Annotated in this window: 85 protein-coding genes, 2 tRNA genes and 3 pseudogenes (1 of these 90 running past the window's edge); 59 read left to right on the forward strand and 31 right to left on the reverse strand. The window is 52.3% G+C overall.

Annotated elements, in window-relative coordinates; translation table 11 throughout:
- The first annotated feature begins 40 nt into the window (after window positions 1–40).
- Entirely contained in the window at window positions 41–259 is a 219-nt protein-coding gene (locus tag IEX04_RS19135) for a DUF6270 domain-containing protein (RefSeq protein WP_382344667.1), read from the forward strand.
- A gap of 503 nt (window positions 260–762) precedes the next feature.
- Here the strand turns inward: IEX04_RS19135 and IEX04_RS09325 are convergent.
- Both IEX04_RS09325 and IEX04_RS09330 read right to left on the reverse strand, forming a co-directional pair.
- On the reverse strand, window positions 763–1,506 hold the full coding sequence (locus IEX04_RS09325) for an ATP-binding protein (RefSeq protein ID WP_188685282.1): 744 nt from the start codon (window positions 1,504–1,506) through the stop codon (window positions 763–765).
- A pseudogene (locus IEX04_RS09330) lies at window positions 1,503–1,706 on the reverse strand (IS21 family transposase); the annotation flags it as partial. The gene IEX04_RS09325 and the pseudogene IEX04_RS09330, both read right to left, overlap by 4 nt.
- A 121-nt stretch (window positions 1,707–1,827) precedes the next feature.
- Here IEX04_RS09330 and IEX04_RS09335 point away from each other — a divergent pair.
- On the forward strand, window positions 1,828–3,264 hold the full coding sequence (locus tag IEX04_RS09335; protein WP_188685284.1) for an IS1380 family transposase: 1,437 nt from the start codon (window positions 1,828–1,830) through the stop codon (window positions 3,262–3,264).
- A 171-nt stretch (window positions 3,265–3,435) separates the two neighbouring features.
- Here the strand turns inward: IEX04_RS09335 and istA are convergent.
- Window positions 3,436–4,521: pseudogene (gene istA, locus IEX04_RS09340) on the reverse strand (IS21 family transposase); the annotation flags it as partial.
- Between the two features lie 597 nt (window positions 4,522–5,118).
- Between istA and IEX04_RS09345 the strand changes: the two are divergent.
- Window positions 5,119–6,521, forward strand: a pseudogene (locus IEX04_RS09345) (integrase core domain-containing protein).
- 752 nt (window positions 6,522–7,273) lie between these two features.
- Here the strand turns inward: IEX04_RS09345 and IEX04_RS09350 are convergent.
- From IEX04_RS09350 to IEX04_RS09370, 5 genes are read right to left on the reverse strand one after another with little or no spacing between them, the layout of a single operon-like run.
- Entirely contained in the window at window positions 7,274–9,403 is a 2,130-nt protein-coding gene (locus IEX04_RS09350; protein WP_188685286.1) for a glycosyltransferase family protein, read from the reverse strand.
- A 6-nt stretch (window positions 9,404–9,409) separates the two neighbouring features.
- Window positions 9,410–9,865 (reverse strand): hypothetical protein, encoded by a 456-nt coding sequence (locus IEX04_RS09355; protein WP_188685288.1) that lies wholly within the window; start codon window positions 9,863–9,865, stop codon window positions 9,410–9,412.
- Window positions 9,866–9,903: 38 nt separating this feature from the next.
- Complete coding sequence (locus tag IEX04_RS09360; RefSeq protein ID WP_188685290.1) at window positions 9,904–10,758, reverse strand: FkbM family methyltransferase; 855 nt, start codon at window positions 10,756–10,758, stop codon at window positions 9,904–9,906.
- On the reverse strand, window positions 10,745–11,515 hold the full coding sequence (locus IEX04_RS09365) for a DUF6270 domain-containing protein (protein WP_188685292.1): 771 nt from the start codon (window positions 11,513–11,515) through the stop codon (window positions 10,745–10,747). Before IEX04_RS09365 ends, IEX04_RS09360 begins: the two co-directional genes overlap by 14 nt.
- 44 nt (window positions 11,516–11,559) lie before the next feature.
- Window positions 11,560–14,376, reverse strand: a complete 2,817-nt coding sequence (locus IEX04_RS09370; protein WP_188685294.1) for a glycosyltransferase — start codon at window positions 14,374–14,376, stop codon at window positions 11,560–11,562.
- Between the two features lie 701 nt (window positions 14,377–15,077).
- Here IEX04_RS09370 and IEX04_RS09375 point away from each other — a divergent pair.
- The 5 genes from IEX04_RS09375 to IEX04_RS18795 all read left to right on the forward strand — a co-directional run bounded on the left by IEX04_RS09375 (window position 15,078) and on the right by IEX04_RS18795 (window position 17,929).
- Window positions 15,078–15,290 carry a hypothetical protein gene (locus IEX04_RS09375; RefSeq protein WP_188685296.1) on the forward strand — a complete coding sequence of 71 codons (213 nt, stop codon included), beginning with the start codon at window positions 15,078–15,080 and terminating at the stop codon, window positions 15,288–15,290.
- Between the two features lie 47 nt (window positions 15,291–15,337).
- Entirely contained in the window at window positions 15,338–15,478 is a 141-nt protein-coding gene (locus tag IEX04_RS09380) for a hypothetical protein (protein WP_188685298.1), read from the forward strand.
- Between the two features lie 71 nt (window positions 15,479–15,549).
- Window positions 15,550–16,197, forward strand: a complete 648-nt coding sequence (locus tag IEX04_RS09385; RefSeq protein ID WP_188685300.1) for a transposase — start codon at window positions 15,550–15,552, stop codon at window positions 16,195–16,197.
- Between the two features lie 894 nt (window positions 16,198–17,091).
- Window positions 17,092–17,454, forward strand: coding sequence for an IS110 family transposase (locus IEX04_RS18790; protein WP_229677082.1), 363 nt, complete (start codon window positions 17,092–17,094; stop codon window positions 17,452–17,454).
- The gene (locus tag IEX04_RS18795; RefSeq protein WP_229677083.1) at window positions 17,438–17,929 is read left to right on the forward strand and encodes a transposase; all 492 of its coding nucleotides are present in this window, start codon (window positions 17,438–17,440) and stop codon (window positions 17,927–17,929) included. Before IEX04_RS18790 ends, IEX04_RS18795 begins: the two co-directional genes overlap by 17 nt.
- A 266-nt stretch (window positions 17,930–18,195) precedes the next feature.
- Here IEX04_RS18795 and IEX04_RS09395 read toward each other — a convergent pair whose 3' ends face one another.
- Together IEX04_RS09395 and IEX04_RS09400 are read right to left on the reverse strand one after the other, a co-directional pair.
- A complete protein-coding gene (locus IEX04_RS09395; protein ID WP_188685302.1) occupies window positions 18,196–18,582 on the reverse strand; it encodes a hypothetical protein in 387 nt (128 codons plus the stop codon).
- A gap of 659 nt (window positions 18,583–19,241) precedes the next feature.
- Complete coding sequence (locus tag IEX04_RS09400; RefSeq protein ID WP_188685310.1) at window positions 19,242–20,408, reverse strand: nucleotide sugar dehydrogenase; 1,167 nt, start codon at window positions 20,406–20,408, stop codon at window positions 19,242–19,244.
- Window positions 20,409–21,068: 660 nt separating this feature from the next.
- Here IEX04_RS09400 and IEX04_RS19015 point away from each other — a divergent pair.
- The 8 genes from IEX04_RS19015 (at window position 21,069) to IEX04_RS09435 (ending at window position 35,297) form a co-directional block, all read left to right on the forward strand.
- Complete coding sequence (locus IEX04_RS19015) at window positions 21,069–21,191, forward strand: hypothetical protein (RefSeq protein WP_268236917.1); 123 nt, start codon at window positions 21,069–21,071, stop codon at window positions 21,189–21,191.
- Window positions 21,192–22,430: 1,239 nt separating this feature from the next.
- Window positions 22,431–26,585: a glycosyltransferase gene (locus tag IEX04_RS09405; protein ID WP_188685311.1), complete on the forward strand. Its 4,155-nt coding sequence runs from the start codon at window positions 22,431–22,433 to the stop codon at window positions 26,583–26,585.
- Between the two features lie 116 nt (window positions 26,586–26,701).
- On the forward strand, window positions 26,702–28,615 hold the full coding sequence (locus tag IEX04_RS09410; protein WP_188685313.1) for a glycosyltransferase family protein: 1,914 nt from the start codon (window positions 26,702–26,704) through the stop codon (window positions 28,613–28,615).
- Window positions 28,616–28,663: 48 nt separating this feature from the next.
- Entirely contained in the window at window positions 28,664–29,839 is a 1,176-nt protein-coding gene (locus tag IEX04_RS09415) for a glycosyltransferase family 4 protein (RefSeq protein WP_188685315.1), read from the forward strand.
- 9 nt (window positions 29,840–29,848) lie between these two features.
- Window positions 29,849–31,594: a glycosyltransferase family 4 protein gene (locus tag IEX04_RS09420; protein ID WP_188685317.1), complete on the forward strand. Its 1,746-nt coding sequence runs from the start codon at window positions 29,849–29,851 to the stop codon at window positions 31,592–31,594.
- Between the two features lie 131 nt (window positions 31,595–31,725).
- The gene (wecC, locus tag IEX04_RS09425; protein ID WP_188685319.1) at window positions 31,726–32,958 is read left to right on the forward strand and encodes a UDP-N-acetyl-D-mannosamine dehydrogenase; all 1,233 of its coding nucleotides are present in this window, start codon (window positions 31,726–31,728) and stop codon (window positions 32,956–32,958) included.
- 29 nt (window positions 32,959–32,987) lie between these two features.
- Complete coding sequence (gene wecB / locus IEX04_RS09430) at window positions 32,988–34,172, forward strand: non-hydrolyzing UDP-N-acetylglucosamine 2-epimerase (protein ID WP_188685321.1); 1,185 nt, start codon at window positions 32,988–32,990, stop codon at window positions 34,170–34,172.
- 111 nt (window positions 34,173–34,283) lie between these two features.
- Window positions 34,284–35,297 carry an NYN domain-containing protein gene (locus tag IEX04_RS09435; protein WP_188685323.1) on the forward strand — a complete coding sequence of 338 codons (1,014 nt, stop codon included), beginning with the start codon at window positions 34,284–34,286 and terminating at the stop codon, window positions 35,295–35,297.
- Window positions 35,298–35,945: 648 nt separating this feature from the next.
- Here the strand turns inward: IEX04_RS09435 and IEX04_RS09440 are convergent.
- The 3 genes from IEX04_RS09440 to IEX04_RS09450 all read right to left on the reverse strand — a co-directional run bounded on the left by IEX04_RS09440 (window position 35,946) and on the right by IEX04_RS09450 (window position 40,819).
- Window positions 35,946–36,779: an acyltransferase gene (locus tag IEX04_RS09440; protein ID WP_188685325.1), complete on the reverse strand. Its 834-nt coding sequence runs from the start codon at window positions 36,777–36,779 to the stop codon at window positions 35,946–35,948.
- Window positions 36,780–36,887: 108 nt separating this feature from the next.
- Window positions 36,888–38,741, reverse strand: a complete 1,854-nt coding sequence (locus IEX04_RS09445; RefSeq protein ID WP_188685326.1) for a hypothetical protein — start codon at window positions 38,739–38,741, stop codon at window positions 36,888–36,890.
- Window positions 38,741–40,819 (reverse strand): CDP-glycerol glycerophosphotransferase family protein, encoded by a 2,079-nt coding sequence (locus IEX04_RS09450; RefSeq protein ID WP_188685328.1) that lies wholly within the window; start codon window positions 40,817–40,819, stop codon window positions 38,741–38,743. The genes IEX04_RS09445 and IEX04_RS09450 overlap by 1 nt, the downstream gene beginning before the upstream one ends.
- Window positions 40,820–41,121: 302 nt before the next feature.
- On the opposite strand from IEX04_RS09450, the gene metG reads away from it, so the two are divergent.
- Window positions 41,122–42,672 (forward strand): methionine--tRNA ligase, encoded by a 1,551-nt coding sequence (gene metG, locus IEX04_RS09455; RefSeq protein WP_188685330.1) that lies wholly within the window; start codon window positions 41,122–41,124, stop codon window positions 42,670–42,672.
- Window positions 42,673–42,745: 73 nt separating this feature from the next.
- Here the strand turns inward: metG and IEX04_RS09460 are convergent, their stop codons facing one another.
- Together IEX04_RS09460 and IEX04_RS09465 are read right to left on the reverse strand one after the other, a co-directional pair.
- Complete coding sequence (locus IEX04_RS09460; protein WP_188685332.1) at window positions 42,746–43,435, reverse strand: response regulator; 690 nt, start codon at window positions 43,433–43,435, stop codon at window positions 42,746–42,748.
- A 7-nt stretch (window positions 43,436–43,442) separates the two neighbouring features.
- Window positions 43,443–44,654 carry a sensor histidine kinase gene (locus IEX04_RS09465; protein WP_229677084.1) on the reverse strand — a complete coding sequence of 404 codons (1,212 nt, stop codon included), beginning with the start codon at window positions 44,652–44,654 and terminating at the stop codon, window positions 43,443–43,445.
- A gap of 166 nt (window positions 44,655–44,820) precedes the next feature.
- Here IEX04_RS09465 and IEX04_RS09470 point away from each other — a divergent pair, with 166 nt between their 5' ends.
- From IEX04_RS09470 to thiL, 11 genes are all read left to right on the forward strand, one after another.
- Window positions 44,821–45,879, forward strand: coding sequence for a 3-isopropylmalate dehydrogenase (locus IEX04_RS09470; RefSeq protein WP_188685635.1), 1,059 nt, complete (start codon window positions 44,821–44,823; stop codon window positions 45,877–45,879).
- A gap of 118 nt (window positions 45,880–45,997) precedes the next feature.
- Window positions 45,998–47,092, forward strand: coding sequence for a branched-chain amino acid aminotransferase (locus IEX04_RS09475; RefSeq protein ID WP_188685335.1), 1,095 nt, complete (start codon window positions 45,998–46,000; stop codon window positions 47,090–47,092).
- 162 nt (window positions 47,093–47,254) lie between these two features.
- Window positions 47,255–49,498 carry a PQQ-binding-like beta-propeller repeat protein gene (locus tag IEX04_RS09480; RefSeq protein ID WP_188685337.1) on the forward strand — a complete coding sequence of 748 codons (2,244 nt, stop codon included), beginning with the start codon at window positions 47,255–47,257 and terminating at the stop codon, window positions 49,496–49,498.
- A 134-nt stretch (window positions 49,499–49,632) separates the two neighbouring features.
- Window positions 49,633–50,397 carry a fumarylacetoacetate hydrolase family protein gene (locus tag IEX04_RS09485; protein WP_188685338.1) on the forward strand — a complete coding sequence of 255 codons (765 nt, stop codon included), beginning with the start codon at window positions 49,633–49,635 and terminating at the stop codon, window positions 50,395–50,397.
- Window positions 50,398–50,517: 120 nt separating this feature from the next.
- On the forward strand, window positions 50,518–52,023 hold the full coding sequence (gene gltX / locus IEX04_RS09490) for a glutamate--tRNA ligase (RefSeq protein ID WP_188685340.1): 1,506 nt from the start codon (window positions 50,518–50,520) through the stop codon (window positions 52,021–52,023).
- A 15-nt stretch (window positions 52,024–52,038) separates the two neighbouring features.
- On the forward strand, window positions 52,039–52,800 hold the full coding sequence (locus tag IEX04_RS09495; protein ID WP_188685342.1) for an HAD family hydrolase: 762 nt from the start codon (window positions 52,039–52,041) through the stop codon (window positions 52,798–52,800).
- 118 nt (window positions 52,801–52,918) lie between these two features.
- Window positions 52,919–52,990: transfer RNA gene (locus tag IEX04_RS09500), tRNA-Gln, on the forward strand.
- 48 nt (window positions 52,991–53,038) lie between these two features.
- Window positions 53,039–53,111, forward strand: a tRNA-Glu gene (locus tag IEX04_RS09505).
- A gap of 96 nt (window positions 53,112–53,207) precedes the next feature.
- Window positions 53,208–54,968 (forward strand): dynamin family protein, encoded by a 1,761-nt coding sequence (locus IEX04_RS09510; protein WP_188685344.1) that lies wholly within the window; start codon window positions 53,208–53,210, stop codon window positions 54,966–54,968.
- A complete protein-coding gene (locus tag IEX04_RS09515) occupies window positions 54,965–56,608 on the forward strand; it encodes a GTPase (RefSeq protein WP_188685352.1) in 1,644 nt (547 codons plus the stop codon). The genes IEX04_RS09510 and IEX04_RS09515 overlap by 4 nt, the downstream gene beginning before the upstream one ends.
- 6 nt (window positions 56,609–56,614) lie before the next feature.
- Window positions 56,615–57,631 (forward strand): thiamine-phosphate kinase, encoded by a 1,017-nt coding sequence (gene thiL / locus IEX04_RS09520; protein WP_188685354.1) that lies wholly within the window; start codon window positions 56,615–56,617, stop codon window positions 57,629–57,631.
- Window positions 57,632–57,646: 15 nt separating this feature from the next.
- Here thiL and IEX04_RS09525 read toward each other — a convergent pair whose 3' ends face one another.
- Window positions 57,647–58,369, reverse strand: coding sequence for an IclR family transcriptional regulator (locus IEX04_RS09525; RefSeq protein WP_188685356.1), 723 nt, complete (start codon window positions 58,367–58,369; stop codon window positions 57,647–57,649).
- Window positions 58,370–58,491: 122 nt separating this feature from the next.
- On the opposite strand from IEX04_RS09525, the gene leuC reads away from it, so the two are divergent.
- The 6 genes from leuC (at window position 58,492) to IEX04_RS09555 (ending at window position 65,080) form a co-directional block, all read left to right on the forward strand.
- Entirely contained in the window at window positions 58,492–59,931 is a 1,440-nt protein-coding gene (gene leuC / locus IEX04_RS09530) for a 3-isopropylmalate dehydratase large subunit (RefSeq protein ID WP_188685637.1), read from the forward strand.
- A gap of 14 nt (window positions 59,932–59,945) precedes the next feature.
- Window positions 59,946–60,551: a 3-isopropylmalate dehydratase small subunit gene (gene leuD, locus IEX04_RS09535; RefSeq protein ID WP_096255320.1), complete on the forward strand. Its 606-nt coding sequence runs from the start codon at window positions 59,946–59,948 to the stop codon at window positions 60,549–60,551.
- A gap of 247 nt (window positions 60,552–60,798) precedes the next feature.
- On the forward strand, window positions 60,799–62,118 hold the full coding sequence (gene murA / locus IEX04_RS09540) for a UDP-N-acetylglucosamine 1-carboxyvinyltransferase (protein ID WP_188685357.1): 1,320 nt from the start codon (window positions 60,799–60,801) through the stop codon (window positions 62,116–62,118).
- Between the two features lie 95 nt (window positions 62,119–62,213).
- Window positions 62,214–62,906, forward strand: a complete 693-nt coding sequence (locus IEX04_RS09545) for a lysophospholipid acyltransferase family protein (RefSeq protein ID WP_188685639.1) — start codon at window positions 62,214–62,216, stop codon at window positions 62,904–62,906.
- Between the two features lie 27 nt (window positions 62,907–62,933).
- Window positions 62,934–63,971: an NAD(P)H-dependent glycerol-3-phosphate dehydrogenase gene (locus IEX04_RS09550; RefSeq protein WP_268236918.1), complete on the forward strand. Its 1,038-nt coding sequence runs from the start codon at window positions 62,934–62,936 to the stop codon at window positions 63,969–63,971.
- Entirely contained in the window at window positions 63,968–65,080 is a 1,113-nt protein-coding gene (locus IEX04_RS09555; RefSeq protein ID WP_188685359.1) for a D-alanine--D-alanine ligase family protein, read from the forward strand. The genes IEX04_RS09550 and IEX04_RS09555 overlap by 4 nt, the downstream gene beginning before the upstream one ends.
- Window positions 65,081–65,171: 91 nt before the next feature.
- Here IEX04_RS09555 and IEX04_RS09560 read toward each other — a convergent pair whose 3' ends face one another.
- A complete protein-coding gene (locus IEX04_RS09560) occupies window positions 65,172–65,606 on the reverse strand; it encodes a DUF3515 domain-containing protein (RefSeq protein ID WP_188685361.1) in 435 nt (144 codons plus the stop codon).
- 153 nt (window positions 65,607–65,759) lie between these two features.
- Between IEX04_RS09560 and IEX04_RS09565 the strand changes: the two genes are divergently transcribed.
- From IEX04_RS09565 to rsmD, 4 genes are read left to right on the forward strand one after another with little or no spacing between them, the layout of a single operon-like run.
- Entirely contained in the window at window positions 65,760–66,806 is a 1,047-nt protein-coding gene (locus IEX04_RS09565) for an LCP family protein (protein ID WP_188685363.1), read from the forward strand.
- A 21-nt stretch (window positions 66,807–66,827) separates the two neighbouring features.
- Window positions 66,828–67,793 (forward strand): DAK2 domain-containing protein, encoded by a 966-nt coding sequence (locus tag IEX04_RS09570; RefSeq protein ID WP_188685364.1) that lies wholly within the window; start codon window positions 66,828–66,830, stop codon window positions 67,791–67,793.
- Window positions 67,783–69,972, forward strand: a complete 2,190-nt coding sequence (gene recG, locus IEX04_RS09575) for an ATP-dependent DNA helicase RecG (RefSeq protein WP_229677085.1) — start codon at window positions 67,783–67,785, stop codon at window positions 69,970–69,972. The genes IEX04_RS09570 and recG overlap by 11 nt, the downstream gene beginning before the upstream one ends.
- Window positions 69,973–70,001: 29 nt before the next feature.
- On the forward strand, window positions 70,002–70,592 hold the full coding sequence (rsmD, locus tag IEX04_RS09580; protein WP_188685369.1) for a 16S rRNA (guanine(966)-N(2))-methyltransferase RsmD: 591 nt from the start codon (window positions 70,002–70,004) through the stop codon (window positions 70,590–70,592).
- On the opposite strand, the gene IEX04_RS09585 is transcribed toward rsmD, so the two are convergent.
- Together IEX04_RS09585 and IEX04_RS09590 are read right to left on the reverse strand one after the other, a co-directional pair.
- Window positions 70,563–71,345 (reverse strand): spermidine synthase, encoded by a 783-nt coding sequence (locus tag IEX04_RS09585; protein WP_188685371.1) that lies wholly within the window; start codon window positions 71,343–71,345, stop codon window positions 70,563–70,565. The genes rsmD and IEX04_RS09585 overlap by 30 nt on opposite strands.
- Window positions 71,342–72,553 carry an aminotransferase class I/II-fold pyridoxal phosphate-dependent enzyme gene (locus IEX04_RS09590; RefSeq protein ID WP_188685373.1) on the reverse strand — a complete coding sequence of 404 codons (1,212 nt, stop codon included), beginning with the start codon at window positions 72,551–72,553 and terminating at the stop codon, window positions 71,342–71,344. The genes IEX04_RS09585 and IEX04_RS09590 overlap by 4 nt, the downstream gene beginning before the upstream one ends.
- Window positions 72,554–72,666: 113 nt before the next feature.
- Here IEX04_RS09590 and coaD point away from each other — a divergent pair, with 113 nt between their 5' ends.
- From coaD to IEX04_RS09650, 12 genes are all read left to right on the forward strand, one after another.
- The gene (coaD, locus tag IEX04_RS09595; protein WP_188685375.1) at window positions 72,667–73,143 is read left to right on the forward strand and encodes a pantetheine-phosphate adenylyltransferase; all 477 of its coding nucleotides are present in this window, start codon (window positions 72,667–72,669) and stop codon (window positions 73,141–73,143) included.
- 62 nt (window positions 73,144–73,205) lie between these two features.
- The gene (gene galU, locus IEX04_RS09600; protein WP_188685377.1) at window positions 73,206–74,102 is read left to right on the forward strand and encodes a UTP--glucose-1-phosphate uridylyltransferase GalU; all 897 of its coding nucleotides are present in this window, start codon (window positions 73,206–73,208) and stop codon (window positions 74,100–74,102) included.
- Between the two features lie 125 nt (window positions 74,103–74,227).
- Window positions 74,228–75,289 (forward strand): LCP family protein, encoded by a 1,062-nt coding sequence (locus IEX04_RS09605; protein WP_188685379.1) that lies wholly within the window; start codon window positions 74,228–74,230, stop codon window positions 75,287–75,289.
- Window positions 75,290–75,493: 204 nt separating this feature from the next.
- Window positions 75,494–76,282, forward strand: coding sequence for an ABC transporter permease (locus IEX04_RS09610; RefSeq protein ID WP_229677086.1), 789 nt, complete (start codon window positions 75,494–75,496; stop codon window positions 76,280–76,282).
- Window positions 76,272–77,156, forward strand: coding sequence for an ABC transporter ATP-binding protein (locus IEX04_RS09615; protein ID WP_229677087.1), 885 nt, complete (start codon window positions 76,272–76,274; stop codon window positions 77,154–77,156). Before IEX04_RS09610 ends, IEX04_RS09615 begins: the two co-directional genes overlap by 11 nt.
- A gap of 7 nt (window positions 77,157–77,163) precedes the next feature.
- Window positions 77,164–78,201: a glycosyltransferase family 2 protein gene (locus IEX04_RS09620; RefSeq protein WP_188685382.1), complete on the forward strand. Its 1,038-nt coding sequence runs from the start codon at window positions 77,164–77,166 to the stop codon at window positions 78,199–78,201.
- Complete coding sequence (locus tag IEX04_RS09625) at window positions 78,198–79,022, forward strand: CDP-alcohol phosphatidyltransferase family protein (protein WP_188685385.1); 825 nt, start codon at window positions 78,198–78,200, stop codon at window positions 79,020–79,022. The genes IEX04_RS09620 and IEX04_RS09625 overlap by 4 nt, the downstream gene beginning before the upstream one ends.
- An 18-nt stretch (window positions 79,023–79,040) precedes the next feature.
- Window positions 79,041–79,931, forward strand: coding sequence for a glycosyltransferase family 2 protein (locus tag IEX04_RS09630; protein WP_188685387.1), 891 nt, complete (start codon window positions 79,041–79,043; stop codon window positions 79,929–79,931).
- A 65-nt stretch (window positions 79,932–79,996) separates the two neighbouring features.
- Entirely contained in the window at window positions 79,997–80,458 is a 462-nt protein-coding gene (locus tag IEX04_RS09635; protein WP_188685389.1) for an FAD synthase family protein, read from the forward strand.
- A 600-nt stretch (window positions 80,459–81,058) separates the two neighbouring features.
- Window positions 81,059–82,402, forward strand: a complete 1,344-nt coding sequence (locus IEX04_RS09640) for a stealth family protein (protein WP_188685391.1) — start codon at window positions 81,059–81,061, stop codon at window positions 82,400–82,402.
- 61 nt (window positions 82,403–82,463) lie between these two features.
- Window positions 82,464–85,976, forward strand: a complete 3,513-nt coding sequence (locus tag IEX04_RS09645) for a CDP-glycerol glycerophosphotransferase family protein (protein WP_188685393.1) — start codon at window positions 82,464–82,466, stop codon at window positions 85,974–85,976.
- Between the two features lie 176 nt (window positions 85,977–86,152).
- Complete coding sequence (locus tag IEX04_RS09650; protein WP_188685395.1) at window positions 86,153–89,977, forward strand: CDP-glycerol glycerophosphotransferase family protein; 3,825 nt, start codon at window positions 86,153–86,155, stop codon at window positions 89,975–89,977.
- A gap of 4 nt (window positions 89,978–89,981) precedes the next feature.
- On the opposite strand, the gene IEX04_RS09655 is transcribed toward IEX04_RS09650, so the two are convergent.
- Window positions 89,982–91,178 carry a CDP-glycerol glycerophosphotransferase family protein gene (locus IEX04_RS09655; RefSeq protein ID WP_188685397.1) on the reverse strand — a complete coding sequence of 399 codons (1,197 nt, stop codon included), beginning with the start codon at window positions 91,176–91,178 and terminating at the stop codon, window positions 89,982–89,984.
- A 331-nt stretch (window positions 91,179–91,509) separates the two neighbouring features.
- Between IEX04_RS09655 and IEX04_RS09660 the strand changes: the two genes are divergently transcribed.
- The 5 genes from IEX04_RS09660 (at window position 91,510) to IEX04_RS09680 (ending at window position 94,796) form a co-directional block, all read left to right on the forward strand.
- Window positions 91,510–92,031, forward strand: coding sequence for a YceD family protein (locus IEX04_RS09660; RefSeq protein ID WP_096255359.1), 522 nt, complete (start codon window positions 91,510–91,512; stop codon window positions 92,029–92,031).
- A 2-nt stretch (window positions 92,032–92,033) separates the two neighbouring features.
- Window positions 92,034–92,237, forward strand: a complete 204-nt coding sequence (gene rpmF, locus IEX04_RS09665; protein WP_096255361.1) for a 50S ribosomal protein L32 — start codon at window positions 92,034–92,036, stop codon at window positions 92,235–92,237.
- Between the two features lie 3 nt (window positions 92,238–92,240).
- Window positions 92,241–92,939, forward strand: coding sequence for a ribonuclease III (gene rnc / locus IEX04_RS09670; protein WP_188685399.1), 699 nt, complete (start codon window positions 92,241–92,243; stop codon window positions 92,937–92,939).
- A gap of 9 nt (window positions 92,940–92,948) precedes the next feature.
- Window positions 92,949–93,878 (forward strand): bifunctional DNA-formamidopyrimidine glycosylase/DNA-(apurinic or apyrimidinic site) lyase, encoded by a 930-nt coding sequence (mutM, locus tag IEX04_RS09675; RefSeq protein WP_188685400.1) that lies wholly within the window; start codon window positions 92,949–92,951, stop codon window positions 93,876–93,878.
- Window positions 93,879–94,022: 144 nt separating this feature from the next.
- A complete protein-coding gene (locus IEX04_RS09680; protein ID WP_188685402.1) occupies window positions 94,023–94,796 on the forward strand; it encodes a hypothetical protein in 774 nt (257 codons plus the stop codon).
- Window positions 94,797–94,904: 108 nt separating this feature from the next.
- Here the strand turns inward: IEX04_RS09680 and IEX04_RS09685 are convergent, their stop codons facing one another.
- From IEX04_RS09685 to IEX04_RS09700, 4 genes are all read right to left on the reverse strand, one after another.
- Window positions 94,905–95,621 carry a DUF6270 domain-containing protein gene (locus tag IEX04_RS09685; protein ID WP_188685404.1) on the reverse strand — a complete coding sequence of 239 codons (717 nt, stop codon included), beginning with the start codon at window positions 95,619–95,621 and terminating at the stop codon, window positions 94,905–94,907.
- Between the two features lie 205 nt (window positions 95,622–95,826).
- Entirely contained in the window at window positions 95,827–97,650 is a 1,824-nt protein-coding gene (locus tag IEX04_RS09690) for a hypothetical protein (RefSeq protein WP_188685406.1), read from the reverse strand.
- A gap of 104 nt (window positions 97,651–97,754) precedes the next feature.
- Window positions 97,755–98,687, reverse strand: coding sequence for a hypothetical protein (locus IEX04_RS09695; protein ID WP_188685408.1), 933 nt, complete (start codon window positions 98,685–98,687; stop codon window positions 97,755–97,757).
- Window positions 98,688–98,816: 129 nt separating this feature from the next.
- The gene (locus IEX04_RS09700) at window positions 98,817–99,653 is read right to left on the reverse strand and encodes a serine hydrolase domain-containing protein (protein ID WP_188685409.1); all 837 of its coding nucleotides are present in this window, start codon (window positions 99,651–99,653) and stop codon (window positions 98,817–98,819) included.
- A gap of 151 nt (window positions 99,654–99,804) precedes the next feature.
- On the opposite strand from IEX04_RS09700, the gene smc reads away from it, so the two are divergent.
- Entirely contained in the window at window positions 99,805–103,371 is a 3,567-nt protein-coding gene (gene smc / locus IEX04_RS09705) for a chromosome segregation protein SMC (RefSeq protein ID WP_188685411.1), read from the forward strand.
- Between the two features lie 48 nt (window positions 103,372–103,419).
- On the opposite strand, the gene IEX04_RS09710 is transcribed toward smc, so the two are convergent.
- The 3 genes from IEX04_RS09710 to IEX04_RS09720 form a co-directional block, all read right to left on the reverse strand.
- Window positions 103,420–104,337, reverse strand: a complete 918-nt coding sequence (locus IEX04_RS09710) for a GT-D fold domain-containing glycosyltransferase (RefSeq protein WP_229677088.1) — start codon at window positions 104,335–104,337, stop codon at window positions 103,420–103,422.
- A 308-nt stretch (window positions 104,338–104,645) separates the two neighbouring features.
- Window positions 104,646–106,808 (reverse strand): cell wall-binding repeat-containing protein, encoded by a 2,163-nt coding sequence (locus tag IEX04_RS09715; protein ID WP_188685415.1) that lies wholly within the window; start codon window positions 106,806–106,808, stop codon window positions 104,646–104,648.
- Window positions 106,809–106,914: 106 nt separating this feature from the next.
- Window positions 106,915–108,168 carry an MFS transporter gene (locus IEX04_RS09720; RefSeq protein WP_188685417.1) on the reverse strand — a complete coding sequence of 418 codons (1,254 nt, stop codon included), beginning with the start codon at window positions 108,166–108,168 and terminating at the stop codon, window positions 106,915–106,917.
- 186 nt (window positions 108,169–108,354) lie between these two features.
- On the opposite strand from IEX04_RS09720, the gene ftsY reads away from it, so the two are divergent.
- The 3 genes from ftsY (at window position 108,355) to IEX04_RS09735 (ending at window position 112,797) form a co-directional block, all read left to right on the forward strand.
- Window positions 108,355–109,545: a signal recognition particle-docking protein FtsY gene (gene ftsY, locus IEX04_RS09725; RefSeq protein ID WP_188685419.1), complete on the forward strand. Its 1,191-nt coding sequence runs from the start codon at window positions 108,355–108,357 to the stop codon at window positions 109,543–109,545.
- A 492-nt stretch (window positions 109,546–110,037) separates the two neighbouring features.
- Entirely contained in the window at window positions 110,038–112,176 is a 2,139-nt protein-coding gene (locus IEX04_RS09730) for an acyltransferase family protein (RefSeq protein WP_188685421.1), read from the forward strand.
- 336 nt (window positions 112,177–112,512) lie between these two features.
- On the forward strand, window positions 112,513–112,797 hold the full coding sequence (locus IEX04_RS09735) for a hypothetical protein (protein ID WP_188685423.1): 285 nt from the start codon (window positions 112,513–112,515) through the stop codon (window positions 112,795–112,797).
- A gap of 332 nt (window positions 112,798–113,129) precedes the next feature.
- Here IEX04_RS09735 and IEX04_RS09740 read toward each other — a convergent pair whose 3' ends face one another.
- From IEX04_RS09740 to IEX04_RS09755, 4 genes are all read right to left on the reverse strand, one after another.
- Complete coding sequence (locus tag IEX04_RS09740) at window positions 113,130–113,693, reverse strand: DUF3253 domain-containing protein (RefSeq protein WP_229677089.1); 564 nt, start codon at window positions 113,691–113,693, stop codon at window positions 113,130–113,132.
- Between the two features lie 386 nt (window positions 113,694–114,079).
- Entirely contained in the window at window positions 114,080–114,658 is a 579-nt protein-coding gene (locus IEX04_RS09745; protein WP_188685425.1) for a DUF3618 domain-containing protein, read from the reverse strand.
- The gene (locus IEX04_RS09750; protein ID WP_096254949.1) at window positions 114,655–115,083 is read right to left on the reverse strand and encodes a phage holin family protein; all 429 of its coding nucleotides are present in this window, start codon (window positions 115,081–115,083) and stop codon (window positions 114,655–114,657) included. The genes IEX04_RS09745 and IEX04_RS09750 overlap by 4 nt, the downstream gene beginning before the upstream one ends.
- Window positions 115,084–115,092: 9 nt before the next feature.
- A protein-coding gene (locus IEX04_RS09755) for a hypothetical protein (protein WP_188685427.1) crosses the window boundary here: on the reverse strand, window positions 115,093–115,343 show its 3' end. 601 nt of this gene lie beyond the right edge of the window; only the last 251 of its 852 coding nucleotides appear in the window; the start codon falls outside the window, past its right edge; the stop codon is at window positions 115,093–115,095.

Consider the following 115,343-nt stretch of genomic DNA (forward strand, 5'->3'; position numbering starts at 1 on the left):
GGGTGTTTGACTACAAGATCTGACTGGCTGGTGACCGTTTTTGAAAAATCAGAGCCATACTTACTATGCAATATTAGAAGAGTATTTTAGCGATAGAATTATCTACGTTCCAAGGAATCTTTGCGTAACTACCAGGGCGCATCAGTGGGGCATTGCACCATTTCATTATGCGGAAAATTTCTACAATTATGTCACTGATTTTATCGTTTCCAGAGAATGTGATGATTCCAATAAAATCATTCAAAAACACTTCCGGTAGAGTCTAAAGTTACAGTGTCATGCTCTATTCAGAAATGATCATATCGTGTGAAAATTTTCTCAAACAAAGGCACTCTATAAGAAGGAAATTTTCATCCTAAATTCTTCATATTTGAATCGAATTATGTTTATGTATGTTGCCGAATAGTGCGATCCGGTACCGCTATTCCGGAGATTTGGTGTGAAATCTCGGTACATCGCTAATGGTATTGGCAGGCCTGGGACCCGCTGGCAAGATAAATTGCACCCATTAAATCGTGTCTCATCACTACATTGTCTTCACTGGAATGTGGATGGTTTTTCAACGACTTCTCAGGTTTGGCGGTGGCACTAATCCAGCCTCTTGATATGGCTTCATAGAAGCTTCCCAGCGGGCTTCTGTACATCAGTGAATATTCGTAGGTCTGGGTACGACTAGATATTGCCGATGGGGACCACGAGTATTACCGTTGGGAGCCAGTGATCTCTCGGAAGGGAACCACTGGACCCCAACATCATTCCTGGTTAAGAAGAGCTCAACTGTTCACGCATGTTGTACGTCCCGGTCTCGAACCACGTAGTGTTTTGAATGATCCGATCCATGATCGCGTCTGCATGAAGCCCGGAGCCGAGCCGCTGATGCCAATCCTTCTTCGGATACTGTGTGCAGAACACCGTCGATGAAGTTCCATAACGGCGTTCCATCAGCTCCAGAAGCATTCGAAGGAAATCGCCATCAGGACGATCCAACAACCAATCATCAATGACCAGCAGTGTGTACGACCCGTATTTCTTCAAGAATTTCGAAGCGCCCAACGGCTTGTCCTGAGCTTGAACCCATTCTTCTTCAAAGTCCGGCATCAGCACGTAAAAAGTACGAATCTGATGACGGCACGCCTGCTTAGCCAACGCGCACACCAGATAGGACTTCCCTGAGCCCGTGAAGCCTTGGAAAACCACGTTATGGTTCTGGGCGATGAAACCGCAACTGCCCAACGAAGCCAAAGTGGTTTGGTCTAGGCCACGCTCTTCGACGAAATCCAAGGTCCGCAGGTCAGCATCGGGGTAACGAAGCTTGGACCGCCGAACCAGCCCTCCCACTTGTCCCGTGGTGTAGGCCGAATGTGCTTCGTCCACGGCCATCCGCATCCGCTCATTGAACCTCAGGCTCATGCTCAATGACTCGTCCTGTGCTTCGACCGCATGCAGCAATTCAACCGCACCCATCTCGCGCAGCTTTCTTTTGGTCTCCAGATCCAAACCGCTCATCGCTGTCCTCCGGCGTAGTAAGCGCTACCACGGACGTAGCCACCAGAATCGGCAACAACAGGGACTTCAGCAATGAGGTTCTTGTCCCGCCCAGTCTTCAAGATCGGCTCCAAATGAGCGTATCGCGGCGAGTGGGTAGCACTTTCCAAAGCGATTCTGCGTGCTGCTTCCAACCTTCCTGAAGTGTACTTACGGCTTAACCCGGGTATTTCATGAAGGCCGGTAGTCATTAACTGACTTAAAAGATGAAAAGGTGATCTGAACTGGGAAAATGGGAGTGTCTAAGCTTCCAAAATATCCGTTCGAAGGATCACCTTTTCTGTGAACCATTCTACCCAAGTTTTCCCTGCCATCCCGACCCAACTCACCGGCCAAACCTTGGTCTCTCACGCAGGGTTGTCGGTGCTGACCAGTTTCCTGAACGCCTTGGACTTCCGCAGGCTCTGCGAGGACCGATTCAGCCAGTTCGTGCCAGCCTCCGCGACGCACCGTCCAGGAAAAATCCTCGGAGCACTGGCTCTATCGTTGGCGGCTGGCGGTGAACAAGCCACAGATATTGACCAGCTGCGCACCGCACCAGAACTCTTCGGTCCTGTAGCGTCGGATGCCACGGTTAGCCGGTTCATAGGCCGTGTCAAAGATCAGCCGGAGGCTTTCTCCTACGGGTTCGCCACCATGACCCGGAGTCTGCGTTCCAAGGTTTGGGCGGCGGCCGGGCCCCGGAATCCAGCCCGGCTGGCTACGGCAGCCAATCCGCTGATTATCGACCTCGACGCCGCGTTGGTTCATGTTCATTCCGAGAAAGAATCCAGCGCAGGGACGTATAAAGGCGGATACGGCTTTTCACCGATGATCGCCATGGCCGATTATGGCAAAGCCCACGGCACCGGAGAAGTCCTCGCCGTGCAGTTGCGCCCGGGAAACCGGGGCGCGAACTGCGCAAAATCCCATATCGAGGTGCTCGGCCAAGCATTGGCTCAGTTGCCTGATGATTTCTATGACGAGCACGGAAACCTGGTCGGTGAGAAGATCCTGGTCCGTACCGATAGTGCTGGGTCGTCCCGGGAGTTCTTGCACCACCTGGATTCGTTGGGGGTCCAGTTCTCCACCTCGTATTCGCTGCCGGTCATCAAGGAGCGGTTCGTCCGTTGGATTGATCAGAAGAAGTACTGGGAACCAGCACTCACTTCTGACGGGCAGGAACGTGATGATGCGTGGGTGATTGATGCGACGAAGGTTTTGGAGCTGAAGGACTACCCGCCAGGAACAAGGATTTATTTGCGCGCTGAGCCTTTGCATCCCGGGGCGAAAGCGAATTTGTTCGATACTGACGGGAACCGGGTGACGGCGTTCTTGACCAATGCTCCGCGGTTCAATGTGGCGTTCCTCGATGCCCGGCACCGGGCGCGTGGTCGGTGCGAGAATCGGATTAAAACGTTCAAGAGCACGGGGTTGGGCAAGCTGCCGTATTGGTCTTTTGCTGCTAATCAGGCGTGGGCTGACCTGGCGATGTTCGCGGTGAATTTGGTGTCTTGGCTGCAGCTGGCCGTGTTGCCTGGTGGTCATGAGGCTTCGGTGTGGGATTTGAAGCGGTGGCGGTACCGGTTGTTTTCGATGGCGGGGAAAGTTGTTTCTGGTGGTCGGCAGCGCCGGCTGTTAATCTCGGCAAGAGCACCAGAAGCGCGGCTGTTACGCCAACTGAACGAGGGTGTTGACGTGTTGTTCCAGCGGTGGCGGCACGGCCAGCTGGCTGCCTGAAATGGTGGTTTCTTTGTTTCTCTGGTTTGAAAGATCTTTATAGTCCAGGTGGTGGAGCTTGGCATTCAGCGTCGATGGTTCAGGCGCTCTTTGGCGTGGGTGGAATCAGAAACGGCCGCCGGGAATCCTGGGTATCGGATTTCGGCGGCCGTCAGATAGCTGATGAAAAATCTGGGTTAACCGCAGCACCGCTAATGCAGGGTTGATCCCTTGTTCCTGATCCTGGACTGCAGCAAAAATCCGGTCAACCACTTCCAAAGTCTGCACTCCACACCGTTGTCCCCACGTCCGCACTCGCTGCGGATCCCATTGAGTCAAGCGGTGTTCTGCCGGGATATCCGAATCATTCGTTTGGTGCTGGTTCACACTCTGCGCGGGCAGCAGCACATGGCTACCCAACCGCTGATGTCCTTGAAGATTTCCAGCACCGTGTCAGTGACGCGCAAGTCCACGCTGGCCCCGAGATAGGCGACCGGAACCGAATAATAGTTCCGCTTGTACGAGACGTAGCTGTTCTTCGCGACTTTGCGCCCGTAAACCCAGGTGCTGATGACATATGGCACGGTCGGCGAGGGATGCAGCAGAGGCTGCTCTTGTTCGTGGAACACGCTGGTACGCGAGCCAGCACGCTTCTGAAAAGGCTGCGCGTTGTAGGCGTGGACCCGTTCGCGGATTGCCTGGCGTAATTCGTTCAAGCTGGTATAGGTGCTGTGCCGCAAACCGGCGATGACCCAGGTAGCGATATGGCCAACCGTGTTCTCTACGCTGGCTTTGTCTTTCGGCTTGCGTACCCGCCCTGGCAGCACAGCAGTACTGTAGTGCGCCGCCATGTGCCGGTAGGCATCGTTGATGCACGATCTCACCATCGTTTGGATGGCGGGTCACGCCTGTTTTCAGGTTGTCCGGCACGATCCGCGGGACGTTGCCTGTGAAGGTTTCGAACATGCTCACGTGCGCTCTGAGCCAGGAATCCTGGTTCATGTTCAAGGTTGCTTCGACGAAAGCGTACCGGCTGAACGGCAAGCAAGCGACGAACAAGTACACCTTTGAAGGTACCCCGGTCAGCGGATCTGTGCGTGTCATGGTCGGTCCTGACCAGTCCACTTCCACGCTCATCCCCGCTTTGTGTTCGACGCGGGAAGCAACATTGGACTCCAGCACAAAGCGTTGGTATCTCTTGCAGAAACGGTCGTAGCCCATCGTGGGAGTATCAGGCCGGCGGTGCTGGTCAACGTATTCGCTGTGGAGAAGCTTGAGTGCAGAATAGTGCTTGAAGGTACCGCTCTTCTGACTACTTGAAACTGCTGTTCTGGCTACCGGGTACCGCAGGTCTCAGCAACGATTCCGTTGTGGCTCGCTCCGTCGGGATATGGACTTGGGCCAACCTACTGCAGCCCGTCCGACAGGAATAAAAGATCTTGGCGTGTTCCTCGGTGCAAAGTCCGCCGTGCGGGCTGTGCCTGCCTTGAATGTGTAGATGGGTGCCATTGTATACGTACCAACCGTATATTGAGTTGCGCATTACGCTGACGTGCCATTCGAGGGCACGCACCTTGCTTGTCGTTCGAGCTCATGAGACTTGTGCTCCACAAGGTAATGCTGGTCGACTCGTTGGCCACCTAATGGCGTTAGGTCGGTGCATTCGTCTTTGATAATTAGTGGGTTGAGGTTAACCTGGGCGGCGGTACCGTCTAATCGGAATCGTGATACCAAGTCGTAAGAATTCATCGGTACTCGGTTGTAAGAATGTCCTGTCTCAAGACTTTGTGGACACACGATCTCATGACATCGTGGACACGATGTCTCACCACTTCGTGGACATTTGCGACGTGACTTTCTGGCACGCTCATTTCCATGCCTAACGCACTCTCTACACGCCTGTGCGCGATGATCATCAGTTTCGATCCGACACAGCCCGATGCCCTGACGATCAGCGAATTCTGCAAGACCCAGAAAATCTCGCGAAGCATCTTCTACCGCCTCCGCGAACGATCCACCCTAGAATCGGCCGGGGCGCTCCACCCGCGCTCCAGAGCCCCGAAACTACCAGCCAGACGCTACGGTCCCGAAGTAATCAACGAACTGGTCAGGATCCGTAAAGAACTCAAAAGAGACGGCTGGGACTACGGACCGAAAACATCCATTACGAAGCGACCATCCTGGATGAATTTCCCTGCGGACAGATCCCGTCCGTGGCAACCATTGCGCGGCTGCTGGCCAGTGTCGGGCATGTTGAACGCAGCCCGCGCAAGCGCCCTAAATCCTCCTACGTCCCCTTCGTGCGCTCCACCGCCATGGCGCTGTGGCAACTCGACGCATTCGAGTACAGAACCCTCTCTGATCAGGTGGTGACCGTCTACCAGCTCATCGATGACGCGACGCGATTCGATGTGGGCTCCAGCGCGTACGCTCGCCACGAGAACAGCGGCGATGCGCAACAAGTGCTCGCCCACGCCATTATTGTATACGGGCCACCCAAGGAAGTCCTCAGCGATAACTCCAAGGCATTCACCCAGCTTCGCGGCGGAACCATCGGCATCGTGGAGGCCTACTTAGCTTCTCAGGGAAGCATGCCGATCACAGGACTACCGGGCAGACCGATCACTCAGGGCAAGAATGAACGTTCGCACCAGACCCTTCAGCAGATCCTCAAAGCCAACAAACCCCAAAATCTTGCTGACGTGCAGAAACTGCTCCGCCGCTACCGTGAGCATTGCAACCAGCGCCGTCCACATCAGTCCTTGAATCAGGCAACGCCGCAGAAGGCCTGGGAGCTGTTGGAAGCCAAAGCTGCTGAATACCTGATGAAGCGCCGTATCAGCAGCTCGGCCGTGGAACGCGCTGACCTTGTCATTTCGAAAACCGGCAACATCCTGAACAAGCTCACGGACCGGCACGTGCCTGATATGGACCGGGAAAGTCATCAGTTGCTGGTGCGAGTCAATAAAGACAACTGCCAAGCTTATTATCGGGGCAAGCAGATCTCACTGCCGCAGACCTATGCCGACCGACAGTTCCTGAGGACCATCACCGAAGACGAATTCATTTTGTCGTATCCTGATACCGCGGAAGTGGTGTTGAGCTTCCCGTTGCCCATGGTGGCATTGCGTGTTCATCAGCGGTTTGTGTCCTCGTACTCGATCAGAGGAATTCAGTTGGCGAACCCAACCAAGCAGTGGAGCCGGAAGGCCGCCGAATACCAGGCCCAGTATGTAGCGCGGGAAGAAGACATGCCCGAGGTCTTTGATTATCGTTAGTCAGCTGTTGCCGGCGGCTTCGAATGGGAGCCGTCGGTAGCTGTGTACAAAGTATTGAGATCGGTTGTCCACGAAGTGATGAGTTTCAGTGTCTACGAAGTCACGAGGTTTCACATCCTTTCGGCGCACACCCGCTACCAACTACTTCTGCTGAAGAATTGATGCTCATCTGACTGTCGTGTTCGCTGCGATGGCGATTGGCCGGCATTTGCAGGAGCTCTCCGGGATGAGCTTGAAACGGATTATCACCGATTTGAGGGGTGTTCGTTCGGCGAAAATCCAAGTCAATAATGATTATGTGGTGATCCCTGCTGACGTTTCTGAGGAGATCCGAGTTCTGTTGACGCGACTCAAAGGTGGTTAAAAGTACTTACTAAGGCATTGGCACGAAACAGGTCGTATTCGATCAGAGGGATTCAGATGGCGCTGACGACGCTTCAATGGGAGAAGAAGGTGGAGCGATACCGTGTCTTGCTCCAGACGCAAGAAGAACAGATCCCCACGATCTTCTGCCATCAATGATCGTTCGTCAGCTACCAACAGATCATGACTGTTGGTAGCTGTGTACGAAGTATTGAGATTCAGTATCCACAATGAAACGAGATTACACACATGGTTGCAAGAACGGCGGTACCCTCACGTCCTATTTGGCAACAGTCGGTGTGACTATTACAATTACAAATCAATTTGCATGTCACAGTATCTCAGGCAAACTTACATCTGACATTACTTGGCGATACGGAGGTAATCTGTCAGCCAAATAACACTTCAGAGATCATTTCCGTTACATTCCTAACATCGTATTTAGATGCGTAAGTTTTCGCTTGTGACGATAGTTCAGCGAAACGATCTAACGAAAGATTCGAAGCATGCACGTAACTAGAAATATGTTCAATACTAGAGAAGATATTATCTCGAGGAAAAATTTCAGATGCTCCGGCTCTATCCCAAATAAGAGGAATAGCGCCTGACGCCATACCTTCCATTGGAGCCAAATGGAAAGATTCCCTGACGCTTGGCGATAGAATCCAGCCCACTCTTCGGAACCAATGCCCCATATCAGGTCCATGCTCCGAAAAAGCGACGGCTCCTCGAAGTAAAGGATCACTCGTGATGCGGCGGTAAAAACTCAGATATGAGTCGTGAAGGTCGATATCATCCCACAACCATTGGAACTCAAAAGGATGCCTACTCTTAATGTGCAATGTATAGCGCGTGTCCACAGATCTAAGCGAAGCCAACAAATCCAGTGCCCGGTCCGCACGCTTAATCATTGGGACGATGCCAACTAGTCCCAGATTAAATCTTGAATCGCTATATTTAGGTCGATCAAAATCGATTGAATCTACCGCATTTCCTATTACAAGGCACTTATCGAAAGGAATTGCAAACTTCTCAATAGCTTCATCCCTAAGTAACTCAGATACAAAAATCCACTTGTCAACATTCTCGAATAAAGTTCCGTCAATCCACGGACCTCGAACTTCGTACCCATGCATACGTACAACAAGCTTTTGATAAGGTAATTTATTCTTCGAATACCAAACTAGATTTCTGGACGCGAATTCGCACCAAATTACATCTTTATCACGTAAAGCTTCACGAGAACGGGCAACATCATGGACGTGCTGCGCAGTCCATTCATCTTCAAAGATATCGACGGTTCCCAATGAACGAATTTCATTAATAATTTGTTTAGAAAACTTAAAATCATGTCCAGCCAATAATAACTTAGTTCTATGCACATCATTCATTTGAGGAACTGACCCACCCTGGACCATATTGAAGGCTCGAACTACTCCGTACCGACTGAAGTCCACATCTGGATGAAATTTTGGACCATCCGTGCTCCCCACGAACGGCCAAACTAGAATCTTACCGATACTCGAAACATTGTCCATTTCCAACTCGGTTCGCAGCATTTCGTTGGATACTATCAATCGTTTATCCAAGGAAAAGAAAATTTCTTTCCGCGCTTCGTCTAAGTTCCTAAATTCCGAGATGTTGGATTCATTTATCCATAAGAAGGAAAAGCGCTTCATTTCAAAATGCTGAAAGCAGTAATTAGCGATTGGCAAGGATTCAACGACTAAAATCTGAGCGTCGACTTCGCTCACGAGTTTTTTCAGTTTATAAATAGACGATCTGACACTCTTAGCATATTCATCCTCAGAATAAATAATCTCATTAGGGTTCTCACCATTAGAGGAGTCAGAAATACTGATATGTCCGGCGGTGTTGTCAAGCATCGGCATGAGTCGCGCCGGCAGGCAGGCGATATTATGATCCTCAACGATTACGCGTTTATAATCCGAAATGGATCGACTGAAAATAATCATTCGGTGTTCGGAAGACCGCCATGAGAGGTAATTCGCCGCGTTGCGCCCCTGCAAGTTAATCAACTTATGAGCTATTAATTCGTTTGGGTAGAATACACGATCGGCAGTTTCAGATGCCATCGACTTCAGATGCACGCTGTTTTTTGTATCAACAATAACTGCTGCGGAATTCGTAATAGTATGAAGAATATAGTTCTCAGAAAATACTTTTTTATCGAGAAGTATCTCATCATTTTTAGTGATGACAGTAATGATTTTACCGTGCATTGACGCGTTGCCCAACAGTGCCCGAGACAAGGATATACCCGGAACAACTAGAAAATCATATTGCGTGCTATCGATAGATTTATAGAGCTCCCAGGCCAACTTGCGCTCTTTAGAGAATGCCTTATCTAATAACTCGCTGCTTTGCGAAAGATCACCTAAAAGGTCTTTGTCTTTAGTTTCTATTAAATTACCATCCCTTTCTAAGGATATTATAAAATCCTCAAGAGATTCATCGAAAGAAGTTATACCTTTTGATAATAAATTTAGTATTTTCATTATATCCTACACTGTATTGTTTAGGGATCTCGAGAAATTATGGACTATCTCGTAAACCTGTGAGCGACGCGGTTTCCCTTCAACGCGTTCAAAAAAATGCTGGTTAGGAAAAATATCTTTCGATAAAGTAAACAATATTGAATCGAGAGAGAATTTATCGCGAATTACAATTATGCGACCCATTTTTAATTCACCATAAGTACGAATTGCCTCTAAATCAGGGCTCATCGATCGTCCCTCATGGCTCCCCATCCAAACGCCTGAACTGGTTTTAGAAGCTTGAACAACTACATAGTCAGGTCTAATTTCTTCTAAGAAACAAGAGACGGTACCCGGAATCAGATCAAAAACATGGTATTCGTTACTTAACAATCGTATGAGATGAGATTCGCAGATAACGGCGATAATGAGTTTATTAGAATTCTCAGCATTTAAGGTAGGAGATACACCTAATAAATCCACTAAAATATTATGTTCCTTCGTTGGAGGTCTATTCCTTGTCAATCCGATTCCTTTCGGTCAATCTCCACAATATTTTTGATATCCTTTAGGGTTTCGCGCGTTTCGCTCATGAACTGTCGAAACTGTGTCTGTTCTGACCAAATTTTGCGAACTCTCAGATTCATACGTTCGAGCGCGTCCTCATAGTAGTTCACCCTCGAATAATTACCACTACCAGTCCATTCTTTCGGTAGGAATAGATGGGTTGCGGAGTAATTAAATATCTCTGTACGAGAATATCCGTAGTCTGCTAATATGTTCTCAACCTGATGATAGTCCTCGTCGCTAATTGCTTCGCAAACAACGATTGGTCGATCAATCGTCAGCAGCTGGCCAGCGCCCTTCAACACATCAGCTTCCATACCCTCGACATCGATTTTTAAGAGCTTAACTGCCGCATTAAAGCTACTTATAAAGCTATCTAACGTGCGTACAATAATTTCTCCTTCGCCGACAGTTCCGAGTCGTGTGGCGCCTAAGTTGCCCTCATCTACGGAAGTGACCTTGGCGAAACCGGCCGTACGACCCACCGCGCAATTACGTGCCGAGATAGACGTTAGTAATTTATTGGCCTTAATATTCTTCAACAGGAGCTGAAAGGAAGTCGGATAAGGTTCGAATGCTATGACATTACAGTCCCTTGTACCAGCGAAGAAAATTGAATGATTTCCAATGTTCGCGCCGACATCAATGACCAAATCATTGTGGTTAATAAATGGTTTTATCGCGTTCAATAATTCAATTTCATAGAATGTTTTCCCCATTCCCACTTGCCTGGCAATGTGATCCTTTGGCGAATGGAACTCTAGACTATAATTCTTTTCATCATAAGAGAACGATTTAACTGATTCCATCGGTAGTCCCTAATTTTCTGAATATAATTTTGTCCGTAAGATATTTATAGAAGCCCCCTGTATAAGTGAACGGAGAAGCTCCGAATTGGTGCTCACGTGACGTGAGGCAAAGGTTTTTCGGAACATAGATCATATTGCTACTGAAATGTTCTTCCAGAACCCCGTAATATTGTGGGTACAACGAGTTCATGATCTCCGGGTCAAGTCGACTATTCCCAAATGGATGACTTTCACCTTCCCTGCTTTCACTCGTCCAATAATTACAGATGATAAATAACTTCTCCGATAATTTTTCTTGATGGATAAATAATGAAAATTTTTCTATTGCTTTGCGGTATTCATTCACATGATCTTCTTCACCAAATTTTAGGAGTCGAAAGTCATTCGGGCCATCTTGAAGCAAACGCGATTCTGTTAGCAGACTGCTGTTAGTCACTGCTTGTCTGATGTTGTTGGTCCAGGTACCATCACGTTCATCAACCAAATCCATCAAAAGACAGTCAATTCTTTCTGTCTGCGAACGCAGCTCTGCGGGTAATGATGAGTTGATGTCGGAGACGAGCAACTTCCGTTGTTTTTCAGTCCTCAAGTTAGCAATAGAATGCTCTATATCGGTGCCAGCTGCGCCAGGTTCACTAAAGGCACTAATGACAGACTGTCGCATGACAGATCCGATTTCCTCAAAACCAACATCAACCAACGCCGAAGCAGTGTCTCTTGCAACTGGACCGCCATATACGAAAAGATTGCCTGTCAATGAGGGCCTCTCAGTAGAATCATTAAATATACTGTAGCGTTGTGCTATGAGATTTCGGAAGTGCTCTCCAGGATCTTATGGATCCTGTTCAAGAAAGATGCCGCTGAAAAGTTGTCTCTTACGAATGCCAATGACCTAGAAATCTGCTCATTCCGTTTAGTAGTGTCGGTCCAGTATTTCTCGACAATTTGTTTAACGTCAGCAGGTTCAGCATAGATCGCTGCGTCCTTGAAGAGAGCCTCCATGTATCCTGGTAGAACAACGATGCACCCTGCAGCCATGGCTTCAACGATTGACATTCCGAAAGACTCTACGAGATCGGGATGATGCATATAAACCCAAAAATCAACGTTGATCAAAAATTCCTCAGGAGACTGCTCACCGAATTCAAGTACCTTAACGGTCGGCATACTTGAAAATTGAATTATTTCTTTAACCGAACCGGCCCCTCCCAAGACCAAAGTGTCGAAAATACCTGGCTGCACGTACGCCGCTTCAATATCGTTTCGGTTTTCAGGCCATTTGAGCTGATGGTCACGCGAATGACGACCAACAATCGGACGTGAATTCTTATTTTTGTTAGAATGCGCAAACAGTTCAGTATCGATGAATCCAGTCCAGTCTATCTGCGCAGTTTCAGCTGTCGGATCCAAGGCCAAAAGTAGCTTTCTTGTCTGTGGCGATTCTGGATATAAAACAGCATTTGTTCCAAACGTTTTCGAAGCATTCTTTAAGCAATCCCTGATGTCATAGCAAAAATTCTTACCGTTAGCTGACATAGGGGCTGTGTTTGCAATGACAGCAACATGGGAAACGTGTATTGAAGTCGTGAAGTTATCGAGAAATTGGAGCACGGTGGGGTTTCGTATAACTAACAAGTCTGTCTCGAAAGTATCAGTCAGAGATAGCACCGGCACGCTATGTTCCGAAATAATCGTATGAACTCTGTCGTTAAACACATGATTTGCTCGTAGTACAGGCGAAGCGACATGCACAACAGCGACATTAAGACCTGCTTTTGCTGTCGCATCTATCTCTTCTGCTATTAGCGAAGAGTTTCCACCTGGAAATCTGTAATCAGTAAGAAATACTACGTCAAACTTTTCATGTCTATCGTGTCTTCTCCCAGCGCGCATGTTTGCCGGAACTTGATAATGCCTATGTTTAGGATCAAGGGACTCCGTAGCTGATTCCGTGCTCGAATCGTTTTCGACTAGCTTTCTGTGCCAGTTGCCATAAAGCAGGCCAAATGATTGACGCGCAAAGTCCAGAGCCCCGCGTCGGATTTCTCCTGAAGTCAAAGAGCCAGTTCGCGCTCGCATGAATGACAGGGGGGCAGTTTGAACGAATGCAATTTTGTTCTTGGTCAGAAGTTGGACTCGATCATGGAATTCGGCGTCTGCAGCACGATTAATGTCGTCCCAACCGCCGCAGTCCTCGACCATATTTTTTCGAAACATCATCGAAGAATAGTTTTTTTGGTTAAAACTAGGGTTGTCATTAATTCGCAAGAATTGGTCTTGATCATCAATTCTTGTTTGGAATGACATGTTCCCGGGAAGATCTTCGTTATTTATCAATTGATTAACTTGGAGCTCAATCTTTTGCGGGTGCGACCAATCGTCATCGTCATGGACAGTCACAAATTCGCCTTTGGCTTGTGCGAAAGCGAAGTTTCTAACCCTATAAGCGCCTTGGTTGCTCTCCATCCGAAAAGTTTTGATGCGATTGTCACGGAGAGCGAACTCAGTAAGATAATTCCAATGTTCTTCTTCACTATGGTCATCGACAATAATTAACTCTAAATTCGTCCATGACTGCCTAAGTACTGAATTTATTGCAGTTTTGATCCAAGCAGATCCGTTATGCGTGGGCATCAATACTGAGACTAAGGGTCCCTCATCAACGCTCTTCGCGTGCACTGATAATCTATCCAGTAGTATTTCGTTATTGTCATGATTATCGAGTGATAAGGGTGCGAGTTTATCTTCAAGATATAACTCGTTTAAATTGTTCAACCATTTTTGTTCGTCTTTATGTAGGATCATGTCCATATTGCATTGCAACAGCACATCCTGCACTTTGTCCGTATCGGCAAAATTAAACAGTTCACGAAGTTTAAGTCCACGATCAAAGTCTTGAAGTTCTTGGATCGTTTCAATGAATAGATATCTTGCCCGTACGTCGATTCGACCAGGTCCAAATAGAGCGAGAGCAAATTCGTAAATTGCCACTGCATCCGCTTTATCACTTGGCAAAAGGTTTTGATCGGTGAGCACGCGTGCAAGGCTCAGCAAAGATCGAATGTTCCAATCTTTTGCTACTTGAATTGCATTTCGATCGAAGAGATTTTCTCTGAATCCTCTAACTATAATGAGTAGCTCTTCCAAAGATAGATTAAGATTCGATGCCGCCAAGGCTATAGCTTGTCTCGACTCTAAACTTCCTTGATTTAGTGCAATTCTCTCAATAATTCGGATATCTTTGTGATGCAATGACCCAAAGTAAGAGTTTGGCGTCAGTCTAAATGTTCCCGAGAAAACGGGACTGGGCGTTCCTACTTTAGCTACGCGTGCTAACTCATTGTTTTTGTAGTTAGATAAAGAATTTGATTCAATTTCTTTTTCTTTTATTTCGAATTCTAATTTCGCCTCGTTTATGGAATCTTCAAATGACGCTTGGAGCGCTGCCTCGTGGTCCCTTTGATCTCTTAATATACTTTTCGTATTATCTTCAATTTCCGCGCATCTATCCTCTAGTTCCTTGTACTCTGCAAGTAGGATGCGTAACTTTTGTTTTTGAGCTTCAAGATCTCCTTTAAAAGAGCGAGTGAAATGTAATTCATTTTCCAGTTCAGACATCTTTTGTCGAAGTTCATTATCGATCGAATTATGGTTATTTGACAAGAGTGACTCTTACCTTTCGCTTCCTGGCGGATATTCTTGTTTCATTATAACCATTGACTTGGTCCTCCTCTTGAATTATTGAGCCATGTCTTTTTGTAGATCTCGCGCGCATGGCATCCTCGTCATAGGTCTTGCTAGGTCAGTTTCATCAGAGAGCCCCATTATTACTATTTATAGAATCAAATCGTGTTTCCAGGCCAGATTTAGTCGTTGCATCTTTAAACGATATATTCAAGAAGTTTGCTCATCCGCAAAGCCTTCACCGTCTTTTCTCAATTTTAAGAAGATTTATGTGACTCTTCAGGAAGGAAAATGTAACCGCTTGAACCCAAACCCCGGACAGGCCCTTAAGTCGCGAACAAGTTGATGCAGGGCGTCTGCAAAGTCCTGAACAAGCCAAATCGTCTTATAATCTGAGACGAACCTTTGAACCCCTTCTGGCGAACGTACGGACAGTCCCGGATCAGCCGTATTTTGCGGAGCTTATGTAAGCAGCTTTCACATGATGCCTTAGACAATATGAGGTGAAGGGAAGCGTCGGGGCCACCACGATCTCAATCTCTCGTGGGTTACCCAGCACCGAACACCCCTTCCAGATCAGTAGCCTGTGGGTGTTCACTGGTAGAGCCAGCATTTGAGGCAAGGGAGGCCCCGACATGTTTCAGAGTACCTTTATTGGTTTGGATGTCCATGCCCAAACCGTTGTCGCCTGCGCGCTGAATACAGCCACCGGCGACGTCCAACGAACCAAAATGTCCTCAGAACCCGAAGTCGTTCTGGACTGGATCCAAAAGTTCCCCACCGATTCCAAAGCCGTCTACGAAGCCGGGCTACCCGCCAGCCCGACACCTACGAGATCACCGTGCTGACTGCATGATCGCAGCCCGATCAAAACTGCTCCGTGCGCCTGGAGACCATGTCAAAGGATAAAGGCGACGCGATGGGACTTGCAAAGATCCTGCCGCTCGGGGAAGTCGCCCAGGTGCGGATCCCGACCATGGAGCAAGAATCGTTACGCGATCTTTCCCGAACACGGCCCCACGCGCAGAAACGTTGAAACTGGCCAAACAGCGCCTCAACGTCCTGTTGCTACGTCAGGGGGTGTTGCCCCCAGATCCCAAAAGGACGGTGAAACATACTGCTTGGTTGCGCCGGCAGCACTTCGGGCAGGCCGGGTCCGAGTTTTTTTACCAGGCAGAGGAAGAACTGCTGGAACTGCTGGCCGCGCATCTGAACCGTTTGGACCAGCGGATCAAAGAGATCGCCCCGGCGTGCGAGTATGCGCGGGTGATCGATGCGTTGATGTGTATGAGAGGGATAGCTTTGACCACCGGGTTCGGTTTGGCGGTAGAGGTCGGCGACTGGACCCGGTTCACCGGCAGCAGCATCGGCTCCTACTTGGGGTTGGTACCCAGTGAGCATTCTTCTGGTCAGAAACGGGCCCAAGGCTCGATTACGAAGGCCGGCAACACCTATGCTCGGCTGCTGCTGGTCGAAGCATCATGGCATCAGAAACCCACGTTCGACAGACCCGGCCTTAGGCTACAGCGACAGTTTGATCTTGTGGATTCAACCACGCGAATCACTGCCTTGAAAGGTAATCACCGGTTGGCGGATCGGTGGGCTGGCTTTGAGAAGCGAGGCAAGCTGAGAACCAAAGCCAATACCGCGATTGCTAGGGAGCTGGCCGGTTGGGGCTGGGCGCTGGCCGCACCGCTGCAAGAAGCATCGAAGCAGGTTCCGGCTTTTTCCAAGGAGAACTTGATGGCCGCTTAATAGCGGTGATCATTGATAAACGTACCCCACGATAATTCTTGAAGTGGTCAGGTTGCACGAGGAGCTAATCCAAGAAAGTTCTATGAGCCATCAGTATTTGCTGATGATGTTCGATTTTAGACCTTGGTATGCTCCAGCCGAACATTCGTCATGCGTTAACCAACACGCGGATATCAGGCTGACCTTGCCGTCGCTAAGACGCTCCTGCACTTTTTGAACTCGCGGTGGTACCAGAAGACCGGCCTCGGACAGGTTCTGAAAATAGTTCGAGGTCGGTCGTCTATGTCTCTTGACAAACTTTTCTACATATCAGAACTTCGGCTGATGGTTCACGTTGCTACAGCTGTGGCAAGGGTGCCCAAGCCTCGGGGAAAAACGCGTCCCGATGCACACCCTGCGGCATACTGCCGCATTGAACCTTCTCGCGGTTGGCATGGGTGTTGCGGATAATGCACTATGGCTTGGGTACCAACGAACTCAATCTACAGATGCATATTCGCATCCCGACATGAGCCTCAAAGAAGCTGTTATCGACCGGAAGCGCCCGTTGAACGTTGAACTGGGCACCTATCGTCCGCCGCCGGACATTCTCGTTTGATTCGATTCCCTTAATGGTTAAGCCGACTTTGAAATCGCGTTTCTTGATTTCGATATGTCGTCCATGCAGAAGTTCCGCATAACGGGAACATCGGCATAAAGGGCGGTGACGTTATGCATGATCATGCTCCGAGCCCGTCATATCGTTGACTGATTAACCCAGCGGAACCTAGTAGCTGTCGGCCGGCCAATCTCGGCGTGGTCTCTTGCCCCTGCTTATCCAATAGTCCGGGGGAGTGTTGCCTCCGAGGTTGGAAGGCAGCGAGGTGATTGCTGTATAGTTGCGCGGCGCCAAAAATGGACACTTTCATCATCACAGGCGCGGCACGAACCATGCCGCATACCTTGCACAGCATCCAAGTCTCCGACGAGGACGAAGCGACCTTAGGCATGCTCAACGGATTTGATCTTGATTCGGTACGCCAGATCACCCAGACCAGCAATCGAATCCGCGGGCTGTTCACCCAGATCCATCCGCCACTGGGACGCGTTCTCGGCCCGTGGCTGGAACACGTCGCCGTATTGGAGGTCCTCGCCGCTTGGCCCAACCCAGCAAGCGTTGAAGCATGCTGGCAAAGCGCGGGTCGGTGCGAAGTTCAAGAAGGAGAGAGCCCGCAGGCACACTGCCTGGGCCAGCGTCATCGTGGATGCGCTGGATGAGCAAACAGTGGTCGTGGTCGGCACCGATGCTGCTGGCTTGGTCATCTCGCATCTGGCTCGCCAGATGATCTCGTTGCATGTCCAGCCCGTCGACGTGGCCACGCACTTGGAAGCCATGGTGGAGACCCACCCTCTTTACCTGGTTCTGACATCCATGCCAGGGGTCGCTGTCAGGACCGCCGCGGTCATAATCGCTTCAGATCTCCGGCAAGACCTTCACCAGTGCAGCGGCAATGGCTTCCTACGCCGGGCTGCGCCAACCACGTGCCAGTCGGGCAACTCGATCAAGTCCGAGCGAGTCAGTCATTCAGGCAACGAACGACTGAAGCGAGCGCTTTTCCTCTCGGCATTCGCCTCGATCAGGTTCGACTCGACCAGCCGGGCTTACTATGACCGGAAACGCGCTCAATGCAAACGCCACAACCAAGCGTTGATTGCCTTAGCCCCCGACGTCTTATCATCCTGTTCGACATGATCCGGGACGGGTCGCTCTGTGACGTTCCAGAGCTGAAAGTTGCTTGGCTTTGTACATAGAGTCACCCCCGGATTGGCTGTGGTAGTCGACCATAGCTTTGGCCAGGGTGTCCTTATAGTCTTCGTCATGGCAGCGATGCAGACTGCGCAATCAAGTCCTCAAAGACGGATACGGTGCACAGAAGTCATCGGGCCCTCTGATGGTGTCTGCTTTGGAAGTTGACTCAATCACGCGGGCGAGCACCATGGCGCGAAACCCCTCGTCATCTAGAACTTCGAACCCAAGTCGAGCATAGGCTGCAGTGAGGATTTCCCATAGTTCCGTGGCTGGGGACGCAACGGCTTTCTCGCCGCCTGTGGTGCCAGTTCAGGGTCTTCGACGGTCAGGCTGCACGTTGGACAATTCGACGGGCTTGGTTCAATCAGCGACTTCGACCAGAGACGCGGGTTCTCGTTCCAAATCGCCGAGTCGAACGTTTGCTGCCCTGGATGCAAGTGTTGCTCGGCGGAACGCAACAGCAGTGCTAGTTCGGTGTCGGTGTTCGCTGAACCGATGTGTTCCACGGAGATCGTGGTGCGTCCAGTTTGGTCTACGATTTGCACGGCGACAGCGCCGAATACGGCACGGGGCTTGCGGATGAATCGGGAACCCATGGCTTCTGGGTATCTGGATCCTATTTCTGGGTAAGTATTTCAGCCAAGGCTCGAACACAAAGAATCAGGTCATGAAACTATTGAGATTTTCAATCACAACCCGTGACACGAAGGCGTTTGGTAATCTAGGTGATGGCTCGGCGTATACTGGCCGGGGTGACTGGAAAGGGTTCGCATGCTTCTCACACACCTGTTTGGGGTTGATGAGGGCGAGGGCGAGGGTGTTGGTAGCTGGAGTGGGTGTCTCCGCTGATGACGTAGTCGAGTATTTCTGCAACGATGGTTATGACAGTTTTCTTCCATTCTGGTTGGTGGCCGTGGCGGGTGACACCGGTCTGAAAGTGAACTCTTGTCAGGCAATTCTTCAAACTGACACGCAACCTCTTGGGTTACGGTCCGCCTTTTATCAAGCCATGTCAAGGGGCCGGACTGGTGTCGCTCCACAATCATGCACAAGTCAGTGTCAAGGTACTGCAATAAAATCAGACCAGAATTTCATTGAGTCACGTCGTTGTGGGTTGGTACTTATCCTGCCGGCGGGTCCCAGACCTGCCAAGAATCATTAGAGAATCTCACCAGTTCGTGGAGCACCAAGCTCATGGCTTTGTGAGTTCTGATTCAGAACATTAGTTCCATCTGGCGCTATTTGACTACAGGTATTAATCTCGACCGTAGATGTCGCGAGTATAGATCTTGTCGGCTACGGATTCGAGCTCCGCAGATTGCCTGTTTGCGATGATAACGTCAGCCTCACCCACGAAGGTGTCGAAATCTTTGGAAACCTTGGAATGAAAGAACTCACGGGCGTCCAAAGTCGGTTCGTAAACTATAACTTCAACACCCTTGGCCTTGATTCTCTTCATTACACCCTGAATAGCGGATTGTCGGAAGTTATCGGACCCTTCTTTCATTACGAGTCGATAGATACCCACGGTCTTCGGATTACGCGCCAAAATATCGTTCGCAATGAAATCTTTACGCGTTCTGTTGGCGTCAACGATTGCGGAGATTAGATTCTGTGGGACTTCTTCGTAGTTAGCGAGGAGCTGCTTTGTATCTTTCGGGAGACAATATCCTCCATAACCGAAGGATGGGTTGTTGTAGTGACTACCAATTCGTGGATCAAGCCCAACCCCGTTAATGATTTGCGCGGAATTTAGGTCTCGTGACGTGGCATAAGTATCCAATTCATTGAAGTACGCGACTCTAAGTGCCAGGTAAGTATTGGAGAAGAGCTTAATTGCTTCAGCTTCTGTTGGGTTTGTAAGTAGGATCGGAACATTTTGGTCTATGCTGCCCTCCAAGAGAAGTTCCGCAAATTTCCGTCCGTTCGGACTTTGATCTCCTACGACAATTCGAGAAGGATGGAGGTTATCGTGGAGAGCTCGACCTTCACGTAGAAATTCTGGAGAAAACATTATTTTGGTTTCAGGATATCTTTCCTGCAAATCACTAGTAAAACCGACAGGTACTGTCGACTTGATGACTATGTTTACATTGGGGTTTATAGAAACGGCATCGGAGACGACAGATTCAACTGACGAAGTATCAAAATGATTAGATTCGGGATCGTAGTTTGTAGGGGTAGCTACAATGACGAAATCTGCATCCTTATAGGCTGTACCGGAATCCGTCGTAGCAGCGAGTCTGAGTTGCTCGTGATCGAGGTATCTCGTTAGTTCTTCGTCTACGATCGGCGAGAGTTTTCGATTAACGAGCCTTACACGTTCCTCATTGATGTCTAAAGCTGTGACTTCGTGATGTCTTGCTAACAAGGCAGCGATCGACATGCCAACATAGCCCGTTCCAACTACTGCTATCTTCATGAATCCAACTCTCTCTTAATCGAACTTTGTTATTGTCTCCTGTAAGTCAGTTTCAATCAAAGTCTGCGACGTTCTAAGTGTTGCTGGACAGCTTTAAAAGCTGCGTTTGACTTGTTGAGACAACCATCTAGTCCTGGAGATGTGAAGCGTTATGGGTTTGATGCCGGGAATTTTGGGAAAAATGAAAACCATGCCTGGCCACAGCGAGGAAGATCAGGAAACTCTGGTCCGCACCCCGAAGAAATAACCGGTCGAATTTCGCGAGGGGCTAATTCATATGGTCGCTAACCGGTTCGCTGAGTACACATCCGTGTATGCGGCGTGCTATGTCGTAGTCCCGAAGATTGACCTACGTCCCGAATCTTTCGTCGCCGGGTAATGATGCACCAAGCTAATACCGACCAACGGGATAACCCAATAACCGATGAATCGAAGATCTCAAGGCATTGATAGCAGAAATACGAGACGAGAGAAAGTCAACGAATTCCTCAATGGTTCTTAGATTTCGTCCGTAGGGGAATTAGCTTCTCATATCCGCTGCCCTGCCAGTCTATTGACGAATTAACAGCCGAGGATTTCGCAGCCGAATTGCGCTGCGCTGTCCTGTGGTTTTTAAGGCAGTCAGGTGCCGCACAAACTTATAGGTTCTGGGATACATGTTTGCCCGTATTGCACACCCTGCAAGTCATTGAAGATGCGCTGATCATCAACACGTCGGGCGGACTCAACATCCAAGAAGGCAAAGGACAACCTCGGTGGGGAACGATTTACGGACGCCGATAAATGCCGGGCTCACTTCACAGAGGTCTCCCAACACGCAGTTGACCGACTGGTGCGAGGCAAAAACATGAATCGAGTGATCTGTGGCCGTTGGAATGGCGCCAGCATTCCAGGGACGGAGACAAACGTGCAGGGGATGGTGGCGAATCGCAACTCTCGATCCAATGCCACGAACCCGATTTGGTTCGCGAACTTCACCTAGTACCCGGTTTAGTTAGTGTTAAACTTCGCGACATTGATGATCGAATTATATTCAATGGCGAACGTCGGCTGGGAAACCCCCCAGGGTTCAGGTGAAGAGTCTCTGCAGCAATGCCTGAAAATAATTCTCTGAGGCCAAGAGCGTGCGTATAAGCCGGTTAACAAAGGGGGTCTGCGCAACGCAGATTAGGACTAGCAATACACGTCGATCCGATATGCCGACACCTTGGAAATCGAATGGCGCGTTGCGTCCACCGTCAGCGGCCGAGGTGCATTCGACGACGTCGTGGAAACGAGAATGGACTCGTTCGATAAACGAAGTAATGGCCGAGGATTCGCCGTACTACAGCGATGTCCCGCCGGTAGAGCCTGATGTCGTCGTCTAAGAAAAGGGCAAATTTATATAATCGCGTTCTCTTGCAATCCGCTTTGGTCGCCAGACTCCAAAGAAATTGGAGAACACCCACATTGACCAAATTTCAGCCTCGTTAACCGACGCTATCTCTCGCAAGGGGCAGCATGTTTCACATACGGTACGCACTTCCGTACATTTGGCTTGTTTGAGTGCATATCTATATCGTGAGAGAAGCCGCGGCTCATACCTTTTCCAGTAGCAATTAGAGCCTTGAGGAGGCCTGTCGTAAACTAGCGGTGCCCTCTGATTGCAACGCAAGATTCTCTAGAATTAGAGATCAGCCTTCGATGGTTTGCGAAACCCCCTGATGGGCGATCAGTTAGAATAAATAGTGAACTTGTAATTTTTTAGACGGAGCAATTTTGTTGAAATCATCAAGACGCGGTTTAGGTTCACCAACGGCTTCGAGAGCCCAGTTGTTTAGCATGCGGCAACGATATGGGGGGTATGGCGAGGACATCGAACAAGCGATGCTTGCCGATTTGCTGAAGTATGAATCACAATACCGTAAGTTTAAGTCTGAAAACGAAGCACTTCGGAACCAGGCTGTAAAATTAAATGGTTTGGTCGCTCGGTATGAAACCAAGGTCAAGAAGACAGAAATCGAACGGCAGAAGTTTAGTCGTATGGCTGCATCTTTAAAAACTCAGCTAGCTAATGAACATGCTCGCGCAGAGAAGTTTAAGCTCGCGTACGAGAATTTACGTGATCACCCGGTGGTTCGTGTGGCACGCGGGCTAAAGACTCCGTTTAGTAAAAAACCCACATCAACAGTACCAGTATCGATGGCAACTGCGCAAAAAGTAATTTTGCCTAGTGTTCCCATATCCGCGTCGGTTCATAAAAGTTGGGTTTCGGATCCGACACTCCAGCAAATCGCGAAGCTAGAAGTCGAAAAGTACCGCGATTTGGGGCAGATTACTGAACCAGCAGATGCTCTACGCTTACTTCTCGCCGAGCCGGCGGCGCCGAAGAATTTCGGTCCGCTCCATTTACAAGTCATGGGTCAAGAGCGTTTGCTGAAGGCGTTGCCCACTGTCCCGCCAAAGACATCTTCGCCCGCATACGTCCCGCAGGCAGATAAAGTGATGTACTGCGCACACAGCACAGGTGAGTTCAACAGCAACGGATACTCGACCCGTACAACTGGCCTTACCAAGGCTGTTATTGACGCAGGTATGGATCTGTTTATTGCCGCGCGTCCGGGCTACCCCTGGGATTCCAAGGTAACCAAGAAAGCTCCATCGCAGAAGCGTCTCATACGTGACTTCCAAGGAGTCAATACACACTTTAATCCTGGAGTTTCTCTACGCAACGATCCTCTGGACAAGTTTATCCAGCTTGCGGCTGACATCTATGTGCGCGAGGCAATGATGAACCGCCCTGCGGTCATCGTTTCGGCTTCGAATCACATCACTGCACTTCCAGCACTCATCGCTGCGCGCCGCCTTGGAATTCCATTCATCTACGAGGTCCGCGGACTGTGGGAAATTACCGCAGCATCGGACAACGAGAGCTGGCTGAATTCCGAGCGCTTTGAACTTGCGCGCAATCTTGAAGCACTCGTAGCGAACGAAGCTGACAAGGTTTTCGCGATCACCGAAGAGGTCCGCGAAGAACTGGTAGCGCGAGGTGCGACTAATGCAAATATTTCAATTTTGCCAAACGCAGCAAATATCTTCCAATATGTTCCGCTTCCCGCCGAGCGTTCCTCTGTCGTTACTCAAAAACGAGCGGGAGAGTTCCTGCTCGGTTACGCCGGCAGCCTAGTCAACTACGAAGGACTGGACCTTCTCGTTGACTCCATCGCGGGGCTCCCAGAAGAACTCAATCATGTTGGTGCCTTGATCGTCGGTGACGGCAACGCATTGCCCGCTTTGAAACAGCAAGTCGCAGAACTGGGCCTAGAAGAACGCATTCGATTTACCGGACGTGTTCCGAATGACAAGATCAACGACTACCTAGCGATCTTCGACGCGGTAGTCTGCCCTCGTAAATCCAATATCGTGACCGAGCTGGTCTCGCCTCTGAAACCAATTGAAGCGATGGCTGCGGGCCGGCCTGTTATTGGTTCGAATGTCTCTCCTATTGCTACTTTGCTCGGAACTGACTCGGAGCGCGGATTGCTCTTTGAAGCCGATAACGTGGACTCGTTAACAGAGCAGATCACTAAGCTCGCACTTGATCCTAAACTTGGTCAGAATATTGGTCGGAGGGCTCGCCAATGGACGGTAGAAACTCGGACTTGGCCTTTAGTCGCGCAGACATTCACTGAGCAAATACGAGCGGTGCAAAATCGTACTGCCGCAGGTAAAAAGCTCAAAGACATTCGCATGGCAATTATCGCGGATGAATTCACCACTTCCACGCTCAAGCGTGAAGTGAACCTCGTTGCGCCGACACCAGAGAACTGGCGCCAAGTTCTTTTGGCACAGCCGGTAGACGTGCTCTTTGTTGAGTCGGCCTGGGCCGGAAATTCCGAGACTTGGACTCGCAAAGTCGGCTACTACGATGATGACCAGTGCTCGGACCTTGATGCCCTGACAAAGTACTGCCGTAAGAACGGTATTCCTACCATTTTCTGGAACAAGGAAGATCCTGTTCACTTCAATCGATTCCGCCGGACGGCGAAGCTCTTCGATGTCGTTTTGACCACGGATGCGAATTGCCTTGAAGACTATTGGGAGAACCGCGGCGGTTACATGCGCGCCTTGGGCAGCCTCCCATTCTGGGCGCAAGCAGAAATCCATAACCCAATGGGTTCAAGCCGCCCATATTCCCATTCGGTAGCCTACGGCGGATCCTACTACGGCGAACGGTATGCGGAACGCTCCCAAGAACTGCGTGCGATCCTTGAAGGTGCCCGCAAGCAGGGGCTGACTATCTATGATCGCCAAGCCGATAACCCGGAATCCCCATATAAGTTCCCGGCGGCTCTCCAGCCGTTTGTTCAAGGTGGACTGACCTATGACGAGATGGTGGAGGCCTACAAGTCTCATCCAGTTCACGTCAACGTCAACTCGGTCAACGGTTCACCGACGATGTTCTCACGTCGTGTCTTTGAAATTGCAGCATGCGGTACCCCGCTGATCAGCGGTAAGAGCTTCGGTGTTACCTGGATGTTTGACGGTACCGTGCCGGTGGTTCGCAACCGTGAAGAATCTGAGCTGATCACGTCGCTATGGATGCAAAGCGAAGCGGATCGTGTCTTGGATGCTTGGGCACCAATGCGCGTCACCTTCCAAAAGCATTTGGCACATCACCGCCTTGCGCTCGCGCTTCGTATGGCTGGAATTGCAGTTGAAATTCCAACTCTGCCAACCCTGGGCCTGGAACTTGAGAAGTTGGACGAGTGTGTTGCAGAACAGATTCTGGCATCTACTATTCGTCCACGCGAAGTATATGTGGCGCAGACGGAAGAGAATTCTGCAGCCATCGATATGCTGATTGCGCACGGGATACGGGTTGTATCTTCTGAAGCCTCTCGACAGTCTGAGGTTTCTGTTTCACGCGTCCAAGAGGTTCTAGGCGACTCTCACCTCTTAGAAGATTTGCTGATCGCCTACCAGTACGGGGGAGCTGCAAGTGTTGAAGCCTCCGAACTTGATCTCAACGTCCGTGGTCTGTCGCTATGGCTGAAGGACGAGCCATCTGCGGATTCACCGCTGCTGAAGATGGAACAGGCGAAGGATCCTTTGCGCCAAATCCATCTGCGTCTGCGCCGTCCGTTCAACGTCGTGGAGGAACAGAATAGTGTTATCGCTCCGGAGGAGACGCGCTTCACCGCGGGCGATCACAACGTCCTGATTGCTGGTCATGACCTTAAATTTGCTAGTCAGATTATGAAGACCGTCGAAGGCCAAGGCCACAAGCTGAACGTAGATCAGTGGGCAGGCCATGCCCAGCATGACAGCGAGCTGAGCTCTCAACTACTTGAAGACGCCAACATCGTGTTTTGTGAGTGGTCTTTGGGAAATCTGGCCTGGTATTCAAAGCATGTCAAACCAGGCCAGCGCTTAGTCACCCGCTTCCACTCTCAGGAGTTGTTCACTGACTATCCGCACAAGGTCAAGTTCAAGAACGTGGACCGTATCATCTTCGTAAGCGAACTGATCCGCGGCATGGCGATCCAAAAATTCGGTATTCCAGAAGAGAAGACCTGTGTCATCCCCAACTCGGTAGATACTCGAAAACTCGATCTGCCAAAGAATGCAGAAGCCAAGTTTGTCTTGGGCTTTGTCGGTATGGTTCCGCAAATGAAGCGCTTTGATCTCGTACTCGACTTGTTGGAAGAGTTACGTGCAAAGGACGAACGATTCACCTTGCGGGTGAAGGGCAAGCGGCCAGAGGACTATCCGTGGATGGCGGCAAGGGCCGAGGAAATGGCATTCTACGATGCTCAGTACGCTCGAATCAATGAATCTCCTCTTCTTCAAGGCGCGGTCATCTTCGACCCGCAAGGCGACGACATGGCACAGTGGTATCAGCAAATTGGCGTCGCGGTATCCACCAGCGATTTTGAGTCATTCCACTTCACTTTGGCCGATGGTGCAGCTTCAAGAGCGTTGCCCGTTGGTTTGGCATGGCCAGGTTCCGAGTGGCTTTACCCGAAAGAATGGCTGTTCACGGATACCGAACTCGCAGCCACTCGGGTGGTCGACATCGTTTCGAACGAGGATCGATTCGACCTCTCCGTTGAAGAAGCCCGACAGTTTACGGTAGAAAACTACGATGCCAAGAAGATCATGGCTGAGCTAGTAGAAGCCATAGAATCTGACTAGTTCGCTGAATCTAGTTCAAGTTAGCGCGGTGCGCCTCAGGCTCGAATAGAGCCGGGGCGCACCGCGCTGTAATATTGATAATTCCTGCCTGCGAGTATTTTAGAGTGAGTTGAGAAGTGAAAATTGCAATAGGTGAGTTTCGAAAAGCCCTATGGCACCTCCGCCAAGGCGGCCCCCGGCAATTCCAGGAATGGTACCGTCGCAGTAATTACGAATCTCGGACCGGCGGTTTTAGCCACAGCTTCCAAACTGATGTTGAAAAGACTCTCGGTCTTCAGCTGCCTGCGGTAACTTTTGAATCAGCACAAGGCACCGCAACGCCGCTAAAAGTTGCAGTCATCTTGGACGACTTTAGTGCTAGGGCCTGGAGTCCAGAATGGGATTGCACATTCATCACGCCTGCCGACTGGCAAGATCAACTTGAGTCGATAGAATTTGATTTCCTGTTCGTTGAATCCGCATGGGCAGGCAACAACAAAGCCTGGCAATATCATCTCACGGGCACGAGTGCGCCAAGACCCGAATTAATTGACATGGTCGCTGCCTTCAAAGCAAAAGAAATTCCAGCGGTCTTCTGGAATAAAGAAGACCCGCCACACTTCGAAGACTTCCTAGACTGCGCGCGTCTTTTTGATTTCGTTTTGACTTCTGATGAGCGAAAAATTGTGGATTACAGGCGCGAACTAGGCCACGATAAAGTGGCCGCTCTGAGCTTTGCGGCCCAGCCGGCATTCCACAATCCAGTACGTCCACTAACTCAGGAGCGCCGCGACGTGGCCTTTGCCGGGATGTACTTTGCCCACAAATTCCCGGAGCGTCGTGAACAAATGGAAATTGTGCTTGGTGGCGCCGTGGATGTTTCCCATAAACTCCCTCACGGAGTGGACATTTTCTCCCGCCAACACGGGGGAGATGAGAAGTATCAGTTCCCGGCTCCATATGACCAGTACGTGGTTGGCTCATTGGGCTACGACCAGATGCTATCAGCCTATAAGTATTACAACGTTTTCCTCAACGTAAACTCGGTCGTGGATTCTCCGAGCATGTGTGCGCGCCGCATTTTTGAGATTACCGCCGCGGGCAGCGCAGTTGTATCGGCTCCAAGCGACGCTATCAGTAATTTCTTTAACTCCTCTGAGGTCTTAGAAGTCTCAACCCGTGAAGATGCTGCTAACGCCATTCGCAGCATTGTCCAGAGTCCCGAGCTGCGTGACCGGATGGTGCACCTGGGGCAACGGCGTATCTGGACCGAACATACGTATGCGCACCGTGCCCGCGAAATCGAAGCATTTGTTGGGTTACCGCAGGTTGAACTTTCCGCTAGCTCAATGACCACGCGCCCCAAGGTTACTGTGGCGGTTTCAACGATCCGTCCGCACCAGATAGACCATATTATTTCCACCGTCGCATCTCAGCTCAAAGTCGATACCGAGCTTATTCTGGTCACACACGGCTTCAGCATTGATCACGAACAATTTGAGATAAAAGCCGTGGAAGCAAAGCTTAAAGATTATAAGATTCTTGAATTATCATCCGAGCTGTCATTGGGCGACTGTTTGAACGCAGCTGTCGCGGAGGCAAGTGGTGACTTCATCACCAAAATGGATGACGATGATCTTTACGGTGAGAACTACCTCTTTGATCAGGTGTCGGCGCTGCGTTACAGCGGTGCCTCAGTAGTCGGTAAACAAGCTCACTTCATGTACCTTGCAGATTCGGATGCGACCCTATTGCGGTTCGCTGATCGAGAGCACCGATTTACGAATCTGGTCATGGGGCCAACGATGCTTGGACACGCATCAGTCTTCAAGAACACACCCTTTGCCTCGCGAAGCAGGGGAGAAGATACGCAATTCCTGCGTGACGTGATAGACGGAGGCGGAACTGTCTATTCAAGCGACCGGTTTAACTTCATGCAAATGCGTAGCGGGGACGGAAAAGCGCACACTTGGGGGCTCAGCGATGCTGAACTCACGGCGACTGGTAAGATTCAATGGTTTGGACGCAATGACAAGCATCTTTTCTTCTAAAGGACTTGTGTGCGAATTTTTATTCGAAGACCGAGGAGTACGCAGTAGATGAAAATCATGTTGCTGACTCATTCGTTTTCCCCTGAAATATCTCCTCCGCAACGACGTTGGTCGGTGATCGCAAACGAACTGGCCAAACTAGGCCATGAAGTTACCGTGGTTGCTCCTCAACCTCGAAGGAATTTGGTTCAAGACACTACGCCTTCCACTGATGATGAACGTATTCACGTTAAACGCTATAAATCACTGCGTAAGCCCAAAACTATGCTTGGGAAAATGCTGAAGCATGGTGTAGAAGCAGTGTTGAGTTTGCCTGCAGCATTAAAAGAAACTCCACCAGATGTCGTGATTGCAACTGTGCCGGCATTGCCGACACTAATTGTTGGTTATGCGGTCAGCAAGATCCGCGGCATTCCTTTCGTTGTCGATTTGCGCGACGCCTGGCCTGACCTTCTGAGAGAATCTCAGGTCTTGAAGTGGCGCTGGATGGAACCTATTGTTTCTCACATGCTGGCATATCTCGTGAAACAAAGTGACTTGCTGGTGACAGTGACGCGTGGGCTCGCAGTAAAGATGCGGCTCAATGGTGTCAAAAATGTTGCGACAATATCCAACGGTGTGGAACTTGAACGGCCTGTGTCCGCTATTGACCGAGAGCCTCGATCTGGGGCTTTACGTGTGCTCTATCTTGGAAACATTGGTCGAAGCCAAGGCCTGGAGACCCTAATTCAGGCAGCTAAGAGTCTTGGTGATGATATTTCACTGCGAATAGTAGGTAACGGGACAGAGAAACGGCGACTCGTAGAACTATCTGAAGAGCTTGACGTAAAAGTCGATTTCAGAGAGCCAGTATATGGTGACCAAGTTCTTGAAAATTATGCTTGGGCCGATACCTGCGTCGTCTCGCTACGGCCAGACTGGCCCAGTTTTGATCACACGGTACCTTCGAAACTCTATGAATTACTGTATTTAGACCGTCATATTACCGGCATGGTGCGTGGCGAAGCTGCTGGGATAATTATTGCTGCTGAATCCGGAGAAGTTGTTGGTCAGACTGTTCCAGCGCTTGTCGAATATTTGGCGAACTTGGCGGCTAACCCGGACAAATTAAAGACCAACAACCATGGTTCACGTTGGGTCAAGAAAAACGCGTCCCTGCGTGATGCTGCCCAAGCCTACGCCCAGCTGTTAAATGACGTCGTAACCCGCGTTGGCAAGAGCTAGGACAGAATTTTGAATACCCAGCTATTATCAAACCTTACTAATACCGGCTTCCTGGTCGTATCAAACTTGGCCGATGACCCGAGCTACTTCGCCCTCCAGGCATCAAGGAAGTTCAAAAACCGAGTCCCGGTCAAGATTCTGGACAAAGTGCTCGCGTTGGGGAAAAATATCGGCGTAGCATCTGCGTTCTCGGCAATGATTCGTGACGATAGCATTCAGTTGCAGACAACCTGCCGGCTGTGGTTAGAAGAATCGGGTTCAAAACGCGGCGCAGTGTTCTTAGCGAATCTCTGCATCGCTAGCGGCGAATGGGATACTGCCAGCTGTTTGTTGGAGCACGCAAAGTCATCTCGAAGCACGGTTCGTGCTAGAGCGCGGTTGCAATGGGGATTAGGTAACATGAGCGAGGCAATTGCCTTGCTTGAAAAAATACCCCCAAACCGGCAAAAGCGGCATTACGTTTCTGAATATAAGGTCTATTCGGGAGCTGAACCGAAGCTGCCCCCTACGCGACTTTCGGATGCAAGTAGTGACGGCCCAGCATCCGTTGTCTTCTTAGCGACCAATTCGCTGCCTCACACGGGCAGTGGGTATGCACAGAGAACTCAGTCCACTTTGGCGGCTCTTGCCGCCGATGGATGGAAAACGCAAGTCTGCACGAGAGTGAACTATCCACTAAATATCGGTGTATTCCAAGTGAATTCGTCGGATCAAGTCGGGCTTGTGGAGTACGAGCGCTTATTGCCAGTTCGAGCAAAATACGACTTATCTGGACGGATTCAACAGCAAGCGGAGTTGCTATTATCGAAGGTTGTTCGTGACCGACCTCAAATCCTCCACACCACGACAGATTTTTCCAATGCTCTTGCAGTCAAAGCAGTCTCCGAGGCCACCGGCATTCCGTGGGTATATGAGGTTCGAGGTCAGTTAGCCGACACCTGGCTCTCTACAAGGCCAGAATCGGCTGAAAATTCCGAGCGTTACAAACTCTTTCGCGAAAGAGAAGCGTATGTAGCCAAGAGCGCTGACCACGTGATCACTCTGGGTGACCAGATGAAAGAAAATCTCACGTCGGCGGGTGTAGAAGCAGCGAAAATTGAAATTTTGCCCAACGGGATTGGCGATGAATTTCTCAATGAGCCCGTTGACCGTTCTACTGCTCGGCATGAACTTGGTTTGGATGTTCAGGCATTTTATGTGGGCACCGTCAGCAGCTTGGTTCCCTACGAAGGGCTAGATACAGTTCTTCGTGCGGTGGCTACACTGCAACCGGAAAAGGAGAACCTTAAAGTACTCATTGTTGGCGACGGTACGGACAGAGAAAATCTCATGCGTCTTGCGGCCAAACTTGGAATTTCGAAGTACTGCGAATTTACGGGCCGTGTACCGCGTGAGAAAGCACATTTATATCACGCAGCGTTAAACTTGTTCGTCGTGCCCCGCAAGGACAGTGCAGTAACGCGTGCCGTGACACCGCTGAAGCCGGTCGAAGCACTTGCTTCCCGGGTTCCAGTTCTTGCCTCCGATTTGCCTGCCCTAGGGGAACTGATCGAAGATGGCATCACGGGTTATTTAGTGGATTCAAGTGATGTTGATCAATGGGCAAGTACAATAGATAGCTTGATGAGGAGCCCTGAAAAAATAAGTTCAATGGGGGAGTCAGGCAGAGATCTAGTACTTAAAACACGCACGTGGTCGCGAAATGCAAAGAAACTAGATAGCGTCTACCGGTCGGTAATAAATAAAACGTTGTGATCCACCTCCTTACCTGCCGCAGGGACCTGCGATAGGGTTTACTAGTCGCGTTGGCTAAAAGCAGCGGTATATGATCAGTAGCAAGCTCAAAATTTTAGAATTTCACTCGCATCAGAAGGAAAGCCACTTTAGTGAATAGCATTAAAGAAGTAGCAGTCATTGGTTTGGGATATATCGGATTGCCTACCGCCGCAATCCTGGCATCCAAGGGAATCATCGTAAAGGGAGTCGACGTCACCCCTCGCACGGTTGACGCAGTCAACAAGGGCGAGGTTCCATTTGTGGAACCAGCTCTGGGCGACTTCGTTGCAGCTGCCGTTGAAGCAGGTACGCTGAGCGCAAGCTTTGAGACTCCGGAAGCAGAAGCCTACATCGTTGCGGTTCCTACTCCATTCAACGCTGACTACACCGCAGATCTGTCCTACATCGAGGCGGCCGCAGACGGCATTGCTCCTAAGCTCAAGGGTGGCGAGCTCGTCATCCTTGAGTCGACTTCCCCTCCAGGCGCTACCCAGCACTTGGCTGACTACCTGCTAGCTAAACGTCCGGATCTTACTACCGAGAGCCTTCTGGTTGCACACTGCCCAGAGCGCGTGCTCCCGGGTTACGTGATGGAAGAGCTGGTCACCAACGACCGCATCGTTGGCGGCATCACGGTTGAAGCAGCCGAGAAGGCCAAGGCTCTCTATGAGACCTTCTGCCAGGCAGCAATCTTGACCACAGACGCAAAGACCGCCGAGATGGCGAAGCTGGTTGAGAACTCCTACCGCGACGTAAACATCGCTTTCGCTAACGAGCTCTCGGTCATCTCCGACAAGCTTGGCATTGACGTTTGGGAATTGATCTCCCTGGCCAACCGCCACCCACGCGTGAACATCCTACAGCCTGGCCCCGGCGTTGGTGGACACTGCATCGCAGTTGATCCGTGGTTCATCGTGTCGGCAGCACCCGAAGAATCAAACTTGATCCGCATGGCACGTAACACCAACGATGCCAAGCCGAATTGGGTCATTGAAAAGGTTGAGGCAGCTACGAAGCTTGATACCTTCAACGGCAAGGTGGCCGTGATGGGTCTTGCCTTCAAGGCGAATATTGATGACATGCGCGAGTCGCCATCAATCGAAATTGCTCGTAAGCTTGCATTGGCAAATCCAACTGTTGAATTCCTGGCAGTCGAACCACACGTTGAGGCGTTGCCTAAGAAGCTTGATGGCATCTCAAACTTGGTCTTGACTCCAATGGATGAAGCCTTAGAAGCTGCCAACGTCATCACCTTGCTGGTAGACCACGACCAGTTCAAGTCGGTTCCCGCAACCACTCTTGCTGGCAAGGAAGTCATTGACACTCGCGGTCTCTGGCGCTAATCGCTCTCCATCTGACAGGGTAGATTCAAATGAAAAAGATCATGCCGATCTATGGCACTCGTCCCGAGGCCATCAAGGTTGCTCCGATCGTCAAGGCCTTGAAAGAGGCTGAAATTTTTGATTGCGTAGTTGTCGTCACCGGACAGCACCGCGAGATGCTGGATCAGGTCAATGAATTGTTCGGAATCACTCCGGACTATGATCTTGACGTGATTCAGCCTCGCCAGACCCTCAATGGCTTGTTGACCAAGACCATTGCCGGCTTAGATGAGATCTTTGAGAAGGAAAAGCCGGACGCCGTTGTCGTCCAAGGCGACACCACTACCTCCACGGCAGGTGCTATTGCAGCCTTCTACCGAGGAATCCCGGTAGTGCACGCCGAGGCAGGTCTGCGTAGCTACGACATCTTCTCTCCGTTCCCGGAAGAAGCAAACCGCAAGCTCACCAGTCAGATTGCGAGCGTCCATCTAGCTCCAACCTCATTGAGCAAGCGTAACCTTGAGCGCGAAACCTTCAACAGCAAGGACATCGTGATCACCGGTAACACCGTGATTGATGCTCTGCTCACGGTGGTCGAGAAGAAGATTCCATTTAGCGATCCACAGCTCGAAGAACTCGTGAACTCAGGTAAACGCATCGTTCTGGTGACGACCCATCGTCGTGAAAACCAGGGTGAACCAATGCGCGGCATCGGACGTGCACTTGCACGCCTTTCCGCAGCTGAGCCAGACGTTCAGTTCATTCTTCCGTTGCATCGAAACCCAGCAGTGCGCGAAGCGCTGCTACCGGAAATCGACGGAATTGCAAACATCACGCTGACCGAGCCACTGGCTTACGGTGAATTCACCCGCATCATTGATGCTTCGACCTTGGTCTTGACCGACTCGGGTGGAGTGCAAGAAGAGGCACCTAGCTTGGGCAAGCCTGTACTGGTGATGCGTTTGAATACCGAACGTCCAGAAGCCGTGACCGCGGGTACCGTACGTCTCATCGGTACCGACGAACAGCGGATCTTTGATTCGGTTTCGGAACTGCTCAACGACTCCGCTGCCTACGACGAGATGGCTACCGCCGTCAATCCGTACGGTGACGGAAAAGCATCTGAGCGTACCGTAGCTGCCATTGCTGAGCTTCTTGGCGTAGGAAAGCGTATCGAAGAGTTTGATTCGCGGCTTTCCGACGCTGATGACATGATGCGCGCAACCAGTATTTAAGTAACGGTAAATTACGAGAAGGAACCGATTCGCTATGAATCGGTTCCTTCTACTTTATCGATTAGTGGGGTGCGGACAGAATTCCGGAAAGATTCTGCGTAGGATCGTATTATGATGAATCAAACCGCCATATTTATTGATGCAGGATTTTTACTTTCTCTTGGTGGACACCGCGTAGCCGGCACAACACTGCGCTCAGCATTTACTACACACTACGAATCGCTGATACGGGGCATAGTTCAGACCGTCAAAAAGAATACCGGACTGAACAATCTTAGAGTTTATTGGTATGACGCCTCACGCGATGGACTGTTTACTGAGCAGCATAAGCGTATTGGTTTAATACCAGGCGTCAAAGTACGTCTTGGACGCATCTCTTACAATGGGGAGCAGAAGGGCGTTGATCTCAGACTTGCGCTGGATCTGGTTGGGGTGGCAAGGCACGGAGCAGCTTCCGTTGCATATTTAGTTTCCGGGGATGATGACCTAGCTGAAGCGGTCGAGGAAGCTCAAGACCTAGGAATGAAAGTCATTCTCTTGGGAGTGACCAAATCCGATTCCCGGTTGGGTGTAGCTTCGGTGGCCGAACACCTAGCGTTGACCGCGGATGCGATCGAAGTAATCTCTGATCAATTACTTGATAGCTCATTTACGCGCGTCCTGGAATGGGATCGCGCCCACGTAGATCAAGTAGCATCTATCGCCGGCTCGGTTCCAAAGCCCGAAGTAGCAGCAGAGCCACCGAATAACGTTCCCACGCCTGCCGTAATGAGCCAGCGTCGTAAAGGAACCTTTGAGCCACAGCCGGTGATTACCGGTAGTCCCGAAGTGGTTTATTGCAGTGACAACGAGCGTTCGGGTTATCAAGGACAAGCTGCCGAGGATGAGCGTGAGCTTGACACAGCTGCTGGGATCGGTTCCAAAGTCGCTACGACGTGGTTATCAAGTATCACGCAGGGCGAACTCGTTGAAATTGTTGCTGATCGTCCGCAGCTTCCGCCCGAAATTGACCGCACCTTGCTGCGGGATAGTGCCCAAGCTCTAGGGGAATGGAAGACTGACAAACAAACTATACGACGTGCATTGCGGACGGCGTTCTGGAATGAAATCGATCGGCTCACCTAGAAGCCCGAGTACTACGCATGAGCACATCTAGAAAGCTGACTAGATGGTACTGAATTTTTATGCGTCCATGGGGCAAAATTCCGCCGGATATACTGAGGTTGATCCGAATGTGTGCACCTGAAGGCATTGGATGCAGATGCCCGAATCTGACACTGTTTCCAGTGCGAATCCCCTGTTGTTCATGAATTTAGTTCCCTCAGTTAGCCGTTATAAAAATAATAATCGGCACGAGTTAATAGTAATTATTGGGTACATGAACGAGAAGTTAACATCGCACCGTTCTCTCGTGTACTCATGTACTCGGGAATATCGGAGTGAGTGGATGGAGTCCGAATGCAGACGTTTTATAGTTTGAATGTGTAGCGACGTCCATTGGCGATCTGGCAGAGTCCACACCATCGAGTGTGCTTAGCATTTAGGTTCGTCTGAAAGGATTTTCCGCCGTATTTGCCGCACAAGAGCTTATAACAGCAGAGATCAGTTGCTACTTGCAGCGATGTTGTCTGCTCAGATGAGAAGAATGCCTCGCATAACGACATGCTCCTCGAATGTTGGCCTGATAAGTCAGTAACTGAAATTCGGAGAGCAGTTTCTGCCTCGTTGTCCGCGGCATGGGCGGTTCATAAGTCTAAGGTGTCATTTTCTGCGTTACCCAGATATACCCATGAAGAAACGATTTTTTCCCATGGCGGAATCAAGCGTTCGGCACCATTCCTCACGTTCCAGCCCTGTAGTGGCACTAGAAATCGCTAGCTCGAGGGCATCAATATTTAGTGTGCTGTCATCTGCAGTGAAGACAAAATTGTCGCCAGCAAACTCTAGCGATTTCTCGGTCTGGGCTTTCGTATATGCGTGAACCGATGGACGAAGCCAGAAGACATCGTTGCCAACAACTTTGGCTGGTACGCCGGCCGCCGACGAGTTCGAAGGTACTTGACGAGTCACCAGTGCCCGCGCGCCAAGAATACTTCCGGATCCAATCCGTGCACCCTTGAGCAACAAGACTTCCTCACCAATCCAGCAATGGTCACCGACCCACACCGAACGGCTTGGATTGATACGCTTATGCGTTGCTGTGGAATAGACAAGATGCGGATCAGCAGTTCGTGATGCCACACGTGAAGAAATCATTGCATCGCGCCCAATGATGATGTTCTCACGTTCGCTTGGAACCAGGCGGGCAGGTGAGGTAAACGACGCATCTTCTCCAAGGTAAAAAATGGAGTCATGAAAAACTGAGCTAATTACCTCGGTAAACCGAGCAGACTTGCGGATATGAATTACCGCATTATCACCCATAAAGCGCAAACGGCAGTTGCGTAACTTCGCCCCGTCTTCGACGTACAGTACGTTTCCAGTTCCATGGAAATGAATTGAAGAGTCACGAAAGATCGAGCCCTGCGACGGCCGAAGATGGACGACATTGTTTTGAATTTTGGCCGCATCGTCATACTTCGTGATTGATTGGACCTCAGATGTCATATCAAGCTCGTTTCTACCGGTGGGTGCAAAATGAGTATGTAAGGTTTGGGGAATTCAAAATTCCCCAATCCTTACGGTGCTTCCAAGCATTAGCAAAATATATTGTGGTTACTCGACAGAACTGTAACTTCGCATCTCCAAAGTTGCCCAGTCCGTATTTTCTAGCGTGGCGCGGTCCGAGTCATTGAGAGAACCGTCTACATCTACCAAGCGTAACTTCTCGCAACCTGAGAGAATCTGAAGGCGCAATCCGATCAGGTCTATCAACGGATTATTATCTGAGATTTCAACAACAGCCAAGTAGGCAACATCTTGATCTGAGTTGGTTGTTAGTTCTGAAACACGCAAATCGTTGGTGAAGCGCACCTCAACGGTAGTTCCGTTGTTATTGACTGACTGGGAAACGTACCGGTAGTGGTCAAAGATCTCATCATTGACGATGTTATAGGCTGCCGGTGAAGCGGTTTCGAGAAGCAGCGGGGAGGCAGCGACATCCAGTTTCGATGCTGGTCCCTCAAGTGCTTTGAAATGGTAATTCAGCGGTGCTTTGGAAATAGTGCCGTCCGCTTCTAAGACTGTAATGTGTGACAGTTCAGCAACAGAATCATAGGCTCTGAAGAGCTTCTGGTCATCGGCAGTGAATTTCACAAATGGATGCTGGCCGTTGCTCATGATCTGACGGAAAATCGTGCGACCAAGCCTACCTTCAAGGAACCAATTAGCGTTTTCGATTTTCGAGGATTCTAGATCAACACGCGCCTGAATCCGGAGTGTTCCTTCACCCGGGAATTCTCGAACTTGCTCGCAAATAAAGGACTTTTCTATGTTTTTCTTAAAGAACTGTCGCATCAGTCCAAGCATTGCGGGCAGCGCAGCTCGAGCGACGGCGCCATGGACACCATTGACGCGGTACTTCGTCAGATTTGGAACGTCGTGCGCGAACTCAATGAGGGAATGGTTACTTAGCTCGTCATTGTTTGTGTAGAAGTAGTCAACCCGACGGCCCTCATCAAAGTAGCGACGTAGTAATTCTTGGGGCTGCACAAGGGAACTAATGGCTGGATTCTGGAACAGGTTGTTTCTGAAGAAAGGCTTATTGAAATAGTACGGCAGGCTCATCTGAGGAACGGCGAGTAGTAGCTGAGATTCTGGGAACTCTTGCGCGTAATGAATTGCGATACTGCCGCCCTTGGACGCGCCGAAGAACATAACATCTTCGTTGGCAACTTTAAAGCGGGCGGTGAATCCGGAAATGATGTCTCGAACTCGGGAGTAAAGTGGCCGTCCAGCGTTGTCAACCATCATGTAAGAACCAGCAGCCAGATAACGATCCTGGAAACAGACCATCAAGGTGTCTCTAAGATCAGTATCAGTGAGGTCTTTGAGGTAGCTGACTGCGTACGAAATGCGCGAGGTTGACGGACCGAATCCTGGGAAGGTTAGGAGGATCTTTTTAGGGCTCGTAGTGTTTCCACGTAATGAGTAGTAAACATCCCCGTGCTGCTCAACGCCGTATTGTTTGTCATATTTAAGCTGTTGCGGGGTTGTGTAGGAACCGCGGCCGATCTTAATGCTGAACTCAGCATCAATATCCAGCTTAAAGTCGCGTGGGTTCTCTGAAGTGACGACAATATTTCGGTATTCCAGTGGAAATCCGCGCGCCGGTGGCTCAACTTGGTTGCCGTAAACTAGCTCGCCATTTTGAAGTAGGCGGAACGGTTTACCATCGTGTGGTTTCCAATTGTCGATGGTTAACTTTGCGTAGTAAGTACCTTTGGGAAGGCCCTCACTCGTCATTCGCCGAACACTGTCATCGAGGCTTCGTTTGCTTAGCTCGCTTCGAACCTTGCTTGTCTCCGGTAAACCCATAACTTTTCTGGCCAGCAGACGCCCTACCGCGGAGTAGGCCGCCTCTTTGCCTGCCTTAGAAACACGATTTTTGATTTTTTTTGCGATGTTCATTAAAGACTAAGCATCCTGTCTACAATCTTGGCGTTGATGCGCTTCGGGTCAACACCTTCAAAGAAACGTTCGTTACGCTGAGCGAATTCCGATGAGCTTTCGAGATACTTTTCACTGGTCATGTACTCAATTAAGGAATCTGAAGTATCAAAAACCGGGCCGAGCCCTTCGGTGCGATAGTCCAGCCGGCTTTCATACGGTTGGTCAAGGAAGAAGTCGTTAGAATCCCATTGGTAGTAGGCGATTGGAATACCGATGAACGAGGCATCCAATACGGCTGAACTATAATCTGTGAAGACGAAGTCAGCGGAGGCGATCGCTTCACGGTAGCTAGCCTCGGATTTAACTACACGCTGCGAGAATTGGAAAAGCGAAGCGCGCGATTCGACGTTCGGGTGAAGTTTCACATGCAGCGTGACATCATGTTTTTCCAAATAGGTCAGGATTCTGCGGTCAGTCATTAGCCCGTCGATAGCGCGGTAGTATTCCGTGTTCGTGAAATGCTCGTTGGATACTTGGTTAAGGTTAAAGCGCCATGTCGGCATGAAGAGCAGATGCCGACCTTCTTGTGTGATCTTTTCCAGGGATTCTAATCGAGGCAGACCCGAGTTCAACGTTTCCGACGGAGCGTACTTCGCCAAATAATCTGCTTCGAGCTTTCCGGTGGCTACAAAGACATCGAAGTATTTGGAGATGATCCAATCGGACATGTCATTGAGCTGGATTCCGTGCTGAAGGTAAACGAAACGTGAGTTCTCTAGAGATTTGCCCTTGTAACGCAGGTTATAAATTTGTGATGAAACTACAAGATCGGATTCAAGAAACTTTTCGTAGAAATCTCTGGTGAAGATTGGAATCAGGTTGAATCCCTTAGCCTTTAGCCGAGTCCAGTCAGCCGATTTAGGGTTCAACGCAAAATAGGCATTGGCGTACTCGGGGTGGTTGCTGGTGAAATATTCGTACAGGTATTCTGCATTGTCATCAGCCTGCATCGGACGGTCAAAGAAGATTATCGATGAGTTCGGTGAAATTGAGCGACTGTAGAAATCGTAGACAGCCGGGTTAGCGTATGAAGGCCGCACCTTATGCGAAAGATAGGCTTTATTGATGAGCACATCCATATCGGAGAATTCAATCTCGTATAGGTCTACGTCACCGGTGACCGGTTTCTCAGCATCGCTGAATTGTAAGTAGAAATCTGCCTCAGTGAGTTGTTTGTACAGGAATGCAGACTTTTCTGACCCTGTGAGCCAGGTAATCCAAGATGCTTCGAATGGCTGTAGTGGTTGTACAAGTGATACAAGCTTGTCCAATTTGAAGGTAGTGATTAGGTCGCGCAGGTGTGCAGTCGAAACGGCGGTCCTTTTTTCCCCGCGCAAGCCACGAAGATATATGGCAAGGAATCGAACCATGTAAGTGCGAAGTTCGATTGAATTCGTACTGACCATGGGGAACAAACGAGGCGTCGCCGGATCAAGCTGGCTTCCGATGGCTGCTTTGGTATTTGTAGCTACCGAATATCCAACAGGTAATGGCTTGACTGTACCAATTGACCAGTAGAGTCTAAAGCTAACGTACAGAGCGGAGCGATCGATGTCGCCCAATGCCTCTAGTGCGTCGCGCAGGCGTCCGGTATTAAACGCCACACCATAAATATCGGTATCTCTCGCGTAGAAATATGATTGTTCCATCTTGGTCGCGGTGACGTCCCTTGGGATGCCAGCCGTGTACATGTGTGGTTCAGCCAGATAAACGGTACGAGAACGCAAATAGTCGATTACTGTGGCTAAGAAATTAGTCGGAATCTTATGAGAATCGCGAACGAACAGTACATATTTAGTTTCAAGTCCGCCCACGATGCTCGTCAGTAATGAGGTATTCAAATTTTCCGAAGTAACTTGAAGGTCGAAATGATCCTCATATTTGAGCCGAGCGGAGATTAGTCGTCTATAGACTTCAGATTCGCGGTCCAGCTCGTCCGAGGTTTCAAACACAATCGTGAGCAGCTTATGTACTTCCGTCATTGAAATAAGTTTCCTGAACGTAGGTCTGAAAATGATACAGGTGCTTTCTGGCATGAAGCACGAGTACTAGGTTAACCTTTAATTCACCCAAAGTTAATGATATAGGCGCCGCGGGTTTACTTATCTTAAGACTATTCCTTATTATGGCGCTTGTTCGCAAGCGGTGACGTACGCAGACCAAACCGAATGTGACGTGCCTTTAACTGGTTAAGCGCAAGCATTCATCGACGCACAGGTCTAACATAGCGCTGTCAAAATAATCACAACTACGCCTTCGTTAACCGTTTTCCTTCTTGCTTGGTGCTGAAAATTTACGAGAAAATGAGGTTCCAGTGGGACTAAGGTAAATTTGTATCGTGACTACTCCGCAGAAACCCTTTTACATCACCACAGCAATCTCCTACCCAAACGGCACCCCGCATATCGGGCATGCCTACGAGGTAGTCGCTACCGACGCCATGGCGCGTTTTAAGCGCTTGGACGGATACGACGTCTTCTTCCTGACCGGCACAGATGAACACGGTCAGAAGATGATGCAGACTGCTGAAAAGGAGGGGATTACCCCTGCGCAGCTGGCGCAGCGTAACTCGGATGCCTTCCAAGCGATGAATGACGAGTTGGGCACCAGCTATGACCGCTTCATCCGCACCAGCGACGCGGACCACCACGCCGCGGCGCAGGAACTGTGGCGCCGGATGGAAGCTAACGACGATATTTACCTCGATAAGTACGCCGGCTGGTATTCGGTGCGAGACGAAGCTTTCTACACCGAAGAGCAAACCGATGTCCGTGACGATGGAATCCGTTACGCCACGGAAACCGACACCGAAGTTACCTGGACCGAAGAAGAGTCCTACTTTTTCCGGCTCTCCAAGTACCAAGATAAGCTCTTGGCCCATTATGAGGACAATCCTGAGTTTGGTGCCCCGCGTTCACGCTTCAACGAAGTTGTTCGTTTTGTTGAAGGTGGCCTGACCGACCTATCTATTTCGCGAACTACCTTTGACTGGGGAATCCCTGTTCCAGGCAACGAGAAGCACGTGATGTACGTATGGGTTGACGCACTGACCAATTACCTGACCGGTGCCGGTTTCCCAGACGTGGATTCTGCATCCTTCCAGAAGTACTGGCCAGCAGATGTGCATGTCATTGGCAAAGATATTTCGCGTTTCCACGCGATCTACTGGCCCGCATTCTTGATGTCTGCAAAGCTGTCCGTTCCCAAGCGCGTGATGATCCATGGTTTCTTGCACAATAACGGTGTGAAGATGTCGAAGTCTCTGGGCAACACCGTATCTCCGGACGACTTTGTTGCACGTTATGGCCTTGACCAGGTGCGCTACTTCTTCCTGCGTGAAGTGACTTTTGGCGCCGACGGAAACTACAACCATGACACTATTGTGGCGCGCATCAACGGTGACCTCGCAAACAACTTTGGAAACCTCGCTCAGCGTTCGCTGTCGATGGTTGCTAAGAACTGCGGGGGAGTCGTGCCGACTCCTGGACAGCTCTTGCCAGCTGACGAGCAGATTCTGGCGGCAGCTTCAGAGCTCTTGGAACTCAACCGTGAGGCGTACTCGCGCCAAGACTTCAGCCGAGCTCTAGAAGCCGTCTGGCACGTCTTGGGAGACACCAATGCGTACTTTGCGGATCAAGAACCATGGAAGCTGAAGAAAACCGATCCAGCGCGTATGGAAACGGTTCTTTACGTCACCATCGAAATCGTGCGTAAGGTCGCCTTGCTGCTGCAGCCAGTATTGCCGCAAGCCATGACCAGCATGCTTGACCTTTTGGCTGTCGGTCAGGGAACCGCACGTAACTTCGAGCACTTCGGCACCGCTTTGGTTCCGGGAACCGAGCTTCCGGCACCGGCACCGGTATTCCCACGGTACGAAGAAGACAAATAATTCACTGCAAACAAAGAAGTCCAAGCTTGGGATCAAAACCAAACTTGGACTTCTTTGTTTCTAACCACAAGCTTTACGGGCTGACCACACCGGTCTGGTAGGCAATCACCACGGCTTGGACACGATCACGAGCTCCAAGCTTGGACAAGATATGACCTACATGTGTTTTCACCGTTGCCTCGGAGAGAAACAAGTCCCTGGCAATCTCCGGATTCGAACGCCCTAGGGCGATATGACCGAATACTTCCCGTTCACGCGGGGTCAACGAGTCTACGGCGGAACTCAAGGGGTCATCATTTGGTCTAGCGCGCTTCAGCAATGGCGCCATGTGATCCAGCAGCCGTCGGGTAGTGGAGGGCGCAATGACCGCATCTCCGCGGTTCACCGTACGTACCGACTCAAGCAGCTCTTCGGGTGGGGCATCTTTGAGCAGAAATCCACTGGCTCCAGCCTGAATGGCACTAAACGCGTACTCGTCCATGTCAAAAGTCGTCAGCACAATGACTCGCGGCGAATCGATTGCCTGTGCGCGGGAAACGAGTAAGCGTTCAGTAGTTTCGATCCCGTCCATTTCAGGCATGCGAACATCCATCAAGACGACGTCCGCTGTGGCTAAGGCCGGGGATGCCAAGGCTTCGCGTCCATTGGACGCTTCGGCAACCACATTCATATCGTCCTGGGAATTGATCAGCATTCGGAATCCGCTACGGACCAGTAGCTGGTCATCTACCAAGGCAACTTTGATCGGCTCGGTGGTGGTCATTCGTTTGTTAGTCCTCGGTGTAGGGGATGAAGACGGAGACGCAGAAGCCTCCGTCAGGAAGTGGTCCAGCCGTGCTGGTTCCATCGTATAGGGCGACTCGTTCGTGTAATCCACGCAGCCCTTGGCCGGCACCATCGATTTCAACTTTTCCAGCGCACGCTCCGTCATCCTTGACCTTGATATCAAGGCCACGGTTTGACCAGTGCAACGAAACTGTAGATTTAGCTTGTGGTCCCGCATGCTTAATAACATTGGTGATCGCTTCTTGTACGCATCGGTACGCGGTAAGCTCAGCACCAGTGGGCAGAGACCGGCGCGGGGACCCTTGAGTCTCGTAAGAGACTTCCAAGCCAGACTTCACTGCCATTTCAACGAGTTCAGGAATATCACTCAAACTCGGTAACGGCCGGTGCTCAGTTTCTTCGTCGGTGCGCAGCACGCCGAGCAAACGACGCATCTCCCGTAGTGAAGACCGGCCCGCATCCGAGACGGTCTTCAACGTTTCAATGGCAATGTTCGGGTCCTGGGCCGCTGCATAGCGAGCTCCGTCAGCCTGCGTGATAATCACCGACAGGGAATGCGCCACGATGTCATGCATCTCTCTGGCGATATGGTTGCGTTCGTCAGAGGCAGCCAGCTCGCGTTCAATGAGACGCTCATTTTCCAGCCGTTGCGCATGAGCCCGTAACGCGCTCAACGTTTGCCTTCTACTGCGGGCGAGGTCGCCAAAGGTCCAAGCGACGGTGACTACCAAGGACAAGCCGACGAAGGAAATGACCATGTCAAAGGTAATGGGATCATTACCAGCGAGTCCCGGGCCGAAAATATTGAAGGTCGCCAGAATGGCTCCAAGAAATCCCAGACCTAAAGTAGCGAAGGATTGCCAGCGTTTCCCATAGATAGCCATGGTGTAGATCATGAGTGGGACCGAGACCTGAGAAGGCAAAAACACGCCCTGGAAGAACAGCTGCAGAATGTGGGCAATGGCAATGGTGATGGTAGCGGCCCACGGATAGCGACGCCGAACCATGAGTGGTGCAGATTGCAAAATGGCGATTGCCGCGATGCTGAGTCCGAAGCCTACGCCCACGCCGAATCCGAGGCCGACCGAAGCAGTAAAACACAAGAGTGTGTACAACGCACCGGCAAACATATCGATCCGGCCGGGGTTGGACCGGATCCACCGATCTATCCGCCGGTGTGGATTAGTGAAAATCAAGTGTTCCCTCGCGCGTGCTTAAATGCTTTGTTCTACCTTGAGTCTAGCCAGCGAATTGGACGCAGTCCTCATGCCATGGTTTGAGATTCTTCGACGCAAAAAGAAATCAATCTCATAATTTGAGATAGGTTCTCAAATGGTGGATTCCCTTGGCTATGATGAGTGCATGGGAAACGTCATTAATATTGCTGTCATTCCAGGCGATGGTATCGGCCCAGAAGTGGTTGCCGAAGCCGTTAAAGTCCTGAAGTTCGTGACTAACGGTGGAGACCAGCAGGTAGATCTCACCGAGTACACCTTGGGTGCGGAGCACTGGCTCAAGACGGGGGAGACCCTGACCGATGAAACTCTTGAAGCCATCAAAAAGCATGACGCCATCTTGTTCGGTGCCGTTGGTGCCGCACCGGGTGACACACGAATCCCTTCGGGAATCATTGAACGCGAATTGCTGTTGAAGCTGCGGTTCTCTCTTGACCACTACGTGAACCTGCGTCCGTCCAAGTTGTATGCAGGTATTGAAAGCCCGCTGGCCAACCCGGGCGAAATTGACTTTGTAGTTGTCCGTGAAGGCACCGAAGGCCCCTATGTAGGCAATGGCGGTTCGGTCCGTACCGGCACCCCGCATGAAATTGCCACCGAGGTCTCGGTGAACACCGCCTATGGTGTAGAGCGCGTAGTTCGAGATGCTTTTACCCGTGCATCAGCACGTCCACGAAAGCACGTGACCCTAGTACACAAGCACAACGTACTGGTGCACGCCGGACACCTATGGCGCCGCACCGTAGAAATGGTGGCCCCAGAATTCCCAGAGGTCACACACGACTACCTCCACGTGGATGCGGCCACCATCTTCTTGACTACCAACCCGTCCCGTTTTGATGTCATTGTGACAGACAACCTCTTCGGTGACATCCTCACCGACCAGGCCGGCGCAATCACCGGCGGCATTGGCTTGTCGGCCAGCGGCAACATCAACATGGACCGGACATACCCATCGATGTTCGAGCCGGTCCACGGCTCGGCACCGGATATCGCCGGTCAGCAGAAGGCTGACCCCACGGCAGCAATCCTGTCGGTGGCATTGATGCTGGAACACCTTGGAATGTCAGCTGCGGCTACCGCTGTTGAGCAAGCTGTCGAAAAAGAGATTACTTCACGCCAAGAATTGACTGATCACCGCACCACAAGCGAAATCGGCGATGCAATTGTGGCGCTACTGGCCTAAGCTAAAAGTGATGTAGCTCGGTTAGTTGCTAATCGAGCAGCAAATCCACGGACGGGTGTTCCGCCAATGGCGTGGGGCACCCGTTTTTCGTTAACTGAGCAAGGAAGTCCAGAGTTAGATGGAATTCACCGAAAATCTGTCATCGAATCGCAAGAGCGCGGAAGAACGCGCTGCCGTCCTGGCAGACCCCGGGTTTGGGGACTTCTTCACCGACCACACCGTGGTTGTTGACTGGTCTGCTGGCTCCGAGGCTGGCACCGGTCAGTGGCATGACGCCCGAGTTGAGCCGTACGGTCCCATCGCCATGGATCCTGCTGCCTCCGTCCTGCACTATGGCCAGGAAATTTTTGAAGGGCTCAAGGCGTACCGCCACGAAGACGGTTCCGTGTGGACCTTCCGTCCGCACGCCAACGCGGCACGTCTGAATAAGTCAGCCGCACGCCTTGCACTCCCACAGCTGGATGAAGACGTTTTTGTTGATTCCCTGCGCAAAATTGTCGCCACGGATATTGACTGGGTACCAACCGGTGACGGGGAAGCCCTCTACCTGCGTCCTTTCATGATCGCTACCGAAGCGTTCTTGGGTGTTCGTGCCGCGCGCGAAGTCTCCTACCGGGTGATTGCCTCACCGGCCGGAAACTACTTCGGCGGAGAACTGAAGCCAGTGGGCATTTGGGTTTCAAAAAATTACGCCCGTGCAGGCCGCGGAGGCACCGGGTCGGCTAAGTGCGGTGGCAACTACGCTGCTTCACTTGTGGCTCAGCTCGAAGCGGAAGAAAACGGCTGCAAGCAGGTCCTCTTCCTTGATTCATTCAATGACAACGCCGTTGAAGAACTTGGTGGAATGAACGTATTCTTCGTCACCAAGGATGGCTCATTGGTGACCCCAGCGTTGACCGGAACCATCTTGGAAGGCGTCACTCGTTCTTCGGTAATTCAGTTGGCCAAAGACCGCGGCATGAACGTTGAAGAGCGCAAGATTACGTTGGATGAATGGCGTGACTCGGTCGCCAGCGGCGACATCACCGAGGTATTCGCCTGCGGTACTGCTGCAGTGATTACCCCGATCGGCGTGCTCAAGAACGGCGAAGAACTTATTGGTGATGAAAATGCGCCCGCCGGGGAAGTGACAATGTCCATCCGTGAAGAACTTCTCGGTATCCAACGCGGAACCGTAGAAGATCGCCACGGTTGGCTTGAGCGCTTAGCCTAACTGAAAGATAACCCGCAGAAGGCAGCTTGTTCAATCTTGAACAGGTTGCCTTTTGCGCATTTAAAACCAGAATACGAGGACGAACGCTTGCCAGTAAGTCTTCATCTTGGTCCGCTAATCTGAGTACTGATCAAAAAGATAAAAGATTAGAGGAGACAGTTAGTGGCAGAAACTGAGGAACGCTCGGCAAAAAGAATTAGTCGACGCGTGGTTCTCACTCTCGGAGCGCTAACTGCAGGAGCGGTCGTTTACGGTCAGCTTCAAGAATCACCACCAGATCCTTCTGTTTCTCCCAGTACGCCAGAGAAGCCGACTCAAACGCCGAAACCCACGCCCGTTCTCAAGAACCGTGACCCGTCGGTCATAGCGCCACTTAAACGAACTCGTAACACCTCGGGCGCGCTGCGGCGATACGAAGGCGCATTTCCTGCAACAAAAATACGTCGCGTGGAGCCATTGCCAGGATTGCAGGCGACCGGGCTGCCTTGGTTAGCCGTTTCAATTGTTGGTCCAATTCACCAACTGCAGATTATTAATCCGAGCCGAAATACACCAGCTCATATTGTGGAGATTCCCAAGAGCCACAGTGGCGGCGTGCAATCGATGATCTGGGACAAAAAGACTAAGTACCTCTATCTTGCGACGCTCAACTATTTGCTTGTCTGGAAACCTTCTAGCCCATCAGAAATAACGATAGTAGGTAAAGTACCTGGCGCCACAACTATCTATGATCTCCAACTTGATTCCCAAGGCACGGTGTGGGGCGGAACCTATCCTCTCGGTGCGGCGTTTAAATACGCTCCGAAAACCAAGAAAATAGACGTATTCAAGCGGGTAGCCACCGACACCGATTATGTGCGGCGTGTAGCCGTTGATTCAAATGATGACGTATGGCTGGGCACAGGCTCGCGAAACCCGCGTGTGTTTCGGTTTTCTTCGAAGAGCCCGCAGAAAATCACCGAGATTCCGTTGCCGGAACCCAAAAGAGCAGGCTTTGTCTCTTCGCTGGAAGCTGTAGGTAACTCAATCGTTGTCTCCATTGACAACGTTTCGGGCCAGCTATTGCTGAACCCTCAAACTAATTCATGGGTTGGATCTATGGATCGAGTTTGGTCAGGCCGTAAATTATCTGCAGTAAATCCTGCAACCAAGCAGTTCTACAACGTTAGCGACGGCCAGCTCTTTGCTACCAGCAGCTCCACGTGGCAGGACCAACTTGTAGGCAAGCTTTCTGCCAGCGCACCTTTGGCTATTTACGCCACGAGCAGTCAAGTGGTGGTTGTCTCTTCGAATAAGACGGGACTTCAGATCGAAGTGTTTCGTTTGTCGAGTAAATCAGTGCAGCTGGTAAGCACCGTGGCGTTGGCTCGTGGGCAGTTCGTTGTTCAATCTCTTATGTCGCATTCGGACGGGAACATCTATGTCGGAGGTTATATGGGCCACGGCATTACGGCAGTTCATCCTGATACCGGAAAACACTGGACCTCCCCCTCTGAGCAGAATGCTATCAATCAGATTGAGGGAATGATTGAATTCAACGCTCAAAAAACCTATGTAGGGTCTTACGGTTCGGCGGACATTGTTCGGCTCAACAGCAACGCTAAAAACAATCCTGAGGGATACCAGCGCCTCGTTAGACTGGCCACCGATTATGAACAATCCCGGATATTTGCGTGGGCTAAAAATTCCAAGCAGGTATTCTTCGGTACAGTTCCAGAATACGGCCGTTCCGGCGGAGTCCTGGGAGCAATAGACCCACGTACCGATGAGGTGAGCTGGGTGTTGGACGGAGATGGGGAAGGGTTTATCCGTCACCATTCGATCACCGGACTCGTTGCTGACGAAAAGTACATTTATGGAACTACCTCGGTGCGAAATGGCTACGGTCTAGCCGACACTGTCGGAAACGCCAAAGTCTTCAAGTTAGATATTGCAACAAAAAAGATCTCATGGAGTGTGGCGCCGATTGCACAATGTGGTGCGCTCTACTCGCCCAAGCTTTTGGCCGGATGGCTGCTAGTTGCCGATTTGGAGGGTGTCAGCGTGCTCGACCCAGTAAGTGGCAAACTTCTGAAGAAACACCGGTTAACCAACTCACGTAACACCAGCTACCGACCCGGATGGAAAAATGCAGACTTGGTAGTAGTAGAGAATCAAGGCAAAGCTGTGCATACCGCAGCAGGAACTACCACTGCCATTGATTTTGATTCGGGAACACTTGCGACGATTGGTAGCCCGCAACTGAAGAGCCAATTCGGTACTCGGCTGACGGTAACAAATTCCGGACGAGTCTTTGCCAACGTAGAAAAAACTGCGATTGCTGAATTGGATCTGCAGCCCATCGCATCCCAGCCAAAGAAGCCGAGTGCAAAGAAAGCATCGCCACAGGCTACTGCAACTACTTAGGAAAGACCCGGAGGCAGCTGAGCATGACGCGCTAAACGCATAAAAACAGCGTAGTAATGAATTCCACAACACCCCATCGAAAAGCGAGTCAGAGACGGGATGTCTGATCGGCAACATGCCCTAGGCTTGTGTGTATGCGCATTGCCAGATTTGTAGTTGATAGCGACCCAATGTACGGAGTCGTAGACGGAAACGATGTCCACGTCTTAGCAGGAGACCCTTTTTTCCAAGGGATCAAAACCACCGGTGTCACTCACCAGCTCGACGACGTCCGATTGGTGGCCCCAATCATTCCGCGCTCAAAGGTTATCGGTTTCGGCCGCACCTACCGCGAACATGCCAAAGAACTAGGCAACGAAGTTCCTAACGAGCCGTTGATGTTCTTAAAGCCAAACACTTCAGTGGTGGGCCACGGAGATCCCGTGACACTTCCGGCATTCTCTGAAGAAGTTTCCTTCGAAGGCGAACTTGCCGTGGTCATTGGCCGTATCTGCAAAGATGTTCCCGCAGAAAAAGCTGCAGACGTGATCTTCGGATACACCGTGGCAAATGACCTCACCGCTCGTGATGCCCAGCGTAAGGATCCACAGTGGGCGCGAGCAAAGGGTTTTGACGGGGCATGCCCGCTAGGCCCATGGATTGAAACACAGCTAACGGATCCAGATGACGTGGGAATCGTTACCCGTGTGAATGGCGAAGTTCGCCAGGACGGATCAACCAACGAAATGATCTGGTCAGTCAATGACCTCGTCGCGCGCGCTTCCGAGGCATTCACTTTGCTCCCAGGAGATGTCATTCTTACGGGCACCCCCGCAGGTGTTGGATTGGTCGCTGAAGGCGACAACGTAGAAATTGAAGTCGAAGGAATCGGAACCCTGCGAAGCGTCTTCCGTCGATAACTTGAAGCGCTCAGTTTAGATCGCTTTACCGTAGTGCGCTGGACTTCGTATCCATTGTGATGCGAAGACCAGCGCGCTATTGTGCTTCCGGCACCTCTCCGGGACTAGAATGAAATCACCATGACTGATCTATCGCTGATTCCTACCGTGACCGAAGAAACCCCGGTTCGGGTTCGTTTCTGCCCATCGCCTACGGGCACCCCACACGTTGGCCTAATCCGTACCGCCCTGTTCAACTGGGCCTACGCACGCCACACCGGGGGCAAGATGATTTTCCGTATCGAAGATACGGATGCGAAGCGCGACTCCGAAGAGAGCTACAACCAGCTGCTGGACGCCTTGGCGTGGCTGGGCATCGACTGGGACGAAGGCGTAAACGTCGGTGGCCCACACGAGCCATACCGCCAGTCCCAACGAGGTGGCATCTACCAAGACGTCATTGCCAAGCTGCGCGATGCTGGACACGTCTACGAGTCGTATTCCACCCCTGAAGAAGTCGAAGCGCGCCACAAGGCTGCCGGCCGTGATCCAAAACTGGGTTATGACAACTTTGACCGTGAACTGAGCGAAGAACAGATCACCGCGTTCAAGGCGGAGGGCCGTGAACCGGTGCTGCGCATTCGCATGCCAGAAGATGACATCAGCTTTACCGACCTGGTCCGTGGAGAGATTACCTTCAAGCCGGGAACCATTCCTGACTTCGTGGTTGTCCGTGCCAACGGCCAGCCTCTGTACACGTTGGTGAACCCGGTAGATGACGCTCTGATGGGTATCACCCACGTGCTTCGTGGTGAAGATCTGCTCTCCTCTACTCCACGTCAGATTGTGCTCTACCGTGCCTTGATTGATATCAACGTTGCACAGTACATGCCACTGTTCGGTCACCTGCCGTACGTCATGGGTCAGGGTAATAAGAAGCTGTCCAAGCGTGACCCGGAGTCGAGCTTGTTCCTGCACCGTGACCGCGGATTCATCCCCGAGGGTCTGCTGAACTACCTGTCGCTGCTAGGTTGGTCGCTGAGCGCGGATGAAGATATCTTCACCCGTGATCAACTCATCGAAGCATTTGATGTCAAAGACGTGCTCTCAAACCCAGCACGCTTTGATATCAAAAAGGCAGAAGCTATCAATGGCACTCACGTACGTCTACTTGAGCCGCAAGATTTCCGTGACCGTCTAGTTCCTTACCTGCAGGCTGCTCAGCTTGTCGGTAGCGAATTCAGCGCACGCGAGAACGAAATACTTGACGCGGCCGCACCTCTGGTTCAGGAGCGAATCGGCTTGCTCGGCGAAGCAGCCGAAATGATGGAGTTCCTTTTCAAATCTGATGAAGAGATTGAGATTGAAGAGAAGGCTCTGAAGGGAATGCCTGCCAACCTGGTTGAGGTTGTAGACGCGAGCATTGCTGCACTTGAGAGTGTCCAGGAATGGAATGCTGAAAACATTCAGGATGCGCTGCGTGTAAAGCTGATTGACGAGCTTGAACTCAAACCCCGTCAGGCCTTCGGCCCGGCTCGTGTTGCAGTCTCGGGCAAGCGCGTTTCGCCTCCATTATTTGAATCAATGGAAATTCTCGGACGCGAATCCAGCTTGAAGCGCCTGCGTGCTTTTGGCGAATCCCGTTAGACGATAGAACGCACATTGCGCGAACTAGACAACACCTTCGATTCCGCCACCCCACTGGGTGGCGGAATCGAAGGTGTTCTATTTGATATAGATGACACGCTCGTTGATCTGCGGACCGCAGCAATCGATGCATTTCTTGCCATGGTTGATGACCTGCTAGAAGGAGTTACTAGCGAGCGGTTAAGGTTCATTGCCGAAGATTTTGCTGATGATGGGGCCGGGGCTTATGAACGCTATATGGCCGGCGAAGTCTCGTTTCTCGGGCAACGACAATTGCGGTTGAACCGCGCCTTTGACCTTGTTGGCCACAAACCACTTTCTGCGCAGTCCTACCTGCGCTGGGCTGAAAAGTATGAATCCCTGGTCAAGGATTCGTGGAAACCCTTTGGCGACGTGTTGCCGCATCTTGCAGCCCTCAGCAGTTGGGGGATACCTTACGGCGCGGTGAGCAATAACGTCGAGGCGTACCAGCGAATGAAGCTGGAACGTTCCGGATTGACCGGATTCGCAGTAGTTATTGGATCGGATACGGCCGGGGCACCTAAACCCGATCCTGCACCTTTTCTTGCGGGGTGTAGTCAGCTGAAATCCACGCCGGGCAGAACCCTGTATGTGGGTGATAATCCAATAAATGATGTTCAGGGCGCAGAGAACGCCGGACTTGTTGCAATCTTTGTGGACCGTGAGTCCAAGCATGCAGTGCAATCGGCTTTCACCGTATCCAACCTCGAACAGCTCACTGTCTTCATTAGTCAAAGCATCGATTCGCGAGAGTGAGCCTTACGCCAATTTCTCAATTTGTCAGGGCCTAATTAGCTAGGTATAGTTAATTCTCGTGCTACGGCATCAAGCGCAAATCCCAACGTGGATTATTCGCTGAATGTCCAAGTCACATTGGGATATGGTGTAATTGGCAACACAACGGTTTCTGGTTCCGTCATTCTAGGTTCGAGTCCTGGTATCCCAGCGCTTCACCGGAGTTATTCGGTGAGTTGAAGAGAAATCTTTAGCGTACGGCCCCATCGTATAGCGGCCTAGTACTCCGCCCTCTCACGGCGGCAACACGGGTTCGAATCCCGTTGGGGTCACAAAACCCACGACATTGTCGTGGTTTTTCTTTTTAACCTATCCTGACACCTTCGTTGCTAGCGGCGTTCAACTTGTCATAAGGCATGATAGGACTCATGGAGTCCACGTCATCACTGCCGGAATCGACAAACCCGGACAACACCGAGCCGGATACGCACGCACTTGAACTGCTGGAGCGAGTAGCCAAGCTTGAAGACTCACTCACTAATCTGCAGTTCATTCTCGCTCACGACGCCAGTGGTGAGTCGCTGCGCATCAAGGCCTTGCGCCAGATCAATGACTATCTCGAACCGCGCATCAAAAATTTAAATGCACCTCTGCTTGCAGTGGTCGGAGGTTCCACCGGTGCCGGAAAATCTACTTTAGTCAATTCCCTTCTCGGTGATCGTATTAGCCGCTCCGGCGCAGTACGGCCCACCACCCGAACGCCGGTACTCGCAGTGAATCCCGCTGACGAACCGTGGTTTGCCAATGAACGGATCCTTCCCGAACTGACCCGTTTGAGAGGTGCCGGTTACAGCGAAGGCCACGGTATGGAGCGCCACGATGCACTATTGGTGGTACCGCACAACAATGTGCCCCGGGGACTAGCTATTCTTGACGCACCTGACATTGACTCCGTGTCAGATGACAACCGTGCTCTTGCGGGACAGCTGCTGAATGCCGCAGATCTCTGGATTTTTGTCACCACTGCGAATCGGTACGCCGACGCGATCCCGTGGGAAGTGCTCACCGAAGCGGGCGGGCGGGAAATTACGGTCTGCGTGATACTCAATCGCGTCCCGTCCGGAGCCGAGACTGATATTGTTCCGGATCTGCAAAGACTGCTTGCAGCAAAAAACCTAGACCCTAAACTACTGCACGTCATCAACGAGGTTCCGCTTGATGAACAGCAAATGATTCCGGGCGAGCGGCTCGAACCGATTTCGGCATGGCTGAATTCTCTAGCCGCCAACGCAGCCGAACGCCAACGCATTGCCGAACAGACTCTTGACGGCGCCATTAAGCGTTTGCAAGATGATGTTCGTTGCCTTGGTGAACAGGCGGAAGATCAAGATCTTCAATTGTCTGCCCTAGCTAAGATTGCCACCGAGCGTTTTGAATTTACCTTGGGAAAGACCACCGAAGCGTTGAAAGACGGATCGCTACTACGTGGTGAGATTTTAGCGCGGTGGCAAGACTTTGTCGGGGCCGGAGAATTGCTGCGGGGCATTGAAGGTGTAGTGGGGCGCATCCGTGACCGAGTCGGTTCATTCTTTAGCGGCAAGCCGCCAGCAACTCATCGGGTTGAAGATGCCATTGAATCAGGGCTTCATACAGTTTTGGTTGGTGAGATCACCAATGCATTCCATGACGTAGATCGCAGCTGGCGCAATACGCCGATTGGAATCCAACTTCTCAGTTCATTGCCTGCCCACCGTCCGCCCAAGGAACTGGAAACTAGAGCAGCCGACACGATCCGCGCCTGGCAAAAAGATGTGCTTGAAATGATTCGCAGTGAAGGTGCAGGGAAGCGCAAAACAGCCAGAATCGCTGCCTTCGGTGTGAACGGCGTGGCAGTGGCGCTCATGATGGTGGTCTTTGCCTCCACTGCCGGAGTCACCGGATTGGAAGTAGGAATCGCTGGCGGCTCAGCAGTGGTGGGACAAAAATTGCTGGAAGCAATATTCGGTGAAGACGCGGTGAGGCGAATGGCTACACGCGCCCGCACCATGCTCGAAACTCGAACCCAGGAACTCATTGATGAAAATTCAGCTGTGTACCGCAATGAAATTGAGGCTCATCTTCAGCCAGAAATTGTTCAAGAACTACTTAATCAAGTGAAACCTTTACGTGGTGGAGGGTATAAAGCATGAGCGAGCGCAAGGTAACTCGTGCGCATACGGGACTTACGGAACAAATAGACGCGGTGGTTTCAGCGATGCAAATTGCTGAACCGTATCTTGAGCCCGAGGTTGTTGACCAAGCAGCGGTGATCATTGAACGTGCCGAAGCACGCCGGCAACTATCAGCTGATCATGTGGTTGTAGGACTCTTCGGTGCCACTGGCAGTGGGAAATCCTCGTTATTTAATGCGCTCGTGGGTTCTGAGATAGCACAAACCGGTGTCATCCGACCGACCACCACGAAAACCGTGGCTGCCATCTGGCAGCCTGTTGGCGCCGACGCATTACTTGACTGGCTCGAGGTCAGTGAGCGTCATATTCTGAGTTCACAAGTTCTGGGCAAAGGCTCCAAGAAGTCTCAAGATCTAGGTGGAGGACTTATTCTGCTTGATCTTCCAGATATGGACTCAACCTCAACTGAACATCACCTCATCGCCTCACGGCTCGCAGGACAAGTCGATTACCTTGTCTGGGTCCTTGACCCACAGAAGTATGCTGATGCTTCGATTCACCATGGCTACCTCAGTGAGCTGACTGGCCAACGTGGAAACCTCCTAGTGGTGCTTAACCAGGTCGATACCATCGCGGAAAGCGACCGTGAACCGGTGAAGGCATCTTTAAATGCATTGCTTGCGGATGAGGGAATCGGGCAAGTGCCCATTGTTTTGGCCTCAGCACGTTCGGGAGAAGGCCTAGATGCCGTTCGCGAAAAATTTGCGGTAGCACTGAATAACAAGGTGCAGGCAACCAGGCGATTGCGTGCAGATGTGGATGGACTGTTGCGCTTGTTGGACGGTGAACTTGCGTTGCCCAAGGTCCATACCCCCGGGATTATGGAACAGAGTGAGCTTGAGGGCACCATTGCCAAGGCGCATGGAACGCACCGGATCGCTGATGCGGTCCAGACTTCGTATAAGCTGCGTGCTTCGACTAACACCGGGTGGCCACTGACTAGCTGGTTGACCAGATTGCGTAATGACCCACTGAAACGAATGAATCTTGGTCGCGGAATTGAAAAGCCTGAAATTTCTCTCACGTCGCGTCCCGAACTATCAGTCGCAGAGAGTGCTGCTGTAGACCAAGCAGTCGTGAAGTATCTGAACACGGCAACTGAAGATCTCTCGCCACGTTGGTCCCAGTCATTCAAGGACGGCATCCGCGAACAGCGAACAGAACTGGCAAGCGAAATCGATATCGCCATAGCTAGTTGCACCCTTGGAGTTGAAAAAAAGTCTTGGTGGTGGCCGGTGACAAAATTTGTTCAGTGGCTTGGTGTCGTAGTGGCACTTGCAGGGGGATTGTGGCTTGGTGGAATTGCACTGGCCGCGTACTTCCAATTCAACCTTCCAGAGACTCCGCGTGTGGAAGGATTCGCGATTCCGACTCTGATGGTATTTGTGGGGGTACTGCTGGGCATAGTATTAGGAATCTTCGGGTCATTTATAAATAAAATGGTCGCTAGACTGAAGCGAAGGAAAGCACTAAAAAATCTTCAAAATTCAGTGGGTGGAGTGGTTCGGCGATTTATCGTAGATCCGACATCGCACCATTTAGAGCAATACAACAGTTATGCGTCGCTGATTACCAGTGCGGCGAAGAAAGTCGAATAGCAGCCTTTGACTAATCAACAGACAGAGAAAAACTTGACCGTAGGCGACATTGGCGAACAGGGGATTCTCAATGAGATTCTTCCTTTGCTAGATGCCAAAGACGCCGGACTTGGACCAGGGGATGACGCTGGAGCGCTTCGCGTGGCTGGTGGCGAAGTAGTGGTCTCCGTAGACACTATTGTCCAAGACCAGGATTTCCGTTTGGTTTGGCCCAGCGGTCACGAGCATAAAGCGTATGACATTGGCTGGAAGTCCATTGCCCAAAATGTTTCAGACATCAATGCCATGGGCGGTGTGCCAACCGGAGCAGTCGTTTCGCTATCAATGCCATCAGACGTTACTTTGTCATGGGCCAAAGAATTTGCCCGCGGAATCGCAGGAGCGATTACTTCATTAGGCGCTGATCGCTTGGCGATTTTAGGCGGAGATTTAAGTAGGTCCTCGGAAATTTCGGTGACAACTACAGTTCTTGGTGAATGCGAACACGGTAAAGTGCTGCGCAATGGAGCGAAGTCGGGGGACCTGGTTGCGGTCGCAGGCAGGCTAGGCTCCGCTGGTGCGGGCCTGGCGCTTCTGGATGCGCTTCAGGATTCAACTAGCTGGAACCGTGCGGTGCTCCGTCTAGTTGAGGCACAGTGCAAGCCGGTACCACCTTTGGAGTCTGGTCCGCGTGCGGCACAAGCCGGGGCAAGCGCCATGATGGATATTTCAGACGGGCTGCTCAGGGATGCTGGCAGACTAGCAAGGGCTAGCCGAGTCAGTCTCGAATTAGACCGCCAGGCACTTGAAGTTTTTGCTCAGCGTCTGGAACCTGCTGCAACGCTCCTGAAGGCAGACCCCATGGAGTGGGTGTTGCGCGGCGGAGAAGACTTCGGCCTGCTCGCAACCTTCCCAGCCGAAGCTGAAATTCCTGAAGAATTTACCGTTATTGGAAAGGTTCTACGAACGACTGGCCGACGGTCAACAATTCGCCTCGACGGGAAACAGCTGGATTACCGAAACGGTTTTGACCACTTCGGCTAGAGCTTTGCCGGGTCTTTAGCCTTCGGACTGAATGCGCAATAAATCTGACAGCTCCCGGCCCGCGTTCACTACCGATTCGTGATGAATCTTGCCTGGTTGGCGAGTCAAGCGCTCAATGGGTCCGGACATGGACAGCGCTGCGATCACGCGTCCGGACTGCCCCCGAATGGGGGCAGAGACCGACGCAACTCCGGGTTCTCGTTCACCCAGTGACTGCGCCCATCCGCGGCGCCGCACCCCGGCCAAAATGGTCGGGGTAAAGCGCGCATGGTGCAGGCCATCAATCATGCGTTCATTGTCTTCCCAAGCCAAGAGAACCTGAGCCGCGGAGCCGGCCTTCATCGATAGCTGCGTACCCACAGGAATGGTGTCGCGCAACCCTACCGGCCGCTCGGCACTGGCTATGCAAACACGGAAGTCTCCTTGTTTGCGGAATACCTGAGTACTCTCGCCGGTGAGATCCCGCAATTTCGTGAGTACCGGCCCCGCGGTGCTCACCAGTCTGTCTTCTCCCGCGGCGCTAGCGAGCTCTACAAGCCGTCCACCGAGCTCAAAACGACCGTGCATGTCGCGGCCCACCAGCCCATGATGAACCAACGATTGAGCGATACGGTGAACCGTGGGACGGGAGATCTGAGTGACGTCCACCAGTTGCGAAAGGGTAGTCGGGCCATTTTCCAATGCGTTAAGAATGGCTGCTGCCTTATCGAGAACACCAACACCGCTACCTGTAGTCATAAAACCATTATTGCGTCTCAGTATTTGAGATTCAAGTCCAAATACTGGAAATGATGTTCTATGAAGTGTCAAAGTAAAGGTGTTGATAGTTCGTAGCTTGAGGAGTGTGTCGCATGTCCACCATGCAGTCGCCCCAGACCCTGGCAGAGAAGGTCTGGAATGCGCACGTAGTGCGCCATGGAGAAGGGGAAGGCGAAGCACGCCAACCCGATTTGATCTACATTGACCTTCACCTGCTACACGAGGTCACCTCACCGCAAGCCTTCGAAGGCTTGCGTCTGGCGGGGCGCAAACTTCGCCGCCCAGATCTCACTATCGCGACCGAGGATCACAACACCCCGACCCTTGATATTGATAAGCCCATTGCAGATTTGACCAGCCGGACACAAATTTTCACCTTGCGTGATAACTGCAAGGAATTTGGCGTCCGCCTGCACTCGTTGGGTGACAAAGAGCAGGGCATTGTTCACGTAGTTGGTCCCCAGCTGGGTCTTACTCAGCCAGGTATGACCGTTGTCTGCGGTGACTCCCATACCTCAACCCATGGTGCCTTCGGTGCCCTGGCTTTTGGCATCGGCACCTCAGAGGTTGAACATGTCATGGCTACTCAGGCTTTGAGCCTTAAGCCTTTCAAGACGATGTCCATCAACGTCGAGGGAACGCTGAAGCCGGGCGTGACTGCAAAAGATATCATCTTGGCAGTTATTGCCAAGATTGGCACCGGCGGTGGACAGGGCTACGTGCTGGAATACCGCGGATCTGCGATTCGCGCATTGTCCATGGACGCGCGCATGACTATCTGCAATATGTCCATTGAAGCCGGCGCTCGCGCTGGCATGATTGCACCGGACGAAACGACCTTCGAATACGTCAAGGGCCGCCCGCATGCACCTGAGGGTGATGACTGGGACGCTGCTGTTGACTACTGGAAGTCCCTGCAAAGCGACGAGGGCGCACGCTTCGATAACGAAGTGTTCCTGAATGCTGATGAACTTGAGCCATTCGTCACCTGGGGAACCAACCCCGGTCAGGGTGTCTCACTGTCATCCAACGTTCCGGTCCCCGAAGATTTTGAAGATGAAAATGACCGCAAGGCCTGCGAACGTGCATTGACCTATATGGGCTTGACCGGCGGAACTCCCATGAAGGAAATCCGTGTGGACACGGTGTTCTTAGGTTCTTGCACCAACTCACGAATGGAAGACCTGCGCGCGGCGGCCGAAATCGTGAAAGGCCGTGAAAAGGACCCGCAGATCCGCATGATCGTGGTGCCAGGCTCGGCCAGGGTTCGCCTCGAAGCGGAAGCCGAAGGACTGGACAAGATTTTCAAGGACTTCGGTGCCGAGTGGCGCTTCGCAGGTTGCTCCATGTGCCTGGGAATGAATCCGGACCAACTGGCCGAGGGGGAGCGTTGCGCTTCTACCTCCAACCGAAACTTCGAAGGACGCCAGGGCAAGGGCGGGCGTACCCACCTGGTCTCGCCATTGGTAGCCGCAGCTACGGCTATTCGCGGCACTCTCGCATCACCTTCGGATATCGCCAACACTCCGGTCTCGGCCTAGGAAGGAACACCATCATGGAAAAAGTTGTTACCCACACCGGAATTGGTGTCCCGCTGCGTCAAAGCAACATCGATACCGACCAGATCATTCCTGCGGTTTATCTGAAGCGGATTACACGCACCGGCTTTGAAGATGCGCTGTTCGCCGGCTGGCGCCGGGATGAAAACTTCATCCTGAATACCGAGCCATATAACAAGGGCTCGGTCTTGGTCGCAGGTCCGGATTTTGGTACCGGCTCTTCGCGTGAGCACGCGGTTTGGGCCCTGAAGGATTATGGGTTCAAAGCTGTTATCTCAGCCAGATTTGCCGATATCTTCCGTGGAAACTCCGGTAAGCAGGGATTGGTTGCCGCCGAGGTTGCACAGAGTGACATTGAACTGATCTGGAAAGAACTCGAAAATAATCCAGGCACTGAAGTCACCGTAAATCTGGATGCGCGCACCGTGCAGTGCGGATCAATCGTGGCTCCGTTCCAGATTGATGACTACACCCGGTGGCGTCTGATGGAAGGCCTGGACGATATTGGGCTGACGCTGAAGCAAGAAGCTGACATTACGTCCTTTGAAGCTAGCCGCCCTGCATTTAAACCTCAGACATTGCCGGCAAGAACAGCTGACTAAGTTGACTGGCAGGCCTCGTTCGTACTTACCAGTAGGTGTATTCGAACGGGGCCTTCCCTATTTATGACAAACAACGGCCTCATCATCTACAACCCTTCCCTGAAAGCATCCTCACAATGTGTGCGCCACGGGCAGAACTGCTCCGAAGCGCACCGGCAATGACGGTATGCTTGCTTAGTCCTGCCTGTTTTATTGGCCTACCGGCCCGGGCAGGAGAAAACGACTACGCGATGAGGTTTATTCATACATGGGTAAGATTCTAACGGTCCATGGCGGTGTCCCTTTGAAAGGCACCGTTCGAGTAGGCGGCGCTAAGAACCTGGTTCCAAAGGCTATGGTTGCGGCACTGCTCGGAAACTCTCCTTCGGTACTACGCAACGTTCCGGAGATCAAAGACGTCGCAGTCGTGCGTAGCCTTTTAGAGATCCATGGGGTTAAGGTTTCTCAGGACCCCGAGACCGGTGACCTCACCATGGATCCATCCGCCGCGAAGAGCGCCTCAAATCAGGCCATTGATGCTCACGCAGGCGACTCACGTATCCCTATTCTTTTCTGTGGACCACTGATCCACTCCCTGGGCGAAGCTTTCATCCCAGACCTAGGTGGTTGCCGAATTGGCGACCGTCCTATCGACTTCCATCTGGAAGTCCTGCGCGAATTCGGTGCCGTGGTGGACAAGGAAGCCGCTGGCATCCGTATCTCCGCCCCTATGGGGCTGACCGGTGCGAAACTAGAACTTCAGTACCCAAGCGTTGGAACTACAGAGCAGGTTCTGCTCTCCGCGGTGCGCGCCAAGGGAGTCACCGAGGTGAGCAATGCGGCGATTGAGCCGGAAATCTTGGATCTGATCTCCTTGCTGCAGAAAATGGGTGCCATTATCTCGGTACACCGTGACCGGGTGATCCGTATCCAGGGTGTGGACGAACTGCGTGGCTATGACCACTACGCCTTGCCAGACCGGAACGAAGCTGCCTCCTGGGCCTCTGCGGCACTGGTTACCAAGGGCGATATCTTCGTTGAAGAAGCGCAGCAGCGCGACCTCACCGCCTTCCTTCATGTCTACCGCCAGATTGGTGGCGAGTTTGAAGTGAAGCAGAACGGTATTCGCTTCTACCACCCAGGTGGAGAGCTGAACCCGCTGATCCTTGAAACCGATGTGCACCCGGGCTTCATGACCGACTGGCAGCAGCCTCTTGTGGTCGCGCTGACGCAGGCTAGCGGTGTGTCTGTCATCCATGAAACCGTGTACGAAAACCGCTTTGGCTTCACCGACGCTTTGGTCCGCATGGGTGCTACCGTGCAGGTGCATACCGACTGCCTGGGCTCTACCCCATGCCGCTTCGGCCAGCGTAACTTTAAGCACTCAGCGGTAGTTCTCGGCCCAGCAAAGCTGAAGGGCGCAAACATTGACGTTCCTGATTTGCGTGGCGGATTCTCCCATATGATTGCCGCACTGGCCGCCGAAGGCACCAGCAAGGTTACCGGCATTGAGATTATCAACCGCGGCTACGAGCACTTCATGGAAAAGCTCACCGCACTGGGTGCAAACGTTGAACTGAGCAACTAGGGGAGCGTTAGTTCGTGACAGATAACTCAGTGCATCGGGAAACCGTCAAAAGTAAAACCGTCTTTGCAATTCTGGCCGGTGTAGTTCGTCCGGTCATGAATGTCTTGATTGGCAGGACCTGGAAAAACTTTGACAGGCTTCCTTCCGGAGGGTTTATTCTCTGCCCTAACCACCTGACCGAGATTGATCCTTTGGTGGTTGGCCATGCGGTGTATAGCAGTGGACGTTTGCCACGTTGGCTGACCAAGGACTCCTTGTTTAAGGTTCCAGTTCTTGGAGCAGCATTACGTGCAACCGGACAAATCCCGGTTTCGCGTAAATCTTCAAGTGCCGCCCAATCTCTGGAAGCTGCTAAAAAGGTGCTTGAAGCAGGTGGCGTCATTGTCATTTACCCGGAAGGCACGCTGACTCGAGATCCTGATCTCTGGCCAATGGTTGGCCGTACCGGTGCCGCACGTCTGGCATTGCAAACCGGTGCACCGGTGGTGCCAATGGCTCACTGGGGAGATCAGGAATTATTTCCCAGGTATGCCAAGAAAATGTATCCGTTCCCTCGTAAGCACGTGACCTTGTCCGTGGGCGAAGAAGTGCAACTCGATGATCTGCGTGTCGGGGCACGCACTCGTACGGTACTGCAGGAAGCCACGGCACGAATCATGGCCTCCATTACCGAGCTTGAAGCTGAATTGCGCCAAGAGACAGCACCGAAGACGCCGTGGAACCCCAGTGAGCATGGACAAGCAACCACGGGCCGAGATTTTGATGCCCCGAAACAACCAAACGACTAAGTCTGATCACCTAGCGAAGGAAAAGCCTTGAGTAAGCCGCTACCACATAAGATCGCCGTCATGGGTGCCGGAAGCTGGGGAACCACCTTTGCGAAGGTTCTGGCGGACGCAGTTTCTGACCAGGATATTCCGGTACAGATCTGGGCCCGTCGTGAAGAAGCTGCTCGTGAAATCAACGAGCGCCACACCAATTCGCGCTATTTGCGCGATACAAAACTTCCCACAAATATTTCTGCCTCTGCTCAGATTGCTGAAGTATTAACTGGCGCCGACCTAGTGGTCTTGGCCATCCCCTCCCAGTCCTTGCGTGAAGAACTTGCTAAATTTGTTCAGTACTTTGAACAAGATGTTGTTTTGTTGTCCTTGATGAAGGGGCTTGAGCGCGGCACCGATCTTCGGATGAGCGAAGTAATGGCCGAGGTCACCGGTATTCCAGCTGATCGAATTGCAGTTCTCTCCGGTCCAAATTTGGCCATGGAAATTGCCCGTGAACAGCCAACAGCCTCGGTAGTGGCCTGCTCCAACGCACAGACTGCGCATTGGATTGCGCAGTTGTGCTCCGCCCCGTACTTCCGTCCGTACACCAATGATGACGTACTGGGTGTTGAACTTGGCGGAATCGTCAAAAACATCATCGCTTTGGCCGTCGGCATGTGCGATGGCATGGGGATGGGTGATAACACCAAATCCACGGTCATCACCCGCGGATTGGCGGAGACCACACGTTTGGTGCTCGCTCTTGGCGGCCGCCTGGAGACGTTGTCCGGCCTCTCGGGGCTCGGCGATCTGGTAGCCACCTGCTCCTCGTCTCTGTCACGAAATAACACAGCAGGCCGCTTGCTTGGACAGGGACTTTTCCTGGAAGAAGTCAATGATCGTATGTCCCAGACCGCTGAAGGCATCAAATCGGCTCGTGCAGTCCTGGATCTGTCAACTAGCCATCAGGTAGACATGCCGATTACCGAGTCTGTGGTCATGGTCCTGGAAGGCACATTGAGCGTCGAGAATATGGCGGAGCGTTTGTTGTCGCGAGAACTGAAATCTGAAGGAGAGCTACAAAAATGAGCGAGCCAAAACCACGAGTCCTCCTGCTCTTTGGCGGCCGTTCCTCAGAACATTCCGTTTCCTGTGTGACCGCAGCCGGTGTCATGCAGGAAATCGACAAAGATCGTTTTGAAGTCATTCCCGTGGGAATTACCCGCGCGGGAGCATGGACCCTGGTAGATCAGGACTCTTCGGACTGGACTCTGAGTGCGGGAGCTCTTCCGGAAATCTCGGTCGCGGATAAACCTGTGCACCTGTCCAATGATGGTCAGCGAACTTGCCTCTTGCAGTATTCGGGCTCTGAAATCACTGATCTAGGTCCCATTGATGTGGTCTTCCCATTGCTGCACGGTCCTTTTGGCGAGGATGGTTCGATTCAAGGGATGCTGGAAATGTCTGGCGTTTCCTATGTCGGTTCGGGCATCGCAGCCAGCGCCATGGGCATGGACAAGCATTTCATGAAGGTCGTCTTCGAAAATGCAGGATTTAACGTTGGCCCGTACCAGGTGATCACTAACAAGCAATGGCTGCGTGACAGTGCTGCCGCACTGGAACGGTGCAAGGATTTGCAGTACCCGTTGTTCGTCAAACCGGCGCGTGCAGGTTCCTCAGTTGGAATCACCAAGGTTGATGAACCTACGCAGCTGCAGGCAGCCATTGAGCTGGCTCGTGCGGAAGACCCCAAGGTCATCGTGGAACAGGGGATCAGCGGGCGCGAAATCGAATGCGGTGTCTTGGAAGGCCATGGTGCGCTGGAATCCCGTGCGTCCATGCCCGGGGAAATTGCAGTAGCAGGCAACGAACATGCCTTCTATGATTTTGAGGCAAAATACGTTGATGGGGCAGCGGCGAAGCTCAGCTGCCCGGCCGTCCTCAGCGATGAGGCGACCACGGCTATCCGCGAGCTGGCAGTGAAAGCTTTTGACGCCATTGATGCCGAAGGCCTATCGCGGGTTGATTTCTTCTACACCGCTGACGGCGAGTGGATCATCAATGAGATCAATACCATGCCAGGGTTCACCCCTTCGAGCATGTATCCACAAATGTGGGCGAAGACCGGGATCGGCTACAGCGAACTGATCAATGAGCTCATCGCATTAGCTTGCGAACGAAAAATCGGTTTACGCTAAAGCAGCTTAGCTGATGCGGACCGTCAAAGATCTCAGATCTTTGACGGTCCGCAAGTTTGAATGGCTTCGATGTTCGCCGAGCCGTAATTCCTTAGAGTTCTACATTCTTCTCAACGCTGAGGCAGGCACCTTCAGCAGGAATGCGTGAGGCAGCCTGGGAGAGCGAAGCAAGCACAGTACTCGACGGGATTACTTGCGGGTCCAAGACGACCTCGGTAGCCGGGGTGCGGCCGTAGGTGGTCAACGTCCATACGCCGTCCTCACCTTCGTGGGCAATCCAATCCACTTCGTTCACTGAAACGCAGGGATCTGTCGTTGGGCCGGGAACTTGGACCCCGCAACGTAAGACCACCTGAGATGGGTCACCCCAGGCGGCGGTAGCCTGAGAATTAGTACTGCGACGCTCAGCATCACCAATGAACTGCGGGAGAATCACCATCATCTCGGCGCAGACTGGATTTCCGGCATCGCTTGCAGGCTCTACAGCTGCTAACGAAGCACAGCCGGCAAGTATGGGTGTGATCATCAAGGCGCCTATGGCTAAAGTAGCCGTACGCCTAATCTTTAGATTAAGTTTTGATGACTCTTGACTCTTATTACTGAAAACGGACACTTTAACAGCGTACCGTTCGTTTCTGAAAGATAAGATGTTAAAAGATGAAACTGTGAAAGGTAGCATATGTCCTTCGAAGAACAGCCCGTACGTCCACGTGCGAAGAAAAAACGCACTGGGCGTGGAATCCTCATTGGCATTCTGGCGCTAGTAGTGATTGCCGGCCTTGTGGCCGGCGGGTACGTTTGGAATCTTGGTCGCACCTTCGACTCGAAGAGCGACAAGATTGCCGAGGCATTCCCTGCCGAAGAAACCCGCCCAGAGGTTAAAGAAGAATCTAAAGACGCGGTGAACATCCTGCTTCTGGGTAGCGATACGCGCGCCACTCGCGAGACAGATGAATCAAGCGAGGAATTCGGAACCCTGCCAAACGGTGGCCGTTCGGACACTATGATGCTGGTACATATCCCAGCAGACCGTAAGGGCATGTACGTCACCTCGGTGATGCGTGATACCTGGTTGGATATTCCTGGTGTTGGAACTGCGAAGATCAACCGCGCATTTGCCAGCGGAGGTGTTCCCAAAGCCGTAGAAACCCTGGAAGGGCTCTTCGGCGTACGCATCAACCACGTAGCCTCCGTTGACTTTGAAGGCTTCAAAGGTTTGACCGACGCGCTCGGCGGAGTAACGGTCAACAACCCGCAAGCCTTCCGCCAGTCGATTACCAATGGCATGTATTTCCCGGCCGGTGTGCAGACCCTGGATGGCGAACAAGCACTGGCCTTTGTGCGTGAGCGTAAGTCGTTCCCCGGTAGTGACTACGGACGTGTCAAGAACCAGCAGCTCTTTGTCAAGGCAATGCTTGGACAAATCATGTCCAAGGACACCCTGACCAACCCGGGTAAACTGAACAACGTGGTCACCGAGATTGCACCCTTCATTGCCGTAGATGAAACATTGGATGCTTCCAAGGTCGCCGGCTACGCAGCCTCTATGATCAACGTACGCCCAAGTGACATGACCTTCTTTACATTGCCAAATAAGGGGCCGGGGCGTTCCGCAGACGGCCAGTCGATAGTCATACCTGACATGGAAACCATTGATAAGTTTGGCAAGGCGTTGCAGGAAGACAAAATGGATGAGTTCGTGGCAACCACGGACCTTTCCAAATAAAACTGAAAGACCCGATTTCCCATGACACAAAAGCTCGATACCTCCGTGCGTGCCATTCGTGAATGGTTGCAACGGAGCGTGAAGAGTCTCGGGAATCATTCAGATAGGCTCAACGCCATCAACGTGTTTCCGGTCGCTGACGGGGATACGGGAACTAACCTGTATCTCACCGCTCGGGCCGGACATGACGCCGTCAGCAAGCTCGAAAGTGATGACATCGGCGGGTTCTTAGAAGTTGCCGCCCGCGCGTCCATGGAGTCAGCGCGCGGCAATTCAGGAACCCTGCTGGCGGTATTCCTCAGTGGGCTCTCAGAACCATGGCGTGGCCATGACCGGCTGACCGCAAGCTTGCTGTCCAAGGGCCTTGAACGGGCAAAGGTCCGGTCCTGGTCAGCACTGAGCGAACCGGTTGAAGGCACCATGCTCTCGGTGATTAGTGCGGCAGCGTTGGCTGCCGGTTCAACTTTGGCCCATATAAAAACAGACGTGGAGAGCCGCGCAGCCCTGGATACGGTGCTTCATCAGGTGGCCCAAGCCTCGCGGATGGCGGTACGCGGTACCGAAAACGAATTACCTAGCCTTGAAAATGCCGGCGTAGTCGACGCTGGTGCTGTGGGCATGCTGGTTATCTTAGACGAGCTCTGCGCTGCGGTTCGTGGTACCGAAACCGACTTTGAATCATATGATGGATTCAACGGATATCGAGTCCAAGATCCACATGTGCATTTGATCCAAAATGATGATCAGGGTGTCGAAGTGATGTGCACGATTACACTTGACGCGTTGGGAGCCGCCACACTGCGCGGGCAACTGGATCGAGTGGGCGACTCGGTGATCATGTCGCCGGTCAATCCCACCGGCGAAGAAGTGTACCGCTGGAGAGTCCATGTGCACGTGGCCGAGGCGGACATGGCCTTAGCGCTTATCCGTGCCCAGGGGGAGCCGGTGAACATCAGCATCACCGACTTGTGTACGCATGATGGGTGAGACCAAAGCGGTACCTCTGGAGCAGGCTGAACTGTCGCTAGTGCTCGGGGCTAAGAATGCTGGTGCCCTAGAAAAAGCCTTTGGATACACCACCGTAGGTCAATTCCTCTGGCATTTTCCGAGGCGCTATGTTGATGTGGGGGAGCTGACCCCCATCGCGGAATTGCCTTTTGATGAGCATGTCACCGTCGTGGCCCAGGTGACTAACGTGAGCCAGCGGCAAATGCACTCGCGTCGTGGCTTCATCTTTGAAGTGACCGTCAGTGACGAACTTGACCGGAACGGTCAAGAACTCAAGATGACTTTTTTCAACGGCTACCAAGCGCGTCAAGACTTGCAAGTCGGAACCATCGCGATGTTCAGCGGCAAGGTCGGCTGGTATCAGGACCACCTGCAGCTCAGCCAACCCGATTACGCCATCCTGGATACAGTAGCCGAGGCTGATCCGCGGCCCATACCGATCTATCCTGCCTCGGCAAAAATGCCAAATAAGAAAATTCGAGACTTGCTCTCACTGCTCATTGATGAAATGACAGAGGAGCAACTTCCCGAATTTCTGCCAGAACAACTATTGGCAAAGCATCGTTACCCGCGTAGGGCCAAGGCCTACCTAGACAGGCACCACCCGCGTGAAATCAAACATGCTTATATTGCCCGCCAGCGATTTGCCTTCGAAGAAGCGTTCATGCTGCAACTCTCACTGGCAGAACGAAACCGTGCAGTGGGAAGCCAGCCAGCCATTGCGCGCAAACCGGTCAAAGGCAAGTTAGCCGAAAAGTTTGATTCAAGACTTCCTTTTACACTCACTGATGACCAAATAGAGGTCGGCAGAGAGATCTCGGCAGATCTGCTCAATGCGCATCCAATGCACCGTCTTCTCCAAGGTGAGGTCGGCTCAGGTAAAACCGTCGTCGCATTGCGAGCTATTTTGCAGGTCATTGATTCCGGTGGACAAGCCGCTTTACTGGCGCCCACCGAAGTTCTTGCAGCGCAGCACTATTCCTCCATTAAGAAGATGCTCGGAGATCTGGCTGAACCAGGCCTATTCGGCGAAGGCGAAGGTACCGGGGTCGCACTTCTCACCGGGTCGGCTAAGACGGCACAGCGCCGTCAGGCGCTTCTAGGCATCGCCAGCGGGGAGACTGGACTGATCATTGGAACGCATGCGCTGTTAGGGGAGCATGTGCGCTTCGCGGAGCTTGGTCTCGTGGTAATCGATGAGCAGCATCGTTTCGGCGTGGAGCAACGAGACGCCCTTCGCGCAAAGGGTGAAGAAAACGTACCGCATACGTTGGTCATGACGGCCACGCCCATTCCACGTACCGTGGCGATGACGGTTTTTGGAGACCTGGATACCTCGACGATTAAAAAGCTGCCCGCGGGGCGCGCCCCGATTTCAACACATATTGTCCCCATGCAGTTGACCGGTTACCGGGACAGGCTATTCTCGCGTATCCGTGAAGAAGTTGCCAAGGGGCATCAGGTTTATGTGGTGTGCCCACGAATTTCGGAGACGGCTGCCGAACAAGGAATTTTGGTGGCAACCGCTGAGGACGGCGCCAACCAAACAATGAGCGTTGAAGCAATGTTCGAATTGCTTTCCTCGATGCCATCTTTTGATGGTGTGCGTCTGGAAGCCTTGCATTCGCAACTTGATTCGCAGGATAAACAAGAAATCATGGATGAGTTTGCCGACGGTCAGATAGATGTGCTGGTCTCTACCACTGTGATTGAAGTTGGCGTGGACGTTCATAACGCAACGTTGATGGTGATCATGGATGCCGAAAGATTCGGCATCTCGCAGCTTCACCAGCTGCGAGGGCGAGTGGGCCGTGGTGGTTTGCCCGGTACCTGTCTACTCACCACGTGGTTGGACGCGGATCATCAATCGGTCAATAGGCTGCGCACCATTGAATCAACTCTTGATGGGTTTGAATTAGCAGAAGCAGACCTAGCCGAACGCAAGGAAGGAAATATCCTTGGAGTACAGCAATCTGGTAGCCGCTCAACGCTGCGTGAACTGAGTATTATCAAAGACCGCGGCCTCATTGAGTCTGCGCGAGACGACGTGCAAGAACTCATGAAACAGGGCGCGTGGGCTACAAAGTATCCAGAACTTTTTGCCGTCGCAGAGTCATGGATAGACCAGTCCACCCGAGAATTTCTGAATAAGAATTAACGTTGACACTTCGAAAGTAGTAGCAAGACATGAGCCGTATTATTTCCGGAATTGCCGGGGGCACCAGCCTGAAATCAGTACCCGGAGACGCGACTAGGCCAACTACCGACAGGGTCAAAGAAGCACTGTTTTCCCGCCTGGAAAGCTGGAACGTCATTTCGTCGGCACGCGTATTGGATCTGTTTGCTGGGTCCGGTTCCCTCGGACTTGAAACCGCAAGCCGCGGAGCACGCCAGGTGTTACTCGTTGAGCTAGCTCCTAAAGCGGTGAGCGTCTGTCAGCACAACGCCACAAAAATCAACGAGGCGCTGAAGAACGAAGTTGTCTCGGTCCAACGGGGCAAAGTTGATACCGTTCTATCCAGCTTTTTCGACGAGGAGACTAATGCTCCAAAAAGAACCTTTGACCTGATTTTCATGGATCCTCCATATCCTCTGACTGATCAGGAACTCGCTGTCACCCTTGACAAAGTTTCTAGGATCTTGGCAGAGGACGCGACGGTGATTGTCGAGCGGTCAAGCCGTTCGCCTGAACCGATATGGCCCGCAAACATGGAAAAGATTGCCGAAAAAAAATATGGTGAAACACGGTTATGGTTTGCCGAACCGGTCCAGGGCTAAGGAGTGTTTGACCTCTGATGGGTAAGGACCGGCCGCTTCGCAAGCTGCAATAGTAGTCTGGTCGATTTGCATCTTTGACGCGGTAAGTATCAGGTTGCCAGGGAATTTGCGCGTAAACATTTCCGGGGTTGAACTTAGCAGGACGTACTCGAAAGCAGATTGTGCGGCCTGAACCTGGCGATCCGTAAACGCAAGTGGTGGGTCGTCACCAATATTTACGAAGAGCAAACCCTCAGGCGCTAGCGCCAGAGCCAGTTCTTCATAATATTCCGAGCTAGTCAGATGCTCTGGTGCATCCGGGCCGCTAAAAATATCTAAGACGATTACGTCAAATTCTTTATCGAGCAACTCTTCTTTCAAAACTGCTGGGGCATCAGCCACCAGGGTCTGCAAATTGCACTGTTCTGGCAAAGGCAAGTGCGTCAACACAAAATCAAGCAACTCACGTTCGATATCGACAGCCACATGTTTGCTCTCGAGATACCTTAGTGAGGCCCACCGGGCTAGGGTCAGTGCACCTGCACCCAAATGCAAGAACTTGAGCGGCTCACGCTGCGGGCGCAACACGTCAAGGTGATTCGCAATTCTCGCAAGGTATTCGTAGAAGATATTTTCTGGCTGGTCCAGATTAACGTGAGACTGTTCGGCGCCACCAATCGCCAAGATCATCGCTCCTGGAACTAGATCATCAGGATAGATGCTTGCGTGTTCTTGGATCCCACCAAGCCAGCGTTTCAGCGGTTTCACACTCATTTTGCTAATACCTTAGGAAGTAGTTGGAGTCTTTCTACCGCTTCACTGATGACTTCAGGTCGTTTGCAGAAAGCAAACCGCAGCAAGGATGAGTAGTCTTGCTGGTTTTCTTGGAGCGCGAACACAGACATGGGGATCGCGGCAACACCGATTCGCTCTGGCATCAATTTCGCCACGTCCACCGCATTTTCATTGCCCAGACCCTGCAAATCTGCAACCAGAAAATACGTACCCTTGGGTCGAATCACTTGAATGCCAACGTCTTCAAGTCCTTGGGCAAGTTGATCACCACGAGCGCCAAGGTCTGCGGCAAAACGTTCAAAGAATGTATCGGGTAGTTCCAAAGCCTGCGCTACGGCTGGCTGGAAGGCAGGACCAGAAGAGTATGAAAGGAACTGTTTGACTGTGCGCAGTGCCGTTATCAGCTCACGTGGCCCTGTGGCCCAACCAACTTTCCAACCGGTAAAGGAAAAGGATTTGCCTGCGGATGAAAGAGTAATGGTTCGCGCGAAGCCGCCGGGACGGCTAGCGATGGGAATATGAGCAGAAGCAAAGGTGAGATGCTCGTAAACTTCGTCCGAAAGGATAATGCAATCGTGCAGGTGCGCAAGAGCAACGATTTCGTCCAGGACCTCGGTGTCAAAGATGGTGCCGGTAGGGTTATGCGGATTATTGACAATAATCATCCGGGTCTTATTGGTCACGGCTTTGCGAAGCTCATCAAGATCTGGTGCAAAGGAGGGAGCTCGCAATTTCACTACCTTGTGAGTTGCGTTAGCCAGTCCAATCATGGCGGCGTAGGAGTCGTAAAAAGGTTCAAAGGTGACTACCTCGTCGCCGGCCTCGACGAAGGCCAAAACTGCGGCAGCTATTGCTTCAGTTGCACCCGTGGAGACGACCACCTGCGTGTCAGGGTCGATGGACAAACCGTAAAATCGGAGTTGATGCTTGGCTATAGCATTACGTAACCCCGGAATCCCGCTACCAGGGGCGTATTGGTTGGCCCCTTCTTGGATAGCCTTGATCGCTAACTCGCGAATTGCCAGTGGACCTTCTTCATCTGGGAATCCTTGGCCAAGGTTGATGGCCTGATGCTTATTTGCTAGGCCGGTGATTTCTTCAAAGATGGTGAGTCCGGGTTCGCCATCTGATCCCAAGAGATTTGCGCTCTGAGCCGTTCTTCGCCAAGGGGTAGATTCAAAGGTCATAGCTCAATTATGCTTCCTGGACTCGGGAAGATCTTAGTAAACACGCATGAATCGTTACATGACAGTTCTATCAAAATCACGTGTTAACTCAGGTTTGTTGATAGATTCTAGATATGCGCAGAGCTGTATGCCCAGGATCCTTTGATCCCCTTCACAATGGCCATGTCGAGATCATTGCCCGAGCGGCAAGCCTCTTTGACGAGGTCATTGTTGCTGTATCGACAAACTACTCGAAGAAGTACCGGTTTTCCGAAGAAGAACGGGTAGCAATTGTCGAAGAGACTGTCGGGGGACTTCGAGGCGTGTCCGCCATACCTATGGGGCAGGGTCTCCTCGCGGACTTCTGCAAGGAGCAAGGTGCAGAAGCAATAGTCAAGGGACTGCGAAGCACGGTCGACTACGCCTATGAAATTCCCATGGCAACGATGAACCGGCATCTGACCGGTGTGGAGACAGTCTTTCTGCAGGCCGATACGAGATTTACTCACCTATCGTCCTCGCTGCTCAAAGAGGTGCAATCACTGGGTGGGGACGTCAACGAGTACTTCCCGCGCGCGGTCATTAAGCGGTTGTCGAAAAAGTCTAGCTAAGCGCGATCTCTGCACATAATGCAGTGTAGTGAAATTATGTCATTTAACGATTGGAACAAACTATGGCTCTCGGGTCGTCAATAACAAAGGCTGTTATTCCAGCAGCAGGGCTGGGCACACGCTTTTTGCCTGCTACTAAAGCGATGCCGAAAGAGATGCTACCGGTTGTTGATAAGCCGGCCATCCAGTATGTTGTTGCGGAAGCGGTTGGGGCCGGTCTGGATGACGTTCTCATGATTACGGGGCGTAGCAAACGGGCACTTGAAGATCACTTTGATCGAGTGCCAGCGCTGGAAGCGACTTTGGAAGCCAAAGGCGATGACAAGAAGCTTCGGACGGTTCAAGAAGCAACTGAACTGGGAAATATCCACTATGTTCGCCAGAGTGACCCGCGCGGGCTTGGGCATGCAGTCCTTTGTGCTAAGCAACACGTCGGATATGAGCCATTCGCGGTACTGCTGGGCGATGACTTAATAGATTCACGCGATGAACTACTTTCAGTCATGATCGCGACGCAGCAGAAAACAGGCGGGTCCGTGATTGCACTCATGGAGGTCGCTCCTGAGCAGATTAGTGCATATGGCTGTGCGGACGTTTCCGCAGTCGACGGTGAAGACTACGTTAAAGTCAACGCGCTGGTAGAGAAGCCAAGCATGGAAGAAGCACCGAGTAACCTAGCGATTATCGGTCGTTATTTGTTGCATCCACAAGTCTTTGAGGTGCTGGAACACACCGCTCCAGGTCGGGGCGGCGAAATCCAGCTAACAGACGCGCTTCAGGAACTGGCTACCGATAACAACGACGGCGGTGGAGTTCACGCGGTTATTTTCCGTGGGCGCCGCTATGACACCGGAGACAAACTGAGCTACCTGCAGGCAAATGTGACCCTCGCAGTAGAAAATGAAGAGCTCGGCGAAGGTATGAAGAGCTGGCTCAAAACTTTCGTGGCAACTCTCTAAACCTGGACATAAGGGACTACTCAGGATAATCACATTTATCTTGAGTAGTCTTTTTCATTGCCACTGTAGCAAGCAAACACTTGCCATATGGGGAGACCATAGATTTTCTTTGAGAAGCTGCAGGAATGAATATCCCAAACAAGAGCGAAAACTTCACCTCTCGTAGCGCCCGCTACGGTGTGGAGCGTAAGCGAAAACGACGCATCCGCGGAGTTTTACTGTCTGTAGTTGCGCTTGTTGTTGTTGCAGCCTTGGGTGCTGGATTTTATGTTTTTAACCTTCAGCATAAGTTTAATTCGAAATCCAACTCCGTAGCCATCAACTACACCGAAGAGCAACAGAATCTGCGTCCAGTGAAAGCCCCGGATGATGGATCGATGAACATTCTAATGCTTGGTGTTGATCACGCAGACGAGAACGAAACTGAATCAGCGGCACTGGACGGTGCTGTAAGTCAACGAAGTGACTCGATGATGCTGGTTCATATTCCAGAGGACCGAAAACAAATTTACGTAATGTCTCTAGTAAGAGACATGTGGGTAGAAGTTCCCGGGTATGGACAGCACAAATTAAACGCTGCCGTAGAACTCGGGGGAGTCCCCCTGCTCATGCAAACGGTAGAGGGCTTATTCGATACAAAGGTCGATCACGTCGCGATGATCGACTTCGCCGGCTTCCGGGAACTTTCAACAGCCCTCGGCGGAGTCAAAGTGACTAACGAGATTCCGTTCACTGCTAACGACACGGACTACTTCTATCCAAAAGGCGAGATAACCCTCGAAGGTGACCGTGCCTTACGGTACGTGCGCGAACGCAAATCATTCAGCGATGGCGACTATCAGCGAGTTAAGAACCAACGGGCCTTCTTGATGGCTGCCGTGAATCAACTGTTGTCAAACGATACGCTCACCAATCCCACGAAACTTTACAACATCATTGATAAGGTCTCGCCGTATCTGACATTTGATTCAGAATTTGATGCGGCGACGATGGTCGGATTAGGTATGGAACTAAAAAACGTCGATACTGAGAACCTTAAAATGTTCACCATGCCTACCGCTGGTAGCTCAACAAGCCCAGATGGGCAGTCCATCGAACTTGCCAGCGAATTAGCGGTCGCTCAGATATCCGAAGCTTTGCAAACGGACACCATGGCAAAATATCTGGAAGAGAATCCACCGCAATAGCCGCCCATAGTACTGAGTGGGATTAACTGCACGTGCGCTCGGAGCTCGAAATCACGTGTAACCACCACGCATAAACTAGACTTTGATCATCTGTGCTTACGAATTCAAGTAGTAGTTAGCATTCGACAAGAGGACATTTTCCACATGACAGTTGCGGAGGAGGCCGAAAAGTACGGCTTGCACCGAGTAGGGGCAAGGCCGTCATTGGTCGATTACCTGAAGCAGACCTGGAGTCGGCGTGAGTTCATTTATGAGCTCGCAAAAGCGCGCGTGCAATCGCAAAACGATAGAAATCGACTCGGAATGCTTTGGGAGGTGCTCAAACCAACCTTCAATGCGCTCATGTATGGGTTCATCTTCGGTATCTTGCAGGGCGGCGCCAAAGGGCCAGACTTTCCTGTCTACGTGGTCATCGGTGTGTTTCTCTTTGAATTTTTCACTTCGTCCATGACTGGTGGTGCTAAGTCCATCACAGGTAACACGGCGCTCGTTCAATCACTTGCGTTCCCAAGACTCGCATTGCCCGTTGCACAGGTGACTCAAGGAATCTTGACTTTGATGCCGATGCTGTTGGTGATGTTCATCTATGCAATGATTTTGGGAACTACACCTAAGTGGACTTGGTTCGTAATTATCCCATTGGTGCTTCTCTTCAGTGTTTTTAATATGGGAATCGCGCTAATCTGCGCCCGGATAACGGTCCATGTACGTGACTTCACCAATATTCTGCCGCTGATCGGTCGAGTTCTCTTCTTTACGTCCGGTGTCTTGTTTAGTGTGGATCGGATTCTCAACCAATGGCCGTGGATGGTCACTGCGTTTGACTATCACCCGCTGTACCAGACGTTGCAAATTGCCCGTGCAATGATCATGGATAACGCCGTATATGAACCTCGTGCATGGTGGGTCGTAGGTATTTGGGCGTTCGCGACCCTAGTCTTCGGTCTTGTATATTTCTGGAAAGCTGAGGAGCGTTACGGCCGTGCGGATTAATTTTGATGACCTAATCAACCCGGAACTTCATCCGGAATATGAACCCGAGCGGATTTTCTCGGACGACACATCATTCATCGATGTGGTTTCCCCCGACGAGGTTACGAACTCAAATCTGAGCATTGATCCCAACCGCCAACCAGTTGTGATTGTGGACAATCTTCACGTTAAATATCGGGTCTATTCCAGTGGTAAGGCCGTGGGCGCTGCCGGCGCGCGCCGGTTGCTGCAATCGAACATGCGTGGCGTTCGTACAGTGCATGCTCTAAAAGGCATCTCATTCGTTGCGTATGAAAACGAGTCCATCGGGGTCATCGGATCTAATGGCTCTGGTAAATCGACGCTGCTTAAGGCCATTACCGGGCTGACCCCACCTGCGTCCGGGAGCGTCTACGCTCGATCTCGCCCAAGCCTGTTGGGTGTGGGAGCCGCTCTCATCCCGGGTCTTTCGGGAGATAAAAATATTACCCTTGGTGGTTTAGCTCTCGGCTATAGCCGCCAAGAGGTTGAGGAAATGCGCGAGGAGATCATCAAGTTTGCGGAGCTCGAAGAGTTCATAGACTTGCCAATGCGTACGTACTCATCAGGCATGAGCGCTCGATTGAAATTTGCAATTGCGGCGTCGAAGCAACACGATATCTTAATCATTGATGAGGCTTTGGCAGTTGGAGATGCAAAATTCAAGAAACGAAGTGAGGCCAAGATTCGAGAAATCCGAGAAAACGCCGGAACGATCTTCAATGTTTCGCACTCCATGAACTCGATCAAGGAAACCTGCAACCGCTGCATCTGGATCGAAAAAGGTGTGCAGAAGATGGATGGCGACACGGACACCGTAATCAAGGCCTACCAAGCACACTTAAAAAAGAAGTAAGGGACGGATGACTGAATATCCAGGCGTTGCCTACGTAATGCCTGTGCTGAACGAAGCTGAATACCTCGAAGAGGCAGTCGCATCGATTCTCGCGCAGGAATATGAAGGCGATAAGGAACTGGTGCTTGCATTGGGTCCGAGCACGGATGAAACAAATCTTGTTGCCCAGCGCTTAGCAGCTCAAGACTCGCGTATTACCCTGGTGGATAATCCGCTAGGACGAACCCCAATAGCATTGAATCTTGCCATCCGTAATTCAACGCATCCCATTGTGATTCGAGTCGACGCACATAGTGAGCTTCCTGCTTATTACACAAAACGCGGCATTGAGACGCTCAAACGCGTTGGAGCGCATGATGTTGGCGGGCTGATGGATGCTCGCGGCCGCATGCCACTGCAACGAGCCATTGCCGCTGCCTACCACTCGAAATTTGGTTTCGGTGGACCCGCCTACCATTCGGGTGCTCCCGAAGGCGAAGCCGAGTCGGCATATCTAGGAATCTTCCGACGCGAAGTTTTTGAAGAAGTAGGCTACTTTGACGAGAACATGTGGCGAGCACAAGACTGGGAGCTTTGCCTGAGAATAAGACAGGCCGGCCACAAAGTCTGGTTCGATCCAGAACTGAAGGTTGGCTATTACCCGCGCGACAACTTCCCTTCTCTGATTAAGCAGTCGTTCGCCTCTGGGACCTGGCGTGGTGAAATCGCCCGGCGATTCCCCGAAGGCAAATCCCTGCGACATGACCTTCCACCGTTGCTCCTCGTGGGAGTTAGCACAGGAATCCTCTCGGCTGTTATTCAACCGGTTGCCGCCAACGCACTTCCGAAACCAGTCAATCTCCTATTGAAACTTAGTCAACTAGTGCCGGTTCTTTACGCAGCTTGCTGCGTGTTTGCAGGGATAAGAGCCAAGGGAAAAGGTTTGAAAGAAAAGCTGCTTACGGCTGCAACGTTCCCCATGATTCACCTTCCTTGGGCTGCGGGTTACATAAAGGGTCGTGCAGTTGGAGCTGGCAGCACCTTGGACAAGGGGCGAGTTAAATGAGCCACGAACGCCCATTGCGTCCCACCTTGGAAGAACTTCGCGCGGTCTGCCAACCTCCTGAAGTTCGTGCTCGGAAAAATGCCGAGCATTGGACCGCGGAACTGTACCTTCGGCATATTTCGATCTACCTAACGGCAGTACTTGTACGAACTCGTATCTCGGCCAACGGTGTCACCGGGTTAATGATCCTTGCTGGTTGGTTCATGTCATTGGCACTACTGATCCCTGGAATATGGGGACCGATTCTCGCCGTGGTGCTTTCGCAGGTACAGCTCTACTTTGACTGTTCGGATGGGGAAGTAGCGCGGTGGAGAGGAACTCAGTCACCGCGCGGAATATTCATCGACATGGTGGGTCACCATACGACTGAAGCATTGATTCCCATCGCCCTGGGATACCGCGTGTTCGTAGAGCTCTCTGCCAGTACCGCCAATGCATCTCAAGCCTGGCCAACCCTGTTCATGGGTGGATGCCTCGCGGTCCTGCTCGTACTGAACAGGTCCCAGTCCCTGATGGTGCATGCAGCCCGTGGGATGGCTGGGCTTGGAAAACTGCCGGATACCGCAGAAGCACGCTCCATCCCAGTTACATCGCTCGTCGGACGTTTACGTTCGCTGGCGCGATTTGCGCCGTTCCACCGGATGCTGCACGCAGTGGAGCTCAGCCTCGTGATCCTGGCTTGCGCTATCGTCTCGGCTCTCGTTGGGGAACCGGGGATTGCCGAAAAATGGATGATCTGGATTTTGCTTCCAGCTACGGTGCTAGTCAACGTAGGACATTTCATTGCAAACATGGCTTCTACAAGGCTCAAAGCTAATTAGTTGGAAGGGAGGAAGAAAATGACGACAGGAACTTTGCCGCGCATTGGCGTTGTTGTCCTGACGATGGGAAATCGCCCCATCGAATTGAAACGCGCATTAGAGTCTTTGCTGGCACAGAAGAGCGTTCAAATTGATGCCGTGGTTGTAGGCAACGGGTGGGACCCTGTGGACATTCCGGCGCCCATCAAAACACACTTCCTTCCTGAGAACCTAGGTATTCCTGCAGGACGCAATGCAGGCGTGAACCATGTGCAAGGAGAATTCCTTTGCTTCCTGGATGATGATTCTTGGTTCCTCGACGAAGATTTTTTGATCACCTCCGTTGAACGTTTCAAGCGGTACCCGAAAATGGGACTCCTACAGCCCCGAATTACGGATCCTAAATCCTTAGAAAATGATCCAACGCGGTGGATTCCACGTCTTAATAAACGTACCGCCGAAGAACCGAGCAAGGTCTTCCACGTGGGGGAGACCTGCTTAGTCAGCCCCAGAGCACTTTTTGATGCGACTGGCGGGTGGGCCGCAGGTTTCTGGTACGCCCATGAAGGAATCGAACTCGCTTGGCGAATTTGGGATACCGGACATTATGTTTGGTACGCAGGGGACATGCGCATTGGCCATCCGGTTGTGGATCCGCGCCGACACGACGAGTTTTATCGCCTGAACGCTCGCAACAGAGTTTGGCTGGCACGAAGAAACTTGCCTGCACCGTTGTGTTGGATCTATCCGACATCTTGGTTACTGGTGGAGTGCCTCAGAATGCGGAAAAACCGCTCCGCGGTTCGTCAATACTTGGGTGGTTGGCGCGCTGGCTGGCGTGGTAGCCCATGGCACCGTGAAACTCGGCCTAAACTGAAGTGGTCTACCGTGCTTAGAATGACTCTGGCAGGACGGCCCCCAGTTCTTTAATCTGGCCGGCGGGCGCAGAGCCCACCACAATAACTATGCATCAGCAACATGACGTGGAGGTAAACATGGCTAAAACAGTTCTTACTTACGGTACGTTCGATTTGTTCCACATTGGACACCTGAACATTCTCAAGCGACTCAAAGAAAAGGGCGACCGTCTCGTAGTCGGCGTTTCTACCGATGAATTCAATGCGATCAAAGGCAAAAAGCCTATCGTGCCCTTCGCCCAACGGCTGGAGATCGTTCAAGCCATCAAGTACGTAGATCTGGCTATCCCGGAGGAAAACTGGGAACAGAAGCGTCTTGATATCAAAAAATATGATGCCAAGGTATTCGGCATCGGCGAAGACTGGCAGGGTAAGTTCGATGATCTGGATGACGAAGTCGAAGTAGTCTATCTGCCTCGTACCGCAGGAGTTTCGACTACCGAGATGAAGCGTGTGCTAAGCGAGTTTGATGAACGCCATGTCGAGTCATTGAAAAACACTCTCGACGCGCTAAGCCAGATTGTCAAAGAACTTAGCTAGGTCCCACGCGTCACACTAGGTCCAGAGGAGATTACTCCTGCCCATAGGCCTACTTCGCGCTTCATTAAAGTGCTCTCCAACTGGATGATGCCTGCGACTTTTAAGATCTGTCGGCAGGAGATGCGGGTACCTTGCTATTGCGTTCTCATTGACTGAAAAGAACACCGAACAAATCACCGAAATTACAATGAGTTTTGCAGACGCACACTCGCAAAACCATGGAGTGACAATGAGCAGGATGCTGTGTCGGCTACCGCAAGTTGACGCATCAGGTCGTGTGAGCGTAAATCGCGTCCGCTATTCAGGACGACAGCTTTGAAGTAACTTTCATCTGGATGGGATGACCATGGCAGCCCACAGCCGCCGGCGAATCCATTCACATCCCGCGGACGTTGCTTCAAGGGTGGAACCTTATCTCAACTCCACGGTTTTACATGTATGCGGACTCAAGTTTCATGGATCCAGCGTGGGACATCTAGTACTTGCGCAGAATATTCTCGGTGAAGTCTCGGACTGATCTCTGGTCTTGTGGACGAATTACGTTGTACGGCTACGTAGAATATAGGCGTACGTCAATGAATTTCGAGGATGGGTTTGCACGTGGACTTCGCTGGATGGAGAGGGAAAATCGGGCAGTTGCTGCCTCAACAACTTGTGCAGCAACTACTTAAATCTCGTATCAGCCTTGCGCCGGCTTCCGTTGGCAGCATCCTGGAATTACGCGAAGAGAACGAAACCGCTGTTCGTGCGATCGCGAATAGTGCTGGCATTGAATATACGTGGGATGAAAACTCGTGCAGGTTTGTCATTGGACGCGGGCCTTGGAACCTACTGCAGTCCGAACTTAGAGGAAACGGTTTATTTGTGGCTCAATTGGCCGAGGCCGGCTCTTACTCAGCCTCTGAGTCTTGGTCTGTGAGCCTCACATCCTTGGAATCGGGCGTACTTGGCGCCGGCGCGATGTGGGATGTATTTCCAGATACCCCTGACCCGATCCACGACGTGATGGATTACGTAGGTCCTGTTGACGCTGTGTATACGTGGGTTAATTCTGCGGATCCCACGTGGCAGACAGACTACGAGCAGGCGAAAGCAAATGCAGATGGTCACCTGAACAGCAGTTCCACTGATCCCGGACGCTTCGTATCTCATGATGAATTGAAGTTCTCAATTCGCTCCCTGGAACTCAATCTGCCATGGATTAACCACATTTATTTGGTCACTGCCGGGCAAGTCCCGTCATGGCTCGTAGAAGAACACCCGAAAATTACTATCGTTGATCATACGGAAATTTTGGATGCTAAGTGCCTGCCAACCTTCAACTCGCACGCAATCGAATCCCGGTTATCGTTCATTCCGGGGTTGGCAGAACGGTTCATCTACATCAACGATGATGTGTTTTTTGGAAGACCGGTCTCACCAAATGTGTTTTATGGTCCTGCAGGACAAGCGAAATTCTCGCTCTCGCCAGGACATTTTATGGATGCGGACGAGGTCGAACTACCTGTCAACTCGGCCGCCAAAAACAACCAATCGTTGATGAGATCCACATATCACCGGACAACATCGCGAAAGTTCAAGCACGTTGCGCATCCCCAATTGAGAAGCATCCACGAGCTGGCTTACAAACAGTATCCAGAAGAACTCGCCCGGACAGCCGGACATCAATTTCGCCATCCAGCGGATATCTCCTTACCATCGTCGCTAGCTCATCAACTCGCTGCCCGCACAGCGATGGGCTATCCGACGGAGATAGACTACGCATACCTTGATATAGGCGACAGCAACTTTGCCCTGCAAGCACTCAGGCTAACTCGCGGCGTGCTTCCACAAATGTTTTGTCTGAACGAAGTTCGCCAGAGCTCGCAGGTGCAACAGCAGGAACGGGTAATCAAAAACTTGTTCCAGAGTATGTACCGATATAGATCTTCATTTGAAAAGTAGAATCCGGTTTAGAGCCGGGTTCTCAACGATAGTGACGCACAAATTTAAGGAACACATCTCAGTGGCATTCAAGAAGCATTCCGCGCAGGCACTAGTACAGTCGCTGGTCAGCGATTTGCGAGACCAACGGCTAAAGCGGAAAACCTACCGCTACTACTCGGGCCATCACTCGTTAGCCGTGGAATCTGTCGACGGTCGGTTAAACGTCGAAGCCGAACTGAACTATGTACCGCGCGCTGTCGCCGTACTTCATGGACGCCACATCGTGTTTTCCGAGCCTGTCATCTCTAAATCTCACGAGTCTGCAGACCGTTTCCATGCCACAGCCACCTTAGGGCTGGACCAGGTTCTGGACGCTTGGGAAGAGTATCGCGAACTTGCGACGTCAGACTCTGATGAATTGGATCCAGAGGAAGACGGTGAAACCAAGTCCGAGATCGAAGAGGTCGAGGAGGAAGACGGGCTTCCTGCTGGAACCGTGAGGTTGGCATTTACTTTTGAATGCGAATACACAGAGCTGCCCAGCGCTATCGCCTGGATCCAAGTTGAACCACAGGGTGAACTGCTGCGTCGAAAAGAAGTCAAGGCCCTCGTAGAAGAAGGCGAACTTCTCCTGGATGGTCCGGTGATTGCCCACCGGATTATGGGGCGCTTTGAAAAGACTGAACTACTCGGTGCCGGCAGCTATCACACGGGCGAACGCAGCACCGGAGTATACGTCAACAAACGAGCCGAAATTTCGATTGGTATCAACCGTGAAGTTTCGCATTCGTATCGTATTCGGACGGATAAGACCCAGGTTCACGCGGGTATCCTTTCTCTCGCCGGAGTCCTAGACACCCAAACCGACCGCCTGACCGCCGCGCGATTAAGTGTCATTGCGCGCCGCACTCAAAGTGAGTTCGAAGCACCAGTTCAGCTGGACCTTGACTTGGACCTCGCCGAGCGCCGGTTCGGCAAGGCGACCTACAAGTGGCAAGCCGACTTGGATTTCGCTGCGCAGGATTGGGAGTTATTTGACCGAGGCGACAATTACGACATCTACCTGATGATCAGCCATGCCTGTAGCGACGAGGAACGGCGGATGCGTGTCACCAGGACACCATATATTGTCCGTTCCACTACGCAGGCCGGCGCCGTGCACAAGGGCAGCCAAACGCTGGCGATTTCTCCGTACTTCACCTTCAAAGCAAAATCGACGTCGTTGATTCTTGAGGTGTACGAGAAGGAAGCCTTCGCAGTGCTCGAAGACTCTCGCGCCAAGAGCTTCCCCGTCCTTGAGAGTGGAAGCAAGCCAATCTGGATTGTTGGCGAGCTTTCCTATAAAGCTCAAGACAATGCGCTACACCTGTTCCGCTATCTTCGTAGCCAACGCCAAGATATCGATGCGTATTACGTCATCGATGAAAATTCCCCAGATCTGCGAAACTTTGCTTCCATGGATCACGTTGTTTTCCACGGAAGCAAGGAGCATTTCGAACTCGCAACACGGGCTTCGCGATTTGTTGGTACGCATCATGCCGACTACCTGTATCCAACACGGCATCAGAGTTTCTCGGCAAGGACTCGTGCGACTCGCGTATTCCTGCAGCACGGAGTTATGGGAACCAAGTGGATGGTGCCGAACTACGGCAAGAATTCGCCGGGCTTCACCACCGACTTGTTCATGGTGTCTTCGGATCGAGAGAAACAATATATCGTTTCCGATTTCTTGTATTCACCGGAAGACGTCAAGGTCACCGGACTCTCGCGCTTTGACTCCCTGCTGGCAAACGACATTCCAACGAACAAGAATATGCTGCTGATCATCCCTACCTGGAGGGACTGGCTGCAAAATGAGGAAGCCTTCCTCGAATCGGCGTACCTCCAGGAATGGAAGGACCTGCTGTCATCACCTGAACTAGCGCAGATGGCAGCCAAGCACTCCCTGGAAGTAGTTTTCAGCCTGCACCCAAACATGCAGCACTTCCGTGAGCATTTCCAAGACACGCCCGCGCGATTAATCGTCCAGGGCGAAGTAGATGTCCAGGAGCTTATCAAAACCGCCGCGGTCATGGTCACCGACTACTCTTCCGTTGCATTTGACTTCAGCTTCCTTCACAAGCCCGTGCATTACTTCCAATTTGACCGTGCGAGGTTCCTGGGGAAACAGGGGTCCCATCTAGACCTTGACGCTGAACTTCCAGGCCGCATTGCGTTCGACAGCGCCAGCCTGCTCACTGATCTTGCTGAGACCATGGACCGTGGAAAGAGCATGGAGCCACAGTTTGTTCAGCGCGCAGATGTTTTCATTTCGCACCGCGACCAGAACAACAGCCAGCGTGTGACCGAGGAAATTGAGAAAGCAGCTCTTCGCAAGCGTTCCCAGGATGGCTGGAAAGCAGAACTCCCCGAAAAACTGAAAGGCCGCTTCCGCAAGAACAAGCGGTATTACTCGGTGATGCGGGCCATGTTCAAGACGGTCTCGCGGACCCCGATGGATGAGAATCTCGTAGTTTTTGAATCGGGTCTGGGCAAGCAATATGGTGACTCACCGCGATACATTTACGAGGAGCTCGTACGCAGTGGCGATACCCGCAAGAAAGTTTGGATCTATTCAGGCGCGCACCGCTTCACCGATCCGAATACCATCACTATCCAGCGCCTGTCTCCGGAGTACTTCTGGTATTTGGCCAGGGCCAAGTTCTGGGTAACCAACCAGAGCTTCCCGCACTATTTGCGCCGGCGCAAGAACGGCATTTATCTTCAGACCTGGCACGGTACGCCGCTGAAGCATATGGCGTTGGATATCGAAGAAATCCATGGTCGTGATGAAGGTTATGTGCAGCGGGTACTCAATGCGACCAAACAATGGTCGCACTTGATTTCACCGTCAAAGTACACTACCGACGTCATGAAGTCGGCGTACTCGTTCTCCGGAACTGCCACCGAACTGGGCTATCCGCGCAATGATATCCTCATGGCTCCTGACGCCGCGGCACGTGAAGTCTCGATACGCGAAGGATTGGGACTTGCTCCGAACGTTCGTACGGTGCTTTATGCTCCGACCTTCCGCGACGACGCTGGAACCGGGCGTGGGCGCTTTAAGTTTGAGCTGCCGATGGACCTTGAAGAGTTTGATCGCCGATTTGGCGAGGACACCGTCCTGCTGCTGCGCATGCATGTACTGGTATCTAATGCGATCAGCATTCCGGAGGAACTCAACGCACGCATTTTAGACGTTTCTGGATACCCGGATATCCAGGAACTTTACCTTGCCGCAGACGTGCTGATCACCGACTATTCTTCAGTGTTCTTTGACTATTCGTTGCTTCGCCGGCCTGTCGTCTTCTACGCGTATGATCTGGAAAGCTATCGCGATAACCTGCGTGGATTCTATCTTGACTACCAGAACGAAATGCCTGGTCCGATTGTTGAAACCGAAGCGGAACTTTGGGATACCGTCGCCGATGCCCTGGAAGGCAAAAACATCGGGGGAGTGGAACGAGAAGCATTCGTGAAACGGTTCGCACCACAAGATGATGGTTTTGCCTCACGCAGAGTCGTTCAGAAGTTCTTCCCGCAGAACAATTAGCGTCAGTACTTAGCCCGGCAGTCTTCAAGGCTGCCGGGTTTTCGCGCTCTTGGATACCAACACGGGAGTAATAACCAATTCTGGCTGGCGTTATAAGGCAGAATCATCTGGTGGGCATTGAACCACGGGGTGATCTCTTCCGTGGAATGGCTTAGGTCGATGGTAAAAGGGTTAAAGTGAACAGGTATAGTCTCCGTGTTGTCTTAGGAATTGGACGACGTCTCGAACGTCGCGGCAGGTATCGCCTGGCTGCAGTTTTCTATGAACGGGTACTGAAAACCAAGATCCTGAAATCCGACGAGGTTCGGTTCCGTTTAGGGCTGTGCCAATACAAGTCAAAGAAATACTCGCTGGCCATGTCCAACATGGAAATGGCCATTGCACACCAGCCCCATCTCTATGGCTGGATCCAATCGTTGGCATTGAACATGCAACGCATGAAAAAATTTGATCGTGCCTTGGAATTGTTTGCCGTCGCCTGCGCCGGACAGCCGCACAATGTTCGCTGGCATCAGCGTTATGCCAAGTGTGCGGTAGCGGCGCGCAACAAAGACTTGGCCGGGAATATCCTTGAAACTTTGGTGACCAAGTACCCCTTGGATCCTGAGACTTCCGAAGCTCTCGCGACCCACCTGCTGGTTACCGGCCAACGCTGGCGAGAACTCGAAGTACGAATTAACTTTTCTCACGTTCATAGCCAAGACGCTCAGTGGATGTTCCTCTCGGGCCAGGCGGCACAGTTCATGTCCCGTTTCGACCAAGCACGAGACTTTTATCTGGAAGCCGTCGCACTCGAGACACAGCATTCGAAGGCCTGGTACGGGCTGGCGCGCGCTTATGAAGAGCTGGGAGACCACGAAAGTTCCAGTGACGCTGATGCGCAAGCTGTGCTTACCTCTGGTAACGAGCGGATACATAAGCTCGGCATTGGCCGGTTGCATGAGCGTGAAAGTGACTGGAACCGAGGCGAACGGTCCTATCGGCGGGCACTGAATGAATCCGGTGATCCAGAAATTCGGCAAGCGTTGAATTACCGCGCGGGAGAAGTGAACAGCAAGCTGTTCAATCTTGATGTTGCCGCCAAGTATTTCGGTGAATCTCGAGCCACGGCTACGAGCATTGAAGAACAAGTCATCTCTGCCTACGCGCAAGCACGTGCCTATGCGCGTGCGGATGATTTTGCCAGTGCCGCCAATACCTACTCCACATTTGTCGAATTACTTCCGGAGCAGAGCCGGGTAGAAATTCCTGTAGCGCTTTACCGATATGCCCACGCGCTGCATCAACTGGGTAGGTATGAACAAGCAACAAATGTCTATTTGCGGGCCGCAGATGCGTGGGGGTACCTCACCGATGAGCTCAAAGTGCCGGCGGTTGCTGGCCCCCGCGCCGCAGAATGCATAGAACTTGCCCAAAGCGCCGAGGATCGGGAGCAATGGCAGCTGGCCGCTGATAGCTACCGTGACGCGTTGTGGCACACCTCAACCACGCAGCGTATGTGGCAAGCCCGTGCCGGACAGGCGCTCAGCAAAATCAGCGAGCCACAACTGGCCTGTCAGTACTTTGAGAACATGCTGCTTTTCAACGAAATTGCAGTCGCAGGAATCGGGAACGCGCTCAAGGGTGCGGGACGCCACCGTGGAGCACTGTTCATTCATGCATCCGAACAGTTGCCATTGGAAGAGAAGCTCGTAGTTTTTGAATCCTCACACGGTAAGAATATTCATTGCCACCCTTTGGCAATCTTCCTGCAGATGCGCAACGATCCACGCTTTGAGGGTTTCCGCTACGCCTGGGTCTACAACGACCATACACAAACCCCGGCGCAACTAGCCGACTATCCAGACGTCGCAGTCATCAAGCAGCATTCGGATGCTTACATACGATTACTCGGTACGGCGAAGTACCTGGTGAATAATGCAACGTTCCCAACGTATTACGCGCGTAGGGAGGGGCAGCAGGTACTGAACACCTGGCATGGCACGCCGCTGAAGTTCATGGGCAAGCTCGTTAAAGGCGCGGTGGGTGAGCACCGGAATGTGCAACGCAATTTCCTTCAAACCACGCACCTGATGGTACCCAATGAGCACACCTTGAAGACTCTCTCCATGGACCATGACCTGGATGGCATCTTCCCAGCCAAGGTGGCCCTGACTGGCAGCCCTCGCATTGATTCGATGATTAACCTCAGCCAGGAACGAAAAGATGAAATTCTAAGCCTGCTCGGAATTGATGCGCAGAGTAAAGAGCCGGTCGTTCTTTTTGCGCCCACGTGGCGCGGTCAGCTCAACGACCGAAGCTACGATGTGAATTCTCTAGTCTCGGATGTTGCACGGATGGCCAACGGCGCGCACCACATGTTGTTCCGCGCACACCGCTTTGCCGAGCAGCTCATCGGCGATGCCGAGCTGGATGCGGCCATTGTGCCCGCGTCCATCGACACCAATGAGTTACTGGCGGTAGTCGACATACTCATTACCGACTACTCCTCGATCTTCTACGACTTCCTGCCTGCACGTAAGCCAGTTCTTTTCTATACGCCAGATTTTGCATCCTATGACGCCGAACGCGGCCTGTATTTTGACAGGGCTACCTGGCCTGGCTCTGTCAGTGACAGCATTGACGAGTTAGTTGATGAATTGCACCTTGTGCTGGATACCCCCGCGGTCAAATTGCATGAAAACTTCGCGGATAACGCCGCTGAATTCGCGCCTTTGGAAGATGGGGAGGCAAGCAAGCGCGTGATTGAATTCTTCTTCTTTGAAGACGATTCACACGTACTTGCGCCTGCATTGGAGCAACGCACCAAACTGTTGTTCTATCAGGGCCCGTTTAAGCCCAACGGCATTGCCACGGCATTCGTTAACTTGATTGGTGCGCTAGACCCAGACAAGTACTTGGTCACTGTGGCCGTGGACATGAATGCAACTGCTGCTGACCCGGCAGCACTGGAGATCCTCAACTCGCTGCCGAGCCATGTAAAGGTGCTTCCGCGCGCGGGCACCACAGCCATGTCGGCAGAGGAACGTTGGGTTTCGGATTCGTATCATGCACAACGCGGATTCAGCTCGCCCGAGGCAGAACAAATTCACCTCAACACCATGGCCAGAGAAATGCGCCGCAGTTTCGGGGCTGCCCACTTTGACGTCGCAATCAACTTTGAAGGGTACTCGCGGTTCTGGGCGGCACTTTTTGCTGCAGCACACAGCCACGCAACAAAAACTTGCATCTACCTCCATAACGACATGGTGGGCGAGTGGCTCCTACGTTTTGGCAGCATGCCGGGCCTCTTCGCCACCTATCCCCACTATGACCGCCTGGTTTCCGTCACGGACAGCGTTGGCGAAGTTAACGAACGCGAACTGGGTCAACGTTTTAATATCGACCCAGCTTCGTTTACCGTTTCCGAAAATCTGTTGGACCTCGTAAAACCTGCGCAATGGTCACAACTGTCTGAAACGGTGCATGAGTTCCCCGGCGAAGGCCTTACGGTCTTCGCCAATATGGCACGTCTTTCCCCAGAAAAAGGACAGGCCAAACTGCTGCGCGCATTCGCGGAAGTCCACGCAGCTAATCCGAACACGCGCCTGTTGCTTATCGGTGATGGTCCTCTGCGGATGACCCTAGAAGAGCAGATTCTTGAACTGGGACTGGATGGCAAAGTCGCAATAACAGGGCTGTTGGCAAATCCGTTCCCCACGTTGAAATCTGCAGACTGCTTTGTCTTCTCTTCCGACTACGAAGGTCAGGGCCTTGCCCTGATCGAAGCCATGATGCTTGGCCTTCCGGCAATCTCCACCGACGTTGTAGGTTCACACAGTGTGCTGGTTGGCGGCTACGGACAATTAGTCGAGAACTCCGTTGCAGGGTTAAAGGAGGGAATGAAAAAGTACCTCGCAGGGTATCGAGCCGAGCGGGAGTTTGATGCTGCTAGTTATCAGAAACAGGCCTTGAAACAGTTCGAATCACTTGTTGAGCAGCCTGCGCAAGTCTTGCAATAAAAAGTTAGTTCTCTAGCAGGTCCAGTGTCTCTGAAATGAATCTGGACATGCTGGCTCCGGGGGTGATGTCTCCGAAGTAACGTTCAATCAGAGCGTTGCGTTCGGCATCATCCGAGTCCATAGCGTGGTGAATCAGCTCCGCAGCTTGGCCAGCCTGCATTGAATCCATACTGGGCAGCTGCTCCAGAGCCGGAGAATCTGCCACTACTGCTTCGGAAGATACCGGAGTGGTAATAAACATTGGTTTACCCGTGGCGAGGAAGTCGTAGGCAACCGCAGAAATATCGGTGATGCAGGCGTCCGCCTTAGCCCACTGCCAACCCCAATGCGCCGTATCGTCAAAAAGCAGCCGGCCTGCAGAACTAGAATTTCCGGCCTCTAGTTTTTCTCGAATCCGAGATACATCAGCACCGTACTCTTTGATGTTGACACCGGACCGTGGATGCGGGCGGAAAATTACGTTGAAGCCTCCGTCATTTATCAGTGATTCAATAATTTGGACGCCGTGGCTCGACACGGATCCGTAATTCATCGAGGGACGGTCACCTTCCCACGTGGGGGCGTACAGCACGGTAGGCAACTTGTTATTCAGTGAATAGGGAGCTAAATACGTGGCGTCAATCTGAGGCCGTCCAACGAGTTTGGTGCGCTCTGTGGCATCGTAGTTGCGCAAGTTCTTCGCCAGGCGATCCCGAGCCGCCTGACCAGCCCCAAAAACGTAGTCATAAGACTTCAGCTGATTTGACCACATATAGGCCTTTTCGCTTTCGCCGTGGCAGATAAAGACATGATTCGGTTCATTGAGTCGGATCATCTGGAAGTTCTTGATGTTCTGGTTGACGTAAAAGACGACATCAATACGTTGTGAATTAATGAGGGCTTCTACGTCACCGATTGTTGGTGCTAGAAATACCGGCAGTGGGCATTCCTCGGATAGCTCCAATGCTGTTCCGGCCTGTCGGGCAATCACGACTACCGGAACTGACTGTGCCAGCTGCTGCAGCGGCGCATACCATTGGCGCAATTGATAAGCATTGACCATGTCATCTGCAAAGTACAGGGCCACCCGGTAGCGATGCTCGCCTTGGGGGAGCCGGAACAGATGCTGAGCGTGACGATTTACGTGCGAGCGTTGTTGCTGCGCGGTGAGACGCTTATTGGCGTAGTCAACTGCACTGGCCAAAACTGGTAAAGCACGCATGAGAACCCTTAGTGATGATGAAACCTGAGACAATCCTATGCGTGTGATCTATTGTTTATCCAAAAGATATGCCCTAGCGCAGGAGTGTTCAGCTTCCATACTCTGCCATGCGTGAGATAAAGTGTGTTCAGTGCAACAACGATTCTTAGTCAGCGGAACGGTTTTCAGTTTGGGAACTAGGCTCCGCGCAAGCTAAGATGAAATGTCGGACTATGTTTAAGTAGGAGTCATCATTAGCGGTAAGCGTTCTGATCGATCGTCACACGGCGAACTCGATCGCAAGTCGCCATTGGTTATATCAGCCATGGAGCTCGGTCGTGCACCAGGATCCATGAGGACTCTCAACGAGCAAGTCCCGGCACCCGCAGATGTGGGTAACGCACTCATTGGTATTCGTGGAGGATCTGAGGTTTCCTTAGATCTTCGCCTTGAAGCTGTACACGAGGGCATTTTGGTATCCGGCATCGCCACGGTGGAAATCGCTGGCGAATGTGGACGGTGCCTTAATCCTATCGGGTTCAAGTACGGGGCTGATATTCAGGAACTCTTCTACTATGAAGATAGTGATGAATTCGAAGAAGATGATGATGTAGATCAGTATTGGGTTATCGGTGACCACATGGACATCGATCCGGTATTGCGGAACGCAGTGGGAACTGTCCTGCCGTTTCAGCCGGTATGCCGGGACGATTGTTTAGGACTTTGCAATGAATGCGGAGCCAACCTGAATGATGATCCTGAGCACCACCACGAGGTAGTTGATCCTCGTTGGGCAGCGCTTGCGCAGTTGTCCGAGGCCGCCACAGAAGATGTGGCAACAGACAAAACGTCAGACGAGAGAGAAGAGAAGTAGTCGTGGCTGTTCCAAAGCGGAAGATGTCCCGTGCGAATACTCGTGCCCGCCGTGCACAGTGGAAGGCTACCGCGCCGAGCTTGGTGAAAACCATGGAAAACGGTCGCGTTACCTACAGCCTGCCTCACCAGGCAAAGGTTGTCACTGACTCAGCAGGTACCGAGTTGTTCCTTGAATACAAGGGTCGCAAGGTAGCAGACGTCTAAGACATGTCTTCTAAAGAAGAACTTTTGAAGCGTCTCGGAATCAACTTAGATTCCGAGACGCTTCATCTTTCATTGACCCACCGTTCGTATTCATACGAAAACGGTGGCATACCCACGAACGAGCGCCTGGAGTTCCTCGGCGACTCCATTCTGGGATTCTGCGTTGCAGAACATCTTTATCAGAGCTTCCCGGATCTGGCTGAAGGTGACCTCGCGAAGCGTCGCGCCGCAGTAGTCAGTACACGTGCACTGGCCAGCATCGCCCGAGAGCTCGAAATCGGCAAACATATTCTTTTGGGACGCGGCGAAAGCCAGTCCAACGGTGCAGATAAATCCTCCATCCTCGCCGACACCATGGAAGCGCTCATTGGCGCTGTTTACCTGTCCCACGGCATGGACGAAGCACGCCAGATGGTCATGCGCTTTATTGGACCGCTTCTTTCGGATCCTCTGTTGCTCGGCGCTGCCACCGACTGGAAAACCGTCATTCAAGAAGAAGTCGCTGCGACCAAAAATGGTGAAATGCGTTATGCGGTCACCGGCTCAGGCCCAGATCATGCACGCTCCTACGTGGCAGAACTTCTTATTGCAGACAAGGTCTATGGCACCGGCTCCGGTCCTTCCAAGAAGGAAGCCGAACAAGAAGCCGCACATAACACCTGGAACATGCTTCACCCCGGTGAAGACCTCCCGGCAAACTAAAGTTGCACCATGCCTGAACTCCCTGAAGTGGAAGTTGTACGTGTTGGACTCGACAAGTGGGTAAGAACCCGCTTGATCGAGTCCGTCCAGGTGCTTGACCCACGTTCGGTTCGCCGGCATATCGATGGTGCTCAAGACTTTGAAGAAACACTTACGGGCTGCACGCTGAGATCAGTTGTGCGCCGAGGCAAATTCCTCTGGATGGACCTCGAAGGTCTGCCAGAACCCACAGCACTCGTAGCCCATCTCGGGATGAGTGGGCAACTGCTTGTCGAAGAACCAGAAGCTCCGGATGAAAAGCACCTCAAGGTGCGCCTATCTCTGGCCGAGCGGTCTGACGCGCCGAGCGAACTACGTTTTGTTGATCAGCGTATTTTCGGCGGGATGTTCCTCTCTCCGCTAGTTCCCACTATGGACGGTTACCCCGGTGGCGCAGGCAGCGAGCAGCCATTGATCGCGCAGGCGGCGTCGCATATCGCTCGCGACGTCTTGGACCCACATAGAGATCCACATGATTTGTACTTGGCTCTACGCAAGCGCTCCACAGACCTGAAGCGTGCCATCCTTGACCAAGGAATTATTTCCGGCGTTGGAAACATCTACGCTGACGAAGCCCTGTGGCAGGCAGGCCTCTCAGGATTGCGAAATACAGCAACGATACGCCGTCCAGAAGTCACCCGGTTGTACAACGCGCTCGTCGACGTGATGACCCGGGCCCTGGAAGCTGGCGGAACAAGCTTCGACTCCCTTTATGTCAATGTCAACGGCGCCAGTGGTTACTTTTCGCGGTCGCTCAATGCCTACGGACGCGAAGGAAAAACATGCGTTCGTTGCGCGGATAACGGCCGTGAATCGCTCATCCGCCGAGACCCCTTTATGGGACGTTCATCTTACAGTTGCCCGGTATGCCAACCAAGGCCGCGGCACAGAAACCGATAATGTAATCGCCGGTTCCATGCCCTACGTTGCGTCGTAAAGAATGGCTTCCCCTGTGACCTGCTCATAATTAACTGGTAAGAGATTTTCGGGCTAATATTTGATTATCCTCAGCATTTTTGCGCGTTGAAAGGAAGTTTACGCAGGATGGAATCACCTAACGTAACTGTTCTAAATCGAAAGTCCATTTCCGGACTTCCGATCCACGGAAAGCTAGCGCTGAATCGTGGTGCTCAGAAGCTTGTCTGTTTCATGCCCGCTGCGCTCCCGAAGAAATTGGACAGAGATCCGCTCCAACTTTCTCGCTTCCGTTGGCGTGAATCGTTGACCAAGTACCATGTGTTGGCACTGGCCGATCCCGCGATGACGTTACACTCTGAGCTTCTAGGTGGCTGGTATATCCATCCTGATGCAGACTTAATCGTGGAAATGGCTGACTTGGTTTCTGACCAAGTCAAAGTTTTGGGCCTTGAAAATTCCGATATTCTGTTTTATGGTTCCTCCCTAGGCGGGTATGGAGCTTTGGCCATGGCTTCCTTGTTGAAAGGAGCTACAGCTATCGCGGAGGTCCCTCAAATTGACGTCTCCAAATGGAGTGTCCGGATAGCGGTTAAAGCAATTGAACAGCATATCCTTAAGCAGACGTTTGACGATTTCCGCTTGGTACAGCCGCATAAAGTCGACCTGCGGGATCGCTTTAGGCTTTCCGGCGTCGTACCTCAGTTTAAGATCATAACCAACGAAAAGGACGCTACTTTCGATCTCCAGAACGAGTTCATGAGTGACATCAAAAACTTGGGTATTCCTTTATATGGTGTACAGCGATTGCATTGTATTACGGAGTTATCTGGTCACAAAGCACTCGGTCAAGAATTAGTTATCAAGGAGATTGACGAATGGGCATCTACTTCACTAATCTAAACGACTACGAGTGACTTTAAGCGCACTATGATGTTAAATCGCTCATTGAACTGAAACGGGCTACGGGTAGCACTTTGCAAAGTGTTTGATTCGCACAAATTTGCGACGCTATTTGAGGCTCAGTGCGGACACAATAAAGTCGTAGAACTCGCTCTGGTAGTGGTATGGAGCGGGCCCCCACTTGTGATCTTCTGTTGATTTACTGACCTCAGCTGGAGGGACAATCATCTGGAAACCTAATTCTCGCAAGTGCTCGAAGTAAGGTTCATAAAGGCTATTTCCTTTTTCAGAACTCCAATTGCGGTAACGCGGCGTTGCACTACCTTGGACTGTTTCATCCGTCCATGCTGACTTAATCAGGTAGGTTTTGTCGAAAATTCCGAGGTCTACAAGCGATTTTTTAAAGGTATTGGCTGCATTCTTCCAAAGGTTAAAGTGAATTTCGGTGCCCATCGGGACCGAGGCTTTTGCTACAGCGGAGGATTCCATGAGCTCGGATTTTTTGAGCTCGGCAGAATTCGTAATGTAAGTTCCGCCAGATAATCGGAAGACACCAAGTCTCTCGCTAAGAATGTCGAATAGAAAAACGTCAACATCATCCGCGACCTTGCGAATAGTAGGCAGGAGATTTGACTGAATGTCGCCTTTCACCATACGAGAATTGAATTGGGCCGACAATCCGCGCATGTTGATGCGTGTTTCGGGTTTAGACGACGCGCTGATGAGGGACTGCCGGGCGACGTAAGCAAGTAGAGTATGTTCGTCCTTGACCAACTCAAAGGTGTCGCGAGAAACGCATCCGCCATAGATGAGAAAGTTAGCCATGAGGTCCTGTCATAGTTGGGATAATTGAGTTTTCCGACAATTCTGGGCAGTTCGCTAAATGATCACGGGAAATTAGAATTCTACCGCAGTTATGAATCACGGTTGGGATTCTCGCTTCATCCTGAACTGTGCCGTGGAAGCAATGCTACGTCGGATCTTTCGTTGCCAGACAGGTGAAAAGGTCATGATTTCGACAGTGGAATTACTAGCCAAAGCTCAACCAAGTGAGGATACCGCCAAGACTGTAAAGGTCACGAAGCTGCTTTTTAGTCATGACATTGGACGTGATCAGTTTCTCGACATAATTGGCGTCAACCAAGTCGAATATCTGGCTTTCACGAGTTTGCTCATAGGCGCTAGCCAGCAATTCTTTGCCGGTATTTTTGTAAACGATCTGCCAAAAGCTGACTCCCATCTTGTTGGCTTCAAGTGTTTTGACACGACGATCTGCAGGCGTTAGCTCCGGCTCCTTCGCGCTGATGCGAGATAAGGTCTGCAGGAACGGGCTGGTTTCTGTCGTCGAGGGTGTAAGAGCATTTTTGAAATCGATGGGATTGTCTTTAGCCGGCCAGCCAAGAGTTTCAGGTGGTCGACGGAAACCGCGCAATGCTTCGTTGAATCGGTCATAGTCAAAAGGTTGGGACACCAAGTCTGAGAACATTGAATCCATGAGATCGAAACCAACGATATTCGACATGCGGGAGGATTGTGTGGTTCGTCGGCTAAGTTCAAATCCTGCGACGGAGTAGAGCGGATCGAATCTAGAACCAATGCGACTCCAAAGCAACGAAGTTTGCCCAATATGATAGCGATTACGGACATGTGTATAGAAGGCATCCGCCACGAAGTCAGTTCCCGCGTAACAGTCATCAAGGAACTCGAATTTGGTCATCAGCTTAGCTGATACTTCCTGCACAGCCCGCTCTGAGACATAGCTATTTTTATTGCGAGCGCTTGGCATGAAGCTTGAGACCAACAGATTCTTGTCTAGCTTGCCGCCGCTATGGATCACCCGGTTGCCGTAAAATGTGCGGAGCACTTCGCCATAGCCGCCACCCATCGCCGCGACGTTGACTGAGACTTCTCGTCCGTGCGGACCAGTGTTGGTGATGCCACCGCTGGCAAAGAGAGCGCCCATGAGTCGTTCGGACATGTTCTGAGTGGGAGCAGTTGTCAGGCCTGCACCGTTGGTACGTCTCAACGAGAACCGACGCGTCAAACCATCTGCGATGACACGATCCGTAGATCCATCAGGACCTGAGCAAAACAAGTCGATTTTATCGTGGAGTCCCAGATTAAGAATTGCGGAGAGTACGAGTCTCGAATCGAATCCACCAGTAAGATGTGAAATAACTTGATCTGCGCCCGAATTAGCGATCGCGTTTACGTTGCTCAAGACATCATTGCGGAGGGTGCTGAAAACCTCGTACAGGGACATGGACGAGTACTCGTCCAGGATTTTGTAGTTCTGTACGCGGACCTGGGATTCTTTCAATACCAAGTACTGGAATGGCTCGATTGACTTAACATTTTTATAACTCGATGCAGTCAAACCTCCATTTCCCAACAAGAGGCGTTCAACCTGGAACTGGGGATCCTTTACCATGTTGACGCCACGATCTTCAGCAGCCTTCGCCAGCTCGACATTTGAAGTGCTGATGAACACTTGGCCGGGCTGCTCTAAATACAGCGCCACGGCACCACCAAGTGGGTCTGGTAGACAAGCACTCCACGATTCGGCCGTATCTTCAACATAGAGGGCGCCGGGGTTCTTTGCGCCACGGGCCCACCAATCTGCAATCAATTCCACCGGCCAGCGAGCAGCTGCTTGTGGAAGAACGAATTCAAGATCGGCTGTTCGTCTCACGCACGTGCCATCAAGTACGACGCTACCGTCAACCCAGAATCGTCGGTTTCCGCGAACCACAGGTTCTTGGTGCGGGTGCTGGACAACCCGGCTAACGGAACCTTCCACAGAGGTAGGTGCAGAGCTAATAATCACTGGTGCGGTCAGTCTGATCTTTTCCACGCTGATCCTTAATAATTGAGGTATGTCGGGGCCTGTTGGCAGGTCATGTTCTGTACCCACTCCACTTGTTGTGATGGTATTGCGTGGATGTTCCCGGAACGAATCTAGGCTTCTACCGATTCGGCAAAGACAATTGTTTCAACAGTTTTTAATGGATCCATTAACTGTCGAAGAATTGAAGCGATAAGCTTCGAGGAGGGCGGGGCATGACCTTCGGCAAACTCGTCCACTAGGATGAGGTGATTTTCATCGATTCTGTTAGTGCCGTCCACGATTGGATCTTCCGTATGAAGCTTCCAAAGCGGCGCGAGATGCGATTCTCTGTGCCAGTCACTCTTGTTCTGTAGATAGATGAGTCGACGTGGGTTAGTGAGGGTCCTTGCTTCCAGTACGTCAGTTGAAATTCTGCCATCGGTGCGTATTTTGCAGAATTCTTTCCAATCTTGTTTTGCTAAGGAAGCGTGCGCGAAACCGAAACGGCTCTTTAGAAATGCCTTAACGAAACGTTCTGAGTATTCGTAAATGTCCGTCTGTGGATTCCAGGCTAGAACTGAACAATCTCCAGAGAAACTGCGAGCAAAATTGAGCGCCGCGAATCCACCGCCTGAACCTCCAACGAAAATGAGTTCTCGACTCAGCAATTCTTGGACTGCAACTAAGAGGTTGTTAAGATTCTTTTCGTAGCTATCATTTGGACCACCGAGATACCAACCCAGACCAACTTCCATGTCATCGTCTAGAGTTGGATCCGCGATTGCGATCAGTGGAAGCTTGCTATTAAAGCAGATGCCTAGACCCGAGAAGAACGGCCCTTTTTTCCCATTGCGATTGGACACTGCGCCAGTGAAGAACACGGTCTGAGTGGAATGTTTTTGTTCTGCAACAAACTCGTTTACATAAATATCAATGGATGGTTGGTTATCGGCAAACGCAATGGTGTGCACACCTGCGAAACCGTTCCAGCGCGCTTTGAAATCCTGAACGGAATCCCACATGTAGTGCAATACTTTCCACTGGGCATAGTTCGTATTTGCCACTTCTGTTTGCTCCTCGATACGTCATAACATTAGTTCCTAACATTCTATGTCAGATGCTATTAACGGTCTGAATGACGCAGGCGTCCGCTCGAAATAGTGGTGTAACGGTTGCACACCGTGAAAATTGCTTTAGTACCTGGAGCTGAGAGTTTGGGAAACTCCTGAAGCGAGGATTTCCTCGTTGTACTGTGTCCACGCTTCGACAGCCCACGAGCCGAATGGTTTGTCTGTCAGTGTCACACAGGCTAGGCGATGTTCCGGATCAACCCAGAGGAATGTACCGGACTGGCCAAAGTGCCCAAAGGTGCTTGCCGGGTGGCTCTGACCGGTCCAGTGCGGATTCTTGGTTGACCGGATTTCAAAGCCCAGGCCCCAATCGTTGGGGTTCTGGCGGCCATAGCCAGGCAGGATACCGGCGAGATTTTCGAAATGAACCCGCGTGGCATCCTGCATAGTTTCTGCCGACACGAGCGTGGGATTGAGAAGCTCGGCCGCAAATATCGCAAGGTCCGCCGCGTTCGAACGACCATCCTTGGCGCAGCTCCCGGCAATCTCGGTATTGCTCATACCCAGGGGCGTAAAGACGGCCTCTTGCGCATAATCCGGAAAACTCATACCGGTTTCTTTTTCAAGATGCTCGGCCAGAACTTCAAAACCGGTGTTTGAATATCCCCGCTTGGTTCCTACCGCGTAACGGATGGTTGTCGAGTCAAAGTCATATCCGGCTGTATGTGCAAGCAGATGGTGAACCGTGGAGCCTTCCGGGCCCGCCGGATCTTCCAACGTGATTGCTTCTTCTTCAAGGGCAATGAGGAACGCATATGTGCTCAACAGCTTGGTAACAGAAGCTAGCGGGTAAACACGCAGGGTATCGCCGTGCTCGGCCACTATCGCGCCGTCCCCGTTGACGACAACAGATACCGCGTTATCTGCAGGCCACTGCTCAATCTGGGCTAATACGCTCATAGTTAGACCAATCCCTCATTATTCGTTCTCGTGATTGCGAGCGGGAATCACCCAATCGTCGCATCGCTTCGCTAGAATTACGAGCAGGAATTGGGTAGCTTTCCCTTGACCAACCATATCTACACTTGACCGAACATAGGAACTTTACGCCGTGCATCTGAAGACTCTCACCGTTCGCGGATTCAAGTCTTTTGCTTCGGCGACCACCTTTGAATTCGAGCCTGGCGTGACCGCTGTCGTAGGCCCGAACGGTTCAGGAAAGTCCAACGTCGTGGATGCGCTCGCCTGGGTCATGGGGGAGCAGGGGGCTAAGACCCTGCGTGGCGGCAAGATGGAAGATGTCATCTTTGCTGGTACCTCCGGTCGGGCGCCTTTAGGCCGTGCCCATGTATCGCTGACCATCGATAACGCTGATGGAAAGCTTCCTATTGACTATGCCGAAGTGACCATCTCCAGAACATTGTTCCGTGCAGGTGGATCCGAATACGCCATCAACGGCTCTTCGTGCAGACTGCTTGATATCCAGGAACTACTCTCGGACTCCGGTCTGGGCCGCGAAATGCATGTCATTGTCGGTCAGGGCCAGCTGGATAAAATCTTGCACGCTACCGCAGAAGACCGCCGTGGCTTTATCGAAGAAGCAGCCGGCGTGCTCAAGCACCGCCGGCGCAAGGAAAAGACCCTGCGCAAGCTTCAAGGCATGCAAGGAAATCTTGATCGCCTTGAAGATTTGAGCTCGGAGGTTCGCAGGCAACTGGCACCGCTCGGGCGCCAGGCAAAAATTGCCCGCCGCGCTCAAAGTGTGCAGCTGGACGTACGCGACGCAAAAGCTCGGCTTTTGGCTGATGATCTTGTGTCCCTGAACAACAAGCTTGCCCAGGACATTGATGACGAGACAAAAATCCAGGCCCGCCAGCAGGAGACTGACCAGCGCCTTGAGCACGTGAAAAAGCATGTGGCTCAGCTGAGTGAAGAAATTGAACTGCTTAACCCGCGGCTGAGCCTGATCAATGAGACCTGGGTGTCGCTGACCACGCAGGGAGAACGTTTCCGCTCCTTGGCGGCGCTGGCACGTGAACGCGGAAAGCTCCTGGAAGGAAACCAAACCCATTTTGACTCCAGCCGTGATCCGGACCGGCTCGAGGCACAGGCCGAACGCCTAGCCGAAGAACTCGAAGAGCTTGAAGAGTTAGTTGAGGACCGCCACGAAATTCTCGCCGAGGCCATCGAGGCCAAGGAACAGGCAGAGGAACAGGCACGAGCCGAGCAGCAACGCATGGCAGCCCTCCTGCGTGCTGCGGCTGACCGTCGTGAGGGCATGTCGCGTCTTGCCTCACAAGTGGCATCGGCACGAAGCCGCGTTGATGTGACGCGCGCAGAAATTGCTCGTCTGCAAGACGGGTTGCGTTCCTTTGATGCGGACTTAGAAGCTGACGCAAGATCGCATACCGAGCTTTCGGCAGAACTTGACCAGCATCTGGCCATGGAATCCTCACTGAATGAGGAATTTGAGCGGGCGGAGAAAGAATTTCTTCGGCTCTCCCAAGCCCAGTCGGAGACTTCGGAACGTGAGCGGGAACTGTCGGTCCAGATTTCCGGGCTGAAAGCGCGCCTCGATGCCCTCCGGCTGAATACCAAGCAAGATGATCAATCCGCACAGATCATTAAGGAGGCTCCCGAAGCAATTTTGGGACGCCTTGGTGAACTCATTTCCGTTTCGCCAGGATATGAACAAGCAATCTCCGCTATTCTGCGCGACTCCTCCGAAGCGCTCGTTGCACGCGACCAAGGCTCTGCCCTGACGCTTCTCAAATCATTGGCAACAGATCGTGTCACTCATGCAAGCTTTGTTCATGCATCCGTGAAGAGCACGGATTTAGGCACCGTCGAGGTCTCCGGCATTTTGGCACGAGAGGTTGTCACCGCCGACCCGCTGCTCGAAGACCTGCTTGATATGCTCTTTGCACATCACTACGTGGTGCAGCACCTGGACGAAGCTGCCGAACTGCTGAACGTAGACCCACAAGCGCAGATCACCACGTTGGATGGCGCCACGGTTTCCGCACTACGCAGCTCTGTCGGTGATACGGCTGGTGCTTCGCTCATTGCCCAGCAGGCGTTGGTGGAACAAACGTCGTTAGAACTATCTGCAGCAAGCAACGAACTGAGCGAATGCGAAAGCCAGTTAGCTAAGCGCGCCCCGGTGCTTTCGGAAGCGCAGCAAGCCTATGACGATGCTCAGGGTGCACTAGCGGAGTCGGATGCCAGCATTGATGAGATCTCGACCTTTCTGGCCAAGCTCGGCCAGAAGCTGCATACAGCCCGCGCAGACAAAGAAGCGTTGGCTCAGCGAATTCACTTGACCGGCGAAAAACTTGAGATTGAACAAGAATCTTTTGAAGAGATTACCGAACGCATGGAGATGGCCTCTGAGGACCAAGACGGGGATTCGGTAGATGACGCCGGCCGCGCGGCCTTGGCAGACGCGGCCGCTGCAGCCCGCCAGCGTGAGTTGGAAGCCCGGTTGGCGCTGCGTAGCAGCGAGGAACGTGTGAATGCTCTTCGTTCCCGGGTTGAGGGGCTGCGCAGAACTGCGGCGGCCGAACGCAGCCACCGCGAGGTGGCCGCGCGCAGAGCAGAAGATCGCCGTGTCCAAGCAGTGAACGCACAACGCGTGGAGCAAGCAGCGGAGCGGGTTTTGAAATTCATTGAAATTTCTGTGGACATTGCCGCCCAAGAACGTGAAAGGCTTACCGGCAAGCAGCGTGATCTGGACCAGCTGCTATCGAGTCAGCGTACCCAGGCAGAACAACTCGCCGCAGAACTCGCGCGGCTATCTGACGCGGTGCACCGCGACGAGATGGCGCGTGCCGAGTTGCGGCTCCGCATCGAAACGTTGGAAACGAAATCCTTGGAAGATCTTGGATTCACCGCGGATCATCTGATTGCACATTTTGGCCCGGACCAGCTGATTCCCGAGGACGTTGATCCAGAGGATCAGTGGGCCGAACTTCACCAGAATGTTGATGATGAGGGCAACATCATCGGAACCAAACCCTTTGACCGAGTCGAGCAGGAAAAGCGCCTGAAGAAGGCCGAGCGGGACTTAGCTGCGCTTGGCAAGGTCAACCCGCTGGCACTGGAAGAATTTGCCGCTTTGGAGGAACGCAATAAGTTCCTCAGCGGTCAGCTGGAAGACCTGAAAAAGTCGCGCAATGATCTGCAGCAGATCATCAAGGATGTGGATGCCCACGTGGAGCGGGTCTTCACCGAGGCGTACAACGATACCGCCGTGCAGTTTAAAAGAATTTTTGAGCGTCTGTTCCCCGGGGGAGAGGGACAGCTTGTCCTCACCGACCCGGAGAACATGCTGACCACCGGCATCGAGGTGGAAGCGCGTCCCGCAGGTAAGCGGATCAAGCGATTGTCTTTGCTCTCCGGTGGTGAACGCTCTTTGACAGCCGTGGCACTGCTAGTTGCCATCTTCAAGGCGCGTCCTTCGCCGTTCTACGTGATGGACGAGGTGGAAGCCGCCTTGGATGATGTGAACTTAGGCCGCCTGATCACGATCTTCGAAGAGCTGCGCGAAGCATCCCAGCTGATTGTGATCACCCATCAGAAGAAGACCATGGAAGTCGCCGACGCACTCTATGGAGTGACCATGCGTGGCGATGGAGTCTCCACGGTAATTAGCCAGAAACTCAGCAGAGCAGTATAGAATTCAGGTCGGGCCGCGTTAAGCCGGCCCGACCTGGCACAGCAGGGGTTAGGCCTTCCGAGTCACCGGAATTGACTCCGGGCGCTGGGCACCCTTGAACACATTCTGGTAGCTATTTGGCAAGTGCCCTATATCGAGTGCGCGTACACCAAGATCTGCTAGCTTCGAGGCCAGGATTGTTCCGCTCGGTCCTAGTGCGATAAGAACCATGTCTGCGTTTGTATCGCCAAGCGTGTCGGTTAGACGAGTTAGATCCGAGTAGGCATCTACGGATTTGGAAAGAACCATCTCGTGGCCAGCGAGGTTGTCGAAGAGTTCCGGGATCAGCTCAAAGCGTGAATCGGCGCCGGTCACGACGGCAACTTTTTTGCCTTCCCAAACCTTGCGCCACAGGCGCACCGCTTCGTCGCCGAGAACGGAGAACGCTTGTGGTCGGGTCATATGGGCATTGGCGAAGGACTGCGAAGAGATGACTAGCTCTTTCAGATTTGGCCACAGTTCCTGGTAGACACCGGACCAATGCGCATCTCGGAACAGCTGCGGGAATCCGATGAGCAAGTTTTCATTGTCACTCGTGAAAACTTCACGCAATGCGGCTTGCAGATCCGGCGAATTGGGTTGAAAGCGGAGATTAAAATCGCTCAACTGCATGAGCCGGAATTCGCCATCACCGAATCGTGCCAGAGACTTATCTGTTGTCGTCAGGACATTGAGTGATTCTCTGAGCGACATGACTTGGCGGGAATGGAAGGTGGAGACGGCCTGCATGATATCTGAGGTGGCAGATAGCCGAATGGTTTCCAATTCCCGTTTTTGTGATTTTAGTTCGCCGTGGATCTGTCGAAGAATTTTTTCCATCTCCTTGGTATCGGTCGACGAGTTTTCAATGGATACAGGGATGGGTTTTCCATTGACTATTTTAACATTGAAAACGCGGTCGGCAGCCTTTTTGAGCTTTTCTAACATGTAGATCCTCCGGAATTAGAAATCTTGCAACCGATCGTGGTGGCAGTGGTCAACTCAAGTATTGCAGGGTTTGCCGCGATTCATTACACAATTGGCCTCACTCAACACTTGGAACATCCAATGAACCCAAGAAAGTAGCGAGTGCGGGTCAGCTCAAAGAATTGATCCGTGATATTCCGAGGATTATCGGTTAACTGCAGATTTTGAAGTTGCACCCATGCGGTCGAGGTTCTTAGCGCGTCTTGAACATGAGAAAGGCCCGAGGGGAGCAACCCTCGGGCCTTTCTGAATGATCTTGCTATGGCCGATTAGCAGATATTCTGCTGGCCATTTTTCTTGTACGCGACAGTCTCGTCCAAGACCACAGGTCCGCCAAGCAGGACATTCGTCCAGCCCTTCATGGAGCGCATGGCACTGGCTACTGATGAAGGCATGCATGTCTTCTTAGTCAGCAACATTGGTGCGTCATTGTACGAGGCAATCACAGCGCCAGTTAGGCCGTCGCGGAAGTCGTCAGCCGTAGCAATAAACTGGCGCTGAGAACCCTTAGGCCAGAAAGTCTTTGCAATCAGTGCGCTGGTGTCATATCGGGTGGCGCCCTCGTAGCGAATCACCTTGGCGTTCGGAACTGCCGCGCGGACCTGGCGTTCAGCCTTCGCAGAAATTGCCAGTGGTCCACCTGCCATGTAAACACGCGTTGGCTTCAGGCGCTTGAGTTCTCGAATCGTTGCCGCAGGAACTTCTGCTTTTCTGGTTAGCAGCATCGGTGCTTCCCGCCCCGAGGCCACGGCAGCCAGAGACATCGCATCTTCAAACCGCTGACCGGTCGCCAGGAACACTTCGTTAGAGCTTCTCCAGGTCCTGGAGATCTTTGCGCTGGTGTCGTACAGGCTGGCACCCCAAACTCGGGATACTGGGCCGTAAGACTTGATTTTCTTGACGGTTGACTCACTGATAGCGCTTGGACCGCCAAGGACAATGATTTTCTTCGGTTTCAGACGCTTCAATTCTGCAGCCACCGAGGAAGGCAGCGAGTCTTTCTTTGTCAGCAAGAGTGGCCCATTGTTACGTGAGGCCATTGGCGAGCCAGCAAGAGCATCAGGGAAACGTTCACCCGAGGTGACCACCACGGTAGATGCAGTCGTGGGGAAAGTACGCTTGGAAATTGCTACCGGAGTATCAAACCAACGCTGTCCGTAAAGCCGTACGGGATCTAGGCGAGTCGGCCAGACATCCATATCACCCAAGTAAGAGGTCACCATCTTGTACGGGGTGCTACGCGTATTCTTCGCGAAATCCTTCAGCGACGTCAGATTGCCGTTCCAAACATTGGCATCAACATTCTTTGAATTGCCAATGAGGTTTGAGTTTGAAGAATACTGCCATACGTTGAAGGTCTTCCAACCTTCTGGAAGTTCGCGTGGATTCTTGGTCGAGGTATCGGAAGTAGGGAACACCGAGACGTGTAGCGGCCAGTACTTGAAAGCTTCGGAATCACCGGTGCACTGATCCCACCAGGACTGTGCGGTATAGATCATGGGCAACCTGCCCGTGCTGGTCTTGATGGTGTTGCCGAAGTCCTTGATCCAGGTCACCATCTGTGCAGGGCTCAGACCGTAGCAGATATCGCCATTACCCTGAGGGTAGGCCTTCTTTTTATATGGATTCCACTCGATGTCAAGCAATGGCGGCATGGTCTTGCCATCGGCGCTCCACCCACCACCGTTAGCAAGGAATTCCTTGGCTTGAGTAGCTCCACTGGAGTGCGCGGGCATCGCAAAGTGGTAGGCGCCGCGGATCACGCCTGCTGAACGTGAGGCTGCATAGTTCGTGTTGAACTGTGGATCTTTGAACACTGACGTAGGCCACGACTGAGTGGCTTTGATGTAGCCGAAACGAGCCCCGTTGTTATAAGCCTGTTTCCAATTGACAGTCCCTTGGTGATGCGAAACGTCAATGCCCAACGTTCCCGGTGGACGCCAAGTGCGCAGCTCTTCAAGTGAGCTTGGTACGGCGAGATCAAGATCCTGCTCGGTGTCAGAGGCTACTTCTTGTGCCAGAGCAGCAAGCTCAGCAAGTGTCGGAGCCGTTGGATCTCCAGACTCATCGATACGCTTTTGCCCTTGGCCCATGGTGGCATCGATAAAATCTTTGTCCAGAGCATCTAGCGCCAAAGAGGCCAAGGAACTTCTTTCCTTGGCCGAGAGATCGGATTTTTGAGCTAGTCCTTCTTCAATGGCCTTTGCCGCGGAACCAGCAACACTTGGCGTGCTCGCTAGATCAGAAGTCTGCGCTGCTGGGTTGCTGGACTCCGCTGGAGATGGACTCACTGCTACGGAGGTAGAAACGCTAGGAGCTGATTCCTTGGTGGGTGATGCCATCGCGGGGGCCGTTGCTGCCAGTGGCAAGATCAGAGCGGCCCCGAGCGATAACGCGAGCAGGCGTCTGCCTGCAAAGCGGTTTTCAGGCATAAAATCTCCTGTAAAGAATTACGAGTGTGATCGGTGATTCTTCACAGTATATAAAGGCTAGTCAAGAAAGTCTCGTTGGTGGTCGAAAGACGACGAGATCCAACGGTTATTTGCCTTGGACTGTCGGCTCAGACTCGACTGCGACGGGACGAATGGTCTTCGGTACCAAAAGCCACGCGACCACGCCGATCAAACACACCGCGCCCGAAGCGCTCAGCGCCACCTGGTAGCTGATGGCATCTGCCATGGCTCCGGCAATCAGCGGCCCGATAATGGCTCCAAGGTCCGTAAACATCTGGAAGCCGGCCAGTGCCTTGCCGCCGTTGCGTCCCGACCCGATGACGTCCGCCACCGCCGCCTGCTGGGCCGGACCTAAGATGCCGCCGCCAAAACCGGCCAAAATCGAGAAGATGATGAACCCGGTCAGCGAGGTGAAGTAGCCCATGGCCACAATGGATCCGAGCAGGACCACCATGCCCACCAGAATCGGGATCTTTCGCCCAATGGCATCGGTGAGTTTTCCAGAGAAAGTCAGTGCGATGCCATTGCCCACGGCGAAGATCGCCAGGGAAATGCCGGCAACTTTCGGGCCTAGGTCTTCGCCGAAGACCGCTAGCGCAAACAGCGGGATCATGCTGGTACGGATACCAAAGGCCAGCCAGCCATAGCTGAAACCTGAGGCCAAAGCCGCCCGGTACGCCGGCGAGCTCAGTGCTTCTCGTGTGGTGACTACCTCCACCGCCGACATTGCACCGAACTTCGCCGGATCCTTATCCAAGTCGCGCCGGCGGCCCAAAGCGAAGTAGACCACCGCTGCAGCGATCACCAGGGCGGTGCCGTAGATGACGAAGGGGATGCGCATGCCAAAGGGAGCCAGCAGGCTGCCAAGGACCGGGCCAATGACGTTGCCCAGGAGGAATGCGCCGGCATACATGCCGGAAATCCGGCCGCGCGATTCATTGGGTGCAAGCCGGGCAATGAGTGCCATGGCCGAGATGGTGAACATGGTGGAACCAAAGCCGCCCAGGCCGCGGGCAATGAGCAGCTGCGTGTAGTCCTGGACTACCGCGCATAACAGGGTGGAGACCGCCACCAAAAGCACGCCCGTGACGTAGATACGCGGTTCGCCAAGCTTGCCCACCAGGATTCCTGCCACCGGGGCGAAGATCAGCCGGGTGAAGGCAAAGATGGAGACAATCACGCTGGCCGCCGCTGCGCCCACATCAAAACTCACCGCGTACTGCGGAAGGATCGGGGCGATCAGCCCGAAGCCCAGGGCAATGATGAAGGCCGCTACGAGAAGAATTGATATTTCGCGGGGGATGGGAGGGCGTGGCTTAGACGAACGTTGACGCTGCATGGTGACCGGTTCCCAAGCGCTGGTTCACGCTGAGGAAGGACCTTTCTCTAGAACTGCACAAACTACTGGCAAGAACGCCACAGCAAGTCTATGCCGTCCAAGGCAAACAGGTGATCAACTGGTGACGGAAGACTCGAAGGGGGCCTAACCTCTTCAGCCAGGGCAGACTGTGAGAGAATTTCACTCGTGACCGATTCGCTATTACTTACCATTATCATTGTCGCGGTCATCGCCGTGGTGGCCATTGCTGTCATCGCGTTCGTGGCCAAGGGGCGCAAGCCCAAGACTCCGTACACCTCCGAGCGTGACGCAGACGAATCACCAACTAGCGCCACAGGTTCCGAACCAGGCGAAACTCCGGCCGCTGGGCAGTCCCCGGACGGCTCGGTACTGACCGAGGAACCTCCAGCGCAGCCAGCGGCTCCTGCCGTACCGGCACTGGATGTTCCAGAGCCAGTCCAAGGACGCCTTGCCCGTCTGCGCGCTCGCCTGACCAAGTCGAACAACATGTTCTCCAAGGGCCTGCTTGCCCTGCTCAGCCAGGACTCAATTGATGAGGACGTCTGGGAAGAGATTGAAGAGACGCTGCTGCTGGCGGATCTTGGTACCGAGCCTGCCCTTGAACTAGTTGACGCACTGCGTGAACGAGTGAAAATTGAAGGCAGCAAGGACCCCGTTCAGGTCAAGGCAATGCTCCGTGAGGAGCTGCTGAAGCTGGTAGACCCAACTCTGGACCGCAGCTACCTGCCCGAACCGCACCCGGGACGCCCAAGCATCATCATGGTGGTTGGCGTCAACGGCGTCGGCAAGACGACCACCATCGGCAAGCTGGCCCGTGTGCTCGTTGCCGAGGACAAGGACGTGCTCCTCGGCGCCGCGGACACCTTCCGTGCGGCGGCCGCAGAGCAGCTGGCAACCTGGGGAGACCGTGTCGGTGTTCCAACCGTGCGCTCGTTCATTGATGGCGCAGATCCAGCCTCGGTGGCTTTTGAAGCCGTATCTGCGGGCATTGACCAGGAAGTCGACATTGTCATGATCGACACTGCCGGCCGCCTGCAGAACAAGGTCGGCCTGATGGACGAGCTGGGCAAGATCAAGCGTGTTGTCGAGAAGAAGGCAGCCATTGACGAAGTCCTGCTGGTCTTGGACGCCACCACCGGACAGAACGGCTTGGCTCAGGCCAAGGTGTTCTCCGAGGTAGTCAACGTCTCGGGCATCGTGCTGACCAAACTTGATGGTACCGCCAAGGGCGGTATCGTCGTGGCCATTCAGCGCCAGCTGGGTGTTCCGGTGAAGCTAGTTGGTCTGGGCGAAGGCCCGGATGATCTGGCTCCATTTGATCCAGAAGCATTCGTAGACGCATTGCTCGAAGGCTAAACTTTTCGGCAGTTCCCAAAAGGCATCCGTGCCCTGCATCTTCACCGATGCTCGGCACGGATGCTTTTTCTTTATAACCGCATCCAGCCTAAAACTCCGGTCACTTGACCTTAGAGCCGGAGATACTCGGTGGATCATCCGGATCCTCTGAGCGGTTGAGAAGGAACCGAGCGTTGCAGACAACCGTATTCGGTGTGCATGAATTCTAAAATCTGAGAATTCAATCACAGCCCAATAGAACGACGTAGACGAAATAACCCGGAAGTCCGGGGATTATCAGGTATTTACGTATAGAAAATGATTACCTGGCGTGTGCCCTATGGTGTAACTGTGGGGGAAATTTTCAGTTATTGTTCAGATTGAATCACTAGACATGATGTAGAGCCTCGTTCACCGCGAGGCTTTATTTATGTTGGCAAGTGGTAACTAGCCGCACCGGCAACATTGCCCTTGCCTCGTGTATCTTTCCCCGGACAAAGGATCCCGCCTCACGTGAGCCTGAAGCAGACTGAGCCTGGCACCACCGCACGTCAATCCAAGCCAGCAGTTTTTCGCGGCGACATTCAGGGATTACGTGCCATTGCCGTAGGCGTGGTGGTGATTTACCATTTCTGGCCCAAGGTCTTGCCCGGCGGTTTTATCGGTGTTGACGTCTTTTTCGTGATTTCGGGATTCCTGATCACCACCCACTTGCTCAAGCGTCCGCCGCAGAACATTCGTGACGTCGCGCAGTTTTGGATGCGACGTGTTAAACGATTACTTCCAGCGTCATTCTTGGTCATTCTCGCTGGTCTTATTGGAGTCTGGCTACTAGCACCGATCACCTTGTGGCAAGACTGGGGATTCCAAGCCATTGCCGCCACCTTCTACTTCCAGAACTGGTATCTCTCAACTTCCAAGGTTGACTATCTGGCGGAGGCGGATGCGCCAAGTCCTTTCCAACATTTTTGGTCGCTCTCGGTGGAAGAGCAGTTTTACCTCATCTGGCCGATTCTCATTGGCGCCTTACTTTTTGCCGCCATACGTTTTGGTTGGAAGCGCCGCACCGCAGCCCTGATCGGGATGGGCGCAATATTCGCGCTGTCTCTGGGATTCTCCATCTATGCCACGTCCACCGATGCTGGAGCGGCCTACTTCTCCACCTTCACCCGTGCCTGGGAGTTCGCCGCCGGAGCCCTCGTCGCGGCCTTGGGGCAACGTGCCTACGCGGCGAAGAAAGATCTCACGAGTCTGGCAGGATCTTGGATCGGCTTGGCCGTGCTCATTTTCAGCGCGTTGGTGTTTGCTGGTGAAATGCCCTTCCCCGGCTACATCGCTTTGGTTCCGGTCTTGGGTACCGCGTTGATACTGCTCTCGCACTCCACGCATAGGTACTCACCGGGATTCCTGCTCGAAAACCGTGTGATGCGCTTCCTAGGCGACAATTCTTACGCCATCTACCTGTGGCACTGGCCGATTCTCATTCTGGCTCCCTACACAGTGGCCGACTTTGGCCTAGCTGCCCAACTCAGTGCCTTGGCGCTGACCGTGCTGCTGTCGGTGCTCACCCAAAAATTGGTTGAGGTCCGCTTCCGTAAATTCATCGAGGTCTCAAAGCTCTTAACCGCCCCGCGGTTCTTGCTTGCCGGCTCCACCGCCCTGGCACTGGCTGCCGGTGCTTTCTACACCATGAGTGGGAACATCATGGAGGAATCCAAGGATATAACCGCTTCGGTCAAACGCGTTAATGCGCAAGTTGGAACGGACTGCTTCGGTTCCAACGGGCTTTCGGATCATTGTGTGGATAAAAAGGGCATCCCGGAGAGCTACAAACAATTAGCCCCAGCTCCTATCGTGGCCAAAGAAGACAAGCCAGTTGTTTACGCGGATGATTGTTTTGCCGCCCAGAGCGATAACTATGCCCAGCGCCCGGTATGCAGCTACGGCAATGACAAAGGAAAGGTCAAAGTTGCGGTAGTGGGTAACTCCCACGCCGGTCAGTGGGTGCCCGCGGTTAAGGCTATCGCCGAGGAACGCGGTTGGAAACTCGACACCTACTTGATTAGTCGTTGCGCGGTGATGGGTGAACGCCAAGCCTATGACGAAAAAGCCTCGATTGATGCCTGCGCGGAATACTCGGATTGGACTACGAAACAGATCGACAAGAATGGTTATGATTTAGTCATCTCTTCCAGCCGCCAGTCCTTAGCAATTGAGGGTAAGGACTTTGCCGCATCTGAAGCTCCGGCGCAGCAAGCGTTCGAGAAGACCCTGAGCGACTGGAAACATACCGGCGCGCAGGTAGCGGTCATCAAAGACACCCCATTCCCGGGAAGCACCGTGGATAATCTCCCGGACTGCGTTGCCGAGAACGAACAAGAGTTGTCCGAATGCAGCGGCCCTGCCGACGAGTGGATCCCCATGGACCCGCAATTCGATGCGGTGAAAGCACTAGATGACCCGAGAATCGTCTCGGTGAGCCTGAACGATAAGTTCTGCCGTGACAACACCTGTTACGGGGTTGTCGGTGGGGTGGTTGCCTATTGGGACCACTCGCACCTTTCAAACACCATGGCCGAGGATCTGGCGAAGCCGCTGGACAGTCGGCTCAAAGCCGTGCTGGATAATGACAAGCTATTCGCCTCATCCTAGTTCCAAAACGGGTGTTGTGCAGCTGGCCAAGGATCCGCATCTCGGTTCCTTTCCCGGGCATTTTAGATGAGTCAACACCCGAATCAACCACACCTATGCATCGGTTTCCGGACGAATTCTGACCGAGGTCTGATTCTTCGCGGCACGCGGGGCACCGATGTTTTTTCGAATGTCTTGTGCGAGCCCACATCGTGGATCAAGGGGGATTATGAATTGAAAATCAGTTGCTAGATGTTTTCTCTTCCTTACCTTGGAGTACGGTCTGACACCTTGTGCCATTCACGGCCGGTACCTAGCGTTGACCATGTTAGAAACCACCGAGCAATGGAGGACATCATGTCTGAGCAAGATGCCAATAAGCAATTCGGGAATTTTGACAATACCGACAACCAAGAAACGAAGCAGCCTGGCACCCGAGGTGACTCCGACGGTTCAGAGGACATCAGCAGGCCGACCGACATCCAGCAGTCATACGGCGCAGAAGAACCGAACAGCGATAACCTTCCTTTGAATGGCGCAGACGAGTCGGAAATGTCGGAGGGCGCCACCGACATTCAGCAGTCATACGGCGATGACGATACGAATAGCGATCGCGCAAACCAAGAGAACAACGACTCCTAGTCGCTGGGAACCGTTGGTTCCCTTGGGGACACTAAATTATTGATAGCAGGAGCCCTCAACTTCAAAGCTGAGGGCTCCTAGCTTTACCTTCTATGCAGCCTGAAATCTGTGGAGATATTCAGGAGCAACAATAAAATCTCTGATTGCGCGCATTCAGTTCGCTGGTTCGTCCAATTCTCCGGGCAACATAAACAATTATCAGCCGTCTCTGGTCGACGTGAAAAATACTGCTCTGCCTGCCTGCAGTAAGCCAACCTCGCTGAAACACCAGCGGACCGTTCGGTTTCGGCATTGAGCTTGACCAGGACGGTTTCCCAGAGTCCAGCGGCCGCTTATTTTTCTGGGTTGCTGAGGTTAATCCGGATTGGACCGCGAACGCGGTCGGCTTCTACTGGTTTGCCTTTTTGCGTGGCTATGACCTCGCCCTGCGCGGCCATTTCTGCCGTTATTTGGCGTACTTGGTTCATATATCCGCGCCAGGAATTTTCTGGTCCGCACACTATGCGTGCCACATCGCTGGGACAGATGGAAGTGCCGGCCCTTTTGCTCAGCAAGGCCCGGATGGCCGCGGCAGTCCGTTCGCTTAGTGCTTTTGGCTCGGGATCCTCCCACCAGGGCTGGCCACGTTCTCCCAGGGCAACCTTGGCGTCATTCACCCTTTTTCTGGCGTCGACTTTGCCTTCCTTCACCGCACGGCGGGCGGACATCAGTTCGTCGACCAGCTCCTGGCGAAGCTTCGGGGGAATCGAGGGATTGGAAGCCCTCCATTTCCTCCCGTTGATGACGAGGTAATGTCCGTCGGGCGTGGTTTCAGGTGCAGTCTCTTCCGGTGTCATCAGCTTCCCCGTGTTCAGTGGTTTCGTAGCTTCAAAGATCTGATTCTGGGTGTGCTCCATAGTGCTTGGCAGCCATCACCGGTACCCTACGATGCAACTGTCAGCGATCCGGTTGCCAGTTGTCCTCGGAACCTTGGGCAAGCCCGGGGGCTGTTCAACTTCGGGCAGATCCAGGTGCATGCGATGGCGGTGAGCCACCCACTTCCAGTGAACCGCCGAGTACATCCGCGCTCCGCCCGCTCAAGGCGGACGGGTAACTGCTGTTTGCACAGACTTATCACGTTAAATTCGCTACGCGAAGCCTGAGCCACCTCTTCACCGCAGCCGTCATTTGCAACTTGCAGGAGCCATCCCACAGGACACCTGCGAATAAAGCTCGTCTCCAGCGCCTATACAGGCCGGTGGTCCCTTGGGGGATCACCTGCCTGTAGACGAGGAATAGCTATTTAGCTCTGGTTTCTATAATCGTTGATGCTGCCTTGAGCTTCGTGCTGAAGATGCTCAGTCTCACTGGAAGCCTCGGACTTGACGCGATCCATGGACTGCTGGGACGAGTCTTTGAGCTCTTCGGCTGCAGTAGCCACTGGCTCTTTCATATCCTGAGCAATTTGCTTGGCCGTCTCGGTGAGCTCGGTGGCCAGTGGTTCAACTTTGTCCTTGGCCTTCCCAACCAGTTCTTCCTCGGCACGAGTCGAGGGGATCATGGAGGACGCAAGCAGGCCGGCACCAAAAGCAATCAATCCTGCGGCGAGCGGATTGCCCCTGGTCTGATCAGCCACCTTATGCGGCGCATCATGAACTGCTTCCGAGGTTTCGTGCCCCAGATGCTGGGTACGCTCACTCATCTCTTCGCCCCTTCCCATCACTGATTCCTTCACCTTGGTCACGGAGTTCTTGAATTTTTCGCTCTGCCGATGGGCAATGCGAGTGGGACTTGCCTTGTCGACAATGGCGTCAACGTCATTGCGCAGCCCTTCGCGCGTCTGGGCAATGTCTGCCCTGAGTTCGTCTGCATTCTTGCTCATGGGGTTTCCTCTCTCGGAGTAAAAGCTGAAGGGATTTTCTTTACCGTGCCAGCGGTCTGAGGCAGGCCCTTGACCTCTTTGATCTTTTTGCGTCCTACGGCGGCCAGGATTCCAGCGATAATCGCCCAGATCGCCGCGATGATCAATGCCGCCCAGCCGTAACCAAGCCACTGCGCAACACCGACCCAGGCTGCCAAGGAGAGGAAGAGCAACACGAAGTGCGCTGCGATCCCTGCTCCGGCAAACATTCCTGCGCCTTGGCCAGCGTTGCTTGCTGATTCTTTCAGCTCGGTTTTGGCAAGCTCTATCTCTTGACGGACGAGAACCGAAACATTCTGCGTCAGGTCGCTGAAGAGCGTACCCAGCGACTGCTGCTCCTCGTTTCGCGGATCTCCTGGTTCGAAGTCTGAAGGCGAATGTGTCATCGGTTCCTCCTACTTGTACTCTTCGGAGCGTGGATCCGCAGGAGGATATGAACGCAAGGGATCAACCACAACGGTTTCATCCGGAACCCGCGACTGCAGCTGCACTGGCTCAGCTTGCGGTGCTGCCGATTGAGTGAAATGCTCGTCAGCCGCTACGGGCGATCCGGCAGCGGGGACGGTGTCCTTCGGTGTGGGTGAACCGTTCTCCGACGCGATTCCCTTGCCGCGGGCATCTTGCTTTGAAGTGCCGGCATTGCGCG

Source organism: Glutamicibacter ardleyensis, from assembly GCF_014644555.1.
Classification (GTDB): Bacteria; Actinomycetota; Actinomycetes; order Actinomycetales; family Micrococcaceae; genus Glutamicibacter; species Glutamicibacter bergerei.

What these genes read in the sequence shown, in the direction of transcription:
- rsmD (WP_188685369.1), top strand. Translation starts at nt 70,002, where the DNA reads ATGAGCCGTATTATTTCCGGAATTGCCGGGGGCACCAGCCTGAAATCA.
- gltX (WP_188685340.1), top strand. Translation starts at nt 50,518, where the DNA reads ATGACTGATCTATCGCTGATTCCTACCGTGACCGAAGAAACCCCGGTT.
- IEX04_RS09585 (WP_188685371.1), bottom strand. Translation starts at nt 71,345, where the DNA reads ATGAGTGTGAAACCGCTGAAACGCTGGCTTGGTGGGATCCAAGAACAC.
- IEX04_RS09740 (WP_229677089.1), bottom strand. Translation starts at nt 113,693, where the DNA reads ATGGAGCACACCCAGAATCAGATCTTTGAAGCTACGAAACCACTGAAC.
- IEX04_RS09635 (WP_188685389.1), top strand. Translation starts at nt 79,997, where the DNA reads ATGGCTAAAACAGTTCTTACTTACGGTACGTTCGATTTGTTCCACATT.
- IEX04_RS09350 (WP_188685286.1), bottom strand. Translation starts at nt 9,403, where the DNA reads ATGAAAATACTAAATTTATTATCAAAAGGTATAACTTCTTTCGATGAA.
- IEX04_RS09460 (WP_188685332.1), bottom strand. Translation starts at nt 43,435, where the DNA reads ATGACCACCACCGAGCCGATCAAAGTTGCCTTGGTAGATGACCAGCTA.
- IEX04_RS09415 (WP_188685315.1), top strand. Translation starts at nt 28,664, where the DNA reads ATGAAAATCATGTTGCTGACTCATTCGTTTTCCCCTGAAATATCTCCT.
- IEX04_RS09525 (WP_188685356.1), bottom strand. Translation starts at nt 58,369, where the DNA reads ATGACTACAGGTAGCGGTGTTGGTGTTCTCGATAAGGCAGCAGCCATT.
- IEX04_RS09655 (WP_188685397.1), bottom strand. Translation starts at nt 91,178, where the DNA reads ATGCGTGCTTTACCAGTTTTGGCCAGTGCAGTTGACTACGCCAATAAG.
- IEX04_RS09325 (WP_188685282.1), bottom strand. Translation starts at nt 1,506, where the DNA reads ATGAGCGGTTTGGATCTGGAGACCAAAAGAAAGCTGCGCGAGATGGGT.
- IEX04_RS09360 (WP_188685290.1), bottom strand. Translation starts at nt 10,758, where the DNA reads ATGGAATCAGTTAAATCGTTCTCTTATGATGAAAAGAATTATAGTCTA.
- IEX04_RS09565 (WP_188685363.1), top strand. Translation starts at nt 65,760, where the DNA reads ATGTCCTTCGAAGAACAGCCCGTACGTCCACGTGCGAAGAAAAAACGC.
- IEX04_RS09370 (WP_188685294.1), bottom strand. Translation starts at nt 14,376, where the DNA reads ATGTCTGAACTGGAAAATGAATTACATTTCACTCGCTCTTTTAAAGGA.
- IEX04_RS09685 (WP_188685404.1), bottom strand. Translation starts at nt 95,621, where the DNA reads ATGGCTAACTTTCTCATCTATGGCGGATGCGTTTCTCGCGACACCTTT.
- IEX04_RS09745 (WP_188685425.1), bottom strand. Translation starts at nt 114,658, where the DNA reads ATGAGCAAGAATGCAGACGAACTCAGGGCAGACATTGCCCAGACGCGC.
- IEX04_RS09375 (WP_188685296.1), top strand. Translation starts at nt 15,078, where the DNA reads ATGTTTCAGAGTACCTTTATTGGTTTGGATGTCCATGCCCAAACCGTT.
- IEX04_RS09470 (WP_188685635.1), top strand. Translation starts at nt 44,821, where the DNA reads ATGGGAAACGTCATTAATATTGCTGTCATTCCAGGCGATGGTATCGGC.
- IEX04_RS09405 (WP_188685311.1), top strand. Translation starts at nt 22,431, where the DNA reads ATGGCTGCATCTTTAAAAACTCAGCTAGCTAATGAACATGCTCGCGCA.
- IEX04_RS09735 (WP_188685423.1), top strand. Translation starts at nt 112,513, where the DNA reads ATGTCTGAGCAAGATGCCAATAAGCAATTCGGGAATTTTGACAATACC.
- IEX04_RS09485 (WP_188685338.1), top strand. Translation starts at nt 49,633, where the DNA reads ATGCGCATTGCCAGATTTGTAGTTGATAGCGACCCAATGTACGGAGTC.
- IEX04_RS09400 (WP_188685310.1), bottom strand. Translation starts at nt 20,408, where the DNA reads ATGAAGATAGCAGTAGTTGGAACGGGCTATGTTGGCATGTCGATCGCT.
- IEX04_RS09510 (WP_188685344.1), top strand. Translation starts at nt 53,208, where the DNA reads ATGGAGTCCACGTCATCACTGCCGGAATCGACAAACCCGGACAACACC.
- IEX04_RS09545 (WP_188685639.1), top strand. Translation starts at nt 62,214, where the DNA reads ATGAATGTCTTGATTGGCAGGACCTGGAAAAACTTTGACAGGCTTCCT.
- IEX04_RS09630 (WP_188685387.1), top strand. Translation starts at nt 79,041, where the DNA reads ATGACGACAGGAACTTTGCCGCGCATTGGCGTTGTTGTCCTGACGATG.
- mutM (WP_188685400.1), top strand. Translation starts at nt 92,949, where the DNA reads ATGCCTGAACTCCCTGAAGTGGAAGTTGTACGTGTTGGACTCGACAAG.
- IEX04_RS09435 (WP_188685323.1), top strand. Translation starts at nt 34,284, where the DNA reads ATGATGAATCAAACCGCCATATTTATTGATGCAGGATTTTTACTTTCT.
- recG (WP_229677085.1), top strand. Translation starts at nt 67,783, where the DNA reads ATGATGGGTGAGACCAAAGCGGTACCTCTGGAGCAGGCTGAACTGTCG.
- IEX04_RS09750 (WP_096254949.1), bottom strand. Translation starts at nt 115,083, where the DNA reads ATGACACATTCGCCTTCAGACTTCGAACCAGGAGATCCGCGAAACGAG.
- IEX04_RS09720 (WP_188685417.1), bottom strand. Translation starts at nt 108,168, where the DNA reads ATGCAGCGTCAACGTTCGTCTAAGCCACGCCCTCCCATCCCCCGCGAA.
- galU (WP_188685377.1), top strand. Translation starts at nt 73,206, where the DNA reads ATGGCTCTCGGGTCGTCAATAACAAAGGCTGTTATTCCAGCAGCAGGG.
- IEX04_RS09515 (WP_188685352.1), top strand. Translation starts at nt 54,965, where the DNA reads ATGAGCGAGCGCAAGGTAACTCGTGCGCATACGGGACTTACGGAACAA.
- IEX04_RS09660 (WP_096255359.1), top strand. Translation starts at nt 91,510, where the DNA reads ATGAGGACTCTCAACGAGCAAGTCCCGGCACCCGCAGATGTGGGTAAC.
- IEX04_RS09395 (WP_188685302.1), bottom strand. Translation starts at nt 18,582, where the DNA reads ATGGGTTCCCGATTCATCCGCAAGCCCCGTGCCGTATTCGGCGCTGTC.
- leuC (WP_188685637.1), top strand. Translation starts at nt 58,492, where the DNA reads ATGCAGTCGCCCCAGACCCTGGCAGAGAAGGTCTGGAATGCGCACGTA.
- IEX04_RS09440 (WP_188685325.1), bottom strand. Translation starts at nt 36,779, where the DNA reads ATGACATCTGAGGTCCAATCAATCACGAAGTATGACGATGCGGCCAAA.
- wecB (WP_188685321.1), top strand. Translation starts at nt 32,988, where the DNA reads ATGAAAAAGATCATGCCGATCTATGGCACTCGTCCCGAGGCCATCAAG.
- IEX04_RS09450 (WP_188685328.1), bottom strand. Translation starts at nt 40,819, where the DNA reads ATGCCAGAAAGCACCTGTATCATTTTCAGACCTACGTTCAGGAAACTT.
- IEX04_RS09620 (WP_188685382.1), top strand. Translation starts at nt 77,164, where the DNA reads ATGACTGAATATCCAGGCGTTGCCTACGTAATGCCTGTGCTGAACGAA.
- IEX04_RS09445 (WP_188685326.1), bottom strand. Translation starts at nt 38,741, where the DNA reads ATGAACATCGCAAAAAAAATCAAAAATCGTGTTTCTAAGGCAGGCAAA.
- IEX04_RS09570 (WP_188685364.1), top strand. Translation starts at nt 66,828, where the DNA reads ATGACACAAAAGCTCGATACCTCCGTGCGTGCCATTCGTGAATGGTTG.
- IEX04_RS09715 (WP_188685415.1), bottom strand. Translation starts at nt 106,808, where the DNA reads ATGCCTGAAAACCGCTTTGCAGGCAGACGCCTGCTCGCGTTATCGCTC.
- IEX04_RS09560 (WP_188685361.1), bottom strand. Translation starts at nt 65,606, where the DNA reads ATGATCACACCCATACTTGCCGGCTGTGCTTCGTTAGCAGCTGTAGAG.
- murA (WP_188685357.1), top strand. Translation starts at nt 60,799, where the DNA reads ATGGGTAAGATTCTAACGGTCCATGGCGGTGTCCCTTTGAAAGGCACC.
- IEX04_RS18790 (WP_229677082.1), top strand. Translation starts at nt 17,092, where the DNA reads ATGGACACTTTCATCATCACAGGCGCGGCACGAACCATGCCGCATACC.
- IEX04_RS09380 (WP_188685298.1), top strand. Translation starts at nt 15,338, where the DNA reads ATGTCAAAGGATAAAGGCGACGCGATGGGACTTGCAAAGATCCTGCCG.
- coaD (WP_188685375.1), top strand. Translation starts at nt 72,667, where the DNA reads ATGCGCAGAGCTGTATGCCCAGGATCCTTTGATCCCCTTCACAATGGC.
- IEX04_RS09710 (WP_229677088.1), bottom strand. Translation starts at nt 104,337, where the DNA reads ATGTTAGAAAAGCTCAAAAAGGCTGCCGACCGCGTTTTCAATGTTAAA.
- IEX04_RS09625 (WP_188685385.1), top strand. Translation starts at nt 78,198, where the DNA reads ATGAGCCACGAACGCCCATTGCGTCCCACCTTGGAAGAACTTCGCGCG.
- IEX04_RS09680 (WP_188685402.1), top strand. Translation starts at nt 94,023, where the DNA reads ATGGAATCACCTAACGTAACTGTTCTAAATCGAAAGTCCATTTCCGGA.
- IEX04_RS09590 (WP_188685373.1), bottom strand. Translation starts at nt 72,553, where the DNA reads ATGACCTTTGAATCTACCCCTTGGCGAAGAACGGCTCAGAGCGCAAAT.
- IEX04_RS09555 (WP_188685359.1), top strand. Translation starts at nt 63,968, where the DNA reads ATGAGCGAGCCAAAACCACGAGTCCTCCTGCTCTTTGGCGGCCGTTCC.
- rnc (WP_188685399.1), top strand. Translation starts at nt 92,241, where the DNA reads ATGTCTTCTAAAGAAGAACTTTTGAAGCGTCTCGGAATCAACTTAGAT.
- IEX04_RS09475 (WP_188685335.1), top strand. Translation starts at nt 45,998, where the DNA reads ATGGAATTCACCGAAAATCTGTCATCGAATCGCAAGAGCGCGGAAGAA.
- IEX04_RS09605 (WP_188685379.1), top strand. Translation starts at nt 74,228, where the DNA reads ATGAATATCCCAAACAAGAGCGAAAACTTCACCTCTCGTAGCGCCCGC.
- IEX04_RS09700 (WP_188685409.1), bottom strand. Translation starts at nt 99,653, where the DNA reads ATGAGCGTATTAGCCCAGATTGAGCAGTGGCCTGCAGATAACGCGGTA.
- leuD (WP_096255320.1), top strand. Translation starts at nt 59,946, where the DNA reads ATGGAAAAAGTTGTTACCCACACCGGAATTGGTGTCCCGCTGCGTCAA.